Below are 112,500 nucleotides of genomic sequence, written 5' to 3' on the forward strand. Positions count from 1 at the left end.
TTGGAACATTTAGAAGAATTATGGAACAATGTCCTGGCTCAAGTTGAACAAAAAATTTCTAAACCAAGCTTCGAAACGTGGCTAAAATCTACGAAACTACTTACTTATAATGGTAGTGGTTCTACTGTTACAATAGCCGCGCCAAATTCGTTTGCTCGAGACTGGCTTGAGAATCATTATATTCATTTGATTACAGGTATATTAACGGAGCTTACAGGCGAAGACTTGCTTATTAAATTTGTTGTTCAAAAAAACCAGGATTCGGACGATTTTGATTTACCAGCGCCGATCATCCAAGCAAAAAATAACGATCACCATGATATTTCACCAGGTATGTTAAACCCGAAGTATACTTTTGATACGTTTGTTATTGGCTCTGGTAACCGCTTTGCACACGCTGCCTCACTGGCTGTGGCTGAAGCACCCGCGAAGGCTTATAACCCATTTTTTATTTATGGGGGAGTAGGGCTTGGCAAGACACACTTAATGCATGCAATTGGTCATTATGTTTTAGAACATAACCCAAATGCCAAGGTAGTCTATTTATCATCTGAAAAATTTACAAATGAATTTATTAACTCAATTCGAGATAATAAGGCACTCGATTTTCGAAACAAATACCGCAATGTAGATGTACTGCTAATTGATGATATTCAATTTTTAGCAGGAAAAGAATCAACTCAGGAAGAATTTTTCCATACTTTTAATACATTGCATGAAGAATCGAAACAAATTGTTATTTCCAGTGACCGTCCTCCAAAGGAAATTCCGACTCTGGAAGACCGTTTACGTTCTCGTTTTGAATGGGGATTAATCACAGATATTGCACCACCAGATTTGGAGACTCGTATCGCCATCCTTCGAAAAAAAGCAAAGGCTGACGGTTTAGAAGTGCCAAATGAGGTAATGCTCTATATTGCGAACCAGATCGACTCCAATATTAGGGAGCTTGAAGGTGCGCTTATTCGCGTCGTTGCCTATTCATCACTAGTAAACAAGGATATTAATGCTACTTTGGCTGCAGAAGCATTAAAGGATATCATTCCTAATTCGAAGCCGCGAACTGTCACAATATTAGACATTCAAAATGCAGTAGGAGAGCATTTTAATATACGTTTAGAAGATTTTGCTGCCAAAAAACGTACAAAATTAATAGCTTTCCCGCGTCAAATTGCGATGTTTCTATCCCGCGAATTAACAGATTTTTCGCTGCCGAAAATTGGCGAAGAATTTGGTGGACGGGATCATACTACTGTTATACATGCTCACGAAAAAATATCTTCTATGTTGAAAAATGATGTTCAACTACAACAGGATATTAAGCAGATTAGAAGCATGTTAGGGAAATAATCTGTGGACAATTCAATTATTTAAACACAAACTTATACACAGTCTATCTACATGTGGATAGACTGATTTTGTTCACTTAAATACACTTATCCACAAATCCACAGAGCCTATTACTATATCTTTTTTATTTTATATAAATAAATAATATAAATATGTGAGGGAAAACGAATGAAATTTGATATTTTACGTGACCGTTTATTAGAAGGTTTAAATGATGTCATGAAAGCTGTAAGCTCCAAAACAACGATACCTATTTTAACGGGGATAAAAATTGATGTTACTGAGGAAGGAGTCCGCTTAACTGGTAGTGATGCTGATATTACGATTCAAACGTTCATTCCAGTGGAAGAAGATGGACAACAAATTATTCATATTACAGAGACAGGATCAATTGTTGTTCAAGCCCGTATGTTTAATGAAATCGTTCGTAAATTGCCAACAAATGAGGTTGAAATCAACGTAACACCTGGTTTCCAAACGCATATTCGTTCTGGAAAATCAGAATTCCATTTAATTGGATCAGATGCTACAGAATATCCATTACTACCTGAATTAACGGAAGATCAAAAATTTACTATTCCAGCTGACCTATTAAAGTCTATTATTCGTGAAACAGTATTCGCTGTTGCTACTTCAGAAAGCAGACCTGTGTTGACAGGTGTAAACTGGCAAATAAAAAATGAAGCATTAATCTGTGTTGCAACAGATAGTCACCGATTGGCAAGACGAAAAGTTCAGCTAGAAAACTTACCTGAAGTTGAACATAGTGTCGTTATTCCAGGGAAAAGCCTAAATGAGTTAAATAAAGTATTAGAAGACTCAACTAACCTTGTTCAAATTGTTATTACGAGCCAACAGGTGTTATTTAAAACTGGAGAAGTATTGTTCTTCTCTCGTTTACTAGAAGGGAACTACCCAGATACAACACGTTTAATTCCAGAAGAGTATCAAACAAATGTAACGATTAATGGAAAATCATTATTACAAGCAATCGATCGTGCTTCGCTCGTTGCTCGAGGTGATCGTAATAATGTTGTGCGTTTTGAAATTCTAGACAACCAAGCTGTTGAAGTTTCTTCTAATTCTCCAGAAATCGGTAAAGTACAAGAGGAGATTCCAGTAGAATTACTTGAAGGGGAGAACTTAAAAATTTCCTTTAGTGCGAAATATATGATGGAGGCATTAAAAGCCATCGATGGTCAAGATGTCGTCATCCAATTTACAGGAGCAATGAGACCATTTATTTTACGTTCTGTTCATGATGATGCAATACTACAGTTAATTTTACCTGTACGTACGTATTAATAATTTAAAGTACGTTCGATGGAAAAACAAAATGGACTGTATTGACTTTAAAAACATTAGGATAGTCGCTAATTGCGGCTATCTTTTTTTACTTATGATGAAATTTTAGGTATGATAGAGAGATAGACAGTCTGAATTTGGAGGGGAACACAGCTATGAAGGACATAGAAATTGATGTGGAGTTTGTCACGTTAGGGCAACTTTTAAAAATGACTGATGCGATTAGCTCAGGTGGTATGGCGAAATGGTTTTTACAAGAAAATGATGTATATGTAAATGGAGAAGTGGATGATCGCCGCGGTCGTAAATTACGTGACGGAGACATTGTTAATATTCCTGGATGTGGTCGATTTCGTATCATTGGATCCACTGGACAGTAAGATATGCATATAGAGCAGTTAAAACTAACAAATTACCGTAACTATGATGCCTTAGCTTTAAAATTCTCTCCAAAAATTAATGTTTTCATTGGTGAAAATGCGCAAGGAAAAACAAATGTAATGGAATCTATCTACGTATTGGCGATGGCTAAATCCCACCGAACGACGAACGATAAAGAATTGATACGTTGGGATTCAGACTATGGTAAAATAGAAGGGGCCGTTCAAAAAAGGCATGGCATTTTACCAATAGAGCTTACGATTACAAAAAAAGGTAAGAAGGGTAAGATTAATCATATAGAGCAAAGTCGCCTTAGTCATTATATTGGTCAAATGAATGTCGTGATGTTTGCTCCCGAGGATTTGAATGTTGTAAAAGGGAGTCCGCAAATACGACGACGTTTTATTGATATGGAGATTGGGCAAATTTCGCCTGTTTATTTACATGATTTATTAACCTTTCAAAAAATTTTAAAACAACGTAACCACTATTTAAAAATGAATCAAGGAAAAACAATGACAGATACCGTGATGTATGAGGTCTATAATGAACAATATATTCACGCTGCTACCCAAATTATTCGAAAAAGATTTCAATTTATGGATTTATTGCAAGAGTGGGCAGAACCAATTCACGGAGGTATTTCACAAGAGAAGGAAAAATTGCTTATCAACTATCGCACTGTAGCTGGTATAGAAAAGCATCATACTTCCAGTGAAATTGAAAACTTCTTGCATAAAAAGCTGGTTGAAGCTAAGGAACGAGAATTTGATCGAGGAGTAACATTAGTGGGGCCACATCGAGATGATTTGCAGTTTTTAGTAAACGGCTATGATGTACAGACTTATGGTTCGCAAGGGCAACAACGTACTACCGCTCTTTCATTAAAACTTGCTGAAATCGAATTAATTAAACAAGAAACAAATGAAACACCCATACTACTTTTAGATGATGTATTGTCGGAACTCGACGATTATCGCCAATCGCATTTATTAAATACCATTCAGGGTGAGGTTCAAACCTTTGTAACGACTACAAGCGTTGATGGAATTCATCATGAGACAATGGAGCATGCACAGCTGTTCCACGTGAAACAAGGAGCGATTGAAGAAAGTTAACCCGGGTAGTTTTTTAGATTACAAAAGAATGGTAATAGTCAGCTCGGTTGACTGTTCATTCATTTACACAAATGATGTTATGAAGGAGTAGATGAAAGCCGTGGCTATAGAGAACGAAGGTTTACAAAATCAAGCTTATGAGGCCGATCAGATACAGGTATTAGAAGGTTTAGAAGCCGTACGTAAAAGACCAGGTATGTATATCGGTTCAACAAGTTCTAAAGGGCTTCACCACTTAGTATGGGAAATTGTTGATAATAGTATTGACGAGGCACTAGCAGGATTTTGTACAGATATAAAAGTAACGATAGAAAAAGACAATTGGATTCGAGTAGAAGATAATGGTCGTGGTATTCCAGTAAGTATTCAAGAAAAAATGGGTAAGCCTGCTGTAGAGGTTATTATGACAGTACTGCATGCGGGTGGTAAGTTCGGTGGTGGTGGCTACAAAGTATCTGGTGGACTTCATGGTGTTGGGGCATCTGTTGTGAATGCATTATCAGTTGAAACGATTGTTCAAGTACATCGTGAAGGTCATATTCATGAGATTAAATTTGAGCGCGGTCAAACTGTACAACAGCTAACAATTATTGGAGATACAGACCATAATGGCACAACTACACGTTTTAAAGCCGACCCTGAAATATTTAAAGAAACCACTGTCTATGAATATGACATTTTAGCACATCGTATTCGTGAATTAGCTTATTTAAATCGTGGGATAAAGATTACGATTGCTGATGAGCGTGAAGGTGAGGAGCGTTCTACTACATATCACTATGAAGGTGGTATTCGTTCTTATGTAGAGCATTTAAATCAATCGAAAGAGCCTATCCATGATCCAATTGATGTTCTTGGAGAAAAGGATGGTATTTCAGTTGAAATTGCTATGCAGTATAATGCTGGATTCTCCTCTAATATTTTTTCATTTGCTAATAATATTAATACGTATGAAGGCGGTACACATGAATCTGGTTTTAAAACAGCCCTTACACGTGTTATTAATGATTACGCCCGCAAAAGCAGTCTGTTAAAAGAATCAGATGCTAATCTTACTGGTGAGGATGTTCGTGAGGGGTTAACAGCAATTGTATCTGTTAAGCACCCTGATCCACAGTTTGAAGGGCAAACTAAAACTAAACTTGGTAACTCTGAGGTAAGCCAAATTACCAATTCTCTATTCTCAGATGGTTTTGAACGTTTTATGTTAGAGAATCCAACAGTTGCTCGTAAAATTATTGAAAAAGGTTTAATGGCTGCTCGTGCTCGTGTAGCTGCAAAGAAAGCACGTGAATTTACACGCCGTAAAAATGCTCTTGAAGTATCTAGCTTACCTGGTAAATTAGCAGATTGCTCTTCGACAAATCCGGCAGAATGTGAAATTTATATCGTTGAGGGTGATTCCGCTGGTGGTTCTGCTAAATCTGGACGTGACCGTCATTTTCAAGCAATCCTACCGTTACGTGGTAAAATCTTGAATGTTGAAAAAGCAAGATTAGATAAAATTTTATCGAATGCTGAAATACGTGCAATGATTACAGCATTTGGTACAGGTATTGGTGAAGAATTTAATTTAGAAAAGACTCGTTACCATAAAATTATCATTATGACAGATGCCGATGTTGATGGTGCACATATTCGTACATTATTGCTAACATTCTTCTTCCGTTTCCTTCGTCCTTTGATAGAGGCAGGCTATATTTATATTGCCCAGCCACCACTTTATCAAGTAAAGCAAGGCAAACATGTTGAGTATTGCTATGATGATGAAACATTAAAGGCTATTCTTGAGCGACTACCAAAAATGCCAAAGCCAAGTGTACAGCGTTATAAAGGTTTAGGTGAAATGAATGCAGAACAGCTTTGGGAAACGACAATGGATCCTGAGCATCGTACATTATTACAAGTAGAATTAGATGATGCTATTAAAGCAAACCAAGCATTTGAGCGCTTAATGGGCGATGAAGTTGAACCTCGTCGTCAATTTATTGAAGAAAATGCTGTATACGCTAATTTAGATATTTAATTTTTCTTGAGAGGAGGTCTACACTTTGTCAGAACAAGAACGCTCCGGTGTTAAAGGAGTTAATATCACAGAAGAAATTGAAACATCCTTTCTTGATTATGCAATGAGTGTAATTGTTTCACGTGCATTACCTGATGTGCGTGATGGATTAAAACCTGTACACCGCCGTATTTTATATGGTATGCAGGAGCTTGGGAATACAGCAGATAAAGCATACAAAAAATCCGCACGTATCGTTGGGGATGTAATGGGTAAATACCACCCACATGGTGACTCTTCTATCTATGATGCGATGGTTCGTATGGCGCAAGATTTCAGCTATCGTTACATGTTAGTTGATGGTCATGGTAACTTTGGATCTGTGGATGGTGATGGAGCAGCTGCAATGCGTTATACGGAGTCACGTATGTCTCGTATTGCTATGGAAATGCTTCGCGATATTAATAAAGATACAATTGACTATACAGATAACTATGATGGTTCAGAGAAAGAGCCTATTGTGCTACCAAGTCGTTATCCTAACTTATTAGTAAATGGAGCGGCAGGGATTGCTGTTGGTATGGCCACGAATATTCCACCACATCAGCTTGGGGAAACGATAGATGCGGTAATAGCACTTTCTGAAAATCCTGCCATTACGACTGAAGAATTAATGGAAATCATCCCTGGACCTGATTTTCCAACGGGTGGATTAATTTTAGGTCGAAGCGGTATTCGTCGTGCATACGAAACAGGTCGTGGCTCAATTATTATTCGTGCGAAAGTAGAGATTGAACAAAAATCGAATGGTAAGGAAACAATTCTTATTCATGAGTTACCGTACCAAGTAAATAAAGCTAAGCTTATTGAAAAAATAGCAGAGCTTGTACGCGATAAAAAAGTTGAAGGTATTACAAATCTACGTGATGAATCTGATCGTCGTGGTATGCGAGTAGTCATAGAAATACGTAAAGATTCGAATGCCAATGTAGTATTAAATAATTTATATAAACAAACAGCAATGCAATCGAGCTTCGGTATTAATATGCTGTCTTTAGTAAATGGTCAGCCAAAAGTGATGGGCCTTAAAGAGATGTTGCATCATTATTTAGAGCACCAAAAGGTTATTATTCGTCGTCGTACAGAATTTGACTTAAGGAAAGCTGAAGATCGTGCGCATATCTTAGAGGGTTTGCGTATTGCGCTTGATCATATCGACGAAATTATTGCTATTATTCGTGGTTCTCGTAGTGGTGAAGAAGCGAAACCACAATTAATGGAGCGTTTTAATTTATCGGAACGTCAAGCACAAGCAATTTTAGATATGCGTTTAGTCCGTTTAAGTGGATTAGAGCGTGAAAAAATTGAAGCTGAATATCAAGAGCTTCAAGTACTAATTGCTGAGTTGAAGGCAATTCTTGCAGATGAAGCGAAAATTGTCGATATTATTCGTACAGAAATCTTAGAATTGAAAGAACGCTTTAATGATAAACGCCGAACTGAAATTACTTCTGGCGGTATAGAAATGATTGAGGACGAAGATTTAATTCCAGTTGAAAATTCGGTCGTAACCTTAACGCATAATGGATATATTAAACGTCTAGCTGCAAACACATATCGCAGTCAAAAACGTGGTGGTCGTGGTGTGCAAGGTATGGGTACAAATGAAGACGATTTTGTAGAGCACCTTATGAACACATCCACACATGATACAATTTTATTTTTCACTTCAAAAGGAAAAGTATTTAGAGCAAAAGGTTATGAGATTCCAGAATTCGGTCGTACAGCGAAGGGATTACCAATTGTTAACTTACTTAATATTGAAAAAGGTGAAAAAGTAACAGCAATGATCCGTGTAGGTTCATTTGATGATGAAGAGGCATACTTCATCTTTACTACTAAGACAGGGATTACAAAGCGTACACCAATATCTCAATTTGCTAATATCCGCACCAATGGTTTAATAGCTATTAGTTTACGAGAAGATGATGATCTCATTTCAGTTCGTTTAACAGATGGCGACAAGCAAGTTATAATTGGTACTCGTGATGGGATGCTTGTTCGTTTCCAAGAAGATGATATTCGTTCAATGGGACGTACTGCAGGCGGTGTGCGTGGTATCAAACTACGTGATGGTGATGAAGTAGTTGGTATGGAAATTATAGAGCCAGGTCAGGAAATCCTAGTTGTTACGGAAAAAGGATACGGTAAACGTACTTCTGAAGAAGAATATCGTTTGCAAAGCCGTGGTGGTGTAGGGTTGAAAACCATGCAAATCACTGATAAAAACGGTCCAATGGTAGCTGTAAAAACTGTTGATGGATCTGAGGATTTAATGCTTATTACCATTAATGGCATGTTGATTCGTATGGATGTCAATGATATTTCATTAATTGGTCGTAGTACACAGGGAGTTCGTTTAATTCGTTTAGGGGATGACGAGCTTGTTGCAACTGTAGCAAAAGTTGAAAAAGAAGATGAGCCTATTGAAGAAAATGATGAAGTAGAAGAATAATAAAGGGACCGATGACGGCAGCTAAAATTGCCGTTCATCGGTTTTTTAGCATAATTCATGAAAAATAAGTAATTATTTTGAATTCCATGATAAAATGAAATTAACTGTTAAAGCAAGAGAAATAGTGAAGAGGTGTTAATTGCATGGAAACTATACATGTCCCAATATCGGAGTTGCGTGTAGGTAAAGTAATTTCAGAGGATATTTTTGCAAACACACAATATCCTATAATATTTAAAAACACAATCATTTCCCATGAGCATTTACAAGTTTTTTTTGCTTTTAATATTTCAAGAGTTTCTGTTTACAAGGATGGCACGGACCATCAATCAGAGGTCAATGATACCGAATTAGTTGCACCACCTGAGGCTGTTCCAACTTTTAAGAGGGTCTATGATAATTCTGTTGAACAATTTAAAAAGGAATTTAAAAATTGGGAAGCTGGTGCAAAAGTTGATATTGCCAAAGCACGTTCAATTATTTTACCGTTAGTGGAAATGGTGTTAGAGGATCGAACAATCATTTTTGATTTAAATGAGTATTCAAACCCTAAAGATTATTTATATCATCATTGTGTTGCAACGGCATTGATTTCAGCAGTGATAGCACAAAAATTAGGCTATGATAGAGGAACAACCATTCAAGTTGCAATTGGGGGACTGTTAGCTGATTGTGGAATGGCAAAAATTCACCCTCGGATTCGGGATAAGAAAACAACCTTAACAGAGCAGGAATTTGACGAAATTTATAAGCATCCGACGTATAGTTATAATATGGTCAAGGATTTAACAATCTTAAAAGATACAATGAAGGAAGCCATTTTTCAACACCATGAACGCTTAAACGGAAGCGGTTACCCAAAGGCTGAGAAAATCGCAAATATTTCGATGTTTGCTCAAATTATAGCGGTTGCAGATGTATTTCATGCAATGACTTGCGAACGTGTATATAGAGCTAAACAATCATCCTTTAAAGTAATCGAAATGATTAATGAATCCGAATTTGGAAAATTTGATATCAAAGTAGTTCGAGCACTTATTGATATTGTTGCTGACCTACCAATAGGAACAATCGTAGAATTGTCTAATTTGGAACGCGGAGAAGTAATGTTTGTAAATAAATTTGCACCAACACGACCACTTATCAAACTATGCCTTTCAGGTGAGATTTTTGATTTAGGGAAAAATCGTACATTCTATATTTCACGTATTATTACAAATTTATAAAGGCAATATGAGGATGTATTATCCCTTCTAATGTAGGAGTTGAAAAATGGCTACAGTAATAGTCAATACAATTCTGCCTAGAGGGGATTTTTCTATGAGCAAAGAAGGTAAGTTTTATAAGGAAAGAGACTGTATTTTTTAATACATCTTTTAAAATGATGTGAAGATCGAGAATCGATGATGGATTTTTCTTTGTCCCACGCTTACGATAAAACGCCGAAACACGTGTGATTGAATCATATGAAGTATTGGTGTTAGCGGATGAAATGATACTGATTGGCAATGTGCAAAATGATGACAAAAATCCATTTCTTCGTATCCAAGTACTGGGTGCAGATGAAGTTGCTAAGTGGATGAAACAGCATCTGAATATTAAAAAGCTCTACGGGCAAAGCGAGCAAACTGTGCACAATCGGATGTACATTGCGGTGATCGTATATTTCTTTAACACAACTTCATACAAACTACAAATTAGTAGGCACTTAAAAGCAGTACTATGGAAATGGGCACGAAACTTACCTAGAAAAAATAAAAGGAAATATGGTTCCATAAGGATTGAGAATGGTCCGTTGCCTCAGTCAAAGTTTAAAATAAAAAAATTAGGTGTTAACTACTTTTGTTTAACTGTCTACGATTTTTTAAAAACGCAAAATTCAATTATAGTTCATGCGACGTTAAAGAGTATGTTATTGTTTTCTAATACTAAGATAGTATAGGAATGAAATAGTTAATTATAAAAAAATAATATAATTCTTTTGAGAAGGTGTTGACATAGTTATAGAATATTGATATTATTAATGAGTCGCCAAGAGGTGACGTTGAAAATAAAGTAAATGAACCTTGAAAACTGAACAAGCAAAACGTAATCAATATAGTTTTTAGTAGCTAGCTTTCACTAGTGAACAAAACAAAAATTTGGACATCAAAATTGATGCCAGCAAAACAATTTGAGCTAATCAAATTTCTTTTATGGAGAGTTTGATCCTGGCTCAGGACGAACGCTGGCGGCGTGCCTAATACATGCAAGTCGAGCGAACAGAGAAGGAGCTTGCTCCTTTGACGTTAGCGGCGGACGGGTGAGTAACACGTGGGCAACCTACCCTATAGTTTGGGATAACTCCGGGAAACCGGGGCTAATACCGAATAATCTATGTCACCTCATGGTGACATACTGAAAGACGGTTTCGGCTGTCGCTATAGGATGGGCCCGCGGCGCATTAGCTAGTTGGTGAGGTAATGGCTCACCAAGGCGACGATGCGTAGCCGACCTGAGAGGGTGATCGGCCACACTGGGACTGAGACACGGCCCAGACTCCTACGGGAGGCAGCAGTAGGGAATCTTCCACAATGGGCGAAAGCCTGATGGAGCAACGCCGCGTGAGTGAAGAAGGTTTTCGGATCGTAAAACTCTGTTGTAAGGGAAGAACAAGTACAGTAGTAACTGGCTGTACCTTGACGGTACCTTATTAGAAAGCCACGGCTAACTACGTGCCAGCAGCCGCGGTAATACGTAGGTGGCAAGCGTTGTCCGGAATTATTGGGCGTAAAGCGCGCGCAGGCGGTCCTTTAAGTCTGATGTGAAAGCCCACGGCTCAACCGTGGAGGGTCATTGGAAACTGGGGGACTTGAGTGCAGAAGAGGAAAGTGGAATTCCAAGTGTAGCGGTGAAATGCGTAGAGATTTGGAGGAACACCAGTGGCGAAGGCGACTTTCTGGTCTGTAACTGACGCTGAGGCGCGAAAGCGTGGGGAGCAAACAGGATTAGATACCCTGGTAGTCCACGCCGTAAACGATGAGTGCTAAGTGTTAGGGGGTTTCCGCCCCTTAGTGCTGCAGCTAACGCATTAAGCACTCCGCCTGGGGAGTACGGTCGCAAGACTGAAACTCAAAGGAATTGACGGGGGCCCGCACAAGCGGTGGAGCATGTGGTTTAATTCGAAGCAACGCGAAGAACCTTACCAGGTCTTGACATCCCGTTGACCACTGTAGAGATATAGTTTCCCCTTCGGGGGCAACGGTGACAGGTGGTGCATGGTTGTCGTCAGCTCGTGTCGTGAGATGTTGGGTTAAGTCCCGCAACGAGCGCAACCCTTGATCTTAGTTGCCATCATTTAGTTGGGCACTCTAAGGTGACTGCCGGTGATAAACCGGAGGAAGGTGGGGATGACGTCAAATCATCATGCCCCTTATGACCTGGGCTACACACGTGCTACAATGGACGATACAAACGGTTGCCAACTCGCGAGAGGGAGCTAATCCGATAAAGTCGTTCTCAGTTCGGATTGTAGGCTGCAACTCGCCTACATGAAGCCGGAATCGCTAGTAATCGCGGATCAGCATGCCGCGGTGAATACGTTCCCGGGCCTTGTACACACCGCCCGTCACACCACGAGAGTTTGTAACACCCGAAGTCGGTGAGGTAACCTTTTGGAGCCAGCCGCCGAAGGTGGGATAGATGATTGGGGTGAAGTCGTAACAAGGTAGCCGTATCGGAAGGTGCGGCTGGATCACCTCCTTTCTAAGGATATTTTCGGAATACAAACCTTGGGTTTGTAAGATTACGTTTTGCGTTCAGTTTTGAAGGTTTATATTTAATTATAAAACTTCCAAGAGGGCCTATAGCTCAGCTGGTTAGAGCGCACGCCTGATAAGCGTGAGGTCGATGGTTCGAGTCCATTTAGGCCCACCATGTATTTTTCCTCTTGGGGCCTTAGCTCAGCTGGGAGAGCGCCTGCCTTGCACGCAGGAGGTCAGCGGTTCGATCCCGCTAGGCTCCACCAATCATTTGTTCTTTGAAAACTGGATAAAACGACATTGAAATTGTAACAAACACATTTATTTTTTAAGTTTTTTTATAGGCTTAATAACATAATAAAGGTTTCAAGACACGAGCAGTTCTAGGAAGCAATCGAGTGAATGAAGGAGCGTACTTAAGTACGTGACTGATTGAACGAGTGAAGCTGACAACGAAATGCGATGTGTATTGAAAGCTGCAGGTTAAGTTATTAAGGGCGCACGGCGAATGCCTTGGCACTAGGAGCCGAAGAAGGACGGCACTAACACCGATATGCTTCGGGGAGCTGTAAGTGAGCTTTGATCCGGAGATTTCCGAATGGGGGAACCCACTACGTTTAATCGCGTAGTATCTTGACGTGAATACATAGCGTCTTGAAGGCAGACCCAGGGAACTGAAACATCTAAGTACCTGGAGGAAGAGAAAGAAAAATCGATTCCCTGAGTAGCGGCGAGCGAAACGGGAAGAGCCCAAACCAAGAGGCTTGCCTCTTGGGGTTGTAGGACACTCTATACGGAGTTACAAAAGAGCGAGTTAGATGAAGCGACTTGGAAAGGTCCGCCAGAGCAGGTAAAAGCCCTGTAGTCGAAAGTTCGTTCTCTCCAGAGTGGATCCTGAGTACGGCGGAACACGTGAAATTCCGTCGGAATCCGGGAGGACCATCTCCCAAGGCTAAATACTACCTAGTGACCGATAGTGAACCAGTACCGTGAGGGAAAGGTGAAAAGCACCCCGGGAGGGGAGTGAAAGAGATCCTGAAACCGTGTGCCTACAAGTAGTTAGAGCCCGTTAATGGGTGATAGCGTGCCTTTTGTAGAATGAACCGGCGAGTTACGATTACGTGCGAGGTTAAGCTTTAGAAGGCGGAGCCGCAGCGAAAGCGAGTCTGAATAGGGCGAAATAGTACGTGGTCGTAGACCCGAAACCAGGTGATCTACCCATGTCCAGGGTGAAGGTAAGGTAACACTTACTGGAGGCCCGAACCCACGCACGTTGAAAAGTGCGGGGATGAGGTGTGGGTAGCGGAGAAATTCCAATCGAACTTGGAGATAGCTGGTTCTCTCCGAAATAGCTTTAGGGCTAGCCTCGTGATGAGAATACTGGAGGTAGAGCACTGTTTGGACTAGGGGGCCATCCCGGTTTACCGAATTCAGACAAACTCCGAATGCCAGATATTTATACACGGGAGTCAGACTGCGAGTGATAAGATCCGTAGTCAAAAGGGAAACAGCCCAGACCACCAGCTAAGGTCCCAAAGTAATCGTTAAGTGGAAAAGGATGTGGCGTTGCACAGACAACCAGGATGTTGGCTTAGAAGCAGCCATCATTTAAAGAGTGCGTAATAGCTCACTGGTCGAGTGACGCTGCGCCGAAAATGTATCGGGGCTAAACGATTCACCGAAGCTGTGGATTGACATCTACGATGTCAGTGGTAGGAGAGCGTTCTAAGTGCGTTGAAGTCAGACCGGAAGGACTGGTGGAGCGCTTAGAAGTGAGAATGCCGGTATGAGTAGCGAAAGACGGGTGAGAATCCCGTCCACCGTATGACTAAGGTTTCCTGAGGAAGGCTCGTCCGCTCAGGGTTAGTCGGGACCTAAGCCGAGGCCGATAGGCGTAGGCGATGGACAACAGGTTGATATTCCTGTACCACCTCCTCACCGTTTGAGAAATGGGGGGACGCAGTAGGATAGGGTAAGCGCGCCGTTGGTTGTGCGCGTCCAAGCAGTAAGGCGTGTGTGTAGGCAAATCCGCACACTGTAACGTTGAGCTGTGATGGCGAGTCCGTATGGACGAAGTTCCTGATTTCACACTGCCAAGAAAAGCCTCTATCGAGGTGAGAGGTGCCCGTACCGCAAACCGACACAGGTAGTCGAGGAGAGAATCCTAAGGTGTGCGAGAGAACTCTCGTTAAGGAACTCGGCAAAATGACCCCGTAACTTCGGGAGAAGGGGTGCTCTTGAGCGTGCAAGCGCATGAGAGCCGCAGTGAATAGGCCCAGGCGACTGTTTAGCAAAAACACAGGTCTCTGCAAAACCGTAAGGTGACGTATAGGGGCTGACGCCTGCCCGGTGCTGGAAGGTTAAGAGGAGTGGTTAGCGCAAGCGAAGCTGCGAATTGAAGCCCCAGTAAACGGCGGCCGTAACTATAACGGTCCTAAGGTAGCGAAATTCCTTGTCGGGTAAGTTCCGACCCGCACGAAAGGCGTAACGATCTGGGCACTGTCTCAACGAGAGACTCGGTGAAATTATAGTACCTGTGAAGATGCAGGTTACCCGCGACAGGACGGAAAGACCCCGTGGAGCTTTACTGTAGCCTGATATTGAATTTTGGTACAACTTGTACAGGATAGGTAGGAGCCAGAGATCTCGGAGCGCCAGCTTCGAAGGAGGCGTCGGTGGGATACTACCCTGGTTGTATTGAAATTCTAACCCATGCCCCTTAGCGGGGCAGGAGACAGTGTCAGGCGGACAGTTTGACTGGGGCGGTCGCCTCCTAAAAGGTAACGGAGGCGCCCAAAGGTTCCCTCAGAATGGTTGGAAATCATTCGTAGAGTGTAAAGGCACAAGGGAGCTTGACTGCGAGACCTACAAGTCGAGCAGGGTCGAAAGACGGGCTTAGTGATCCGGTGGTTCCGCATGGAAGGGCCATCGCTCAACGGATAAAAGCTACCCCGGGGATAACAGGCTTATCTCCCCCAAGAGTCCACATCGACGGGGAGGTTTGGCACCTCGATGTCGGCTCATCGCATCCTGGGGCTGTAGTCGGTCCCAAGGGTTGGGCTGTTCGCCCATTAAAGCGGTACGCGAGCTGGGTTCAGAACGTCGTGAGACAGTTCGGTCCCTATCCGTCGTGGGCGTAGGAAATTTGAGAGGAGCTGTCCTTAGTACGAGAGGACCGGGATGGACACACCGCTGGTGTACCAGTTGTCTTGCCAAAGGCATCGCTGGGTAGCTATGTGTGGACGGGATAAGTGCTGAAAGCATCTAAGCATGAAGCCCCCCTCAAGATGAGATTTCCCATTACGCAAGTAAGTAAGATCCCTCAAAGACGATGAGGTAGATAGGTTCGAGGTGGAAGTGTGGTGACACATGGAGCTGACGAATACTAATCGATCGAGGACTTAACCAATATGTTTGAAGCATTCAATGCGCCGTTTATCCAGTTTTGAAAGAATAACATCTTTCAACTAAATACAAGATCTAGTGATGATGGCAAAGAGGTCACACCCGTTCCCATACCGAACACGGAAGTTAAGCTCTTTAGCGCCGATGGTAGTTGGGGGCTTCCCCCTGTGAGAGTAGGACGTCGCTAGGCAAAGACAGTCAGCTGTGTGCTGGCTGTTTTTTTATTTTTTAGTTGATATGGATAATAATTAATCGGTTCTAAGTCAAATGTTGGGGTATCTTTATCTTTCAGCATGTTAGCCCAAATGAACTCAACATGTAGATAGACTGTGCAAAATGAGATTGGTCTATCACAATAACAGGTTGACCCAGTACTTGGCGAACAGCTACTTTAAAACTTGGATTTATATCCATAACCACTATTTCATCCTCTGCTCTGTTTCTTTTTTGATGCGGTAAAATATTAGTCTGCTCGCGCGTCTCCGCATTCGCAATTATTAGCTGCTACGTACCTCCATCTGTATGGCCTTTATACTCATCAATCGCGGTCGCTTTTGATAAACATACACCCTCTACTAATTGTCTTTTCACAACCTTTTTAAAACGACGAATGACTGTCGTGGTTGATGTACCTAGTACTTCGTTAGCTTCCTTAAATGTTTTGGCTTTAATAGCACGTATACTCACCACGTGATTCCATTCTTTTGAGTAGCGTTGATATTTATCTACGAAGGGAGAATTTTCAGAGAAACGCTTTCTACAATTACAAACATAACGAGAAATTTATAGAAAAGAATAGTTAAACGTTCAAATCATTTTAAATAATTGACCTTTTGTATATACGGTAATCGTGAACCTTCGAAAAATTTTTACAAACTGGAAATTGATGCATCCGTTTTGGCAATTGTACATATAAAGCGATTCGATCGCCTATTTCTTCTACTTTCGTAATCTCTACATTTTTTAATTTTTCTCGACAATTCAAGTATACATGTGTGTAATTGTGTGAATTCCCCAAAAAATATTATAGAACCAAATAATCTAAGTTTTACATAAAAATTTACCAAAATTAGGTAATAGCGAAGAACTTATTGTTGTTTCAGTTTACAGCCCTTTATGGATAAATAATTTATTATTACACTTAAGAGTCTAGGCTTATCAGATGTTAAATGTCTGACTCAAACCTACAATGCTAAAAGCTTTCCTCCTATTAATTGTTATTACTCCTAATTGTTGTTCAATTAAATATAAAACTAATGTTTTGCCCATATACCCAATTGCTTCTATGATCTTTATATACTACTTAAGGATTTTTAGCGGAGTGAAATTTTTTTCTAGGAGATTTCTATATTTAAGGTTAGTTATTATCTAAATCTTTATACAGGAATCTCTCTATGTATGCTAAATGCATGTCTAATTAAGAGGAGTATTTAAAATTGCTTTAGATTTAAATCAATACATAGTTTAAAGAACTATTATAGTCAGATGAAAAGTATGAGTGTATTAAATATCAAAACAGAACAATGCTGATAAAAGGTAGGCTATCTATAAGATTTCATCTTTCATGTTTAATTGATTAATTTCGTGGGGAACAACAGTAATTCGACAAAAAATTGTTCTAAATGTGGCCATTGACTCTTATAATGTAAAGATTACTTTCTAAAAAGGAGAGGAAATTTTGTGGATTGATGGTGTTTTTTCTGGTGGTGGTTTGAAGGGATTCGCACTAGTTGGAGCGTATCAGGTGTTAGAAGCCGAAAGCTTTCGCTTTAAGCGGGTAGCTGGAACAAGTGCTGGGGCTATTCTAGCTGCTTTTATTGCTGCAGGTTATAGCGGAAAAGAAATTCAAACTATGTTAGAAGAATTGGATGTACCTTCATTATTAGATCCAAGGAAAACCGTTTTTCCATTTCCGTTTATGAAATGGGTTAATGTATATAACCATCTAGGCTTATATAAAGGAAAAGCACTAGAAAAATGGTTTTTTCATAGATTAGCTGCAAAAGGTGTTTATACGTTTGGGGATTTACCAAGAGATTCTTTAAAATTAGTGGCTTCAGATTTAACAAACGGAAGAATGATTGTTTTGCCAGATGATTTACAAAAATATGATATAGATGCAAATAACTTTTCGGTTGCATGTGCATTACGAATGAGCTGTGGCATTCCCTTTTTCTTTGAACCTGTTACTTTAAAAACAGGAAAGGGAGAATCCATAATTGTAGATGGCGGTGTTTTAAGTAATTTTCCGTTATGGGTATTTGACGATAAAGAGGGACGTAAAGTAAGACCAATTCTAGGACTTAAATTGAGTAGACGTAGAGAAGAACAATGTCCACATGAAATAAAAAATGGGTTAAATTTATTTGAAGCATTATTCTCGACTATGAAGGATGCTCATGATGAGAGATATATTTCTAGAAGACATGAAAGAGATATTATTTTTATTCCTGTCGAGGATTATAGTGCAACACAATTTGATTTAGATGAAGAATCTAAGGAAACTCTTTTAGAAATTGGAAGGAATCGTACAATACAATTTTTAAGAACGTGGCCAAGGTTCAGAATATAAAATTTGAAAAAGAATTGATAAAAACTATTGACGTTTTTTATAACCAGTGTTATTATATAAAAGTTGCTGCTAAAACATGCAACTAGAACAATATAAAATAAAATAACTGTTTGACATTATTATATAAACATGTTATTATAAAAAAGTTAACTCTTAACAGAGTTGAAGATATAAATGAACCTTGAAAACTGAACAAGCAAAACGTAATCAATATAGTTTTTAGTAGCTAGCTTCTGCTAGTGAACAAAACAAAAATTTTGGACATCAAAATTGATGCCAGCAAAACAATTTGAGCTAATCAAATTTCTTTTATGGAGAGTTTGATCCTGGCTCAGGACGAACGCTGGCGGCGTGCCTAATACATGCAAGTCGAGCGAACAGAGAAGGAGCTTGCTCCTTTGACGTTAGCGGCGGACGGGTGAGTAACACGTGGGCAACCTACCCTATAGTTTGGGATAACTCCGGGAAACCGGGGCTAATACCGAATAATCTATGTCACCTCATGGTGACATACTGAAAGACGGTTTCGGCTGTCGCTATAGGATGGGCCCGCGGCGCATTAGCTAGTTGGTGAGGTAATGGCTCACCAAGGCGACGATGCGTAGCCGACCTGAGAGGGTGATCGGCCACACTGGGACTGAGACACGGCCCAGACTCCTACGGGAGGCAGCAGTAGGGAATCTTCCACAATGGGCGAAAGCCTGATGGAGCAACGCCGCGTGAGTGAAGAAGGTTTTCGGATCGTAAAACTCTGTTGTAAGGGAAGAACAAGTACAGTAGTAACTGGCTGTACCTTGACGGTACCTTATTAGAAAGCCACGGCTAACTACGTGCCAGCAGCCGCGGTAATACGTAGGTGGCAAGCGTTGTCCGGAATTATTGGGCGTAAAGCGCGCGCAGGCGGTCCTTTAAGTCTGATGTGAAAGCCCACGGCTCAACCGTGGAGGGTCATTGGAAACTGGGGGACTTGAGTGCAGAAGAGGAAAGTGGAATTCCAAGTGTAGCGGTGAAATGCGTAGAGATTTGGAGGAACACCAGTGGCGAAGGCGACTTTCTGGTCTGTAACTGACGCTGAGGCGCGAAAGCGTGGGGAGCAAACAGGATTAGATACCCTGGTAGTCCACGCCGTAAACGATGAGTGCTAAGTGTTAGGGGGTTTCCGCCCCTTAGTGCTGCAGCTAACGCATTAAGCACTCCGCCTGGGGAGTACGGTCGCAAGACTGAAACTCAAAGGAATTGACGGGGGCCCGCACAAGCGGTGGAGCATGTGGTTTAATTCGAAGCAACGCGAAGAACCTTACCAGGTCTTGACATCCCGTTGACCACTGTAGAGATATAGTTTCCCCTTCGGGGGCAACGGTGACAGGTGGTGCATGGTTGTCGTCAGCTCGTGTCGTGAGATGTTGGGTTAAGTCCCGCAACGAGCGCAACCCTTGATCTTAGTTGCCATCATTTAGTTGGGCACTCTAAGGTGACTGCCGGTGATAAACCGGAGGAAGGTGGGGATGACGTCAAATCATCATGCCCCTTATGACCTGGGCTACACACGTGCTACAATGGACGATACAAACGGTTGCCAACTCGCGAGAGGGAGCTAATCCGATAAAGTCGTTCTCAGTTCGGATTGTAGGCTGCAACTCGCCTACATGAAGCCGGAATCGCTAGTAATCGCGGATCAGCATGCCGCGGTGAATACGTTCCCGGGCCTTGTACACACCGCCCGTCACACCACGAGAGTTTGTAACACCCGAAGTCGGTGAGGTAACCTTTTGGAGCCAGCCGCCGAAGGTGGGATAGATGATTGGGGTGAAGTCGTAACAAGGTAGCCGTATCGGAAGGTGCGGCTGGATCACCTCCTTTCTAAGGATTATTTCGGAATACAAACCTTGGGTTTGTAAGATTACGTTTTGCGTTCAGTTTTGAAGGTTCATTCTTTTTCGAATGAAATACTTCAAATATGTGCTCCTGTCACTACGTTTTCGTCGCAAAGCTGCGAGGAAGTAGAAACAGGCAGTAGCTTTGTTCTTTGAAAACTGGATAAAACGACATTGAAATTGTAACAAACACATTTATTTTTTAAGTTTTTTTATAGGCTTAATAACATAATAAAGGTTTCAAGACACGAGCAGTTCTAGGAAGCAATCGAGTGAATGAAGGAGCGTACTTAAGTACGTAACTGATTGAACGAGTGAAGCTGACAACGAAATGCGATGTGTATTGAAAGCTGCAGGTTAAGTTATTAAGGGCGCACGGCGAATGCCTTGGCACTAGGAGCCGAAGAAGGACGGCACTAACACCGATATGCTTCGGGGAGCTGTAAGTGAGCTTTGATCCGGAGATTTCCGAATGGGGGAACCCACTACGTTTAATCGCGTAGTATCTTGACGTGAATACATAGCGTCTTGAAGGCAGACCCAGGGAACTGAAACATCTAAGTACCTGGAGGAAGAGAAAGAAAAATCGATTCCCTGAGTAGCGGCGAGCGAAACGGGAAGAGCCCAAACCAAGAGGCTTGCCTCTTGGGGTTGTAGGACACTCTATACGGAGTTACAAAAGAGCGAGTTAGATGAAGCGACTTGGAAAGGTCCGCCAGAGCAGGTAAAAGCCCTGTAGTCGAAAGTTCGTTCTCTCCAGAGTGGATCCTGAGTACGGCGGAACACGTGAAATTCCGTCGGAATCCGGGAGGACCATCTCCCAAGGCTAAATACTACCTAGTGACCGATAGTGAACCAGTACCGTGAGGGAAAGGTGAAAAGCACCCCGGGAGGGGAGTGAAAGAGATCCTGAAACCGTGTGCCTACAAGTAGTTAGAGCCCGTTAATGGGTGATAGCGTGCCTTTTGTAGAATGAACCGGCGAGTTACGATTACGTGCGAGGTTAAGCTTTAGAAGGCGGAGCCGCAGCGAAAGCGAGTCTGAATAGGGCGAAATAGTACGTGGTCGTAGACCCGAAACCAGGTGATCTACCCATGTCCAGGGTGAAGGTAAGGTAACACTTACTGGAGGCCCGAACCCACGCACGTTGAAAAGTGCGGGGATGAGGTGTGGGTAGCGGAGAAATTCCAATCGAACTTGGAGATAGCTGGTTCTCTCCGAAATAGCTTTAGGGCTAGCCTCGTGATGAGAATACTGGAGGTAGAGCACTGTTTGGACTAGGGGGCCATCCCGGTTTACCGAATTCAGACAAACTCCGAATGCCAGATATTTATACACGGGAGTCAGACTGCGAGTGATAAGATCCGTAGTCAAAAGGGAAACAGCCCAGACCACCAGCTAAGGTCCCAAAGTAATCGTTAAGTGGAAAAGGATGTGGCGTTGCACAGACAACCAGGATGTTGGCTTAGAAGCAGCCATCATTTAAAGAGTGCGTAATAGCTCACTGGTCGAGTGACGCTGCGCCGAAAATGTATCGGGGCTAAACGATTCACCGAAGCTGTGGATTGACATCTACGATGTCAGTGGTAGGAGAGCGTTCTAAGTGCGTTGAAGTCAGACCGGAAGGACTGGTGGAGCGCTTAGAAGTGAGAATGCCGGTATGAGTAGCGAAAGACGGGTGAGAATCCCGTCCACCGTATGACTAAGGTTTCCTGAGGAAGGCTCGTCCGCTCAGGGTTAGTCGGGACCTAAGCCGAGGCCGATAGGCGTAGGCGATGGACAACAGGTTGATATTCCTGTACCACCTCCTCACCGTTTGAGAAATGGGGGGACGCAGTAGGATAGGGTAAGCGCGCCGTTGGTTGTGCGCGTCCAAGCAGTAAGGCGTGTGTGTAGGCAAATCCGCACACTGTAACGTTGAGCTGTGATGGCGAGTCCGTATGGACGAAGTTCCTGATTTCACACTGCCAAGAAAAGCCTCTATCGAGGTGAGAGGTGCCCGTACCGCAAACCGACACAGGTAGTCGAGGAGAGAATCCTAAGGTGTGCGAGAGAACTCTCGTTAAGGAACTCGGCAAAATGACCCCGTAACTTCGGGAGAAGGGGTGCTCTTGAGCGTGCAAGCGCATGAGAGCCGCAGTGAATAGGCCCAGGCGACTGTTTAGCAAAAACACAGGTCTCTGCAAAACCGTAAGGTGACGTATAGGGGCTGACGCCTGCCCGGTGCTGGAAGGTTAAGAGGAGTGGTTAGCGCAAGCGAAGCTGCGAATTGAAGCCCCAGTAAACGGCGGCCGTAACTATAACGGTCCTAAGGTAGCGAAATTCCTTGTCGGGTAAGTTCCGACCCGCACGAAAGGCGTAACGATCTGGGCACTGTCTCAACGAGAGACTCGGTGAAATTATAGTACCTGTGAAGATGCAGGTTACCCGCGACAGGACGGAAAGACCCCGTGGAGCTTTACTGTAGCCTGATATTGAATTTTGGTACAACTTGTACAGGATAGGTAGGAGCCAGAGATCTCGGAGCGCCAGCTTCGAAGGAGGCGTCGGTGGGATACTACCCTGGTTGTATTGAAATTCTAACCCATGCCCCTTAGCGGGGCAGGAGACAGTGTCAGGCGGACAGTTTGACTGGGGCGGTCGCCTCCTAAAAGGTAACGGAGGCGCCCAAAGGTTCCCTCAGAATGGTTGGAAATCATTCGTAGAGTGTAAAGGCACAAGGGAGCTTGACTGCGAGACCTACAAGTCGAGCAGGGTCGAAAGACGGGCTTAGTGATCCGGTGGTTCCGCATGGAAGGGCCATCGCTCAACGGATAAAAGCTACCCCGGGGATAACAGGCTTATCTCCCCCAAGAGTCCACATCGACGGGGAGGTTTGGCACCTCGATGTCGGCTCATCGCATCCTGGGGCTGTAGTCGGTCCCAAGGGTTGGGCTGTTCGCCCATTAAAGCGGTACGCGAGCTGGGTTCAGAACGTCGTGAGACAGTTCGGTCCCTATCCGTCGTGGGCGTAGGAAATTTGAGAGGAGCTGTCCTTAGTACGAGAGGACCGGGATGGACACACCGCTGGTGTACCAGTTGTCTTGCCAAAGGCATCGCTGGGTAGCTATGTGTGGACGGGATAAGTGCTGAAAGCATCTAAGCATGAAGCCCCCCTCAAGATGAGATTTCCCATTACGCAAGTAAGTAAGATCCCTCAAAGACGATGAGGTAGATAGGTTCGAGGTGGAAGTGTGGTGACACATGGAGCTGACGAATACTAATCGATCGAGGACTTAACCAATATGTTTGAAGCATTCAATGCGCCGTTTATCCAGTTTTGAAAGAATAACATCTTTCAACTAAATACAAGATCTAGTGATGATGGCAAAGAGGTCACACCCGTTCCCATACCGAACACGGAAGTTAAGCTCTTTAGCGCCGATGGTAGTTGGGGGCTTCCCCCTGTGAGAGTAGGACGTCGCTAGGCAAAGACAGTCAGCTGTGTGCTGGCTGTCTTTTTATTTTTGGTGAAAAATCTTTACTAATCTATCAACTTTTTCATAAAAATTGTTCAAAAGACTAAATATAGCCGAGTATAAAATAGTATTTACATCCTAAATGAAGCAGAAGATTTTAAAATTTAGAACTGATCATCATAATTTATTTAATGAGTTATAAGGAATAAAATTGCTAAATTTACATCCTTTAAAAATCTGAATTGTCTTTCTTTTATAAGTTTCTTGACAGTAGCTTGGCACGTTGTTAATCTTACAATTAATATTCTTTTAACTATAGGAGGACGTTACGAAAATGTGGGAAACTAAATTTGCCAAAGAGGGTTTAACTTTTGATGATGTATTATTAGTACCAGCTCATTCCGAAGTATTACCGAAAGATGTTGATTTATCAGTTCAACTAACACCAAAGATTAAATTAAACATTCCAATGGTTAGTGCTGGCATGGATACAGTTACAGAGTCTAAAATGGCAATTGCTATGGCACGTCAAGGTGGTATCGGTATTATCCATAAAAACATGGGAATTGATGAGCAAGCTGAACAAGTAGAAAAAGTAAAACGTTCTGAAAACGGTGTTATTACAAACCCATTCTTCTTAACTCCGACTCACCAAGTTTTCGATGCTGAGCATTTAATGGGTAAATACCGAATCTCTGGTGTACCGATTGTTGATAGTATGGAAAATCAAAAATTAGTAGGAATTATTACAAACCGTGACTTACGTTTTATCTCTGACTATTCATTAAAAATTGAAGATGTTATGACAAAAGAAGATTTGATTACAGCTCCTGTTGGTACGACTTTAGAGGATGCTGAAAAAATTCTTCAACAATATAAAATCGAAAAGCTACCAATTGTAGATGAAGAAGGTAAATTAACAGGGTTAATTACAATTAAGGATATCGAAAAAGTAATTGAATTCCCTAACGCTGCAAAAGATATACATGGTCGTTTATTAGTAGGCGCTGCAGTAGGTGTCTCAAAAGATACGATGGTACGTATAGAGAAACTTGTGGAGGCTCAAGTTGACATTGTAGTAATTGATACAGCACATGGACATTCTGAGGGCGTATTACAAACAATTCGTTCAATCCGTGAAGCGTATCCAGAGCTAGAGATTATTGCTGGTAACGTAGCAACAGGTGAAGGTGCACGAGCTTTATTTGAAGCTGGTGCAGATGTAGTTAAGGTTGGTATTGGTCCAGGATCTATTTGTACTACTCGTGTTGTAGCTGGTGTAGGTGTACCACAAATTACAGCTGTTTACGATTGCGCTACAGTGGCTCGTGAGCTTGGTAGAACGATTATTGCCGATGGAGGTATTAAATACTCTGGAGACATCGTAAAGGCTCTTGCAGCGGGTGGTAATGTTGTAATGCTTGGTTCACTTCTAGCAGGTACTTCAGAATCACCTGGTGAAACTGAAATTTTCCAAGGACGACGCTTCAAAGTTTACCGTGGTATGGGTTCAATTGGAGCTATGGAAAAAGGATCAAAAGATCGATATTTCCAAGAAGATGCGAAGAAATTAGTACCGGAGGGAATTGAGGGTAGACTTCCTTATAAAGGACCTCTAGCAGATACAATTTATCAACTTATTGGTGGTATTCGAGCAGGTATGGGATATTGCGGATCGCCTAATTTAGAGTTCTTACGTGAAAATGCTCAGTTCGTTCGAATGACAGGTGCAGGTTTACGTGAGTCACATCCACATGATGTACAAATCACAAAAGAATCACCGAATTATTCGATGTAATATATTACTAGCAACTTTTATGCTCTCGAATCGTCTACAAAGATGGCTCGAGAGCTTTTTTATGTTAGAGAGTGCCCACGTAAGTTACTATCTATGATAAAATGTCGTGGACAAGATTATTTTTTTGGAGGGCTTTAAAGGTGAAAAAGACAATGAACACCCTATTACGCTTGCTCCTAATTCCGGTTTTGTTATTTAGTACTTTTGCAGGTATTCCTGCGAAGGCAAATGCAGAAACAGATTTAGGACTACATGTGGATGCTGCGATTTTAATTGACGCAGATTCAGGAAAAATTTTATATGAACAAAATGCAGATACTTCACTAGGTATTGCAAGTATGACTAAAATGATGACAGAATACCTGTTATTGGACGCAATTGATGCAGGTACAGTTAAGTGGGATCAGGAATACCATGTAACTGATTATACGTATCGTATGTCACAAAACCGTGCGTTAAGTAATGTACCGTTGCGTCGAGATGGAACTTACACAATCCGTGAATTATATGAGGCAATGGCCATTTATTCAGCAAATGCTGCCACAGTAGGTATTGCAGAAACAATTGCTGGTACTGAAGCTGAGTTTTTAAAACTGATGAATAAAAAGGCTGAAAAGCTTGGTCTTAAAGACTATAAATTCGTGAATTCTACTGGACTTAACAATGCAGATTTATTTGGAATGCATCCAGCTGGTACTGGGCCAGAAGATGAAAACGTGATGCCTGCTAAATCTGTAGCCAAATTAGCATATCATTTACTTAAAGATCATCCAAACGTATTAGAAACGTCTAAAATTACAGAAAAGACGTTCCGTGAAGGTACAGATGATCGAATTGAAATGAGAAACTGGAACTTAATGCTGCCTGGATTATCGCAACAATATCAAGGCGTTGATGGATTAAAAACGGGTACAACAAACTTTGCTGGACATTGCTTTACAGGTACCGCAGAGCGTAATGGTACACGTTTAATTTCTGTTGTTATGAAGGCTGTAGATGCAAAAGGACAGGAATCAAAAAAAGCTCGATTCGACGAAACAGCTAAATTATTAAACTATGGCTTCTCACAATTCTCAAAACAAGAAATTATTCCAGCGAAGTATACGTTTAAAGATCAGAAAACCGTAAAAGTTACGAAAGGTAAAGAAAAGAAAGTTGCAATTGCTGTAAAAGAACCTGTATCTTTTATGATGAAGTCATCTGATAAAGATTTATATAAACCAAAACTAGTATTAGATAAAAAGAGTTTAGAAGCAGAGGTTAAAAAGGATACAGTTGTCGGAAAGGTAGTTATTGAGCGCTCAGAGGGTACCGATTACGGTTTCATTGATGGTAAGGAACTAACAGCTGATGTTATCACTACAGAGGCTGTGGAGCGTGCTAGTGGCATCTCATTATTCTTCCAAGGTATCGGTAACTTCTTTGGCAACTTATGGGGTGGTATCTCCGACTTTGTTGGCGGCTTATTTTAATTAATCATTCAAGAACACGTAAATTATTACGTGTTCTTTTTCACATTTTAGTACATTATTGCATACGCTAATAGGCGAAAGGATGTGACTAAATGTGTGGGATTACAGGATGGGCTAGCTTTCAAAAAGATTTAAGAACAAGTGAAGAAATCATCAAGTTAATGACGCAAACTTTAGAAAAACGCGGTCCCGATGATGAAAATATTTGGTGTAATGAGCATATAGCGTTTGGCCATCGACGGTTAGCCGTTATCGATTTAATCGGTGGCAAGCAACCAATGACTAAAATTCATGAAGGTTCAAATTATGTCATTACATACAATGGCGAACTTTATAATACAGAAGAATTACGAAAGGAGCTTCAAAATCGAGGATACACGTTTACTACACATTCAGATACGGAAGTTTTGCTAACAGCGTATATTGAATGGAAGGAGCAATGTGTAGATTTTTTTAATGGTATTTTCGCTTTTGGGGTGTGGGATGAACAATCCCAATCACTATTTTTATGTAGAGACCGACTTGGGGTAAAACCTTTGTATTATACAGAGCAACATGATGGTTTGCTTTTTGCATCTGAGGTGAAAGCATTGCTAGCACATCCTATGATAAAAGCTGCTGTAAATACAGAAGGATTAGCTAATATCATAGCTGTAGGACCTTCTCGAACACCAGGGAAGGCGCTTTTTCAAAATATTAACGAATTACGTCCGGGATATGCAATGCGCTTCTCAAGGGAGGGTATACGAATTTGGCAGTATTGGCGCTTGCAGAGCGAGTATCATGATGAGTCATTAGAAGATACAGTAGATCATGTCCGTTTTTTACTGACAGATGCAATTGAACGACAGCTTGTTTCGGATGTCCCAATTTGCACCTTCCTATCAGGTGGTTTAGATTCTAGTATTATTACAGGCATTGCATCCAACAGATTTCAGCTACAAGGGAAAGATAAGCTTCATACGTACTCTATAGATTATGAGGATAATGAGCGTTTTTTTAATCCGCATACATTTCAAACATCGACAGATACTTATTGGATAGAACAAATGACAAATACATTTAAAACGGACCATCATGCTGAAGAAATCTCTCAACAGCAATTAATTGATTTGTTAATGGAGTCTGTGATTGTTAGAGATTCACCAGGAATGGCAGATGTAGATTCATCATTATTATGGTTTTGTCGAGAAATTAAAAAGGACTTTACAGTTGCCTTATCAGGTGAATGTGCTGATGAAATTTTTGGAGGTTATCCATGGTTTACTGAGACGACAACAGGTTTTCCTTGGATTCGTTCACTAGCTGAAAGAACAACAATGCTACAAGATCGATGGCGTAAGAAATTAGCAGTTGAATCATACGTACAGCATGTTCATACACAAACAATAAATGAAGTGCCATATCTACAAGGGGAGAGTGTAGATATGGCAAGGCATCGTGAAATGTTTTATTTGAATATGGTATGGTTTATGCAAACATTGTTGGAACGAAAGGATCGCATGAGTATGGGAGCAAGTCTTGAGGTTCGTGTTCCATTTGCTGATCATCGTCTTGTGGAATATACATGGAATATTCCTTGGGAAATGAAAAATTTAGGTGGAATGGAAAAGGGATTACTTCGTAAAGCAATGGACCAACTATTGCCCAAAGAAGTATTGTATCGTAAAAAGAATCCGTACCCTAAAACTTATCATCCAGTTTATACGACGGGTGTTCAAAAATGGCTAGGGGAAATAATGAAGGATAAAAATTCAATTCTTCATGAATTATTTGAACGACAGAAGCTTATTGAGCTAATTGAATCTGGTGGTAGCTCTTTTAAAGTTCCTTGGTATGGGCAATTAATGGCAGGTCCTCAACTTTTGGCTTATTTAGGGCAAATTCATACATGGTTTGAACATTATAATATTCAATTAATTGAATCATAACTGAAAAGCATCAATCATCCCACATTAACGTAGGGGTGATTGATGCTTTTTTATATCCCAACAATCCATAAGTTTCTCAATGGAATGTTCTATTTCATGTACAGGTATACCTCCAAAGCCTAGTAAAAATTGTGCCTGTGATGCTGTAGTGTCTAGGAGGTAGTCCGATAATGGATAAATACCGATATCTGCATTAGAGGCGAGCTGTTGTAAATGTTTTTCAGATAGTTCATGCTGTACCTCTAACAATATATGCATCCCTGCTTGCTCTCCAGTTATTTTAATTTGCTTAGAATAATCTTCTAAAATTGAAGTAAGCTTATCATGTTTTTTACGATAAATTTTTCTCATCCGATTTAAATGTTTAGCAAAATGACCGTCCCGCATGAAATTAGCAACAATATGTTGATCGAATCTAGGTACTGTTGAGGAATAGTAATTAAATACGTCATTATAGGTTGCAAGCAATTTTGGTGGGAGGACAAAATAAGCAACTCGCAAGGATGGCATTAATGATTTTGTAAAGGTACTCATATAAATGACTTTATCGTTTCGATCGAGTGCATGTAGAGCAGGAATTGGTTTCCCTGTATAACGAAATTCAGAATCATAGTCATCCTCAATTATATAGCGAGAGGTACTCTGAGCAGCCCAATTTAATGCCTGTGCACGTCTTGTAGCCGACAATACTGCACCTGTTGGGAATTGATGAGAGGGTGTGATATATACAACGTCAGCGCTCGTTTTTTCGAGTTCATGAATGAAGATCCCTTCTTCATCGACAGTAATTGGATAGACCTTTCGTTTATGCTGAGAAAACATACGATGTACAGCTGGATAACCTGGATTTTCAAGGGCAAAGTAAGTGTCATCACTAAAAAGTCGTAAAATCATTGGAAGGAGCTGCTCTGTCCCTGAACCCACAACTATTTGCTCAGGACTACAAACAACTCCGCGCGATTGGTATAAATAATTTGCAATCTCAGTACGTAAAGATAGCTCTCCCTGCGGTTCACCAGTTAATAATAATTCCTTTGAAGCATCATCAAAAAGCTCTTTTGCATATTTGCGCCATGTTTGAAAGGGGAATGCATGAATATCAATAGAAGCAGGATTAAAATCTATTTTAAATGTTTTTTTCTTAGGCAGCTCACTTAAAGAAGCAACTGTGTCCTGTTGAATATAGGGAAGCTCATCAATTTCCTCAACGAAATATCCAACGCGTGCTTTAGACATAATATAACCCTCAGCTAGTAGCTGTGCGTATGCAATTTCAATTGTTGTTTGAGAAATATTCAAAAAATCGGCTAATTTCCTTTTTGATGGCAATTTTTCTCCTACTGAAATTTTCTTAGTAATGATAGCTTCTTTAATACCACTATAAAGCTGATCATAGAGCGGTTTTTCACCATCTTTTTCTAGCTGAAATAATAGCATATCCACGTATATTTTTCCTCCTGACCCTATAGATATTAATAAAACTGGATATTTTGATATAGTCAATTTCCATTATACTAGACTTCATCACAAAGGTGGAGGTTAGATACATGAAACAGACAGGTACAGAGCTAGTAAAAAGAGGAATGGCGGAAATGCAAAAGGGTGGCGTCATTATGGACGTAATAAATGCAGAGCAGGCGAAAATTGCTGAAGCAGCAGGAGCTGTAGCTGTTATGGCATTAGAAAGGGTCCCGTCAGATATTCGTAAAGCAGGCGGTGTTGCACGTATGGCTGATCCTCGAATTGTTGAGGAGGTTATGGGGGCTGTCTCCATTCCGGTAATGGCTAAGGCACGTATAGGGCATATAGTCGAAGCAAGAATCTTAGAGGCAATGGGTGTTGATTATATCGATGAAAGCGAAGTATTAACACCTGCAGATGAAGAGTTTCATTTATTAAAAAGTGAGTACACTGTACCATTTGTTTGCGGCTGCCGCGATTTAGGAGAAGCTGCTCGACGTATTGGTGAGGGAGCTTCAATGCTACGAACAAAAGGTGAACCAGGAACAGGTAATATTGTAGAGGCTGTACGCCATATTCGTAAAGTGAATGCGCAAGTTCGTAAGGTAGTTGGTATGACAGAGGATGAACTCATGACAGAGGCTAAAGTACTTGGAGCATCATTTGAATTATTAAGAGAAATTAAACGAAATGGGCGTTTACCAGTTGTAAACTTTGCAGCTGGTGGTGTCGCTACGCCTGCTGATGCTGCCTTAATGATGGAGCTTGGGGCTGACGGTGTGTTCGTTGGTTCAGGTATTTTTAAATCAGAAAACCCAGAGAAGTTTGCAAAAGCAATTGTAGAGGCTACGACACATTATAAGGATTATAAGCTTCTAGCAGAAATATCAAAAGAGCTAGGGGTTCCGATGAAAGGCATAGATATTGCACAGCTCAGTCAAAATGAGCGTATGCAAGAGCGAGGCTGGTAACATGAAACGAATTGGTGTATTAGCATTGCAAGGAGCGGTACGAGAGCATGTGCAAATGTTAGAATTTCTAGACTGTGAGGTAGTCTTGGTCAAACAGCACAATGACTTACAGCAACTAGATGGACTTGTGCTACCTGGTGGGGAGAGTACAACAATGCGAAAATTGCTAAATCGATACGAGCTGTTGGAGCCAATTCGTACACTTGCAAGAACTGGATTACCAATGTTTGGAACATGTGCAGGTTTAATTTTATTGGCAAATGAAGTAGTGGATGATGAGCCGCATTTAGCGATCATGAATGTAGCAGTAGCTAGAAATTCTTATGGACGACAGGTAGATAGCTTCGAAGTAGACCTCAATATACCTAAAATAGGAAAATCAATTCCTGCTGTTTTTATACGCGCACCTCATATTGTATCAGTTGGCGAAGGTGTTGAAATTCTAGCAGAGCATGAAGGGAAAATTGTTTTAGCGCAGGATGGGCATTTATTAGGCTGTTCATTTCATCCTGAATTAACAAAAGATACACGTATTCTTAAATATTTTTTATCGTCTATAGTATGACTTGCAAAATCTTGTTTCGTATAGTACAGTATGGATAAAATTCAAATAACTGAACACGATGATGGGAAGTAGTAGCAGGCACGTTTTTTTTAGAGAGTCGGCGGTTGGTGAAAGCTGATAAAAACACTTGTGAATCCGTCCTGGAGTTGCGCAGTCGAAGTTAATGAAGTAGGCTGTCGCCGGCTGAAATGCCGTTATGAAATAAGTGGACTAGGCATGGTGTCTAGTCAATTAGGGTGGCAACGCGGGTAGCTCTCGTCCCTTTTATGGGATGAGGGCTTTTTTGTGTTCTCCTGACTAATTATTTCCCATCATTTAGAATCTACTGGAGGTATGAACGATGTTAGATATTAAACGCGTGCGCGATAATTTCGCTGAAATTAAAGAAATACTATTAACACGTAATGAGGATTTAGGAAACTTAGATGATTTTGAAGAATTAGATGCCAAACGTCGTGAATTAATTGCCAAAACGGAAGAGCTTAAAGCAGAGCGTAATAAAGTATCTGAACAAATTTCTGTGATGAAACGTAATAAAGAAAATGCGGATGAAGTAATTTCTCGCATGCGTCAGGTTGGCGATGAAATTAAGGAGCTGGATGTCCAATTAAATGACGTAGAAGACCGTTTTAAAGATATGATGATGCGTTTACCAAACATCCCGCATGAATCTGTACCAGTGGGCACAACAGAGGATGACAACGTTGTGGAATATACTTGGGGTGAGGTACCAACATTTGATTTTGATATTAAAGCACACTGGGATATTGCAACAGATTTAAAAATTGTTGATTTTGAGCGTGGAGCAAAAGTGACAGGTAGCAGATTTTTATTCTATCGTGGTCTTGGAGCTCGCTTAGAACGTGCGCTAATGACATTCATGATGGATTTACATGCAGAAGAGCATGGTTATGAAGAAATGCTGCCACCTGTAATTGTTAATCGTGATAGCTTAACTGGTACTGGACAGCTTCCTAAGTTTGAAGAGGATGTATTTAAATTAGAGGAAACTGATTATTTCATGATTCCAACAGCAGAGGTACCTGTAACAAACTTCTATCGTGATGAAATTTTATCTGTTGAAGCATTGCCACAGGGCTTTGCTGCATATAGTGCATGTTTCCGTTCAGAGGCAGGCTCTGCGGGACGTGATACACGTGGTTTAATTCGCCAGCATCAATTTAACAAAGTAGAATTAGTGCGCTTTGTAAAACCGGAGGAATCATACGAACAGCTAGAGCTATTAACTGGTCATGCTGAAAAGGTACTACAATTACTTGGCTTACCTTACCGTAAACTAAAAATGTGTACGGCTGATTTAGGCTTTACGGCAGCAAAAAAATATGATTTAGAGGTTTGGATTCCAGCACAAAACATGTATCGTGAAATCTCTTCTTGCTCTAATTTCGAGGATTTCCAAGCACGTCGAGCAAATATTCGCTTCCGTCGTGAAGCAAATGCAAAACCAGAGTATGTACACACATTAAACGGCTCAGGTCTTGCTATTGGGCGTACAGTAGCCGCTATCCTAGAAAATTATCAGCAAGCTGATGGAAGCGTAGTAATTCCTGAGGTATTAAGACCTTACATGGGCGGGAAAGAAGTAATAGCTCCCAAATAAGTAAAAAATGAAAGCTATTTTAGATTATCCTTTATTGGGTAATCTTAAAATAGCTTTTTTTGAATTTCAAAAAAAATAATATTGAATGGAGAGCAATTAGATGTAAGATAAATATTACCACAATCAATGATTTAGATATGCTGTTAAGGAAAAAAGATTAGATCTATTTTATCGTTTAAAAATGATGCAAATAAATCTGCCTTCTTTTATTAAAATGAAAGAGGACATCACGGCTATACTAGTTCATATGGAGGTACCTCCTTTCATGTGAAATTTTTTTAATGATTAGGATTAAAGATTTTCGCAAATGGTGTTGCTACGCCAGCTCCTGAAATTGATGCTGAGATTTGAAGCGGATTGTTATATCCGTTTAATCTGATATTTAAAATTTAATTTAGGGAAATTATATATATAATTGAGGTGGTACTACGCAGAGTGCAAGCTTCGTACATGAAGTGTGTGCTGATGGGCGAATAAAAAGTAGAATAAAAAAAACTACTGATGAAAAATTAGATCAACAGTAGTCTTTTTGGAAAAATTCAACGAAGACGAACACGATGTTTAACAGCAAAATTATGTTCATTAGAGAGCAAGTAAATAATACCCTCAATAAAGGCTATTATTGAAGGTATATATGTCCAACAAAAAATAAGATATATTATACCTTGAAAAATTTTACCCATATAAAATTTATGAATGCCAAATCCTCCTAAAAATATAGCGAGAACGCCGGCTATATTTTTATTTTTTATTGGCCAAGAAGGATCGATGCCATCATACACAGGAACTTGTTGAGGCTGCGTTTGATAGGCAGGCTGGGGCGGCTGCTGATAGACTGGTTGTTGCATAATTCGTTGTTCGTTTTGGAAATTAAATTTTTCCCCGCAATATTTACATTGAGTTAATGTGACATCAGCAGGTGCACCACACTGTGGACATTCAATATTACTCATGCTAATACCTCCGATTGTGTTTTGGTTTTATTTGGAAAATTATCGTGGATAAAAACTGTTAAACTGATTTAACTTGAGCGCCACAGTTATTACAAAACTTTGAAGTTACATCTATTTCTTGTCCACATGAACAAACGGGATTGAGTAAACTAACTCCACAAGAACTACAGAATTTCGAAGATTCTTCATTTTCATTGTGACAGGAGTGACATGTAATGACCTTTCGCATTAAATTTTCCCCACATAAATTGCAAAATTTACTGCTAGATGAAATACTACCATGACAAGAAGGGCAAATTTTATGTGTATTGTTGTGACCAGGCTGCTGTACTTGTTGGCTCATCATCGACATCATTCCTTGTCCTGCACCAAAGCCAACTCCACCAGTTGCAAATAAACCAGCTACACCATTTTCATTTGAAGCGGCAGATTCATAAACATCAAAGCTACGTTGTGTCACATAACGATTGTCACCCATAATTTCAAATTTAGCTTTATCTTGTAAAATTTGATTGATTTTATCAAAATCTTCTTCAGGAAAATTAATTGATTGAATATGGAAATGTGCTGTAATAAAGCCATATTTAATAAACTCTTCAGATATTTTTTCTTTTAAGCTATTTGAAATATTTTGAAGCTCTGTTGTTATTTCCAATGCTGAAATCTTCTCATTAATAATTTTATTTGCAAGTTCAGTTTTTATGGTTGTAATAAGAGATCCTTTAAAATACTCTTGTACTTTTTCAAAACTAACAATATCATCTTTATTCATAGAGCCAATAACTTCTGTAAAGAACAATAAGTAGTCATCGAGTCGAACAGCTAATTGTCCAAATGCTCTTATACGTAATTTTACAAAGTATTTTGGATCAATTAATTGAATAGGATCAGTGGTTCCCCAATATAAATCCATTTTTACTGTAAGATTAATAAAGTAAATTTCTGCTGAAAAGGGGGTTTCCCCTCCATAAGCAAAATTTACAATGTTATGTAGTATCGGTAGGTTATTAGTTGTTAAAACATGTGTTCCTGAATTAAAAACATCACATATTTGACCACCCTTTACGAAAATGGCTACTTGTCCTTCATTGACAATAAGTGTAGTGCCAAGTACTAACTTATCAGTTGGATGCTTGTATATTAACCAATCGCGTGAACGTAATCCATCGAACTTTACTCTATCAAAAATAGGCATTAACATACGCCCTCCTATTTATTTACTAAAAAAACTAAAATATAACTAGTTATATTCTCCCTTTTCAGTTTATGTATGTCAATGATTTATCTTGTTGAATTTCAATGCAAATGCAGTTTGTGTTATGAAGTGTTACAAAACATTAAGAAGGTATCTTATTTATCAAAGATACCTTCTTTTTTATATATAAAATTGTTATTTATTAGACTTTTCCTTTTCAGTGATTAATGCTTGTCTTGCTTTTTTCTCAGCTTTTTTCCGTGCACGTAAAGCTCTGAAAAAATCAGTTAATATTTGCCCACATTCCTCGGCTAAAATACCTTCAGTCACTTCACATTCATGATTAAAGCGTGCATCATTTAACAGACGATAGAGGGAATCAACACAGCCAGCCTTTAAATCCCGTGCACCATAGACAACACGAGGCACACGAGACTGTAAAATAGCACCTGCACACATAGGGCAAGGTTCAAGCGTTACATAGAGTGTTGTATTTTCTAAACGCCAGCTACCGATTTTTTTACAAGCCTCCTGTATAACCTCCAGTTCAGCATGTGTAGTTGCATTTTGTGTTGTTTCCCGTAAATTATGGGCCCTTGCAATAATTTCTCCGTTGTAAACAAGTATAGCTCCGATAGGTACTTCTCCAAGTACAGCGGCTTTCTTCGCTTCTTCTAATGCCTGTTTCATAAATAAACGATCTGTTTCGAAAATATCCACTACTTATCTCTCCTTATAAAGTAGTGTATCTTGCTTAATTGGTAATTGCTACTTTAAATGTTGACATTCCTAAAAGTACCATTTATATTTATATATGAACACATGCTCATATATAAATATAAAAGAATGGGGATAAACTAAATGGATGAAAAATTAACAGAAACTCCAGTAAACAACGATCAGCATTTAGACGAGGAGACACTTTTTGTTGTATCGCAAACCTTTAAGGCATTAAGTGATCCTACAAGAATTCGTATTTTAAATTTATTATGTACAGACGAACATTCAGTCAATGACATCGCAGAAATTTTAGATTTAGGCCAATCAACCGTTTCACATCAATTACGTTTTTTAAAAAATTTACGTTTAGTGAAATTTCGAAGAGAGGGAACGACCTTATACTATTCAAAGGATGACGATCACATTATGAATTTACTAAAGCAAGCGATTGAGCATGCTGCACATAATTAAAATTAACGGAGGGAAAAAACATGGGACATAATCATGATCACGGCCATGATCATACACATGGCGCTAATAAAAAAGTTTTAATCTTATCATTTATTATTATTACGGGATATATGGTCATCGAAGCAATTGGTGGTTTTTTAACAAATAGTTTGGCTCTTTTATCAGATGCAGGACATATGTTAAGTGACTCCATTTCTTTAGCAATAGCATTACTTGCATTTATGTTTGGTGAAAAAGCCGCAAGCTACAGTAAAACATATGGTTACAAACGTTTTGAAATTCTAGCAGCGGTTTTAAATGGTGTAACATTAATCTTAATAGCATTGTTTATTTTCTACGAGTCAATAGAGCGCTTTGCAAATCCGCCAGAAGTAGCAACTAAAGGTATGCTCATTATTAGTACGATAGGTCTCCTTATCAATATTTTGGTAGCTTGGATAATGATGCGAGGCAGTGACACAAAGGATAATTTAAATATGCGCGGTGCATTCTTACATGTGCTAAGTGATATGCTGGGATCTGTAGGAGCTATTGTTGCCGCTCTACTAATTATGTTTTTTGGTTGGGGCTGGGCTGATCCGCTGGCAAGTGTAATTGTCGCATTACTTGTATTAAGAAGTGGCTACTATGTAACGAAGGCTGCAGTCCATGTTTTAATGGAGGGAACTCCTTCAAACGTCGATATTCAAGAAATTATTCAAACGATGGAACAAACAAAAGGTGTTCATAGTATACATGATCTACACATTTGGACAATAACAAGTGGAACAAATGCACTTTCCTGTCACGCAGTGGTTGATGATCAGTTGAAAATTGTGGATAGTGAGAATATCTTACGAGAAATTGAACATAATCTTGAGCATAAGGGCATTAAGCATGTAACAATTCAATTAGAGACCGCAGCACATCAGCATGATAATTCGATTTTATGCCAATTGAAAGCAGAAACGTCTCATCATGATCACCAACATTAAAAAACTTTTTACTTTACATACCCTTCGTGGGTATAGTATGATGAAAGTGAAGTAGGAGGTGTATGGAATGGAAGACACAACAAAAGAGGCTACTTGTCATACGGAGGAAGTTACATCTTGTCGAAAAAGCCATCATCCTGAACGTGTAAAAAAGGATTTAACGACTCGTTTAAATCGTATAGAGGGTCAGATTCGTGGCATTAAGGGAATGATTGAAAAAGATGTTTACTGTGATGATATTATTACACAGTTATCTGCCACACAGTCTGCTTTAAATAGTGTAGCGAAAATATTATTGGAAGGTCATTTAAAGGGCTGTGTTGTCGATCGCTTATCTGAGGGTGATGAAGCAGTGTTGGATGAATTAGTAGTGACCATACAAAAGCTAATGAAAAAATAATATACCCCCTATTTAATATAAACAAAGAGGAGAGATATTTTATGCAAAATGTTACTTTAAATGTACAAGGAATGTCATGTGGACACTGTGTAAATGCAGTAGAAAAAAGTGTGGGAGCATTAACTGGTGTTGACCAAGTAAAAGTCAACCTAGCAGAAGGCTTAGTAGATGTTGCATTTGACGAAGCAAAGGTATCTTTAGATCAAATAAAAGAAACAATTGATGACCAAGGCTATGATGTAAAATAAAATATGTAGGGTGCTCTAGTAGCACTCTATTATTTTAAATGATATATACCCCCTATCGGTATAAGGAGAGGTGAAAGAAATGAGTTCAGAAGTAAAAGAGGCCAATCTACAAATAACAGGTATGACCTGTGCAGCCTGCGCTACGCGTATAGAAAAAGGACTAAAAAAATTGGATGGTGTTGAGCAAGCCACTGTTAATTTGGCGCTTGAAAAATCAACGATTAAGTACGATTCATCCAAATTAAGTGAAGTAGATTTTGAAAAGAAAATTGAAGCACTTGGCTATGGCGTTGTTAAACAGAAAACTGAATTTGACATTACGGGCATGACCTGTGCAGCCTGTGCTACACGCATAGAAAAGGGATTAAATAAGCTAGCTGGTGTCTCATCTGCAAATGTAAACTTAGCACTTGAGAAGGCAACAATTGAATTTAACCCATCTGAAGTATCCATTGCAGATATCATTGCAAAGGTTGAAAAATTAGGTTATGAGGCCCATCAAAAAGCTGAAGAACAAGAAACCATAGACCATCGTCAAAAGGCCATCAAACAACAGCAGCATAAATTTATATTATCAGCTATTCTTTCACTACCATTGCTTTGGACGATGGTTGGTCATTTTTCATTTACTTCGTTTTTATATGTACCAGAAATACTAATGAATCCATGGGTACAAATGATATTAGCTACGCCCGTTCAATTTTTAATAGGGAAACAATTTTATGTGGGTGCCTATAAAGCCTTGCGTAATGGTAGTGCCAATATGGATGTACTAGTAGTAATGGGTACATCTGCAGCTTACTTTTATAGTGTCTATCAAACAATTGTTACGATAGGTTCACATCATGGCCCACACCTTTATTTTGAAACAAGCGCGGTATTAATTACTTTAATTCTATTAGGAAAATTATTTGAGGCAAAGGCGAAAGGTCGTTCATCTGAGGCAATCAAAAAATTAATGGGCCTTCAAGCAAAAACAGCAGTTGTTGTTCGAGATGGTGTTGAGAAAGAAGTACCATTAGAAGAAGTAGTGATTGGTGACATTATTTTAGTAAAACCAGGTGAAAAAATTCCAGTTGATGGTGAAGTTGTGGAAGGAACGACCGCGGTTGATGAGTCAATGCTAACAGGGGAAAGTCTTCCTGTTGATAAAAAGCAAGGTGATGTATTATTTGGCTCAACAATTAATAAAAATGGCTTTATTAAAATGACAGCAACAAAAGTAGGTCGTGATACTGCTTTGGCGCAGATTATTAAAGTGGTTGAAGATGCTCAGGGCTCAAAGGCACCAATCCAGCGTTTAGCAGATCATATTTCCGGTATATTTGTACCAATTGTTGTTGGAATTGCGATTATTACATTTTTAGTTTGGATTCTTTGGGTACAACCGGGTGAGTTTACGCCTGCATTAGAAGTATTAATCGCAGTTCTTGTCATTGCATGTCCATGTGCGCTAGGGTTAGCAACACCAACCTCTATTATGGCAGGCTCTGGTCGTGCAGCAGAGTTTGGGATTTTATTTAAGGGCGGCGAGCATTTAGAGCAAACGCAAAGTATCAATACGGTGGTTGTTGATAAAACAGGTACAGTAACACACGGTAAACCTGTGTTAACTGATGTTATATTAGCAGCAGATCAAAACGAGGCAAATTTTTTATCGTTAATTGGTGCGGCCGAGAAACAATCAGAGCATCCATTAGCAGAAGCAATTGTTCAAGGCATTACAGATCGTGGTATCCAGCTAGGGGATATTCAATTCTTTGAAGCGATACCAGGTTATGGTGTGCAAGCGACAGTGTCTGGTCAAGGAGTCGTAATCGGTACACGTAAATTGATGCAACAATATGGTATTCCTATCGATGACATTCTACCGATAATGGAGCGATTAGAGGAAAATGGTAAAACAGCGATGTTAGCTGCGATCAACGGTCAATATGCTGGGCTAGTAGCAGTAGCTGATACTGTTAAAGAAACTTCTAAAGAGGCAGTTCGCCGTCTACAAGATATGGGCATTACAGTTATTATGATGACAGGTGATAATGAACGTACAGCCCAAGCTATCGGAGCTGAGGTAGGTGTGAATCATGTTATTGCTGAGGTTCTACCAGAAGGGAAGGCAGATGAAGTAAAAAAACTGCAAGCTACAGGCAAGAAAGTGGCGATGGTAGGCGATGGCATTAATGATGCACCAGCACTTGCTACAGCGAATATTGGGATGGCAATCGGCACTGGCACTGACGTCGCTATGGAAGCCGCAGATATTACACTGATTCGCGGGGATTTAAACAGTATTGCGGATGCAATCATCATGAGCCGTAAAACTATGCGCAACATAAAACAAAACTTATTTTGGGCATTTGCTTACAATACATTAGGTATACCTATCGCTGCAATCGGTTTACTTGCTCCTTGGGTTGCAGGCGCAGCGATGGCCTTTAGCTCAGTGTCAGTCGTTTTAAACGCACTTCGCTTACAGCGTGTTAAATTATAATGATTGATAACGGCCCACCTTACTTCGGTGGGTCGTTTTTGAATACATAAATGCTATGTTGATTCTGTCTTTCATTTTCGCACTATGATACAATGAAAAGCACTGATTTATATAATATCCTCAGGCCAAGAGGGAATTGATAATAGAATCCATAGAACATAAAGGAGGAGCTTCTGGTGACGGTTCCATTTGTTACGGTAGAAGGTCCGATTGGTGTTGGTAAAACCTCTTTATCAAAAGAGATAGCAACGACATTAAATTACCATCTATTAAAAGAAATAGTAGACGAAAACCCTTTTCTAAATAAGTTTTATGAAAACATTGAGGAGTGGAGCTTCCAAACTGAAATGTTTTTCTTATGTAATCGCTATAAACAATTAACAGATATTAAAAAGTTTCGCTTAGCACATCAGAAGCCTGTAGTAGCAGACTATCACATTTTTAAAAATCTTATATTTGCAAAGCGTACATTGGCATCAACGGAGTATGATAAGTATGAAGAAATTTATAGAATATTAACGAAGGATATGCCTGTACCTAATGTTGTTGTTTATTTACATGCTAGTGTCGAGACATTGATGAAGCGTATTGCAATGCGTGGACGTGAATTTGAAAAAATGATTGCACGGGATTATATGGAACAACTTGTGGCAGATTATCATTCTTTTATCGAGCATTTTGAGATAATGCACCCTGAAATCCCAGTCATTCGATTTAATGGAGACCAACTTGACTTCGTTAAAAATACGAATGATTTAAATTATGTATTGCAAATTATAAAGGATACGTTACAACAAAGGAGCTTGCAACAATGAATTTAAGAGAGAAGTACGATATTCCGCCACAGACAGTCATTACCATTGCCGGTACTGTAGGTGTAGGAAAATCAACGATGACAAAAGCGTTAGCAGAGGCGCTAAATTTCCGTACATCATTTGAAAAAGTAGATACTAACCCGTATTTAGATAAATTTTATGAGGACTTTGAAAAATGGAGCTTCCATTTGCAGGTGTATTTTTTAGCTGAACGTTTTAAGGAGCAAAAGCGTATTTTTGAATATGGCGGGGGATTTATTCAGGATCGTTCAATTTATGAAGATACAGGAATCTTTGCTAAAATGCACTATGATAAAGGAACAATGAGTCCAACAGATTACGAGACTTATAAAAATTTATTTGATGCAATGGTAATGACACCTTACTTCCCTCATCCAGATTTACTAATTTATCTCGAGGGACCAATTGATGCAGTCATTGGGCGTATACAAGAGCGTGGCCGTGCAATGGAGCAGCAGACACCAAATGATTATTGGATTGAAATGCATGAACGTTATGAGGACTGGATCAACAACTTTAATTCATGTCCAGTTTTACGTTTAGATATTAATGATTATGATTTATTAAAAAATCCTGAAGCAATTGACTCAATTGTGAGCCGTATCAGTCATATGCTAAAACAAACAAGCCATTTACGCAAATAGGCTTTCACAAAAAATACCTAAATAAGAAAGTTGAAGAAAATAATGATTAAAAGACGTGAGACAATATAAATAGCTATTGTATCACGTCTTTTAAGTAGGAGGGATTATTATAAAAGTAGCGGTGTATTGTGGTTCCAGTTTAGGCAAAAACCCAATTTATGCAGAAAAGGCAACCGAATTAGGTGCTATGTTGGCTCAAAATGGTCATGGAGTTGTCTATGGGGGTTCAAAAAGTGGGCTAATGGGAAAAGTGGCAGATGCCGTTTTAACCGCTGGTGGCGAGGTAATTGGTGTGATGCCAACGCATTTACAAAAGCGAGAATTAGCCCATGCCTCCTTAACAGAAATTCATTTTGTTGAGTCTATGCATGTACGTAAGGCAAAAATGGTAGAGCTTGCAGATGCCTTTATAGCATTACCAGGTGGTGGTGGCACAATGGATGAGTATTTTGAAGTCTTTACATGGGCACAAATTGGACTACATGAAAAGCCAGTAATTTTATATAATGTAAATAGTTTTTATGATGCACTTTTACAGCAATTTAAGCAGATGCTTGAAGAAGGATTTATTCGCGCGGAACAAAAGTCATTAATTCATGTAGCTACTACATCAGAAGAAGTATTACAGTTATTAAAACATGGGTAAAGATTGCCCATGTTTTTTCTGCAAAGATTAACAAGGAGCTAAAATGGAAAAAAATAAATTTTTAGTAAAAATAAATCTTTCCAAGAGGTGTAGATTATGCAGAAAATCAATACACAAGTAACAGATGATTTAGTAGTGCAGGCAATTGAACGGAATATTGCAATTATTCGTTTTGATATGGAACGTAAAGTAGCCTATGTAAATTCACTTTTTGCTCAAACATTAGGCTATAAAGTAGAAGAAATGATAGGAAAAGATCATAAAGATTTATGTTTACCAGAGTTTGTTAAAAGTACAGAGTACGAAAAATTTTGGCGGAACTTGACCTCTGGTAATAGCTATCAAGATAAAATTGAAAGATTGGATGCGAACAGAAATAGAGTTTGGCTTGAAGCAACCTATATGCCGGTCTTTGCAAATCATTCGAGAAAAGTGATTGGCGTTTCTAAAATTGCTACAAATATTACAGACCGTCAAAATGAGATTGTTAGCGTAGCTGAGACATTAAAAGGGATGTCAAAGGAACTTCATAGCCGTTCAGAGGCTGGTATTCGGAATAGTGAAGGCTTACTGAAGACTATAAGGGAAGTATCAAAAGAGTCCGCCGATAATGTGAAAAATCTCGGACAGCTTCAAAAGCAAGCCGAGTCTATTAAAGGTATTGTGAAAACTATTCAAGAAATTGCTTCTCAGACAAATTTACTGGCATTAAATGCAGCAATTGAAGCAGCTAGGGCAGGAGAATATGGTCGAGGCTTTGATGTTGTAGCAAAAGAGGTGAGGAAGCTATCTATAAGAGTTGAGCAATCTATCTCTGAAGTAAAGGATAATGTTGAGGGCATAGAACGAGAAATAGGACAAGTCACAGAAAGTATTACACGAATAGCTGAAAAAGTTGAAAAAACAAATGGACAAATTTCAGTGACAACCAATGATTTTTCTGAAATTGCAAGTGCTGCAGAGGCGTTAGACGAGCAATCAAAGCTTTTTATCGAGATCGTTTAATGAAAAGTTAGCGCCATTTGATAGACAAATGAGTTTATTCCTAATGGATGGCGCATTTTGATAAAACCAATGCGATATTGTCTTAACAGTACTATTTTCAAATGTTTTATTTCCATAATTTTCTGAAATATATTGAAATAGTATATGATTTTTATTTACAATAATTATGTAAGTCTTTCATATATCATAATAGGGGTGTTATGTATGACAAAGGTGGAAATAAGTTTTAAGCATTTACCTACAACAGCGGTTTCAGATGCAACTGGCGGACACACAAATTTACGTAGTGATATTAAGCCTTTAGCAGATCATTTTAAACTAGCGGGGCGCGCGGTAACTGTGCGTTTACCAGATGGTGAAAATGGTGCAGTGTTAGAAGCTATCCGAGCTGCTAATGAAGGTGATATTTTGGTAATCGATGCGAAAGGCAATACGAATCGAGCTGTTGCTGGAGATTTTGTGATTTCTTTAGCAAAGGGCATAGGTGTACAAGGGTTTGTTGTGGATGGCGTTATTCGAGATATCGCAGCCATTCGAGAGCTAGACTTCCCCGTATTCTCCTTAGGGACAACGGTAGCTGCTGGTAATAAAAATGGTGGTGGTAAAGTTAATATACCCATCTCTATAGGAGGCGTTACTGTCCATCCTGGTGATTATATTATTGGAGATGTGGATGGTGTAGTTGTAGTACCACAGGAGGATGCAGAACGAATTGTAATGGCTGCGGAGGCAAAACTGGAAAAAGATGAAGTACGTGCACAAGAGGCACATGTAAATGGTAAAGAATCGATTCTTGCTTATTTAGATAAAGTTTTAACTGAAAGAAGTTAAAGTCTCCGGCGGTTGTCACGGAATCGGAAAGGAGTCCTCTGTACAATACAAAGCCGATTCCGGACGCAAAATTAAAAAAATCCTCACGATGCCATCCATACATCGTGAGGATTTTTTTAACTTTTTACGCTAAGTTTTCGTTATTTTTAAAGTAATTTTTCATTTTCTCTGTATCGAAACGGCCTTCCCATTTTGCCATTACTAATGACGCTAATGAGTTACCAATAACGTTAACAACTGTACGTCCCATATCAAGGATACGGTCAATACCTGCGATAAATGCCAAACCTTCAAGTGGAATACCAACAGTACCTAAAGTTGCTAAAAGTACTACGAATGACACCCCTGGAACGCCTGCGATTCCTTTAGATGTAACCATTAGAACAAGCATTAACGTAATTTGCTCTCCAATGCTTAGATGAATACCATACATTTGAGCAATAAATAATGCTGCAATCGCCTGATACAGTGTAGAACCATCTAAGTTAAAGGAATAACCGGTTGGAATAACAAAGGAAACGATATCCTTTGGAGCACCTAATTTCTCCATTTTCATCATAATTCGTGGTAGAACAGCTTCAGAACTTGCTGTTGAGAACGCTAAAATTAGCTCATCTTTTAGTACTTTAATTAAGTAGAAGATGTTGATACCCGCAAATTTTGCCACAAGACCAAGGACGACAAAGATAAAGAATAGCATAGTTGCATAAACAAGTATTGCAAGTTTACCTAGTGGTATTAATGAAGCGAATCCATATTTGGAAACGGTTACACCAATTAAACCAAATACCCCAAATGGCGCGAATTTCATTACAAGGTTTGTTACCCAGAACATAGTATCTGCTACCCCTTGGAAGAAGTCTAAAACTGGTTTACCTCGTTCGCCAATGGCAGCAACCCCTAATCCAAAAATTACAGAGAAAAAGATAATAGCAAGCATATTTCCTTCAGCCATAGACTGAATGATATTTGTTGGTACTATACCCACTATAATATCAAATGGTCCCTCATGCTGTACCTGTTCTGTAGTTGTAACATATTTGGAAATATCCCCTTGAGAAAGCTCGTTCATGTTTAGACCAGCGCCTGGTTGGAACAAGTTTGCTGAAAGTAAACCAACTATAATAGCTACAGTTGTAATAATTTCAAAGTAAATAATTGATTTCCCGCCTAATCGTCCAAGCTGTTTCATGTCTCCAGTTCCAGCAACACCAACGATTAAAGTTGAAATAATAATCGGTACAACAATCATCTTAATTAGATGTAAAAAGATATCCCCTAGAGGTTGTAAATATGTTTCAATTTTGGGGTTTCCATAAAAGATACCACCAACAATAATCCCTAAAATCAAACCAATTAAAATTTGAGCGGCTAAACTGATTTTAAATTTCTTTTTCAAACCCTTTGTACCCCCTAATATTAAATTTTTAGGACTAGCCTTACTTTAATAATACGGAGGACTTATGGAATCCGACAAAATCCGAGAAAATTAATTTACTTTTGTTAAAATATCTGAATATAATACCTGAATAAACTTCTTAATATTTACCTTTGCTTTACGATTTTCATGATCTTCTATCTGCGTCATAAGCTGACGAATTTCCTTAAAGTCAAAGTAACGAGGCGCATAATATTCAAATTCAGAGTTTGTATAATCAACGACACCTAAATTAGCAAGATTAATCATGGCTGCTAATATTGTACGACGTACGCGCTGTTCGATAGCTTTACTTTCTTTCAAGATTTCATCCGGTGTAGTCTTTGTAACCGCTGCAATTTCCTCATAAAGCTCTTTTAATGGAGGTAGGGGCGCTATCTTGTGTTGATGAGCAAGCAAGGTCTCGATGATAGCTATAATATCCTCACTGCCAATTTCACCCACAATGCCCATATCGTTTAAGATCGATTGAATATGATCGCGTGATGTAGCTTTCTGATTTATTTGCTCACTTAAATCAATATTTGTCAGTGATTGACGAATGACCAATAGTGAATTCTTTAGGCGAAATTGTTCTGTTGTTTTTCGTAAAACATTCTCAACCTCTATACGATTTATAGGTTTATGAATAAAGAACTCAATTCCTTGTTCATATGCCTCACCAACCATTTCCTTATTGACTACCTGAGAAATCATGATAAATTGTCCCTCAAAACGATTTTGAGTTAGATGTTCAACTGTTGCAATTCCATCAAGCTTTGGCATCAGTAAATCGATTAGCACAAACTCTGGCTGTGTCATTAAAATTTGAGGGATGGCATCCTCCCCATTACGAGCTTCGCCAATAACAGTACCTAACCCGCTATCTTCAATAATAGTTTTTAACATGACCCGACTTGCACGATCATCATCTACAATAAAATACCTCATTTAAGTCTCTCCCGTTTGAATAGTTTGTGTAGGAACTGTAATTTTAAACATTGTGTTTTGATTGTTTGATTCAACGGTTATGAAGCCATTTAATTTATTTACTAATTCAGCAACATGCGAAAGTCCAATACCGGTTGCGGCGACACCTTCCATATTGTATTTAGTGGTATATCCAGGCTCAAAAATAATAGTGGTATCACCTTGTGATATGCCTTTTCCATTATCACAAACTGTGATTACAATATCATCCAGTTGTTGTTTAATGGCAATAGAAATAACACCTTGATCTTCAATAGCTTCAATAGCATTTGCTGTTAGATTGTTTAAAAGTGCTAGTAATGCAATATGTTCTTTTGTTTGAAAGTCCATATCTATACTTACTTTAAAGTGAATTTCCTTTCCCAATAGTTCGCTGTACTTTCTGTTACCATCCTCAATATAATGTAATAATTCTGACATTCTAAAGGGGCCAAAGCTCTTTTCGCCTACAATTTTAGAAATTCCTGCATAGATACGTTGTGAATCCTTTTTTACTTCATGAATTTCCTGGGCAATATGCAAGGCCTGTAAGCTTTCAGTCCGATAGCCTTGCGATTTTAGCTGTCGATATAAATCAAACCCACTAGCAGTAATTGTTTCTATATGATTCATAGATTTTTTTAAATAGAGCGTTTCAACATATAAATCAGACCCGATAGTAAGCATTTCTTGCACACGTTTTTTTTGTTCAGCAATTAAAATGGAGCTATAAACACCCACTACAAAGAAACTGCGTAATAAAGCAACGGCTAACAATATAAGTAAATCATGAACGAGTAAAAAAGTATAAGAATTAACAAGAAAACGAAATAATTGCTCAGCTAAATTACTTATTACTTCACTAAATGCAACTAATAATCCAAGCATTAGCGGTTTTTCTCGATAGCGATGGATATTTAAAATTTGTAGACATAATGCAAAAAGTATATAAAATGCTGCAGCTGGTAAATGTAAAAAGATGCTATCTATTAATGATACATCAGGTGTCGTAGAAGTTATAATGACTCTAAAAGCTGTTGTCACAATGCTGGTTATAATACCAGCTAATATAAAAGGCGTTGGTCTAAGAAGCGTACATAGAAAGAAAACAATAGTCCCTAATCCAAAGCGAAAAGTTGTATTAGCAAATGGCATTATTTTAATCTCACTACCAATAGCAGTTAATATAGCAATTAAAAAAATCCAAGTGAGGGAAGCACGAGAAATTAAATATTTTGAGTGCATAAAAATCCTCCCTTAATAATGTAGATATTTAATTTATCTTCTCCTTAACAATAAAAAAATACCACAACCTTTGTGGAAGTGGTATCTGTATGTATTATGTCAATTTTTTAGGCAAAAAAAAACGGCTACAGATGTAGTCGGAATTTAAAAACTGGAGGAGGTAGAGGGATTCGAACCCCCGCGCGGTGTTACCCGCCTGTCGGTTTTCAAGACCGATCCCTTCAGCCAGACTTGGGTATACCTCCATATTAACCTGATGTCTTATCGACAAAAATTAATTTATCATGTTTTGTATTCCACGTCAACTAATTTTTGAGATTTTTATAAAGATATTGTTGAAAAATGTTTCCACATAAATATTATGTGCATTAAGTTGCAATTTATGAAAACAGTCAGTATACTAGTTATTGCCGTGCTAGGTGGGAAGGTAGCGGTGTCCTGTAACTCGCAATCCGCTCTAGCGAGACTGAATTCCTTTTTTGAGGCTGTCCGTATTGTTTGGTCTGCCTTTTGCACGTAGTGTTGACGATTGGGTCCTGCGCAATGGATACCCATGAACCATGTCAGGTCCGGAAGGAAGCAGCATTAAGTGGTCTTATTCATGTGCCGCGGGGTTGCCTAATCTGAGCTAACGACAAGAGTAACGCTTATGTGCGGCTGTCAAAGAAAGGTGCACGGCATTAAATTGCCAACTCAAACGCATCCGTCTATATTAGGCGGGATGCGTTTTTTTATACATTTTAACAGGTGAGAAAACTTTGTATGATCTTATCTTTGTATGATCTTATCTTTGTATGATCTTATCTTTGTATGATCTTATATAGAAACTAAATGAATCTAAAACAACAGTGTATTGCTTCAATTTTATTGAATTGATAACACTATTATTAGACAAATGTTATAATAGAACTATTCTATAATTAATGGAGAAAAGGAGAGGAAATCATTGACGTATCAAGCATTTTATCGTGTGTATCGACCGCAATCATTTCGAGAAATGTCTGGTCAAGCACATGTCAAAAGAACGCTACAAAATGCTCTCCTAGCAAACAAAACCACACATGCTTATTTGTTTTCTGGCCCAAGAGGAACAGGGAAAACAAGTACAGCTAAGATTTTTGCAAAAGCTTTGAATTGTGAGCGAGCACCATCGAACGAGCCGTGTAACGAATGTGCCACTTGTTTAAGCATTACAGATGGGTCGCATCCTGATGTGATTGAATTTGATGCAGCATCTAATTCTAGAGTTGAAGAAATACGTGATATTATTGAGAAAGTTCGCTTTGCTCCTGCTAGTAGTAGATATAAAGTGTATATTATCGATGAAGTGCATATGCTTTCTACAAGTGCTTTCAATGCACTTTTAAAAACATTAGAAGAACCACCACCACATGCTGTTTTTATTTTGGCAACAACAGAGCCTCATAAATTGCCTGCAACCATTATCTCACGTTGCCAACGCTTTGATTTCAAACGACTATCAACTAACGATATTATCGAACGCATGAAGGTTGTATTAGAGGACATTGAGCTACCGTATGAGGAACAAGGTTTGAAGGTAATTGCACAATCTGCTGCTGGCGGTATGCGTGATGCATTGAGTTTATTAGATCAGGTTGTCTCCTTTAGTGGAGAGAAGCTAAAGCTTGAGGATACATTACTTGTAACAGGTTCAATTAGTCAGGAAGTTTTTTATGACTTAGCAGAAGCCTTAAAAGTAAAAGATGTTGCTAAAATGCTTGCTTTATTAGAACAGCTTATCGCAGATGGCAAGGATCCACTTCGTCTTTCAGAGGACTTGATTACATTTTTCCGTGACTTATTATTGCTACAAACAAGTGATGAATTGACCGAACTATTAGAGCTAGTTTCGCCGGAAGAACGTGTATTTACATTAGCACATGATTTTGCACCAGACTTGCTATACGGCTACATAGATATTTTAGCGAAAACACAGCAAGAAATGCGATTCTCCCACCATACAAAAATCTATTTAGAAACAGCATTACTTAAAATGGTACAGTTTTCGGGTGGACTAGTTAGTCAAACAACTTCTACAGTTGAAGCAGCATTGAGCCCAGAGCTGGCTCAAAAAATAGTTGCACTTGAGCAAACGGTACAACAATTGTCAGCACAGTTACAGGCTGGAGCTTCTGTGCAGCAGATGCAAGCACCTAAAGAACAACGACCACGAGCTAAAAGTTCAAATGGCTATAAAGCACCAACAGGGCGGATTCAAGAGGTGCTAAAGGATGCAACGAAACAGGATGTTCATCGGATTAAATCAGTTTGGGCTCAAGCGTTAAACCAAATGCAAAAGTCACAATCTGCTCTTTTAGCTGAAGCTGAACCTGTTGCAGCATCTTCAAGTGCTTTTGTGTTAAAATTCAAGTATGATATTCATTGTCAAATGGTTGCTGATAACCAATCTCTAAAAGCTCAATTCACACAATTAATTGCAGGGCAAACTGGTACAATGTATGAAATGCTTTGTACCCCTGAAGAAACGTGGTTAAAATTACGTGAAGAGTTTATTCGTGATCATGGTTTGCAACAGCAGAAAAAATCTCAGACAGTGTCCGAGCAGGAGATGGAATTACTAGAGCCACCACCGGCAGAAATGCCTGATGAGCCGTTTATCGATGATGCTCAGCCACTTGCCTCACAGGATCCACTTGTGACAGAGGCGGAAAAGTTGTTTGGTAAAGATTTTATAGAAATTGTGGAAGATTAATCATTTAGGAGGAATATGTTTATGCGTGGAATGGGAAATATGCAAGGTATGATGAAAAAAATGCAAAAAATGCAAAAGGAAATGATGGAAGCACAAGAAGCCTTAAATGCAGAGCAATTTGAAGGTGTTGCTGGCGGTGGTATGGTAAAAGTAATTGTTACTGGCCAACGTGAAGTTGTAGAAGTGAATCTTGATTCTTCAGTAGTAGATCCTGATGATATCGAAATGCTTCAAGATTTAATCGTTGTTGCTACAAATGAAGCACTAAAAAAAGTAGACGAGAAAACAAATGCAACAATGGGGAAATTCACTCAAGGCATGAACCTTCCATTCTAGGAGGTAAATAAATGTACTACCCAGAACCAATATCGAAACTAATAGATAGTTTTATGAAACTGCCAGGTATCGGGCCGAAAACCGCGGCTCGTCTGGCATTTTTTGTGTTAACAATGAAAGAAGATGATGTTTTATCTTTTTCTAAAGCACTTATTGATGCTAAACGAAATTTAAGTTATTGCTCTGTATGTGGCAACATAACTGATATTGATCCATGTCATATTTGTACAGATAAGCAACGGAATCATTCGATTATCTGTGTTGTACAAGATACAAAAGATGTTATAGCGATGGAAAAAATGCGTGACTACAACGGGATGTATCATGTACTACAAGGAGCTATATCACCAATGGATGGTATTGGTCCAGAGGATATTAATGTTGCCTCATTGTTAGTTCGTTTGCAAGATGAAACAGTTCAAGAGTTAATTTTAGCTACGAATTCCACGATTGAGGGCGAGGCAACGGCCATGTATATTTCCCGTCTAGTAAAACCCTCTGGTATTCGAACAACACGTATTGCCCATGGGCTACCAGTAGGTGGAGATTTAGAATATGCAGATGAAGTTACGTTATCGAAGGCAATGGAAGGCCGCCGAGAATTATGAGTGAGGGATTAATATGTTCTTCCGAAGTAAGAGAAAGTTAAAAAAAGAATTCGATGACAAGCTTGTGAGTCTAATAAAAGAAACAAAAGAAGATTTACAGCAGGCAAAATTAATTGAAGAATTATTAGATGATTATGATTTAGAATTAATTGCTCAACGAAAAGCAGCAGAGAGCATTCATTTCTATTTATTTAAAGAAGCTAGAATACGAAAAGTATTAATTAAATAACAGATTTTTAAACTCATAGAAGCAAAACAGGAAACATAAACTTTCATAATTATATCATTTTAAGGGGGAAACCTGATGTCGTGGTTAGTAATTATGAGTATTGGTGTGCCTGTAGTGCTTCTTTTTCTTTATGTAATAATTAGACATGCTAAAATGGGTAGAATTTTAGAAGGAATGTCCGTTTTTTGGTTTAGATTTGCTTTTGCTTTTCTTCTATTATTTGTTATTCATATGAGTCTAGGATATGTAGGCTATAATATACCTATCAATCTTTTTTCAGTCTTAACTATCGCTATACTAGGTATACCAGGCGTGTTTGGAATAACAGCTTTAATCTTTTTTTTATAAAAAGCTTGCATAATAAAAATATTATGGTATAGTAGTAGAAGTCGCTAAGATAACTGTTGAAAAACAAACAAATTAATAAATTGAAATTTAATTGTTGACAAACGGTTGTGAGTGCGATATAGTATAAGAGTTGCTGTTGAGAAACGGCGGCGAAATGAACCTTGAAAACTGAACAAGCAAAACGTAATCAATAAAGTTTTTAGTAGCTAGCTTTCGCTAGTGAACAAAACAAAATTTTGGACATCAAAATTGATGCCAGCAAAACAATTTGAGCTAATCAAATTTCTTTTATGGAGAGTTTGATCCTGGCTCAGGACGAACGCTGGCGGCGTGCCTAATACATGCAAGTCGAGCGAACAGAGAAGGAGCTTGCTCCTTTGACGTTAGCGGCGGACGGGTGAGTAACACGTGGGCAACCTACCCTATAGTTTGGGATAACTCCGGGAAACCGGGGCTAATACCGAATAATCTATGTCACCTCATGGTGACATACTGAAAGACGGTTTCGGCTGTCGCTATAGGATGGGCCCGCGGCGCATTAGCTAGTTGGTGAGGTAATGGCTCACCAAGGCGACGATGCGTAGCCGACCTGAGAGGGTGATCGGCCACACTGGGACTGAGACACGGCCCAGACTCCTACGGGAGGCAGCAGTAGGGAATCTTCCACAATGGGCGAAAGCCTGATGGAGCAACGCCGCGTGAGTGAAGAAGGTTTTCGGATCGTAAAACTCTGTTGTAAGGGAAGAACAAGTACAGTAGTAACTGGCTGTACCTTGACGGTACCTTATTAGAAAGCCACGGCTAACTACGTGCCAGCAGCCGCGGTAATACGTAGGTGGCAAGCGTTGTCCGGAATTATTGGGCGTAAAGCGCGCGCAGGCGGTCCTTTAAGTCTGATGTGAAAGCCCACGGCTCAACCGTGGAGGGTCATTGGAAACTGGGGGACTTGAGTGCAGAAGAGGAAAGTGGAATTCCAAGTGTAGCGGTGAAATGCGTAGAGATTTGGAGGAACACCAGTGGCGAAGGCGACTTTCTGGTCTGTAACTGACGCTGAGGCGCGAAAGCGTGGGGAGCAAACAGGATTAGATACCCTGGTAGTCCACGCCGTAAACGATGAGTGCTAAGTGTTAGGGGGTTTCCGCCCCTTAGTGCTGCAGCTAACGCATTAAGCACTCCGCCTGGGGAGTACGGTCGCAAGACTGAAACTCAAAGGAATTGACGGGGGCCCGCACAAGCGGTGGAGCATGTGGTTTAATTCGAAGCAACGCGAAGAACCTTACCAGGTCTTGACATCCCGTTGACCACTGTAGAGATATAGTTTCCCCTTCGGGGGCAACGGTGACAGGTGGTGCATGGTTGTCGTCAGCTCGTGTCGTGAGATGTTGGGTTAAGTCCCGCAACGAGCGCAACCCTTGATCTTAGTTGCCATCATTTAGTTGGGCACTCTAAGGTGACTGCCGGTGATAAACCGGAGGAAGGTGGGGATGACGTCAAATCATCATGCCCCTTATGACCTGGGCTACACACGTGCTACAATGGACGATACAAACGGTTGCCAACTCGCGAGAGGGAGCTAATCCGATAAAGTCGTTCTCAGTTCGGATTGTAGGCTGCAACTCGCCTACATGAAGCCGGAATCGCTAGTAATCGCGGATCAGCATGCCGCGGTGAATACGTTCCCGGGCCTTGTACACACCGCCCGTCACACCACGAGAGTTTGTAACACCCGAAGTCGGTGAGGTAACCTTTTGGAGCCAGCCGCCGAAGGTGGGATAGATGATTGGGGTGAAGTCGTAACAAGGTAGCCGTATCGGAAGGTGCGGCTGGATCACCTCCTTTCTAAGGATATTTTCGGAATACAAACCTTGGGTTTGTAAGATTACGTTTTGCGTTCAGTTTTGAAGGTTCATTCTTCCGAATGAAATACTTCAAAACTTGTTCTTTGAAAACTGGATAAAACGACATTGAAATTGTAACAAACACATTTATTTTTTAAGTTTTTTTATAGGCTTAATAACATTAAAAAGGTTTCGATAGTTTTTATCGGAAGCTGCAGGTTAAGTTATTAAGGGCGCACGGCGAATGCCTTGGCACTAGGAGCCGAAGAAGGACGGCACTAACACCGATATGCTTCGGGGAGCTGTAAGTGAGCTTTGATCCGGAGATTTCCGAATGGGGGAACCCACTACGTTTAATCGCGTAGTATCTTGACGTGAATACATAGCGTCTTGAAGGCAGACCCAGGGAACTGAAACATCTAAGTACCTGGAGGAAGAGAAAGAAAAATCGATTCCCTGAGTAGCGGCGAGCGAAACGGGAAGAGCCCAAACCAAGAGGCTTGCCTCTTGGGGTTGTAGGACACTCTATACGGAGTTACAAAAGAGCGAGTTAGATGAAGCGACTTGGAAAGGTCCGCCAGAGCAGGTAAAAGCCCTGTAGTCGAAAGTTCGTTCTCTCCAGAGTGGATCCTGAGTACGGCGGAACACGTGAAATTCCGTCGGAATCCGGGAGGACCATCTCCCAAGGCTAAATACTACCTAGTGACCGATAGTGAACCAGTACCGTGAGGGAAAGGTGAAAAGCACCCCGGGAGGGGAGTGAAAGAGATCCTGAAACCGTGTGCCTACAAGTAGTTAGAGCCCGTTAATGGGTGATAGCGTGCCTTTTGTAGAATGAACCGGCGAGTTACGATTACGTGCGAGGTTAAGCTTTAGAAGGCGGAGCCGCAGCGAAAGCGAGTCTGAATAGGGCGAAATAGTACGTGGTCGTAGACCCGAAACCAGGTGATCTACCCATGTCCAGGGTGAAGGTAAGGTAACACTTACTGGAGGCCCGAACCCACGCACGTTGAAAAGTGCGGGGATGAGGTGTGGGTAGCGGAGAAATTCCAATCGAACTTGGAGATAGCTGGTTCTCTCCGAAATAGCTTTAGGGCTAGCCTCGTGATGAGAATACTGGAGGTAGAGCACTGTTTGGACTAGGGGGCCATCCCGGTTTACCGAATTCAGACAAACTCCGAATGCCAGATATTTATACACGGGAGTCAGACTGCGAGTGATAAGATCCGTAGTCAAAAGGGAAACAGCCCAGACCACCAGCTAAGGTCCCAAAGTAATCGTTAAGTGGAAAAGGATGTGGCGTTGCACAGACAACCAGGATGTTGGCTTAGAAGCAGCCATCATTTAAAGAGTGCGTAATAGCTCACTGGTCGAGTGACGCTGCGCCGAAAATGTATCGGGGCTAAACGATTCACCGAAGCTGTGGATTGACATCTACGATGTCAGTGGTAGGAGAGCGTTCTAAGTGCGTTGAAGTCAGACCGGAAGGACTGGTGGAGCGCTTAGAAGTGAGAATGCCGGTATGAGTAGCGAAAGACGGGTGAGAATCCCGTCCACCGTATGACTAAGGTTTCCTGAGGAAGGCTCGTCCGCTCAGGGTTAGTCGGGACCTAAGCCGAGGCCGATAGGCGTAGGCGATGGACAACAGGTTGATATTCCTGTACCACCTCCTCACCGTTTGAGAAATGGGGGGACGCAGTAGGATAGGGTAAGCGCGCCGTTGGTTGTGCGCGTCCAAGCAGTAAGGCGTGTGTGTAGGCAAATCCGCACACTGTAACGTTGAGCTGTGATGGCGAGTCCGTATGGACGAAGTTCCTGATTTCACACTGCCAAGAAAAGCCTCTATCGAGGTGAGAGGTGCCCGTACCGCAAACCGACACAGGTAGTCGAGGAGAGAATCCTAAGGTGTGCGAGAGAACTCTCGTTAAGGAACTCGGCAAAATGACCCCGTAACTTCGGGAGAAGGGGTGCTCTTGAGCGTGCAAGCGCATGAGAGCCGCAGTGAATAGGCCCAGGCGACTGTTTAGCAAAAACACAGGTCTCTGCAAAACCGTAAGGTGACGTATAGGGGCTGACGCCTGCCCGGTGCTGGAAGGTTAAGAGGAGTGGTTAGCGCAAGCGAAGCTGCGAATTGAAGCCCCAGTAAACGGCGGCCGTAACTATAACGGTCCTAAGGTAGCGAAATTCCTTGTCGGGTAAGTTCCGACCCGCACGAAAGGCGTAACGATCTGGGCACTGTCTCAACGAGAGACTCGGTGAAATTATAGTACCTGTGAAGATGCAGGTTACCCGCGACAGGACGGAAAGACCCCGTGGAGCTTTACTGTAGCCTGATATTGAATTTTGGTACAACTTGTACAGGATAGGTAGGAGCCAGAGATCTCGGAGCGCCAGCTTCGAAGGAGGCGTCGGTGGGATACTACCCTGGTTGTATTGAAATTCTAACCCATGCCCCTTAGCGGGGCAGGAGACAGTGTCAGGCGGACAGTTTGACTGGGGCGGTCGCCTCCTAAAAGGTAACGGAGGCGCCCAAAGGTTCCCTCAGAATGGTTGGAAATCATTCGTAGAGTGTAAAGGCACAAGGGAGCTTGACTGCGAGACCTACAAGTCGAGCAGGGTCGAAAGACGGGCTTAGTGATCCGGTGGTTCCGCATGGAAGGGCCATCGCTCAACGGATAAAAGCTACCCCGGGGATAACAGGCTTATCTCCCCCAAGAGTCCACATCGACGGGGAGGTTTGGCACCTCGATGTCGGCTCATCGCATCCTGGGGCTGTAGTCGGTCCCAAGGGTTGGGCTGTTCGCCCATTAAAGCGGTACGCGAGCTGGGTTCAGAACGTCGTGAGACAGTTCGGTCCCTATCCGTCGTGGGCGTAGGAAATTTGAGAGGAGCTGTCCTTAGTACGAGAGGACCGGGATGGACACACCGCTGGTGTACCAGTTGTCTTGCCAAAGGCATCGCTGGGTAGCTATGTGTGGACGGGATAAGTGCTGAAAGCATCTAAGCATGAAGCCCCCCTCAAGATGAGATTTCCCATTACGCAAGTAAGTAAGATCCCTCAAAGACGATGAGGTAGATAGGTTCGAGGTGGAAGTGTGGTGACACATGGAGCTGACGAATACTAATCGATCGAGGACTTAACCAAAAAGTTTGAAACATTCAATGCGCCGTTTATCCAGTTTTGAAAGAATAACATCTTTCAACTAAATACAAGGTCTAGTGATGTTGGCAAAGAGGTCACACCCGTTCCCATACCGAACACGGAAGTTAAGCTCTTTAGCGCCGATGGTAGTTGGGGGCTTCCCCCTGTGAGAGTAGGACGTCGCTAGGCACACAGCAACCACTGAGAAATCAGTGGTTTTTTTATTATACGATTGGCTATCAATATGAAGTTAGTTGAGTGGAAACTTGGAATAATAGAGTAGTAATACTAATTAAATTAATTCACGAAAGGTAGATGCTTAACTATTTAATTTTGTATTCATCAGAAACAAATTAATCACCTGAGATCGTCAAAATTTTTAGCATATGTCATAGTTTGAACTCCTCAATTTCAGTTGAACTAAAGCGCTACTTTCCTATTCAAACGCATACCATAAAATGCTAAAATTTAAGTAGCTTTCAAAATAAAGGGGTGCTTAAAATGGCGACAGGCTTATATAGCAAGGAAATTCAAATTGAGAAAGAAAAATTACAAGCATTTGTTCAAAATAAAGAAGAATGGGCTGAACTTATACCAGGTTACTTACATCATGAGTTTCCAAATGAACAAGATATGATTTGGGTGTTTCAAGGTGATTTTGGCCTTATTCAAAAGGCTGTAAAAGTGGAACTTAAATATAAGGAATCCACTACAAATCAAGTTATGTTTGATTTGATAGGATTATCAGACCCTATAAACGGCGATGGCTTTTTTGAAATTAGACAAGAACAGGGAGATGCATGTCAACTTGTGGGAAATTTAACAATGAAAGCTAGTGGTTTTTTAGCCGGAATGATGAATCCTATATTAGAAAAATTTGTTCCACAATTGGTAGAGCAACTAGTACAAAAAATGGCAATTAAAGCAAGCCAATAAAGTGAATAACTATTTAGAGCAGTTAAGTTTTTGTAAAAATGATTATATCTAATAAGTTGAAAAAATCGTTGCTTTAGAGAGCAATGATTTTTTTATGTTGGATAGCCAATGTCAGTCTTCTAAGTTGCGGTGTACATTGCATGTCTGAAAGTAAGTTATCATCTAAGGTAAGTTTATGTCGCATTAAAGAAATGTTTTAGGTCTGTCTTTAAATATTATGGAATAACTTGACAAAATTATTTATAAAATTTATATTTGAGTAAATACTCAAATTTTAAGAAAATAGTGGTGAAGATATTTGGCAACGAAAAAGGATAAAATTCTAGAGGCAGCATTTGATTTATTTACTAAAAAGGGCTTTAATGCAACGACTACTAAAGAAATCGCAATAACCAGCGGTGTGGCAGAGGGTCTAATCTTTTATTATTTTAAAGATAAAGAGGATCTTCTCTATAAACTCATTCGAGAATTTTCTTTTATTGGCTCTCTCCAAAAAGAAATAATGGAGTTAACCAAGATGGAGCCATATCCTGCTTTAATTCAATTTGGACGATTATATGCAAATTTTTTGTCACAAAATAAAAGTTTTTTAATTTTTATTTGGTCTCCAGAAATCGTACAAAACTCAGATGTAGGTGAGGAGATTGTGGATTTTATTTCTATAATGCGTGAACATGCTAGTGTATTCATATCAAGAGTTATTCTATGTTCCGTTGAGAAAAAGGTCATTGATACAGCAGCCTCAATGTTTCTTTCGTCGATATTAACCTTTGTATTAGTTGAAGAAAGGAAAATGGGCGACAATCTATTAGTAAATCAATATATTGAGGAGATAGTTACAGTTATTTTAAAGGGTATTCAAAATACATAAAAATTTTTTTGAAAAAAATTGAGTAAATACTCAGTATTTTTTTCGGTGAAAGAAGGTACATCTATGTTTCAATGGATTGATATTTATACACTTATTTGGTTATTCCCTATTATGTTTATCCTCCATGATTTTGAAGAAATTATTATGGTTGAGAAGTGGTTAAATAATAAATCTTCAATTTTGTATGCAAAACTACCAATAAAAGCAGCTGATAGAGTGATTAAGCAATTTTCTATGTCAACAGCACAGTTTGCAGTAGCTGTAGTGGTCATATTTTTCTTTGTAAGTGGTTCGACTTTTAGTGCCAGTCAATTTGTGAATCAAGGACAATTAGGGAATATTTATATATTCACTATTGTTACGTTAACCTTTTTTCTTCATGCTTTTACCCATCTAGGGCAGACAATATTTCTTCGTTCTATAACACCTGGTGCAGTCACATCGTTAATTATCATTATTCCATATAGCTTAATTTTGTATCATTCACTATTAACGAATAATGTTATAACATGGAACATCATTTTTATTTGCTTACCATTTTGTCTATTATTAATACCAATTGCATTATTTGCTCACTGGGTTGGTAGAAAGGTTATTTGATAAATAGTTTTTATGTCAATCTGATGTAGAAGCTATCCTACTTAGTGGGATAGCTTTTTATCGTGTTATAATTAAATAAGAATATAACGGAAATGGGTGTTTTGTTTTGCAAAAGAAAAAGCCGATTGTAGAAGGGTTAGAGCGCTTTCGACAACAACAAAATATTTCCTTTCATGTCCCAGGGCATAAACACGGTGAGCTATCTCATCTTCCTCAGGCCTTTAAAGATGTTATGCGATATGATGTAACGGAGTTATCAGGTCTTGATGACCTACATCATCCTGAGGAAATGATATTAGAAGCAGAAAATTTATTGGCAGATACATATGGGACAATGAAAAGCTTCTTTTTAGTAGGTGGATCTACGGTTGGGAATTTAGCAATGATCTATGCTACCTGTAAAAAGGATGATACGATTATTGTTCAACGTAATGCTCATAAGTCTATTTTTCATGCAATTGAGCTGGTTGGGGCAAGACCTGTATTTGTCTCACCCATGTGGGATGATCAAACACTAACAGCAACGCATGTTTCTTATAAGGATTTAAAAGACGCGGTTGATTATTATCCAGAGGCTCGGGCTGTTGTTTTAACATATCCTACTTACTATGGTATGACATCTAAAGAAATTCAGCAGCAGATAGCCTACTGTCATGAAAAGGGGATTCCTGTCTTAGTAGATGAGGCACACGGAGCCCATTTTAGTGCATGTGCCTTATTCCAACCATCAGCATTGACGTTTGGTGCAGATATAGTGGTACAGTCTGCACATAAAACTCTGCCTGCAATGACAATGGCATCCTTTTTGCATGTTAATTCAGATATCATTAATGTCGATAAAATAAATTACTATCTACGTATGCTACAATCTAGTAGCCCATCCTATCTTTTATTAGCATCTTTAGATGATGCACGCTATTATATACAGACATATATGGAGAGTGATGGTGCATATATAATAGAAAAAAAGAATCAATGGGTAGAAGCATTACGGGCAATTGGATCTTTGAAAGTTATCGAGGTAGATGATCCTATAAAATTATTACTCCGTGTAGAGGGCTATAGTGGTTTCCAACTACAAGAGGCACTGGAGGCAAAACAAGTATATGTAGAGCTGGCAGATGCAAATCAGGTTTTGTTGGTACTACCTTTATTAAAACAGGGGCATAACTATCCCTTTGCAGAAATTCGTGTCCGTATTAAGGATGCGATAACAATATTGTTAAATACACCGAGAGCAGACATAATAACAGCTCCACATACAGCCTATAATTTTGTAGCCATTACCGAACCAGCTTATTCTATTGAGGAAATTGAAAAATCGGAAAAGGTATGGTTACCTTATATGCGAACAATGGGGCGAATCTCATCAAGCATGGTTATTCCTTACCCTCCAGGCATTCCATTACTTGTTCCAGGAGAAAAGATAACAGTGGCAAAATTGAGCCAGCTTGAGGAATTGTTGGCTACGGGTGCAACATTCCAAGGAAATCACCGTTTAGAAGAAAAAATGATTGAGGTCATGAAATAGTTGGAGGCAATTACAGGATGAACAGCAATTTATTTATAACATTTGAAGGTCCAGAGGGTGCCGGAAAGACAACAGTCATTCAAAAAATAGCTGAGCGACTAGCTCAGGAGAATATTGATGTATTAGCAACGAGAGAACCTGGTGGTATAGAGATTGCTGAAAAAATTCGGACAATCATTTTAAACCCAGCACATACAGCAATGGATGAACGAACAGAGGCGTTATTGTACGCAGCGGCACGAAGTCAGCATTATTTTGAAAAGGTTAGACCTGCATTAGATGCGGGGAAAATGGTGATTTGCGATCGCTTTATTGATTCTTCATTAGCTTATCAAGGATATGCACGTGGTATCGGTGTGGATGAGGTATTATCTATTAATGAGTTTGCAATCGGTAAGAAATTGCCTGATATAACAATTTTATTTGACCTTGAACCAGAGATTGGTTTAGCACGTATTCATGCTCATGGTGAACGAGAGGTAAATCGATTAGATGTTGAAAGCTTAGCCTTTCATCAGAAAGTTCGTGATGGTTATTTACAACTAGTGGATCGTTACCCGGAGAGAATACATGTTGTCAATGCGGATCAAAATATTGAGCGTGTTGTAGAAGATGTATGGGCATTATTATTTGATGCATTGCAGTAAAAGCATGAAGTTGTCTAACACATTGTGATATAATGGTAACATCTATTATTTTATTTAATGAGAAAAAAACGCTCATTAAATTGAAATTTCCCTATAGATAATGGTAACAAAAAATGATCTAGGTTAATTTTATAAAAGGGGTGAGTGCGAATGAAGTTAGTCGTAGCTGTAGTGCAGGATCAGGATAGCAGTCGCTTATCAAATGCTTTAACGAAGAATCAGTTTCGCGCAACTAAGTTAGCGAGCACAGGAGGTTTTTTACGTTCTGGAAATACTACGTTTCTTATTGGAACGGAAGACTCTCTTATACCCAAAGTTTTAGATATTATTCGAGATAATTGTCGAGCTCGGGAACAAATGGTGGCACCCGTTTCACCATTGGGCGGTAATGCAGATTCCTATATACCTTATCCTGTAGAGGTTGAAGTAGGAGGAGCGACAGTTTTTGTTTTACCAATAGAGCAGTTTCATCATTTTTAGTTCAGAACGAAATTTAAATTAGCTTTTGTGTATCGATAAAGAAAGCAAGTGGGGGCGAATACAGCTTGAAGATCAATCAAGATATACGTGTCGGGTTAAATACTAATCGCAAAGAGCCACTACAAAATAATAATCAAAATAACCGATTTGGAGATATGGTCGTCAAGCAGGGAACCAAATTGCAGACTGAACAGCTTACACGATTGCTAGGGGATATTTCTACTGCGGGAGACCGAGTTGCAAGATCACGAAATTTACGAGAGCTTGCTCGTTTTAAAATGCTTGTTAAAAAATTTCTACAAGAAACAGTCGAACATGGTATGGAATTAAAGCAATCACATACTTGGAATCGTTTCGGTGAGGGAAGACGTTTGAAAATTATCGAAACGATTGATTCTCGCCTTGTGGAGTTAGCACAAGATATTTTAGATGAAGAGAAAGAAGCAATTGATCTTCTTGATAAAATCGGTGAGATAAAAGGCTTATTAATTAATCTGTATATGTAAAACCCGTGTCTCGTTCTCTTGTAGGCGCGGGCTTTTTTCAAATATATTTTGCTTATTGTTACAAATATTGTGAAACTAACTATCTTTTCGAATTATTATAAGTAATTCTGTATCGAGAAGAGAGCAATCGCAAACAATTATATCTATTTGTAATTGTTATAGGAAGGAATTTAAATATATGGCCAAGAATGTTGAAGAGCTATTTTCACTACAACCTGTCGTAATGAAGCAGCTTCAAACGATTTTTGACAAAAATAGATTAGCACATGCATACATTTTTGATGGCGAAAAAGGGACAGGCAAAGTAGATATTATGCGGTTTTTTGTCAAATTAATGCTATGTGAGCAACCAAATCAAAATGTTCCATGTGAAACATGTCGAAATTGCAGACGTGTTGATTCTGGCAATCATCCTAATATTCATCAAATATATCCAGATGGTCAATTTATTAAAATTGATCAAATACGTGATTTAGTAGCTGAGATGAAGATGATGGGTGTTGAAGAAGGGCGAAAGATTTATGTACTTCATCATGCAGATCGACTTAATATTGCATCTGCAAATATGATTCTAAAATTTTTAGAGGAACCTGATGGAGAGGTTACTGCCATTTTGCTAACTGAGCAAATGCAGTCAATATTACCAACGATTCGCTCTAGATGTCAGCATATAAAGTTTCAAAAAATGCCTCGTCATGTATTGTTAAATCATTTGCAAGAAAGCAATATTTCTTATTCAATGTCTTGTACAGTGAGCATGATGACGAATGAGCTCGAAACAGCAATATTTTTAGCAAATGACGAGCAGTTTGCACTTGCTCGAAAAACAGTGTTAAAATTAGTAGAGGTAATTCGCCAAAATGTACACGAAGCAATGCTAGTTGTGCATGAAGAATGGTTGCCACTTTTTAAAGAAAAAAGTGAAATGGAACAAGCATTGGATTTACTACTATTTGCTTACCGTGATATAGTGTCAATAAAAGCTAATCCCGAGGCAGCTTGTACTTATCCAGACATGTTACAGACATTTAAAGAAGCTGCGTTACATTCGACTTATGAACGCCTATCTAGTCAAATGGAGTCTATTTTACAGGCGCGCGCATCTTTACAGCGTAACATGAATAGGACGTTATTGATGGAGCAGCTAATGCTAAATCTGCAGGAGGGATACACATTTGTATAATGTAGTGGGAGTCCGCTTTAAAAAAGCGGGTAAAATATATTATTTTGATCCAGCATCATATCTACTAGAAGATAGTCAATATGTCATTGTAGAGACAGCTCGTGGTGTAGAATATGGTAAGGTAGTTGTCCCACAAAAGGTTGTTGGGGATAATGATGTTGTATTACCACTTAAACAAGTACTACGACCAGCGGATGAACGTGATCGTATTCAGGTAGAGGAAAATGCAGCTGAGTCAAAGCGGGCATTTGAACTGGCAAGTACAAAAATTATAGAGCATAATCTAGAAATGAAGCTAGTAGATGTTGAATATACATTTGATCGTAATAAAATTATTTTTTATTTTACAGCAGAAGGACGTGTCGACTTTAGGGATCTAGTAAAGGATCTAGCCTCGGTATTTAGAACACGTATCGAACTTCGCCAAATTGGTGTACGAGATGAGGCAAAATTGTTGGGCGGCATAGGTCCATGTGGACGAATGCTCTGTTGTTCAACTTTTTTAGGTGACTTTGATCCAGTTTCTATTAAGATGGCAAAAGATCAAAATCTTTCTTTAAATCCGTCAAAAATTTCAGGTCTTTGTGGCCGTTTAATGTGCTGTTTAAAGTATGAAAATGATGAATATGAGGAAGCGAAAGAGGGCATGCCTGACATTGGTGAAATGACGATGACACCAGACGGACGCGGTAGAGTTGTAGGTTTAAATGTGCTGGAGAGACTCATTCAAGTTTATTTACAAGAGCAGGAACGCACAGTTGAGTATACACTAGAAGAACTGCTAGCATGCGAAAAAAATCTTATATAAGATAGAGAATTTAACGAGGTGGCTTGGGTGAAGGACCGTAATTTCTTAGATACCGTTATGGAGTTCGAACAACAGCTCGAAGCAATGCAGGAGCAATTTGGTGCATTGAAGCAATTTGTAGCGTTAATGATGGAAGAGCATAAGGCACTTGAAACAGAAAATCATCACCTTCGTACACGTCTAGAAGAACTACTTGCTAAAGATAACTCCATACAGGCTGCTGATGTGAAGAAAGAGACTTCACTAGATATTGGAGAGGGCTATGATAACCTGGCACGTTTGTACCAAGAGGGCTTCCATGTATGTCATGTTCATTTCGGAAGTTCACGTAAAGGTGAAGACTGTCTGTTTTGTCTATCATTCTTAAATAAACAAAATGTGTAATAGAAGGCTGATTGCCACTACGGTGGTATCAGTCTTTTGTTTTGTATAGTAGGAGGAAGAAAAATATGGATGATTGGTTAAAGGATGATGAAAGGCTAGATTATTTGTTGGCAGAGAATTTACGTATTATACAAAGTCCCTCAGTCTTTTCATTCTCTTTGGATGCAGTACTACTTTCGAAATTTGTCAATGTTCCTTACTATAAAGGGAACATTGTTGATTTATGCTCAGGTAATGGAGTCATTCCTCTCTTTTTAAGTGCTAGAACTAAAGGACAAATAACGGGAGTAGAGATTCAACCGCGTTTATTTGATATGGCGGAAAGAAGCATTCAGTACAATCAGTTAGAAGACCAAATTCAAATGATCCTTGGAGATGTAAAAGAAATACCAAAACAATTGGGCATTGAAAAATATGATGTTGTTACCTGTAATCCGCCCTATTTTTTAGCACATGAGGCAAGTGATAAAAATCTAAGTGAGCATCATGCCATTGCACGACATGAACTATATTTAACATTAGAAGAAGCAATTCAATCAGCTAGTAAATTACTAAAACAAGGTGGAAAGGCAGCATTTGTGCATCGTCCAGGGCGATTATTAGACATTGTTACAGCTATGCGTGCAAATCGTTTAGAGCCAAAAAGAATGCAATTTATTTATCCCAAAGAAGGGAAAGAGGCCAATACACTATTAATAGAAGGAATAAAAGATGGAAAACCGGATTTGAAAATTTTACCACCGCTGTATGTCTATAATGTCAATAATGAATATACACCTGAGGTGAGAGAAATTCTTTATGGAAAAGAACAATAATCACTACTTTTACGTGCTAGAATGCGCAGATCAATCACTTTATGCAGGCTATACAAACAATGTAGAAAAGCGTGTAGCTGTACATAATGCTGGTAAAGGGGCAAAATATACAAGAGCCAGAGGACCAGTGGAATGTATTTATATGGAGGAGTTCGAAACAAAACAAGAGGCAATGCGTGCAGAATATGCTTTTAAGCAACTAACAAGAGCACAAAAAATTAATTATATAAGGAGGGGTGAATCGTGAAATCACAAAAAAGTACCATACACGATCAGACAGGCTGTTTATATCTTGTAGGAACACCTATTGGAAATCTAGAGGATATGAGCGTCCGTGCACTACGCATTTTAAAAGAAGCAGATATCATAGCAGCAGAAGATACTAGAAATACAAAGAAGCTGTGTAACTACTTTGACATTGAAACACCTTTAATAAGTTATCATGAACATAATTTAATCGTTGGAGGAGAAAAATTATTAGCTTTATTACAGGAGGGAAAAACAATAGCATTAGTGAGTGATGCAGGTTTACCTTGTATTTCTGATCCAGGAGCAGATATAGTTGAAAAGGCAATCGCTCAGAATTTTCCGGTTGTGCCGGTCCCGGGTCCGAATGCAGCACTATCTGCTTTAATTGCATCTGGATTAACACCTCAGCCGTTTTTCTTTTATGGATTTTTAAATCGCGGAAAAAAGGAACGTCGACAGCAATTAGAGCAGCTAAAAAAACGTCAGGAAACAATACTGTTCTACGAGGCACCTCATCGCTTAAAGGAAACCTTAAAAGATATGGAGCTTATTCTTGGAAATCGTCGAATTGTATTAGCGCGTGAGTTGACAAAGAAATTCGAGGAGTTTTTAAGAGGGAGTCTCAATGAGGCGGTGGAATGGTCTCAAAATGAGGAAATCCGAGGAGAATTTTGTATTATCCTTGAAGGAAACAGCAATTTTGAGGAAGAGGATAACGAGGAAGTGTATTGGGGAAAAATGTCCTTTGTTGAACATGTCGATTATATTATTGCTCAGGAAGGTGTTACATCAAAAGAAGCTATAAAAGAAGTAGCCAAACTACGTCAAGTATCTAAACGAGATGTATATAATGAATATCATAACTAATAAAAAGAAGAGGTTGCCTTTAGAGAGGCGACCTCTTTTGTATATTTAACCAAGTTGGGAATTATGTTTTTTTATTAATTATAAATGTTTAAATTGATAATAATTGTAAAAAATAGTACCCTTAAAATGTGAAAGGTCTGACATGGACATTATAAGGGTCTCCTAATTTGGGTATATTAAAAACTAAGTCATTTATTTTTTTAAGTTATTTTGAATTTCTTTCACTAACATTTCTGCGCCTTCTGGACTTAAAATTAATTTGCCTCCAACTAGACGGAAGTTATCATCAGATACTTCGCCAGTAACTGCACATGTCATGTTAGGCATATATTTTTTTAAGATGATTTTATCATCATCCACATAGATTTCTAAAGCATCCTTTTCAGCAATACCTAAAGTACGGCGTAGTTCGATAGGAATTACTACACGACCTAACTCATCGACTTTACGAACAATTCCTGTTGATTTCATAATTATTTTTCCTCCTAATGTTAAAAGTTATATTGGTATTTCGTCAAATTTCGACATAATTTCTTTGTCTGATAGTTATCATACCAAGTAATGCCATAAACGTCAATTAATTAATGCACTAATATTATTGTTTTTAAAAAAATTTTTGAGGAGAAAACAGATATATTGATTTTTATAAAAGGTTTTTATTATATATTTTAATTTATAGTAAAAAAGCTTCTTATTTAAGACATTTAATGGATTGAATATATGATTCGACAATTTTCGCGTACGATTCAAACTTTCATTGAAACGAATTTCGTACTTCGTTAGAATAGATAGTATACTGTGAAACAATGGAGGCAGTTCTTGTGAGCGAACAAAACAAAACATTCTATATAACAACCCCAATCTATTATCCAAGTGGAAAATTTCATATTGGTACAGCGTATACAACTGTAGCATCAGATACAATTGCACGCTATAAACGTTTACGTGGATATGATGTACGTTTTTTAACTGGAATGGATGAGCATGGGCAAAAAATTCAAGAGAAAGCAGCTGAAGCGGGCAAGCATCCACAGGAATATGTGAATGAAATTGCAGATGCTGCAAAAAGACTATGGGCTTTAATGGATATTTCATATGATGATTTCATTCAAACAACCCAAGAACGACATACGAAAGCTGTCGAAAAAATCTTCCAAAAGTTTTTAGATAATAATGATATTTATAAAGGTGAATATGAGGGGTGGTACTGTACTCCCTGTGAATCATTCTTTACCGAAACACAACTAGAGAATGGAAACTGTCCTGACTGCGGTCGTCCAGTGCATAAAGTTAAAGAGGAATCATATTTCTTTAATATGAAGAAATATGCAGATCGTCTTTTAGCTTACTATGAAGAAAACCTGGAGTTCATTGAACCTGAATCTCGAAAAAATGAGATGATTAATAACTTTATTAAACCAGGGCTAGAAGACTTATCTGTATCAAGAACATCATTCGACTGGGGAATTAAAGTACCCGGTGATCCTAAACATGTTATTTATGTTTGGGTGGATGCCTTAACGAACTATATTACTGCTTTAGGCTATCTTTCAGAGGATGAGACATTATTCAACAAATATTGGCCAGCAGATGTACATGTAGTTGGAAAGGATATAGTTCGTTTCCATACAATATATTGGCCAATTTTCCTAATGGCGCTAGACTTACCGCTTCCTAAGAAAGTGTTTGCACATGGTTTTATTATGATGAAAGATGGTAAAATGTCTAAATCGAAGGGCAATGTTATCTATCCAGAAATGTTAATCGACCGTTATGGCCTAGATGCGACACGTTATTTCCTATTACGCGAGCTACCATTTGGTTCTGATGGTGTATTTTCACCAGAATCATTTGTGGAACGAACTAACTTTGATCTTGCGAATGATTTAGGAAATTTATTGAATCGTACAATTTCTATGATTAATAAATATTTCGATGGTATTATTCCTACAGAAAATCTTTTACCAACAGAGTTTGATGCGGCTTTAAAAGAGCAAGCTGAGACGGTGCGTATTAAATATGAAGAAAGTATGGAAAAAATGCAATTTAGTGTTGTATTGGCAGACTTATGGACACTTGTTTCACGCACGAATAAATATATAGATGAAACTCAACCATGGGTTCTAGCAAAGGAGGAAACAGATAAACCAAAATTAGGCGCTGTTATGCGAAATTTGGCGGAAAGTTTACACCAAATTGCCGTCATGTTACAACCGTTTATGACATCTTCACCTAAACGAATAATTGAACAATTAGGCTTGGATGACAGATTCTTAGCATGGGATACAATTGAAACATTCGGCAATACTATTCCAGCAAACATTAAAGTGGTAGAAAAAGGTATTCCAATATTCCCACGCTTAGAGAGTGAAGTAGAGATTGCCTATATTCGTGATGAAATGCGTGGTTCAGTAAAGACGTTGCAGGAAGAGGAGCCTAAAGATCAATCGAAAACTTCCGGGATTCCAGAAATTCCTGAAATTTCAATTGATGATTTTATGAAAATCGATTTGCGTGTAGCAACGGTAACTGCATGTGAAACAGTTCCGAAAGCAGATAAATTATTAAAGCTTCAAGTTGATCTTGGATATGAGCAGCGACAAGTAGTTTCAGGCATTGCTAAGTTCTATTCTCCTGACGAATTAGTTGGTCAAAAGGTGATAGTAGTTGCTAATTTGAAACCGGTGAAATTACGAGGTGAATTATCTCAAGGTATGATTTTAGCTGGTGAAAAAGATGGAATTTTAAAATTAGCTTCCGTCGATCCAAAGCTTGAAAATGGAGCAAAAGTTAAGTAAAGAATTTTAGAGGGCCTGCTGAATGTAAAAATTCAGCAGGCTTTTAAAATCTTTTAGCTATTCTCAGTAAGTGTTATTTTAAGATAATTTATAGAAGGGAAATTATGTATTTTGATAGGTAAATGGTAGTGAATAAGGCATTTGGGATTATGTGTAATGTCACAATACCAAATTGTTTGTAATATATTTGTAATGCTTACGCAAAAAAAGAAATAATATTTTTTAATAAAATCTATGTTAGGAGAATGACGATGTTCATCGATACACATGTACACTTAAACGCAGATCAGTACACAGAAGATTTACAAGAGGTTATTGATAGAGCCCTTGAGGCAAAGGTAGAAACAATGGTTGTGGTTGGATTTGACCGAAAAACCATTGAAAAGACTATGCAACTGATTGAACAATATGATTTTGTTTATGGTGTCATAGGGTGGCACCCGGTTGATGCGATTGATTGTACACAAGAAGATTTGAATTGGATTGAGGAATTAACAGCACATCCAAAAATAGTTGGTATTGGTGAAACCGGGTTGGACTACTATTGGGATAAATCTCCGAAGGATGTTCAACAAGCACTTTTCCGCAAGCAAATTCATTTAGCGCAAAAGGTGAATTTACCAATCATTATTCATAACAGGGATGCAACAGGGGATGTTGTACGAATTTTACGTGAAGAAAATGCAGCATCTGTTGGAGGCGTTATGCATTGTTATAGTGGCAGTGTAGAAACAGCACATGAATGTATTGCTATGAATTTTATGATTAGCCTTGGTGGGCCGGTGACATTTAAAAATGCACGGATGCCCAAGGAAGTGGCGACAGAAATACCGTTAGAGCATTTGATGATTGAAACAGATGCACCGTATCTAGCGCCTCATCCATATCGAGGAAAGCGTAATGAACCAGCATTTGTGCCATTAGTGGCAGAAGAAATTGCGCGTTTAAAAGGGTTAACGATTGAGGAAATTGCACAGGTAACAACAGCCAATGCGAAAAAATTTTTTAGGATTGACGTTTAACTAGCTGAGATGCCTCCAATATTGGGTTTGTGGTTGGTCAAAATGGCGAAGTCAATTTTCCAGAAATACTTTCGGGTTGACAGTGCCAAATCTAGTCCGTATAATCCAACCTTGTATTAAGGAGGCGTTTTTTCATGTCAAATAATTCCATGAAAAACTTGTTCTTAGGATCATTGAGGAGTAAGCAAACAGTGATAAGAATTATTTCACTTGTCCTGTTTGTATCTGTAATTTCATTTGTACTTTATCAAGGTACTAAACAAACCGTAACGCTTGAAGCAAACGGAGAAAAAATCGAAGTAGCAACACATGCCAAAACTGTAGAACAATTATTACAAGATCAAAATATAGACATAGCAGAGCATGACAAAATATCACCCTCTCTGAACACCAAAATTGTTAATGGATTAGCAATTTCATGGGAACAGGCAAAAGAAGTAACCATTTCAGTTGATGGAAATCAGTCAAAAGTTTGGACAACTGAAACACTAGTGAAAGACATTTTGAAAGAAGCGAATATTCAAGTATCTGAGCACGACTCTTTAGTACAAGGTCTGGATACAAAAGTAGGAGCAGATAACAAAATTGATATTCAAAAAGCGTTTCCAGTAGCTCTTGTCGATGGTGTAAAAGAAAGACAAGTATGGTCCACTTCGACTACGGTCGCTAACTTTTTAAAACAACAAGGAATTCAGCTTAATGAATTCGATCGTGTCGAAAATAACCTCGAGGACGTTCTTACTCCGAAGAGTAAAATCACAGTAGTTCGCGTAGAAAAGGTTATCGATGTAGTGGAAGACTCTTTAGATTTCGCAGTTGAAAAGAAGCAAGATGCTTCGTTGCAGAAGGGAAAACAAAAAGTAATGACAACGGGCGAGAAAGGTTCTATTTCTCGAACGTTTGAAGTCGTGAAAGAAAATGGTAAAGAGGTAGCTAGAAATCTAAAAACTGAAAAGGTTCTAAAGGAGCCGAAGAAGCAAGTGGTTGCAGTAGGTACTAAAACTGTTGTGGCAAGTGCAGCGACTGTATCACGTGGTTCAGCAGAGCCAGCTAACGGTAAAGAATTTTACGTTACGGCAACAGCCTATACACCGTATTGTAAGGGATGTTCAGGTACATCTGCCACTGGCATTAATTTACGTTCAGGTGCTGGATTAAAAGTAATTGCGGTAGATCCATCTGTTATTAAGCTTGGCTCAAAAGTATGGGTTGAAGGCTATGGAACAGCGGTTGCTGGGGATACTGGTGGCGCAATTAAGGGTAATAAGATCGATATACTTGTACAATCTGATGCCCAAGCTAGTAAGTGGGGCGTAAAGAAAGTGCGTATAAAAGTATTAAATTAAAAAAACTGTAAAATTAATCTAAAATGTTTTTCACTAATTGTAGCTTTCCTGTTTTGACTGGCGGGAAAGCTTTTTATCTTTATTTAGTGGACAAAGTTTGTACCTTATAGGAAGAATGTAAATACTTTGTCCAAGGATACATAACCGTGTATTTCTGTACAATCAAACAGTGCAGTTGTAAAATGGTCTGAAGATAAGGTAGAAAAGAGGAGCCTTTTTGCAAATAAAAGAAATCATTGTGGTTGAAGGAAAAGATGATACAACTGCCATTAAAAGAGCTGTACATGCAGATACTATAGAAACAAATGGATCAGCAATTTCAGAAGAAACGCTGAAGCGAATTCAGCATGCTCAGGATAAAAGAGGTGTCATCGTTTTTACTGATCCTGATTATCCAGGACGTCGAATTCGTGCAATTATAGAAGAGCGTGTGAAAGGGGTTAAGCATGCCTTCTTACCAAAAGCAAAAACAATTGCCAAAAACGGTAAAGGGCTTGGAATTGAGCACGCAGCAGATGAAGATATACGAAAGGCGCTCCAACAGGTCTATACGCCATGTAGTATAGAGCCGATAACTGATGATATTACATTAGAGGATTTAATGACAGCACGTTTAATTGGACATCCTCGTGCAAAATATCGTCGGGATCGTCTTGGGGAGCTATTGAATATTGGCGCAACAAATGGTAAGCAGCTTCACAAAAGATTAAAAATGTTTCAAATTACAGAACAGCAATTTGGTGCGGCTGTCGCACAGCTAGATCAGGAGGAAAACAATGCATAAGGATATTGCAACACCAATTAGAACACAAGAAATTTTAAAAAAATATGGATTTTCATTTAAAAAAAGCTTAGGTCAAAATTTTTTAATAGATCCCAACATTTTAAGAAATATTGTTAGTCATGCAAATTTAACTGAAAATAGTGGTGCAATTGAAGTGGGTCCTGGCATTGGGGCATTGACTGAACACTTAGCTAGAAGTGCAAAAAAGGTCGTATCCTTTGAAATTGATCAACGACTTTTACCTGTATTAGAAGATACATTAAGTCCATATAATAATGTGACAATTGTACATTCAGATATTTTAAAGGCAGATGTTGCTAAAATAATTGAGGAAGAGATGTCGGGTATTGAGGATATTATGGTAGTAGCAAATTTGCCGTATTATGTGACAACACCGATTTTAATGAAATTGCTAAATGATCGTTTACCGATAAGAGGCTTTGTTGTCATGATGCAAAAGGAGGTTGCAGATCGTATAACGGCCAAACCGGGAACAAAAGAGTATGGTTCATTATCGATAGCAATCCAATATTATGTGAAGGCTGATATTGCCATGACGGTACCAAAAACTGTATTCATGCCACAACCTAATGTAGATTCTGCGGTCATTCGCTTAATTAAGCATGATGAACCCCCTGTAAAAGTGATTGATGAGGATTTCTTATTTGTCGTGACACGTGCGTCCTTTGTGCAGCGAAGAAAAACAATCTTCAATAATTTACAATCGGGTTTACCAAATGGAAAGCAAAATAAAGAGAAAATTTTAGAGGCTTTAACAGCAGTCAATATAGAGCCAACCCGTCGAGGAGAAACACTTAGCATTCAAGAGTTTGGAAAATTAGCAGATGCGCTCTATCCGACATTTGGAAAGTAAGAAATTTTGTTAACATTTTTTCTTACAAGTAAAAAAAACATAATTTTTCATAAAAAATAAGTTGACAATATTTATTCAGGGCTGATAAAATATTATATTTTGTTGACATTTTTGGGCGTATCGCTTATACTGTTTTGTAGTGAGGTGTAAGCGAAAATGCCAAAAACTTTAGCGGACATTAAAAAGTCGTTGGATTGTCATTTGGGTAAACGTTTGCAGTTAAGAGCAAACGGAGGTCGCAAGAAAACGGTCGAGTGTGCAGGGATATTACGTGAGACATATCGTGCTATCTTTGTAGTTGAGCTTGATCAAGAGGACAATACGTGCAAGCGCGTATCGTATAGCTACACAGATATTTTAACTGAAGCAGTAGAGATTACTTTTTTAGACGAAGCGAAGGCTGCTGTCGCAAAATAGTTTCTAGTACTTATTTCTATATTTTGAAACACTCATGTATGTTAAAAACTGCATGAGTGTTTTGCGTTTTTCGGGACATACTAAATTCGTCAGTTGTTAAAGGAGGAGTTTATATGCCTAGAAAAGGTATCATGTCACCTCGATTAAAAGAAGAGATCGCAAAAGAGCTTGGATTTTATGATGTTGTGCAACGAGAAGGCTGGGGCGGCATTAAAGCTCGTGACGCCGGTAATATGGTCAAACGTGCCATAGAAATGGCTGAGCGAGCAAGTAATGAGCAAGACCAAAATAAGTAGACTATTTTTGCTAAAATAGCCAACTTATAAAAAAAAATTTCTTTTAGCAGGAATGGAATTTTTCTGCTGACACAACAACACAACTGACGAGAGAGAACCGTTACACCAAATAGGGGTATACGGTTCTTTTTTTCCATTTTCGCCTTCCCATTATGGTAAAATAAAATGAATAATCTTGTACGTAAGATGATGGGTTGTTGCGAAAGCGAAGAGCTGAAGGAGCGCCAGCCAATAATTGCGACAAAGCATAATTGATAAGTGTTGCTATAAGGGAGGAAGAAAGATGCTTTATGTAAAGGCGCCTGCAAAAATAAATTTAACATTAGATGTACTTTATAAAAGACCAGATAATTATCACGAAGTAGAGATGGTCATGACAACTGTCGATTTAGCAGATCGTATTAGTTTGGAATCCCGAGAAGATGGCACAATAGAAATAATTTCTACTGATAATTTTGTGCCGAATGATCACCGTAATTTTGCTTATCAGGCAGCGCGTCTAATAAAAGATACATACGGCATTGGACAAGGTGTATCCATTACTATAGAAAAAGAAATACCAATTGCAGCAGGTCTTGCAGGGGGCAGTAGTGATGCAGCCGCTACACTAAAGGGGTTGAATGAGCTATGGAATTTAGGGTTATCCATTGATGAATTAGCTGAACTGGGTGCAAAAATTGGATCTGATGTTTCATTTTGTGTCTATGGTGGTACAGCATTAGCCACAGGGCGTGGGGAAAAGATTCAGGAGTTGCCTGCACCGCCAAACTGTTGGGTAGTCTTAGCTAAGCCTAAAATAGGTGTTTCTACTGCAGAAGTATATGGAGGACTAAAGGTTGAAGGATTAGAGCATCCAAATACGAAGCAAATGATTCGTGCTATTGAAAGGGAAGATTATGAGCTACTATGTTCATCATTAGGGAATGTTTTGGAAACTGTAACATTTAAGCTACATCCAGAAGTAGTAATGTTAAAGGAACAGATGAAGCGCTTTGGAGCGGATGCAACATTGATGAGCGGAAGCGGTCCAACAGTCTTTGGTCTAGTAGATAGCGAGGCTCGAGTAAGCCGCATTTATAATGGCTTACGTGGTTTTTGTGAAGAGGTATATGCTGTGCGTATTTTAGGTGAACGAAATACGCTTGCTTAAAACCGCAAATTTGTGTTAATTTTACCTATAAATATTCGTGTTTAGGAGAGGGTCGCATGAAATGGAAGCGTAGTGAACGACTAGTGGATATGACGTATTATTTACTAGAACATCCACATCAGCTGATCCCGCTAACTTATTTTTCTGAATTATATCAATCTGCAAAATCCTCCATTAGTGAAGATTTAACGATTGTAAAAGAAACTTTCGAAGAAAAAGGAATCGGGTTATTGATGACAGTTCCGGGCGCTGCAGGAGGAGTAAAGTATATTCCTAAAATGTCCGAGGCTGAGGTACGTTTAGTGATTCAAGATTTAAAGGCAGAACTTGAGCATTCAGATCGTTTGTTACCAGGCGGTTATTTATTTATGACGGACTTACTCGGCAATCCAGATTTGATTAATCGAGTTGGAAAAGTCTTTGCATCGGCATTTGCTGATCAACAAATTGACGTTATTATGACTGTTGCCACAAAAGGGATTTCTATTGCGCATGCTATAGCAAGACATTTAAATGTACCTGTTGTAGTAGTTAGAAGAGATAGTAAAGTAACAGAAGGTTCTACAGTCAGCATCAACTATGTTTCTGGTTCTTCCAGAAGAATTCAGACAATGGTATTATCAAAAAGAAGTATGAAGAGTGGACAACGTGTACTAATTACGGATGACTTTATGAAAGTCGGTGGTACAATGAATGGCATGAAAAATTTACTAGAGGAATTTGATTGTCAGCTGGCAGGTATCGCAGTGCTTGTAGAAGCTGAGCATGCAGATGAAACTTTAGTAGATGATTATTATTCACTCGTTAAGCTTCATGAGGTCAACGAAAAAGACCGTACAATTGCATTAAGTGAAGGTAACTATTTTTCTAAAAGGGGACATGACAAATGAAAGTAGTAGCAACAACAAATGCACCAGCAGCAATCGGACCATATTCGCAAGGAATTATTATAAACGGCATGTTTTATAGCTCTGGCCAAATCCCGTTAACGGCTACTGGTGAATTGGTAGAGGGTGATATTACTGTTCAAACAAATCAAGTGTTTGCTAACTTAAAAGCAGTATTAGAAGCTGCAGGTACATCTTTAGAGCATGTTGTGAAAACAACAGTTTTTATGAAGGATATGAATGATTTTGTGGCAATGAATGAAGTATATGCAAGTCACTTTGGTAATCATAAACCTGCTCGCTCTGCGGTGGAGGTTGCACGCCTTCCAAAGGATGTAAAAGTAGAAATTGAAGTTATTGCCATCGTTAAATAAGAAACAAAAAAGCTCGCTAAAAGAACAATCTTTTAGCGAGTTTTTTTAGAGCTGACAAACAATTGTCAAAATTTACGTAAATTAGAGAAAATATTATATTGATAAGTATTCAAATTTTTTAGAAAATTTGATAGACTATGAAAAGGAAAATATTCGGTAATTAAGAATATTATATTTTCATTTAGGCATCTAAGAAGAGAGGTGGTGAGAAAATGGAAGTTACTGATGTAAGATTACGTCGTGTTCAGACGGATGGTCGCATGCGTGCGATTGCTTCCATTACACTCGATAATGAGTTTGTAGTTCATGATATCCGAGTAATTGATGGAAATACTGGTTTATTTGTAGCTATGCCAAGTAAACGAACGCCTGACGGAGAATTTAGAGATATAGCGCATCCGATTAATTCTACTACTCGTAATAAAATACAGGAGATTATTTTAAACGAGTATCATAATTCAAGCGAATCAGAAGAGGCCGATAAAGCTGAAGAATTAGAAGGAATTGGCGTTTAGCAAGAAAAATATTATTGTTTATCTTCATTCAGCAAATGTTTTTTGTATCGAAAGTAAAGCGGCAGATACAGAAGACTTCCACTCTACAGGTGGTGAGATGGGTGCCCAAACACCTACTGAATGAAGCTAAAGCCTCCGGTGGAAGTCACGGATTTTCAAAGGAATGAATAAAAGGATGTTAGCCTAAAATATCCGCATCCTGCGAAAAACGGCTAACTGACCTGCATCGGTAAAAACGCCACGTCCTGTGGCATTATCGAAATGGTCGACATCGTGTGGCCCTCGTGCAGGCCTGGGCACAATTCAAAATTCGGACGCAATTACACCAATGCGAAAATTGATCAAAGTACCTGCTGTGTAAAGTGTGGAGCAATTAAAGGATTACACGATTTACCAAATCGCCTAACTGCCCCAAATTCAGCATATTACTGGTGAAAATAATTGTTAAGAACTCTTCTAATTCGGAGAGTTCTTTTTATTTTGTAAATAAGAGAAATGCGGTAGTTTATGGACATACATATAAACAATCGAGCATAAGGTGCATTTGATTTAGGAATTCATCTTTTTGTCAAGTCTACATACCTTGAAAATAGATGAATTTTGCTATATAGTCATAAGAGAAAATGAGCGTATTGGAGGACTTACAGATGAGCAACATTTTTGCTGTCATTTTGGCTGCAGGTCAAGGTACACGTATGAAGTCCAAATTATATAAAGTGCTCCATCCAGTATGTGGGAAGCCTATGGTTCAACATGTGGTGGATCATATTCAAACGTTAGATGTTAATCGCATCGTAACGGTCGTAGGACATGGTGCAGAAAAAGTACAACAACAGCTTGGTGATAAAAGTGAATATGTTTTACAAGCAGAACAACTAGGGACTGCACACGCTGTTCAACAAGCGGAGGCTATTTTAGGTAGTGAAGAGGGAACAACATTAGTTGTTTGTGGTGATACGCCGCTAATTCGCCCTGAAACAATGCAAGCATTATTTGAGCATCATCAAGCAAAGGGTGCCAAAGCAACAATTTTAACTGCAATCGCGGATAATCCAACAGGTTATGGTCGCATTTTACGTGGCGATAATGGACAAGTGGAGCAAATTGTTGAACAAAAGGATGCTTCAACAGAGCAGCAATTAGTAAAAGAAATTAATACTGGCACATACTGTTTCGATAACAAAGCGTTATTTGAGACGTTAAAACTTGTGAAAAATGACAATGCCCAAGGTGAGTATTATTTACCTGATGTCATTGAAATATTACAAAAGCAAGGCGAGATTGTTGAAGCGTATGTAACGGAAGATTTCGAGGAAACACTTGGTGTCAATGATCGTGTTGCTTTATCACAAGCAGAGACATTGATGCGTGCAAGAATTAATGAGCAGCATATGCGTAATGGTGTATCTATTATTAATCCAGAAGCAACGTATATTAGTGCAGATGCAGTGATTGGTCGTGATACGGTTATTCAACCAGGCTCTATGATTGAAGGGAAGACAGTAATTGGAGAGGACTGTCTAATTGGCCCTAACACTCAAATTATAGATAGCCGCATTGGCGATCGTACAACAGTGCATTCTTCTGTTGTGCGTGAAAGCGCTGTAGCAGAAGACACAGCGATTGGACCGTTTGCAAATATTCGACCACTTTCTAATATTGGTAGCCATGTGAAAATTGGTAACTTTGTAGAAGTGAAGAAAAGTAATCTAGGGAATGACACAAAAGTATCGCACTTAAGCTATATTGGCGATGCGGAAATTGGCAACAATGTTAATATTGGTTGTGGTTCCATTACTGTCAACTATGACGGAAAAAACAAGTTCCAAACAATTATTGAAGATGATGTATTTGTAGGATGTAATACTAACTTAGTAGCACCAGTCAAAGTTGGAAAAGGTTCATTTATTGCAGCAGGATCTACAATTACAAAAGAAGTTCCTGAAGACGCACTTGCAATTGCTCGTGCAAGACAAGAAAACAAACCGAATTATGTAAGCAAATTAAATTCAAAATAATTATCAACTAAACAGGAGGCCATCATGCCGTATCATTATGCAAACTCACAATTAAAAATATTTTCACTTAATTCCAATAATCCACTTGCTCAAGAAATCGCGCAAGAAATGGGTGTTGAATTAGGTAAATCTTCTGTTAAGCACTTCAGCGATGGAGAGATTCAAATTAGCATTGAAGAAAGTATTCGTGGTTGTGATGTGTTTATCGTGCAATCAACTTCTGCACCAGTAAACGAACATTTAATGGAGCTTTTAATTATGGTGGATGCAGTTAAACGTGCATCTGCTCGTACAGTAAACGTCGTAATGCCTTATTATGGTTATGCACGCCAAGATCGTAAAGCAAAAGCGCGCGAGCCAATTACAGCTAAATTAGTGGCAAACTTACTTGAAACAGCTGGTGCAACACGTGTTATCGTTTTAGATCTACACGCACCTCAAATTCAAGGTTTCTTCGATATCTTGATCGACCACTTAATGGCGGTACCTTTATTATCTGATTACTTCAAATCAAAAGGTATTCCAACGGATGAAATTGTAGTAGTTTCTCCAGATCATGGTGGTGTAACACGTGCTCGTAAAATGGCAGAACGTTTAAAAGCACCGATTGCAATTATTGACAAACGTCGTCCAAAACCAAACGTTGCAGAAGTAATGAACATTGTTGGTAATGTTGATGGTAAAGTGGCAATCTTGATTGATGATATTATTGACACAGCGGGAACGATTACGATTGGTGCAGATGCATTACGTGCTGCTGGTGCGAAGGAAGTTTATGCTTGCTGCTCTCACCCAGTACTATCCGGCCCAGCTATTGAACGTATCGAAAACTCTGCAATCAAAGAATTAGTTGTAACAAATACAATTCAGCTTGCTGAAGAGAAAAAATCGCCAAAAATTACAGAGCTTTCTGTAGCTAAATTAATGGCTGATGCAATTTCTCGTGTCTATGAAAACAAATCTGTAAGTACTCTATTTGATTAATAAATATATGGCTAAATAAAGAACAAATCTATCTTTACGGGTAGATTTGTTTTTTTATAGGGCTCTTTTGTGTGAATTTTCTTATAAAAGGGTATAATGGTAATTGTGACTTAATAATATTTCACGACTAACAAAGAGAGAAGTGAATATTATTATAGCCTTCATCAAATGTCATGCGTAGCTTGTAAATGTAGTGACATTCGTAGTAAGGTGTAAATAATTTTTCTTGGAAGGGGAAGATATAGATATGAGTACAGTATTAAGTGTTACAAAGCGCGAAGCTGGGCATCGTTCGACTTTAACCCAACTTAGAAAAGGGGGAGCCATTCCTGCGGTTATTTACGGCTATAATTTAGATTCAACCCCAATTTCTATTTCAGCGAAGGAATTCAAAAAATCCATTCAAAAAAATGGACAGAACAGTGTGTTCTCGATGGAGTTAGAAGGGAACAAAGTAAATGTTGTTGTGTCAGAAATCCAACAATGCTCTTTAAGAGATGAAGTGAACCATGTTGATTTTCTTGCCATTAATATGTCTGAAGCATTAGAAGCAGATGTCCCTATTAAACTGGTTGGTGAGTCAATTGGTGTCAGCGAGGGCGGCATTTTGATGCAGCCTAATTTAGAGATGAAAATTAAAGTAAAACCGGCTGAATTGCCTGAAGCAATTGAAATTGATATTACGAATCTAAAAATTGGCGAAACCATCACAGTTGCTGAAATTCGTGAAAGTATTGGTTTTGATGTTGTTAGTGAAGATGATCATATTTTGGTCACACTTATGGCTCCGGCTACTATTGAAACTACTGAAGAAGAACAAGAATAACAATATACTGCTAGGCTATTAAAGAGGCTATACTTCTTTAATAGCCTTTTTTATCTTCTTTTTTGTATCGTAAGCGTAGCGGCAGCGGCAAATACGGAAGACTCCCATCTCTACAGGTGATGAGATGAATGTGGCCTTTCAGTGGTATCAAACGCCTACTGAATGAAGATAAAGCCTCTGGCGGATGTCACGGATTTTCAAAGGAATGAATAGTGCAAGCACAATTCGAAATCCAGACGCATTGTTTATCTGTGCGAAAGCGAAGCGACAGCAACAATTACGCTAAGGCGAAATTGATTTTAAATATTTTTTATGCAAGAATGTACAAAATGCTTTCTTAGTGTACGATATGGTAAAATAATGACTATTAGATGGAAAAGAAGAGAGGTACTTATGAAAATTATCGTTGGGTTAGGGAATCCAGGTAAACCTTATGAACATACAAGACATAATATAGGCTTTGATATTATTGATGCAATAGCTGAAAAATGGGGTGCATCTTTAACAAATTCAAAATTTAATGGGATGTATGCAACTGTACATCGTCCAGAAGGAAAGGTTCTACTTGTTAAACCTTTAACATATATGAATTTATCAGGGGAATGTGTTGGACCTCTTATGAATTATTTTAATATTGATGTGGAAAACTTAATTGTTATCTATGATGATTTAGATTTAGAAACAGGTAAATTGCGCCTTCGTCAAAAAGGTAGTGCGGGTGGACATAACGGAATTAAGTCATTGATTCATCATTTAGGCACACAAGAGTTTAATCGTATTCGTGTTGGGGTGAGTCGCCCACCTGCTGGTATGAAGGTCGCAGATTATGTGTTGTCAAAATTTTCGAAAGAAGACCAAGGTGCCATTCAGAACGCTATTGAGAAGTGTGTAAATGCTGTTGAAGCATCTCTTACAAAGCCATTTCTTGATGTCATGAACCATTTTAACGGATAACCAAATACCTAAGGTGGTATTATTGATAGTCTCCAACACAAAGCGAAGATTATTCTTTTTTTAGTCCAAGAAATAAAACATTCATGTTTGTGGATATTGGATAGTGCATAATCCTTTTTAGAAATGTCTATACTTTAAGTAGTAAGTTGCTTAAAGGAGGATGATTTGGAGATGTCAGTTCGCTATCGATGTCGGCATTGTGAAGTAGAAATAGGGACTCTCCCATTTGATGCAGATGATACAATTCGAAAGCTGCATATTTTCGAATTGGGAGAAGCGGATGATTATGTTGAGAAAGACCAACATGGACACACGACTGTGCACTGCATTTGTGAGCAATGTGAGGATTCGCTGAGACAATATCCAGATTATCATGCACTCAATAAATGGATTCAATAATTGGAGAGATGCTTTGACGCACATTGTATGCGTTCAAAGCTTTTTCCATTTAATATAATGAACAAAAAATTGATACGTATTATCGTACTAGATTCATAGTATATGGCGATAGAATTACGGCTGAAAGGAGCTTTTGACTGTGGAAGTTTTACGACAGTTAGTGTCGCAGGACAAACATATTACATCATTTTTACAGGAGATTCAGAGCGGTCATACTGCAGCACAGCTTATTACAGGACTAACAGGGAGCGCACGCCCAGTAATGGTCGATGCGTTATTCGAATATGTACAAAAGCCGATTTATATAGTTTCTCCAAATTTATTGCAAGCACAAAAGATGGTTGATGAGCTTGCTGGAATTTTAGGTGAAGAGTATGTTCATTATTATCCTGCCGATGAATTTATTGCTGCAGATTTATCTGTAGCGTCACCCGAGTTACGTGCGGAACGTATAGCTACACTTGATTGTCTAGCAAGAGGTGAAAAGGCTGTTTATGTAATACCAGTTGCAGGCTTACGTAAAATGATGCAGCCAAAAGAGCATTGGCTACAATACTATTTACAAACTGCAGTAGGAGAAGATATTCAAATTGATGAATGGCTACAAACATTAGTGGAAATGGGATACGTCCGCAATTCAATGGTGACAACACCTGGTGAATTTGCGTTACGTGGCGGTATTTTAGATATTTACCCTCCATATTTAGAGTCCCCAATTCGTATTGAGTTATTCGATACAGAGGTGGATTCAATTCGAACATTTTCAGCAGATGATCAGCGATCCATTGATAAATTACAAACAATCCGCATCCTCCCTGCTTCAGAAGCGATTTTAACAAGGGAAGAAAGAGTGGCATTGGCTGGTCGCCTAGAAACCGCATTAGCAACAAGCTTAAAGAAGGTTAAAAAACAGGAGACAAAAGAGCTACTGTATCAGCATATTCAATATGATATTGAATTGTTACAGCAGGGCAACTTACCGGACTATGTAAACAAATATGGTTCGTTGTTGTATGAGAAAACAGCGTATCTGGGTGACTACTTTGCTCATGATGGAATCGTGTTATTTGATGAGCTTGGTCGTATACAAGAAGTTATGGATGCTTGGGAACGTGAAGAGGATGAATGGTTTTTATCGTTAATTGAAGAAGGTAAAATGGTTCATGATGTAAAGCCAGCTTTCTCCTTAAAAGAAATTTTGGCAATGCTGTCACAGCAAAAATTGTATTTCTCCTTATTTTCTCGAACATTTGCAGGTGTGACATTTAATAAGACAACGAATTTTTCTTGTAAGCCAATGCAACAGTTTCATGGGCAAATGGCATTGTTACAAAGTGAGGTTGAACGTTGGTTACTTGGTAAATTTACAGTACTTATCGTTGCTCGAGATAAAGAGCGTGTTAAACGCGTTCAGCAGATGCTAGAGGAATATGATATTCATACAGTAAATGGTAAGCCGACAGAGCCAGGTATTTATATTGTAGATGGTACGCTTTCTAGTGGATTTGAGCTACCTCTACAACGATTAGCCATTGTGACGGAGGATGAGCTTTTTAAGCAGCAGGTAAAGAAAAAAGCACGTCCTCAAAAAATGACCAATGCAGAACGTATTAAAAGCTATACTGAAATTAAAGCTGGTGACTACGTTGTCCATGTTCATCATGGTATTGGTAAATATATAGGTGTAGAAACCTTAGAGGTAAATGGTACACATAAAGATTATTTACACATTCGCTACCGAGCTGATGATAAATTATATGTGCCAGTAGAGCAAATCGACTTGATTCAAAAATATGTGGCATCTGAAGACCGTGAACCGAAGCTACATAAACTTGGTGGGGCAGAATGGAAAAAGACCAAAGCTAAGGTATCCTCTGCTGTGCAGGATATTGCTGATGATTTGATTAAGCTCTACGCGAAACGTGAAGCAGAGAAGGGACATTCATTTGCTCCTGACAATGATGATCAGCGCAATTTTGAAGCTTCCTTCCCTTATGAAGAAACAGAGGATCAATTACGTTCCATTGTTGAAGTTAAGCGTGATATGGAGCGTGAACGCCCTATGGACCGCCTTGTATGTGGTGACGTGGGCTATGGTAAAACAGAGGTTGCTATTCGGGCTGCGTTTAAAGCGATACAGGATGGAAAACAAGTAGCCTTTCTTGTACCTACAACGATTTTGGCTCAGCAGCATTACGAAACAATTCGTGAGCGCTTCCAGGACTTTGCGATAAATGTTGGTCTCCTATCTCGCTTCCGTACAAAAAAAGAGCAAACTGCAACGCTAAAGGGGTTAAAGGAAGGGCAAGTTGATATTGTAATAGGTACACACCGAATTTTATCGAAAGATTTAATGTTCCAAGACCTTGGACTGCTTATTGTCGATGAGGAGCAGCGTTTTGGTGTAACTCATAAGGAAAAGATTAAACAGTTAAAAACGAATGTAGATGTCTTAACACTTACTGCTACACCAATTCCAAGAACGCTTCATATGTCAATGGTAGGTGTCCGTGATTTATCTGTCATTGAAACACCTCCAGCCAATCGTTTTCCTGTCCAAACGTATGTAATGGAGCATAGTGGAGCATTAGTACGTGAAGCCATTGAACGAGAAATGGCACGTGGAGGGCAAGTGTTCTATTTATACAATCGTGTAGAGGACATGGCTCGAAAGGTTGAAGAAATTCAAGTACTTGTACCAGAAGCACGTGTAGGACATGCACATGGTAAGATGACAGAATCAGAGCTAGAATCCGTAATATTAGCCTTTTTAGAAGGTGACTATGATGTTCTTGTAACAACGACAATCATTGAGACGGGCGTCGATATACCGAATGTAAATACATTGATTGTGCATGATGCTGACCGAATGGGCTTGGCACAGCTCTATCAATTGCGTGGACGTGTAGGTCGTTCCAATAGGGTAGCTTATGCATACTTTATGTATCAACGTGATAAGGTTTTAACAGACGTGGCGGAGCAGCGATTACAGGCAATTAAAGAATTTACAGAGCTTGGATCAGGCTTTAAAATTGCAATGCGAGATTTATCTATCCGAGGTGCTGGGAACCTACTGGGAGCCCAGCAGCATGGCTTTATCGATTCAGTAGGCTTTGATTTATATTCACAAATGCTAGAAGAAGCAATTGCAGAACGTCAAACAGGTGTGAAAAAAGAAGAAAGACCTGATATTGAAATTTTAGTAAGTGTTGATGCGTATATACCAGATGCCTACATTCCAGATGGCTATCAAAAAATTCAAATGTATAAACGTATTAAAGCGATGGATCAGGTGGAAGAATATCATGAAATCTTTGAGGAATTAGAAGACCGATTTGGAGATCTTCCGATTGAGACGGAGCGCTTACTAAAAATTGCACGTATGAAGGTATGGGGCTTAAATGCGGGTGTAATGTCAGTAAAGGAGAAGCAAAAAATTATTACCATTTTATTATCAGAAGAAGGTACAGCAAATGTCGATGGTGGTAAAATTGTGGAGCAATCCATGAAATTTGAACGTGCTGTTGGCTTTGGTATGGACAACATGCAATTGAAATTAACAATTGATGAACGAAAGTGCGGAAAATATCTGCCTTTTGATATTTTAGAAGAATTGATGCAAATGATCTCTAATGCAAAAAAACAACCTTAAAAGACAAGCTGATTGTATCTTACCATAGGATAACAATCAGCTTTTTTTAATGAGTTAAATTTTTTCAATAATCACTAATAGAAAGTTATTCAAATGGTTATTCTAAGGAAAGATGATTAAGGTTAAATTCTACATGCAAATAGCCTTTTAAGCATGATTTTAAGGTTTTTGGAAAATGTTGTTGGCTGTGAAATCCTTTTTCTTCAGTTTTTGCATAGATTGTTTTATAAAAAACCATACTATAGTTGAATAAAAATTTCATTGTAGCGAAAGCGAGGCATTAAGAATGAAGGCAACAGGAATTGTTCGTCGTATTGATGATTTAGGGCGTGTGGTTATTCCAAAAGAAATTCGTAGGACGCTACGTATTCGCGAGGGTGACCCGTTAGAGATTTATACAGACCGTGAAGGCGAAGTTATTTTAAAGAAATATTCTCCAATTAACGATTTAGGGGAATTTGCAAGGGAATATGTAGAAACATTATATGAAACATTAGGTACTCCAGCGTTTGTAACCGACCGTGATGAAGTAATTGCTGTGGCAGGAATCGGTAAGAAAGAGTATATTAATCGTCGTATTACATCTTTTGCGGAAAGTTTTATGGAAGAGCGTTCAACAAAAATAGAAAAAATGGAAACAACTATCGAGATTGTTCCTGGACAATATGAGCAAGTAAAGTCATATTGTGCAACACCTATTATGGTGAATGGTGATCCAATCGGCTGTATTATCGTTTTATCAAAAGTACACTTTGTGGGCGAAGTAGAAGTAAAAGTTGTCGAAACGGCTGCAAACTTCTTAGCTAAACAAATGAATAGTTAGTTGAAATTTAAAGTTATTGCGCTGACCTTTTTTGGGCTGAACAATAACTTTTTTTTGTACATAGTCTTTATGTCGATAATAAAAAGTGATGCTATCGGGCGCGTCAAACTTTTGAGATATGCTATACTATTGGCATTGTTAAAGAAGGAAAGAGGGCAATTTATGTCGGAACGTTTTGGCATGAAAAGCTACATGAAGGGTGCAGCCCTACTTACGATTGCAGCTCTTATAGTAAAGGTTCTTAGTGCAATTTATCGTGTGCCTTTTCAAAATCTTGTTGGGGATGAAGGCTTTTATATTTACCAGCAAGTGTATCCAGTTATTTCTATTTTTGTCGTATGGACATCTAGTGGCTTTGCAGTAGCCATTTCTAAGATGCTTGCAGACAATGATTGTATTGTGGACCCACTGGAGCGGAATAAAAAAAGAAACAGTATTATGCGTATTGTTTTTAGATATTTAACAGTATTATCATTGTTGTTCTTTGCAGCTTTGTTTGGTGGAGCAGATATGATTGCACAGTTTATGGGTGATACCAAGCTTGCGCCTTTAATACGGACAGGTTCATTTATAGTACTTGTTATGCCAGCTCTTGCTGTTTTGAAAGGGGGCTTCCAATCAAGGGGGATTATGGAGCCGATAGCCTATGCACAGGTGCTTGAGCAAGCTGTCAGAGTATCTGTTATTTTAGCAGGTACATTTATGATAATGGCGACGACAAAATCGCTATACAGTGCTGGACAAATGGCTATAATAGGTACTGTTGTTGGTGAAGTTGTAGGTTTTATTGTGTTAGCATTTATCTTTAAAAAAAGATTTGGATTATTAAAAGATAAGCAATTACAGCAGCGTTTCGCGGGCTATCCAATTATTAAAGAGGTTACGCTGCTCAGCCTAAGTGTTAGTATGAGTGGCTTGTTATTACTTGGCTATCAGTTAGTTGATTCCTTTACAATTTATTCATTGTTATTAGATAGTGGCATGGATCAAACAATGGCTAAGGAAACAAAAGGTATTTATGATCGTGGTCAACCATTGGTACAGTTAGGCGTCATTATTGCATCTTCACTATCACTGGCAATTGTGCCACTCGTTGCACATATGTCTAAGAAAAAGGAAGGGCGTAATGCCATCCCATTTATACAGCTAACATATAGAGCATCAGTACTATTTGGAGGAGCAGCATCTTTAGGTTTAGTGCTAGTTATGCCTTATATAAATGAAATGCTCTTTAAAACGGACGCTCTGTCAGAAGTACTCATGATATATGTATTACAAATCGTTCCTTTGTCAATTATTTTGACATTCACAGCTATTTTGCAAGGCTATGGAAAATTAAAAAAGCCAGCTATATTTTTAATAGTTGGTTTTATCTTAAAAATAATATTGAACGTGCTAACTATACGGTTGTTAGGCGTTTTGGGAGCAGCCGTTGCTAACAATGTGGGATTATTGTTTACAGCCCTAATGCTTGTTTTCTATTTGAAGAAAATGACAGCAGTGCATTTAGCACCTCGCAGTTTTTATAAAAAATTTGGCATTGCAGCAATCTCTATGACGACTGTGGTAATACTTTGGCTACAGCTTGTACCAGCATTGCTACATCCCTTTTTATCGCCTCGAATGGTGGCAGTGATAGCTGGATTCTCAGCGGTGAGTATTGGTGCGTTTGTGATGATGACAGTGATTGCTAAGCTACGAGTGTTAGCAGAAAAAGAATGGTATTTACTACCGTTTGGACGTAGAATGGCTGTTTATCAGTTATGGTTAAATCGGAAGAAGTAGGTGGATTAATTGAAAACTTTAACAGTGATTGGCTTGGGTGCTGGGGATTTTGATCAGCTACAAATGGGCGTTTATAAAAAATTAAAGGCAGCAAAAAAATTATTTGTTCGTACAGTGGATCATCCTGTACTAGAGGCATTGTCAGCAGAGGGCTTACAGTTTGAAAGCTTTGATGCTGTGTATGAAAAACATAGTTCATTCCAGCCTGTATATGAAGAAATTGTGGAAAGGCTTGTGGAGGCAACAACATTTGGAGATGTTATGTATGCTGTTCCGGGTCACCCACTTGTTGCTGAGCAAACGGTACAATTACTGATTGCTGCATCAAATACTGGAGGAATAAATTTAGTCATCGAGGGTGGACAAAGCTTCTTAGATCCAATCTTTGGGGCATTAAAAATTGACCCAATTGAAGGCTTTCAACTGCTTGATGGCACTAGCTTTTCGATGCACGACATCAACATGCATCAACATATTTTAATTGCCCAAGTATATGACACATTCAGTGCCTCTGAAGTTAAGCTTACGTTGATGGAAAAATATGATGATGAATACCCTGTCACAGTGGTTACAGCAGCAGGATCATCACAAGAAAAATTGATAACCGTCCCACTTTACGAGCTTGATCAAAGTGTTGAGGTGAATAATTTAACAACGGTTTATGTGCCACCTGTAAAATCACAGGAAGAGGCATTGCGAGATTGGTCAACATTTAGGCAAATTATCGCTACGCTAAGAGGACCAAACGGTTGTCCGTGGGACCAAAAGCAAACACATGAATCCCTGAAAAAATATTTGCTTGAAGAAGCCCATGAATATTTGGCAGCTGTGGATGCAGAGGATGACTTTGCGATGATTGAGGAGCTTGGAGATGTACTATTACAAGTATTTTTACATGCACAAATAGGAGAAGATCAGGGCTACTTTACATTGGAAGATGTTTTAGCTTCTATTAGTGAAAAGATGATTCGTCGCCATCCACATGTTTTTGGAGATGTTTCTGTAGAAGATGCGGAAGGTGTCGTAGCCAATTGGGAAGCTATAAAAGCACAGGAGAAAGGTGAGAGCGATAAACCACTATTAGAAGAAGAATATAGGTCATCGTCTGCTCTTCAAACGGCTTATAATTATCAAAAAAGAGCAGCAAAAGTAGGTTTCGACTGGCCTGATGTGGATGGTGCCTGGGACAAATTTTCAGAGGAATGGCAGGAATTTCGTCATGAAGTGACAAAAGGTACAAATGCGTCACGTCTTGATGAGTTTGGAGATGTATTATTCACACTTGTAAATTTAGCACGTTTTTATAAGTTATCTCCAGAAGAGGCAATGTTACATGCGAATGAGAAGTTTGCGAGACGATTTGGTTATGTTGAAAAGAGGGTAAAAGAAAGCGGAAAGCCTTTTTCTGATTATACTTTAGAACAATTAGATGCTTTCTGGAATGAAGCTAAGCGGATAGAAAAGGAGTAAATTATGAGATTAGATAAATTTTTAAAAGTATCGCGTTTAATTAAGCGCCGCACACTAGCGAAAGAAGTGGCGGATCAGGGTCGTATTACGATAAATGGAAAGGTCGCAAAAGCAAGTAGTACAGTAAAAGCTGGTGATGAGCTAGCTATTCGTTTTGGGCAAAAAATTGTCACTGCACGTGTTGATGAATTGCGAGACACTGTGAAAAAAGAAGACGCTGCGAAAATGTTTACTATATTAAAAGAGGAGCGTTTGGATAAAATAGAGCCAGAGTTTATTGATGATGAGGAATAATTGAATGAAAGAAGTTATTATTTCTGAATTCCTCCTTAGTAGTAGATAACTTTTATAAAGTTGTCATGCTTTGAAGGTTGTCCGCATAAAGTGAACAGAAGCTAGGACGACTAAAGGAGGAAGAAAATGACGCTACATCAAGAAAGTAACCGTTACACAATTCCATCTGGAGAACATATTTTAACGATTCGTAATCGTAAAAGAATGGACATGACTTCTGTAAAATCAATTGAACGCTTTGATCAGGAAGAATTTTTCATCAAGACGTCCCAAGGGCATTTGTTAATCCGTGGAGAGGAACTGCATATCGTTCATTTAGATGTTGATAAAGGACTATTGACACTTGAAGGAACTGTAAAAACCTTACAGTATGACGAGGAAGAAAGTGGCTTCTCGAAAGGTTTCCTTCATAGATTGTTTGGATGATTGTTAGTGAACAATTTGTACAGCTATTAGTCATGGTTTTGAGCGGTATAGCAGTTGGTTTTATAATTGATAGTGTTAGGCTTATTGTTTTTTCAACTCCAAAAAGGTCAAGCCTTCGAAAGTGGATGATGGTATTTGAATTACTTACTTGGATTCTACTGGGGGGGCTGACTTATTATTTACTATTTTGGCTTAAAGATGGCGCTTGGCGGGCTTATGACCCGCTAGCGCAAATTGCTGGAATTTTTTTGTATCAAACGTTTTTTCAAACTTTTTTACGTTTCATAGCAAGGATTTTGGTAAATATAACATGGAGACCCTTCTGGTTCATCGTACGATTAATAATCGCCATTATTCGACAAATTTTGGAAATAGTCATAAATGTTTGTATGTTTGTTTTAAGACCTTTTGTCAAAATTTATTCGTATTTGTCCAACACTTTTTTAAAAAAATTTAAATTTATCAAGTATAATAAGAAACAACAATAATTTTCGGAGGTGCGGGCATGACTAAACGTCATTCATCAAATGATGACCAACGAAACTTTACTAAGCTTGATAATGACTATGTCCGTAACACGGATAAAGCCATTAATCGTAAAAAACAAGCTCGTAAACGAAAAATACGCCGTATTGTCTTTTTTGCGATTGTACCAGTCGTTATTATCGCCTTTCTCGTTAATATACTTTTCCATCAAAATGAAATTTTAGCTGAAAAAGAGAAGAAAAAGGACGAAGCGAATCAGCATCTTACAGAATTAAAAGATGAACGAGATTCATTAAATCTTAAAATTAAGCAATTAGAAGATGATGAATATATCGCAAAGATGTTACGTAAAGAGTATTTCTTATCCGAAAAAGGTGAAATTATTTTCATTATTCCTGAGAAGAAGGATAAAAAAGACGACTGAAGAGCTATGTATTGTTGACACACTTTTATTGTTATATATAATGAAAAGAGAAACTTATTGTAGTAAAAAGTTTGATTAAATTGATTACATGGCTCAAAAGAGTCGCTTAATTTTTAAGGAGGAGCATTTTTTTTATGTCAATTGAAGTAGGCAGCAAGGTACAAGGTAAAGTAACAGGAATCACAAATTTTGGAGCATTCGTTGAGCTGCCAGATGGCAAAACAGGCTTAGTTCACATCAGTGAAGTTGCTGACAATTATGTAAAAGATATCAATGAGCATCTAAAAGTTGGAGATGAAGTTGAAGTAAAAGTGATGAATGTTGAAGCGGATGGAAAGATTGGTCTTTCAATTCGTAAAGCAAAGCCTCAAGTTGAGAGACCAGAGCGTCCTCAACGCCCACGTCGTGACAATCGTTCTAACGATCGCAACGAGCGCCACCAGCCAAAAGAGAATTTTGAGCAAAAAATGGCACGTTTCTTAAAAGATAGTGATGAGCGTCTAGCAACGCTTAAACGTGCTACAGAGTCAAAACGCGGTGGTCGTGGAGCTAGAAGAGGGTAGTTTGCTGACTGTTTTAATCGTAGAAAAAGTGTATGAAATAGAGTTGGGATTAGCTTTTTAAAAGAGCTGATCCTTTTTTTGTTTATTTAAAAAAGGATCCAGTATTTAATAAAAATGATGGATTACTTAAATAAAAAAATTAGTGCAAGAATAAACAAACTGCACCCTCATCATTTCCTCAATAACGAATGATACTTAATTACTGTTTTTTATAATGTTGAAGTTGGCCTTTTTTTCTTTTTAAGTGTTGATACGGTTGCTTCTTCCACAGTAGTCTCAGAGGATTTATCAGTAGGCCTTACTATCATTTTTACAAGTAATAGAACACCGTAAACACTTACGGCTAGTCCAGTAAGGAGTAAAAATATCTGTACGACAAATGGTAAATTTATAAGGATAGATATAAGAATAATCATGGAGCCACTACCACAAATTAAAGCGGCTTTTGTTAATGAACTCAAAGGATTAACCTCCTAATATCATGTTCTATTCTCTCTATAGTATGCCATATTAATAGTAGGCAGAGATAGAGAAAATAAGTAATTTCTACAATTCTAATATAACTAAATAATTTTTATATCCCAGTTTTTTCTAATCTTAAAAAAGGCGCCTCAGACAATAATCTGAGACGCCTTTTTATGATGACCCCTACGGGATTCGAACCCGTGTTACCGCCGTGAAAGGGCGGTGTCTTAACCACTTGACCAAGGGGCCTCTCTATGGTGGCGGCCGAGGGGATCGAACCCCCGACCTTACGGGTATGAACCGTACGCTCTAGCCAGCTGAGCTAGGCCGCCAAAAATAAATATGGAGCGGAAGACGAGGTTCGAACTCGCGACCCCCACCTTGGCAAGGTGGTGTTCTACCACTGAACTACTTCCGCAAACTCTTAAAGCAACAAATTAAATAATACAAGCCTTTATCACTAGTGTCAAGTAACTTTATAAAAAATATTAATAAATATGCATCTTTCTTAACAAAATAAAAATGATTTAAGATTTGTAATGTAAGAAGCTATAGTTATGAAGGATTTATCTTTATAAGTGGGAATTTTAGCAAATAATTTGTTCTTAAGTAGAAACTTATCAGTGTAAATTCTGACCATTATATTTATGACGAAAAGTGGAAAAACATTAAAGATCGAAGATTAATTGTGATACCTAATCCTATGGTTGCTAAGTTTTAAAGATCTGAAAACGATTTGTGATGATGATTTAATTTAATAAAAAAGTAGATTATCGTTAAAGTAGCTAAAATTTTTGTAGAGATTGCTGCCAATTCCCGTATTTATGCATATGTATTCGTCGAAATTTTTAAAATTTTTCTTGTCACCGTCAGACAATCTTTCCACACATAATTTTTTATAATAACCGAAAGTGTGGAAAGGGGATAGTGAAATGACAAGTATTGATTGGTTTGACACAGCAAACGTAGCTGATCATAAATTTGGAGTAAAAAGAAGGCAGTTGTTTATTGGCTCTTTATTTTTTATAACATCCTTTTTTTTAGCTCAGTCTGTTGTATTTGAAGCAGCTGTACCTTTCTCGGTTCCTTTTTGGGCAATTATACGAACGAAGTATAAGGAATATGCTAAATATGTTTTATTTGGTGGCTTAATTGGAGGATTCTTTCTTGGTTTTGGACAGGTTGTTATTTTAGCCTTACAAATTGCCATGTATGAGTGTATCATACGTTTTCGCTATTGGAAGCTTCCTCAAAGTATTTCAGTTGCATTAGCCATATTGCTTGTTCAAATGATATGGCAGGGGGTTATGTATCAGGGCTTACCTCCCATGCTTGTACAATTTTATGTTGGCTGTGAAGCTGCATTAGCACTTATTATGACTCTTTTTATGCAAGTCCTTTTTGTTAATTCCTATGAATGGTTTACAAGTCATTGGACATATGAAAAGCTTGGTTCTGGATTAGTGGTTTTTGCCGCCATGCTTACTGGAATGCAAACAGTTGTAATTAGTTATTTCTCTCTACCTATTTTTTTATTGCAGCTATTTATATGCTTTGGTGCATTAGTGGGAAGTGTGCCATTAGCAACTGTAATTGGAGCAGTGCTTGGAACGCTCATAGGGGTCGCAAAGCTGTCTTTTACTGGTATGCTTTCGGTTGCTACGTTAACTGGACTGTGTGCGGGAATGGGGGCACGTGCAGGTCGCTTTGGAGTGGCGATTGGTAGCATCTTACCTAGTGTATTTTTTTTATTTTATGACGCAACATTACCATTAGATAGCGTTTATTTTACATCCATTGCTGTAGGTAGTATTGCATTCCTAACCGTTCCCAAAAAGTATTCTGATAAGGTAAGGGACAAGCTATTTCCGCAGCGTGAGGAAATCTTACTCGCCCGTCAAAATTGGTTAACGGAGCATGTCACTTATAAATTAGAGCATTTTCAACATTTCGTACAATTCATGAAAGAACTTGTGTTTGAGCGCTTTATGACAACTCCTGTTGAGGCTTCAAAGGAAGTGTCACCAATGAATACATGCTTAAGCTGTTTTCGTTATGATCGCTGTTGGGGTGCTCAAAATAACGGTATGGACAAACTGATGACAGACTGGTTCCATATGAAGGGTGTAGGGAAGGAATCTGCAATAAATCGGGCAGAGGACCAAATTCGTTATAAATGCGTGAAATCTACAAAAATTTTCGAGGAGCTAGAAACAGAGCTATATAGGGAGCGAATTAATGGACAGTATTTCCATGGAAAGAAAATGATTGCACTTCAACTACGAGATATGAGCAATCATCTAAATCAGCTAATTGCAGAGATGAAGGAGGACACCGTATCATTTGTTAGTGTGGAAAAGGATATTATTCAAAAACTCAAGGAGGCGCATATTGAATGCTTCCAGCTAGATGTGCTGAGTAATAAACCTGGAGCAAGAAAAATTGTCTGTGCGCTCACACCAGCTCGAGTCGATTGGGAAGAGGATACAACATTGGCAGAAAGGATGATACTACCGATTTTATATGATATTTTTGAAGAACCGTTTGAAATTGAAAAGGTAGTAGCGTGTGATGTACCATTTCGCCACATTCAAGTAAGCTTTAGTTCAGCTATTAGTTTTGAAGTAGAGTATGATATATATAGTATGTCAAAAGGCGCTACATTATATTCTGGAGATTCCCATGCGTTATTTCAACTACATCCGGGATTATTTGCAATTTTACTGTCAGATGGTATGGGCCAGAGTAAAGAAGCACAGCATGAAAGTAGAAAACTCATACATTTAATGCGAGAATGCTTAAATTACAATATGAACCCAGAGACTGCAATGCACACATTGCATTATGTGATGTCCTTAAAGCAACAGGATGATATGTATGCAACACTGGATTTTGCCCTTGTCGATTTACAGCATGGCGATTTATGGTCATGGAAGGCAGGGGGAATGTCTACGTATATCTTACGTGGAAAAGAGGTGCTAAAAGTTGAAAGTAATGCAGCACCTGTTGGGTTTTTATCTATTTCAGCAATTGAGGCGGAAAAAAGAAAACTGAAGGCAGGGGATGTCATTCTAATGCATTCTGATGGGTTATTTTCAAGTATTGCCGATTGGGATGAACAAGAAGAGTCCTTTTTAGCTTATGCTCAGCAGGTAGCAAGTACGACCCAATCCATACAAGAAAAATTAACGACGATCATGCAGTCTTTCCAAACGCACTATGATATTGAAGATGATTGTACAGTATTGATGTTAGAGGTAACACATGTTGTACCTACTTGGGCTGTCTTTAGACCAGTTCAATATTCTATGAGTTAAATGATTAAAATAATCAGCGAAAAGGGGAGGAGAAGCGTTTGTCATTTGAATTAAGGGTCAAATCAGTAATCGAAGAAAAGCAATTAATACAGCAAGACGACCATCTTCTCATCGCCGTTTCGGGTGGAGTAGATTCCATGGCTTTGCTTCACTATTTTGTTCAAACAAAAGATAAATGGGGAATAAAGGTAGAGGCAATTCACGTTGATCATATGTTAAGAGGAGAAGCGTCTGCTGAGGATAGAGCCTTCGTCCAAAGATATTGTGATAATCATGAAATATATTTACATGCAAAAGCAATTCCAATACCAGAGATTATGGCTTTAGAAAATGGAAATACACAGCTTATTTGTCGTAGAGAAAGGTATCAATATTTTAAAGAGGTTATGCAAAAAACAAATGCAAGCAAGCTTGTAACTGCACATCATGCGGACGACCAACTGGAGTCAGTATTAATGTCCCTGACTAAAAATGCAACGATTAACAGTATGCAAGGTATTCGGCCACAGCGTTTTTTTGCAGGAAAATCATTAATTCGTCCGTTTTTAACGGTTACAAAGTCTGAAATAAGGGAATATTTACTTAGACAAGGTTTAGATTACCGTGAAGATGCAAGCAACTTTAAAGACACCTATGTACGTAATCGTTTTAGACATCATGTGGTGCCATTATTGGAGGCAGAAAATCCACGAGTAACCGAGCAGGTGACCCATTTTACAGAACAATTACAAGAAGATGATGCCTATTTAATGACATTAGCAGAGGATGTATTTTCTAGAACAGTAAAAAAATTAGACGAAAATACATATAGCATGGAAATTGAGGCCTTTCAATTGGTACCACTTGCTTTACAAAGGAGGCTCATTTTAATACTATTAAACTATCTTTACAAAGATTCAAATACGATACAAAGTTATGCTTTATTGGCTTCAATTTTAAAGCTTTGTGATACGACAGCTGGATATGCTGAAGTTCACTTGCCAGAAGAATTTCTAGCAGTTCGCCGTTACGGAAAATTATCGATTCAGAAGAAAGAACCATTAGAAGGTCAAACTTCTCCTGAGAAAAAAATTATTTCGACTGCTAATGGGTGGACAACACTGACAAACGGTGAACGTTTATGCGTAGTCAAGTTGCCTGATTTATCGTCTGAATTGCTGACGGATACTGCACAACTTTTTTATTTTAACGCTAGCAAACTCAAACTTCCTCTTTATGTTAGAACTCGTAAGGAAGGGGATAGAATGCTGTTAAAAGGAATGGATCAGCCAAAACGCTTATCTCGCCTTTTTATAGATGAAAAGATTCCTTTAAATGAGCGAAATAGCTGGCCGTTACTGATTTCTCCATCCGATGAGGTCGTAGCGGTAATTGGTGTGCGTATGGGTATGTTTTTTTCAAACACTCCGCAACCAAACGATGATACAGTGCTCATCGTAGACTAAGGTCTTTGTAAAACATTTCACCATAAAGGTTGAAGATTTTTTGATACACACGAGGAGGAATCGATATGTTACAAAATGACATCGAAAAAATTATGATTACAGAGGAACAATTGCAAGAAAGAATTGCTGAGCTAGGAGCACAATTGACTGCAGAATACAAAGATTCATTCCCGTTAGCAGTTGGTGTTCTTAAAGGAGCAATGCCATTTATGACTGATTTGATGAAGCGTTTCGATTCTTTCATTGAGCTAGACTTTATGGATGTATCTAGCTACGGAAATGCCACAGTATCATCAGGTGAAGTAAAAATTCTTAAGGATTTAAATACAAGCGTTGAGGGACGTGATGTATTAATTATCGAGGACATCATCGATAGTGGTTTAACATTAAGCTATTTAGTAGACTTATTTAAATACCGCAAAGCAAAATCCATCAAAATCGTGACATTGTTAGATAAACCGTCAGGTCGTAAGGTAAATTTAGCAGCTGATTATGTAGGATTTGAAGTACCAGATGGTTTTGTTGTGGGATATGGCTTAGATTACGCAGAAAAGTATCGTAATTTACCATATATCGGTATCTTAAAACCGGAAGTATATTCTTTCTAAGAGTTAACGAAAGACCCCAGCTATGAAAAGTAAGCCTTCAGCGAAGGTCAGATTTTTATTGAATTAATAATAATTCGAAATCTTGACACATTGTTTAGCTGTGCTGAGATCCAGGAACAGGTACAATTACGCTGGGATGCAGTGATTATGACATAAATATGTTTCTATTTCGACAAAAAGCGAACCAAACTTTTTTTAAATAAGGCTTTTCGTTGTATGATGAAATCATGATATGTTAAGATTTTACTTATAATTTTTCTGTTTGTAATGAGGAGGCTGGAGATGAATCGAATATTTCGATATACCATATTTTATTTACTGATTTTCCTAGTGATTATCGGTATTTTTGGTACTTTCAGTGGTGGAAATGCACCAACGAAAGAGTTAACTTATTCTGAGTTTCAAGATGCTCTAGATAAGAAAGAAATAACAAGTGCTACAATTCAACCTGATAAACAAGTATATATCGTTGAGGGTACGATGAAAGGTTATGAGAAGGGCCAACGCTTTACAACAAATATCCCTCGTGAAAACCAAGCTTTATTGAACCGTATCGATGAGGCTGCTAAGGATAAGAATAGTAATATTAGCTATTTAACAGCACCGGAAACAAGTGGATGGATTCAATTCTTTACAGGGATTATTCCTTTCATCATTATCATTTTCTTATTCTTCTTCCTGATGAGTCAATCGCAAGGTGGCGGCAATAAAGTAATGAGCTTTGGTAAAAGCAAAGCAAAGCTATACGATGATCAAAAGAAAAAAGTTCGTTTTACAGATGTGGCGGGTGCTGATGAAGAGAAAGCAGAACTTGTAGAAGTGGTAGATTTCCTAAAAGACCACCGCAAATTCACTGAAATCGGTGCACGTATTCCAAAAGGTATCTTACTTGTAGGTCCTCCAGGTACAGGTAAAACATTGCTTGCACGAGCAGTAGCGGGTGAGGCAGGCGTACCGTTCTTCTCGATTTCAGGTTCTGACTTCGTAGAGATGTTTGTCGGTGTCGGTGCATCTCGTGTTCGTGATTTATTTGAAAATGCGAAAAAGAACGCTCCATGTATTATCTTTATCGATGAGATTGATGCAGTAGGTCGTCAACGTGGCGCGGGTCTTGGTGGTGGCCATGATGAGCGTGAACAAACGCTTAACCAATTATTGGTTGAGATGGATGGCTTCGGCGCAAATGAAGGTATTATTATTATTGCAGCAACTAACCGACCAGATATTTTAGATAAAGCGTTATTACGTCCGGGTCGTTTTGATCGTCAAATTACAGTTGGTCATCCTGATGTAAAAGGGCGTGAAGCAATTCTTAAGGTACATGCACGCAACAAGCCTTTAGCGGACTCAGTTGATTTAGCAGCTGTTGCTCAGCGTACACCAGGTTTCTCAGGGGCTGACTTAGAAAACTTGTTAAATGAGGCTGCACTTGTAGCAGCACGTAAAAGCAAACGTACAATTAATATGGCAGATATCGATGAAGCATCTGACCGAGTAATCGCTGGTCCAGCTAAAGCTAGTCGTGTATATTCTGCAAAAGAGAAAAAGCTTGTATCCTTCCATGAAGCTGGTCACGTAGTCGTTGGTTTAGAACTAGATGAAGCGGATACAGTACACAAAGTAACAATCGTTCCTCGTGGTCAAGCAGGAGGCTACGCGATTATGTTACCTAAGGAAGAACGCTTCTTTACAACAAAACAAGAATTGTTAGACCGCATTGCTGGACTATTGGGTGGTCGTGTCGCTGAGGAAATTGTGCTTGGTGAAGTTTCTACTGGTGCACATAACGACTTCCAAAAGGTGACAAGTATTGCGCGTGCTATGGTAACTGAATATGGTATGAGTGAAAACCTCGGTGCGATGCAGTTTGGTTCAAGTCAGGGTGGAAATGTATTCCTTGGTCGTGATTTTAATTCAGATCAAAACTACTCGGATTCAATTGCTTATGAGATTGATAAAGAAATGCAAAAAATTATCGATTCTCAATATGAGCGTACTAAGCGTATCTTAACGGAAAAACGCCAATTACTTGATTTAATTGCCAATACTTTGATGGAAAAAGAAACATTGAATGCGCAAGAAATCGAACATTTGCGTGATCACGGCGTCTTACCAGAACCAGAGGCTGTTGAGGTAATTGAGGAAAAAGCTCCTAAAGCTGAAACTAAACCAACTTTAGATATCGTTGGTGAGCCAACTGTTAAAAAGGAATTGCTTAGCAAAGAGCCAAATCCAACAACAGCTGATTTACCAAAAGAGGGCACGGACTTCAATCATAATGCACCAAAAGGTATCGATGAAAAACGTGATTAAATTAAGAAAGACTGTTTACATTAAGTGAACAGTCTTTTTCTTTGCCTTTTTTCGTTAACAGGTATTAGGATATAGATATAAATTTCAAGATAGACGTTTTTACAACTTGCGATTCTCACTAAGGGATTCTAGAACAGTCTGGTTATCAAAGAAATTTTGAGGAAGCTACTTATGGCGCTTGTATAGCAAACGAGATTGGAGTGAATAGAAACATGGAGAATGTAACATTGAATAATGGCTTAGTAATGCCGTTAGTAGGGTATGGTGTGTTTCGAGTACCTGAAGGAGATGATTTGGCTGAGGCAGTAAAAACAGCTATTAAAAAGGGCTATCGTAGTATTGATACTGCGCAAGTATATCGCAATGAAGAAAGTGTTGGACGAGGAATTCGCGCAGCAATCGAGGAAGGCTTGGTAACTCGTGAGGAGCTGTTCGTCACATCAAAAGTATGGAATGCTGGGCTTTCCTATGAAGAAACACTTGCTGCATATGAAAGCAGTTTAGAGAAATTAGGGTTAGAGTATTTAGATTTGTATTTAGTTCATTGGCCAGGAATCGATGATAATTACATGAATGTTTATAAAGCGCTTGAGAAAATATATCAGGATGGCCGTGTACGATCAATAGGTGTTAGTAACTTTCATGTACATCATTTAGAAAATTTATTGAAGGAAGCAACAGTTATTCCGGTTATTAATCAGATTGAATTTCATCCACATCTAACGCAAGAGGAAGTACGTGCATATTGCAAAGAAAAAGGAATCCAAGTAGAAGCATGGTCCCCACTGATGAATGGAGCTTTATTAGAAGAAGCATTGATTCAGGAGCTGGCGTCAAAATACAGCAAAACACCAGCTCAAATTGTGTTACGTTATGATGTTCAGCATGAGGTAGTAACCATTCCGAAAACAATGACTCCTGCACGTATGTCAGAGAATCTAAATGTTTTTGATTTTGCACTAACTGAAAAAGAAATGTCTCAGTTAGATGCATTACATGATGGATTACGTTGCGGTCCTGATCCAGAAAAGTTTAATTTTAAATAAACTGTAAGGAGCTACTTAATAGACGGGTGGCTCCTTTTTAAAGTGAGCACGAATGCTATTTCGTAGAGTGTAAAGTATGGTATCATTTTTAAAAGTGTTTTAACTTTATCGACTACACATTGTATAGTTGTATCAAATGCATAGAGCCAGTTACAATGACAATGAGGTGCAAGAAATTGGGGGTGTCACTATGATATTAGTTTTAGATGCAGGAAATTCAAATATCGTTTTAGGGGTTTATGATAAAAACGATCATTTAGCCTTTCATTGGCGTATGGTGACAGATCTTCACAAGACTGAAGATGAATACGCAATGCAAGTTTTAGCTTTCTTTAATCATGCAGGCATCTCATTTGAACAAATAACCGGCATTATTATTTCCTCTGTTGTACCACCAATAATGTTTTCGTTAGAAGCGATGTGTCAAAAATATTTCCGTAAAAAACCGCTTGTTGTAGGACCTGGTGTGAAAACTGGTTTGAATATTAAGTATGAGAACCCACGTGAGGTTGGCTCCGATCGCATTGTGAATGCAATTGCGGCTCTTGATGCTTATAAAGCACCAATTATTATTGTTGATTTTGGTACTGCTACAACATTTTGTTACTTAAATGAAAAAGGTGATTACATGGGAGGTGCAATCGCCCCAGGTATTACGATTTCTACGGAGGCCCTTTATACACAAGCGGCTAGGTTACCACGTATTGAAATATTGAGATCTACGCATATTGTAGGAAAAACAACCGTTTCTGCGATGCAGGCCGGAATATTTTATGGTTTTGTTGGACAAGTTGAGGGCATCGTTAATCGCATGAAAGCACAAAGTAAGGAAGAGCCATTCGTGATTGCCACTGGTGGCTTAGCTAATTTAATCGCTGGAGAGACACAGGTAATTGATGTGGTTGATCCGTTTTTAACATTAAAAGGTTTATATAAGCTATATAAACGCAACCAATAGGAAATGAGGGACATTTCATTTATGAAAGACTATTTAGTACGAGGCTTAGGGTTCAACGGACAAGTTCGTGTTTTTGCAGCTTGTACAACAGCGACTGTAGGGGAGGCTCAGCACCGTCATAATACGTGGCCTGTTGTATCGGCAGCCCTTGGTCGATCTATGACCGCTGCTGTAATGATGGGTGCCATGCTGAAAGGTGAAGAAAAAATCACTATTAAAATTGAGGGCAACGGTCCAATTGGTCCAATGGTTATCGATAGTAATGCTAAAGGTGATGTACGTGGTTTTGTTACAAATCCACACGTCCATTTCGATCTAAACGAGCAGGGTAAGTTGGATGTTCGCGCGGGTGTAGGTACAGAGGGAGCTCTTACGGTTGTTAAAGACCTTGGTTTAAGAGATATGTTTTCTGGACAAACGCCTATTGTCTCAGGTGAAATCGCTGAAGACTTTACTTACTATTTTGCTACATCCGAGCAAGTACCGTCATCGGTTGGGTTAGGTGTTTTAGTAAATCCTGATAATACGATTCTTGCAGCTGGAGGGTTTATTCTTCAATTGATGCCTGGCTGTGATGAAGAGACAATTAATGAAATCGAACAGCACCTTTCAACATTAGAGCCCGTTTCCAAAATGATTGAAAAGGGCTTTACGCCTGAGCAAATTTTAGAAGCGGTATTAGGGGAAGACCATCTACAGATTTTAGATTCCATGCCAGTAGAGTTTAAATGTCAGTGTTCAAAAGAGCGTTTTGGGGCAGCAATCTTAGGTTTAGGAACAGCAGAAATTCGAGAAATGATCAATGAAGATGGCGGTGCCGAAGCACAATGTCATTTCTGTTTAGAAACATATCATTTCTCCAAAGAAGAACTAGAAGGTTATATTGATGAGCTCAACGCGTAATCGCCGACCTTCAATCTCTGCAACGCCAAACCAAACGCCTCTATTGCAACGACGTTTAAAAACGAAACCAGCTTTAACAGTTATAGCCGTTTTGTTATTAGGAAATATTTTATGGTTGATTGCTTGGTTAATCCCAAACAAAGGTCAAGAGATTGGCAGCGATGAACAGGTCGCTGCCATTGACGGGGAGGTTATCACTCGTCAGGAGTGGATGATTGCCATGGAAGAACGCTATGGTAAAGAGACACTACAAAATTTAGTAAATGAATCTGTGATGGAGAAGGCAGCTAAGAAATATAAAATTAAAGTTACAGATAAGGAGATTGATTTAGAGCTTGCATTAATGCGCTCTGCCCAGGATAAATTTGATACGGCAATGCAAAATCTGTCTGCTGAGCAACTGCGACAAAAAATACGCTCACAACTTATTTTGGATAAAGTATTAACAAAAGATGTAGTAATAAAAAAGGATAGTATTGAAAAATATTATGAAGAAAATCAATCCCTGTATAATACGAAAACAAGCTATCGCACCAATTTCATAGAAGTGGATTCCAAAAAAGCTGCTGAGGAAGCATTAAAAGAGCTAAAAAATAGCTCTGATTTTTCCGTGCTAGCACGAGAAATTTCTTTAGATAGTGCCTCTGCTAGTTTGGGTGGAGATATCGGTTTCCTCACAGAAAAACAGGAAAACGTTGATCCAGCAATTATAAAGGCTGCAAAGGCATTAAAAGCTAAAGAGGTAAGTAAAGCCTTTAAGCTTAATAACGGTCATTATGGAATTGTGCAAGTCCAAGAAATCGTAGAAGGACAATCCTTTACATATGAAGATGTGAAAGAGCATATTGAACGTGAGCTTGCGCTAGATCAATTACCGCAATCTGTTACTCCAGAAGCATTTTGGTCTGAATTCAAGGCAACTTGGTATTATGGAGAAGAGAAAAAAGATAAATAATAGCTAGCTCCAATGCGTTTAGGAAGAATCTGTAAGAAATCTGCGGGATAGGTGAGCCAAATAATACTGCAGACGTTTTGCGTCAACAGCTTATTGGCATATTCTCGAAAGTTCGGCGGATTCTTTTCTATGTTTCAATAAATATTCTGAAAATATATGCTTTATTTATTGACAATCGAATGGAAAAATTGATAAAATACAAAATAAGTAAAACCTATAAAAATAGTAGGGATTAGGAGTGGATTAATAAATGAGTAGATTAGCGAACTCGGTAGCTGAATTAGTTGGAAAAACACCAATTGTAAAGTTAAATCATGCAACAGGCGAAAATGAAGGTACGGTTTATGTAAAATTAGAATATTTTAATCCAGGTAGCTCAGTAAAAGATCGTCTAGCATTGGCGATGATTGAAGCAGCTGAAAAAGACGGTACGTTAAAGCCAGGAGGTACTATTATTGAGCCTACTTCTGGTAATACAGGTATTGGTCTTGCAATGATCGCAGCAGCTAAAGGCTATAAAGCGATTTTAGTAATGCCAGAGACAATGAGCTTAGAGCGCCGAAATTTATTACGTGCATACGGAGCAGAGCTTGTTTTAACACCTGGTCCAGCAGGTATGAAGGGGGCAATTGCTAAAGCGGAAGAATTAGCCACAGAAAAAGGTTACTTTTTACCACAACAATTCACAAATCCTGCTAATGCTGTTATTCACCGTTTGACAACAGGCCCAGAGATTGTTGAAGCATTTGATGGTTTAACGCTTGATGCATTTGTATCTGGAGTAGGTACAGGAGGTACAATTACGGGTGCAGGTGCCGTATTAAAAGAAAAATACCCGGAGATTGAAATTATTGCAGTTGAGCCAAAGGATTCACCAGTACTTTCTGGCGGTCAACCAGGACCACATAAGATTCAAGGTATTGGCGCTGGTTTCGTACCTGAAGTGTTAGATACAGATATCTATTCTTCAGTATTCCCTGTTGAAAATGAGATTGCTTTCGAAGTTGCACGTAAAGTAGCGCGTGAAGAAGGAATTTTGTGTGGTATTTCATCAGGTGCAGCAATCTATGCGGCAATTGAAACAGCGAAACGTTTAGGAAAAGGCTCAAATGTCCTTGCAATTGTTCCATCTAATGGTGAACGTTATTTATCAACACCTTTATATCAATTTGAAGACTAATCTAAGATTTGCTAACAAAGGCTCCTTTAACGAGGAGTCTTTTTTCTGTTAAAGGGAATTTTAGGGCTGAATTTTTTCGATTTAGATAGCTAGTTTCTCAACGACCAGAGTTGTTAATAGACATGTAAACATTTTAGAGCATTTGTTATGTATGAAATTTATTGGAACGATTTAAAAATATTCGCTTCTCAGCAATATTCAAGTTAAGATGGTATCACATCAAATGATTTAAAGGGGAATGGCAGCTTGAAGACAATACTAACGAAAACAATAACGATGAATGCAGATTCGTTTTTTTATAGCTATAAAAAGCAAGTAGCAGCAGAACAAGCACATGTATTTTTAGAAAGTGGACGTGGAGGACATTTTACGATAGCCGCATGGAATCCATTAGCCATTGCGCAATCAGTTAAGGGTGGGCTACTTGTGAAGTGGCGAAATGGTGATAGTGAAATTCTACTGGGTGAATCCCTATCATTATTAGAGGATTTGGTAGCAAAATATCAAGTTTCATACAATGCTACCCTTCCAGTATTTCAAGGTGGAGCAATCGGATTTGTAGCGTATGATTATGCGCGAAAAATTGAAGAATTACCAGATTGCGCAGAGGACGATTTACATGTTCCTGATATATATTTTTATATTTTCGACTGCTGGGCTGTACACGATGTGAACACAAATGAAGTAACACTTATGAAGCTAGAAAGCAGTGATGTCAATTTAGAAGATTGGGCTAATGTATGGCATGTAGCGGCAGAAGCAGGTTTAAATGACCGCAAATTTGAAAAAACAAGTGCAGTAGAAATAGTAAATGATGAAAGTGAATTACTAGTATCATTTGCAGGAACTGACTTTGAAGAAGCAGTAAGTAGAATTCAATCTTATATAGGGCAAGGCGATGTATTTCAAGTGAACTTATCTGTTCGTCAATCTAAAAAATTAACTGCATCAGCGATGGATGTATACGAAGCATTACGTACTTTCAATCCATCTCCTTATATGGCTTACATTGAAGCACCCGACTTTGCGGTTGTCTCTGGATCACCGGAGCTTTTAGTGAAGCGTCATGGAAATGAATTGTCTACACGACCAATAGCGGGTACAAGACCTAGAGGGAAATCTGAGCAAGAGGATATAGAATTGGCAAAGGAATTAATCGACAACGAAAAGGAACGAGCAGAACATGTAATGCTCGTTGATTTAGAGCGCAATGATTTAGGACGAGTATCCACATATGGAACAGTAGAGGTGGATGAGTTTATGGTTATTGAACGCTATTCTCATGTAATGCATATAGTGTCTAACGTGCGAGGAGAAATCGCCGAAGGTAAATCAAATGCAGATGTAATACGTGCTATGTTCCCGGGCGGTACAATTACAGGTGCCCCCAAAATTCGTACGATGGAAATAATTGAAGAATTAGAACCTGTAAGACGTGGGTTATATACAGGCTCAATTGGCTGGCTTGGCTATACAGGTGATATGGAATTCAATATTGTTATTCGTACAGCCTTTATAAAACAAGGTGTAGCACATATTCAGGCAGGAGCAGGAATTGTCATTGACTCTGTGCCGCAGCGAGAATATCAAGAGTCCTTGAATAAAGCAAAGGCTATGTGGCAGGCAAAGGCAATGGCGGAGGAGCGAGCAAAATGATTTTAATGATTGATAACTATGATTCTTTTACGTATAACCTAGTTCAATATTTTGGGGAATTTGGTCATGAACTAGTTGTGAAAAGAAATGATACATTAACAGTAAAGGATATTGAGCAACTTGCACCCGATATGATTGTTATTTCACCTGGACCGTGCAGTCCAAATGAAGCGGGTGAAAGCCTGAACATTATTAAATATTTCGCGGGAAATATTCCGATTTTAGGTGTTTGTCTCGGGCATCAGGCGATAGCACAGGTATTTGGAGGAAATGTTATTCAAGCAGAACGTTTAATGCATGGAAAAACTTCACCTGTATTACATGCTGACAGAGGTCTACATAAGGACATGCCAAATCCGTTTCAGGCTACTCGTTACCATTCTCTCATTGTAGAAAGGGAAACACTACCAGAATGCTTTGAAATAACTGCCTGGACAGATGAAGGTGAAATTATGGGCATTCGCCATAGGGACTATCCTATTGAAGGTGTCCAGTATCATCCAGAATCTATAATGACAGAGCAAGGGAAAAAGCTTCTGCACCAATTTATAGAATTGTATGTAGAGGGAGCGAAGTAAATGTATTGTTGGATGAACGGAGAGTATCTAAAGGCGGAAGATTTACGTATTTCACCATTTGATCATGGATTTTTATATGGCTTGGGCGTTTTTGAGACGTTTCGGACATATGGAGATAAAGTATTTGAGTGGGACATGCATATGGAAAGATTACACGCTGCTTTATCACAATACCATATCCATTTGGCATATTCTTCAGAAGTTTTACTAGAGGTTGTTCAACATTTAAACAAACATTCTAATGGACAGGATGGTTATTTCCGTCTAAATGTATCTGCAGGGGAACATGGTATTGGGCTACAGCCTACGGAATACAAACAACCGAATGTTATTGTTTTTCGTAAAGAATTACCGTCAGCACCTAGGGGTACAGAAAAAAATGCACAGTGGCTCGAGACGCCACGCAATACTTCTGAAAAGGGAGTCCGCGTTAAGTCACATCATTATGGGAATAATGTTCTTGGTCGCTTTGAAATACCGTCCTTAGCACAACAGGAAGGTTTATTTTTAACTAGAGATGGTTATGTGGCTGAAGGTGTAACATCAAATGTTTTTTGGGTAAAAAATGATATACTATATACGCCTTCCTTGGACACAGGTATTTTACCCGGTATTATCCGAGGATGGGTGATCAGAAAGGCGGCATCCCTAGGCATTGATGTAAAGGAAGGGCTCTTTACTAAAGAAGATGTCGAGAATAGTTCTGAATGCTTTATTACGAACTCCATACAAGAACTTGTGCCAATTCGTAAACTAGTAAACAAACAGTTGCTAGGCAAGGAAGGGCCTATTTATTCGAGTATACATGAAGCGTTTATCAAAGAAGTGGAGCAGGGATAGAAGGAGCGTTATCATGCTAGAAAAATATATAACACCATTAACGATTAATGGTATTACTTTAGACTATAAAAAAGAAACAATTGTAATGGGTATTTTAAATGTCACACCAGACTCATTTTCGGATGGTGGCAAATACAATAACGTAGAAGCTGCTGTTGCACAAGCGAAAAAAATGGTAGCTGAGGGAGCTAAAATTATTGATGTTGGCGGAGAGTCTACTCGCCCTGGCTATACACGTATCTCGGATGAGGATGAAATAGCCCGCATTGTTCCGGTGATTCAAGCCCTAGTGGCTGAAGTACCAGCTGTTATATCGATTGATACGTATAAGGCAAATGTCGCCCGTGCTGCAATAGAGGCTGGAGCACATATCATTAATGATATATGGGGAGCGAAGGCTGAGCCCGAGATTGCTAAGGTCGCAGCAGAGTTACATGTTCCGATTATTTTAATGCATAATCGTGAAAATACTGATTACGGATTAGACTTTTGGACAACTGCAAGAACAAATTTGGAGAATAGTATCGCCATTGCTCACGGTGCTGGTGTTCCTGATAGCCATATAATTTTAGATCCAGGCATTGGATTTGCCAAAACTACAGAGCAAAATATAAAAATGATGCAACATTTAAACGATTTAGTGGCAATGGGCTATCCCGTTTTGCTAGCAACATCACGTAAATCAATGATTGGTAATGTTTTAAAATTACCTGTTGAGGAACGGATAGAAGGCACTAGTGCAACAGTTGTTTATGGCATAGAAAAGGGGTGTCATATTATTCGTGTGCATGATGTACAGGAAATGGCACGAGCTACCCATATGACCGATGTATTAGTTGGTAAACGTACTTACAAGGAGGAAGCGTAATGGACTATATTCATTTAAAGGAAATGCAGTTTTATGGTTATCATGGTGTATTATCAGCAGAAACAACACTTGGTCAACGCTTCCGAGCGAATGTTTCACTTGCGGTAGATATGACAGAGGCTGGGGAAACAGATGATCTGAACTATACGGTAAACTATGCTGAAGTTTATGCGCTGTGTCGTGACATCGTTGAAGGTGAGCCTTTAAAGCTAATAGAAGCACTTGTCATGAAAATAGCAAATAGTATCCTAGAGACATACGCAGATAAAGTGAAAGGTGTTCGTGTAGAGCTTATTAAACCGGACCCACCCATACACGGTTACTATAAAGAAGTTTCAGTTGAAGTAACGAGGGGCGAGTTTTAATGAATAATGTCTATCTATCAATTGGCACGAATATGGGAGAGCGCTTAGAAAATCTCCAACATGCTGTAGAGCTTTTAAAAGATAATAAAGGGATTGAGGTTGTCCGTATTTCATCTGTTTATGAAACGGCTGCTGTTGGCTACACTGATCAAGCTGATTTTTTAAACATTGCAGTTCATATTAAAACCGCCCTATCTTCTTCTGAAATATTGACCATATGCCAATCAGTTGAGCAGGAACTTGGGCGTGTACGTGAATTTAGATGGGGTCCTCGCATCATAGACCTTGACATTTTGCTATACAATCACGAAAATATTGAAACTGAGAGCTTAATTGTTCCACATCCAAGAATGTATGAGCGGGCCTTCGTGTTAGTCCCGTTGGTAGAAATTACACCTGTACCTGTTGGAGAACAATTACAACAAGCACATCACATATGCCAACAGTTAAATTATGTAGACGAAGGTGTAGCCTTATGGTTGGAGTCTAAGAAGCTAGTTATGTTGCAATCAGTCAATTAACAATTGTGTGTATGGATAATTAATCATTTCATAGCATTGTAGGATATGTAAAACCCATCGAAGGAGGAAATCACCATTGAGTCAAGCAACTGAGAAGCCGTTTCAGATTGGCGATATTGTTATGGACAACCGTGTCGTATTAGCGCCAATGGCTGGAATTTGTAATTCTGCATTCAGACTAACTGTAAAAGAGTTTGGAGCAGGGCTTGTATATGCAGAAATGATTAGTGATAAAGGGATTGTCAATAAGAACGAAAAAACTTTAGGTATGCTTTATATTGATGAGCGTGAGAACCCACTTTCACTACAAATTTTTGGTGGAGATAAGGCAACATTAGTAGAGGCAGCAAAATATGTAGATGTAAATACAACTGCAGATATTATAGATATCAATATGGGTTGCCCTGTTAATAAAATTATTAAATGTGAAGCTGGCGCTCGTTTACTTTTAGATCCTAATAAATTATATGAAATGGTAGCGGCAGTTGTAGATGCCGTTGAAAAACCTGTCAGCGTAAAGATGCGTATTGGTTGGGATGACGAGCATATATTTGCTGTCGAGAATGCACAAGCGGCAGAGCGTGCAGGTGCATCTGCGGTAGCGGTTCATGGACGTACCCGTGTGCAAATGTATGAAGGGAAAGCAAATTGGGACATTATTCGTCAAGTAAAGGAAAATGTAAAGATTCCAGTACTGGGTAACGGTGATGTTGAGACACCTTTAGATGCTAAACGGATGCTAGATACAACTGGCGTAGACGCTGTAATGATTGGCCGCGCTGCCCTAGGCAACCCTTGGATGATTTATCGTACAGTTCAATACCTAGAAACAGGTGAGTTAAAGGAAGAGCCAAGTGTTCGTGAAAAGATTGATGTGTGTTTACTTCATTTCGAGCGTCTTATCCAATTAAAAGGCGAGGCTGTAGCAGTACGTGAAATGCGTAAACATGCCTCGTGGTATTTGAAGGGGATAAGAGGAAACGGGAAAGCTCGTAATGCTATTAATCAAACTGAAACAGCACCTGAGTTTCGCGCCTTATTAAATGATCTTGTGCAAGACTATGAAGAAAATGAATCCAAGTTAATTGTACCAGTAGCAAAAGAATTAATTATGTAATTACCTGAAGGCGTCTCAATGCTTGAAAGAGACGCTTTTTTTGTTGCAGCAATTAATTTTCAGAATCATTAATCATTTCCGTCGCCCTCGAAAAAAAAT

Annotated in this window: 95 protein-coding genes, 6 tRNA genes, 9 rRNA genes, 1 other RNA gene, 1 pseudogene and 1 other annotated feature; of the genes and pseudogenes, 97 read left to right on the forward strand and 15 right to left on the reverse strand. The window is 38.9% G+C overall.

Annotation, left to right across the window (positions count from 1 at the left end; all coding sequences use genetic code 11):
• The 13 genes and pseudogenes from dnaA (at position 1) to rrf (QNH24_RS00065) (ending at position 16,009) form a co-directional block, all read left to right on the forward strand.
• Positions 1-1,350, forward strand: a complete 1,350-nt coding sequence (gene dnaA, locus QNH24_RS00005) for a chromosomal replication initiator protein DnaA (protein WP_283870210.1) — start codon at positions 1-3, stop codon at positions 1,348-1,350.
• Positions 1,351-1,518: 168 nt separating this feature from the next.
• The gene (gene dnaN, locus QNH24_RS00010; RefSeq protein ID WP_283870211.1) at positions 1,519-2,655 is read left to right on the forward strand and encodes a DNA polymerase III subunit beta; all 1,137 of its coding nucleotides are present in this window, start codon (positions 1,519-1,521) and stop codon (positions 2,653-2,655) included.
• 155 nt (positions 2,656-2,810) lie between these two features.
• Positions 2,811-3,035: a S4 domain-containing protein YaaA gene (gene yaaA, locus QNH24_RS00015; RefSeq protein ID WP_283870212.1), complete on the forward strand. Its 225-nt coding sequence runs from the start codon at positions 2,811-2,813 to the stop codon at positions 3,033-3,035.
• 3 nt (positions 3,036-3,038) lie between these two features.
• Positions 3,039-4,154 (forward strand): DNA replication/repair protein RecF, encoded by a 1,116-nt coding sequence (gene recF, locus QNH24_RS00020; RefSeq protein WP_283870213.1) that lies wholly within the window; start codon positions 3,039-3,041, stop codon positions 4,152-4,154.
• A 91-nt stretch (positions 4,155-4,245) separates the two neighbouring features.
• The gene (gyrB, locus tag QNH24_RS00025) at positions 4,246-6,180 is read left to right on the forward strand and encodes a DNA topoisomerase (ATP-hydrolyzing) subunit B (RefSeq protein WP_283870214.1); all 1,935 of its coding nucleotides are present in this window, start codon (positions 4,246-4,248) and stop codon (positions 6,178-6,180) included.
• Positions 6,181-6,205: 25 nt separating this feature from the next.
• Complete coding sequence (gene gyrA / locus QNH24_RS00030) at positions 6,206-8,674, forward strand: DNA gyrase subunit A (RefSeq protein WP_283870215.1); 2,469 nt, start codon at positions 6,206-6,208, stop codon at positions 8,672-8,674.
• Positions 8,675-8,817: 143 nt separating this feature from the next.
• Complete coding sequence (locus QNH24_RS00035; RefSeq protein ID WP_283870216.1) at positions 8,818-9,900, forward strand: HD-GYP domain-containing protein; 1,083 nt, start codon at positions 8,818-8,820, stop codon at positions 9,898-9,900.
• 176 nt (positions 9,901-10,076) lie between these two features.
• Positions 10,077-10,452: pseudogene (locus QNH24_RS00040) on the forward strand (IS4 family transposase); the annotation flags it as partial.
• A 414-nt stretch (positions 10,453-10,866) separates the two neighbouring features.
• Positions 10,867-12,418, forward strand: a 16S ribosomal RNA gene (locus QNH24_RS00045).
• A 94-nt stretch (positions 12,419-12,512) separates the two neighbouring features.
• Positions 12,513-12,589, forward strand: a tRNA-Ile gene (locus QNH24_RS00050).
• A 15-nt stretch (positions 12,590-12,604) separates the two neighbouring features.
• Positions 12,605-12,680, forward strand: a tRNA-Ala gene (locus QNH24_RS00055).
• A gap of 215 nt (positions 12,681-12,895) precedes the next feature.
• A 23S ribosomal RNA gene (locus tag QNH24_RS00060) occupies positions 12,896-15,823 on the forward strand.
• Between the two features lie 70 nt (positions 15,824-15,893).
• Positions 15,894-16,009: ribosomal RNA gene (gene rrf, locus QNH24_RS00065) — 5S ribosomal RNA — on the forward strand.
• Together the 16S, 23S and 5S rRNA genes with 2 tRNA genes alongside form the textbook arrangement of a ribosomal RNA operon.
• Before the next feature lie 98 nt (positions 16,010-16,107).
• On the opposite strand, the gene QNH24_RS26225 is transcribed toward rrf (QNH24_RS00065), so the two are convergent.
• Together QNH24_RS26225 and QNH24_RS00070 are read right to left on the reverse strand one after the other, a co-directional pair.
• The gene (locus QNH24_RS26225) at positions 16,108-16,317 is read right to left on the reverse strand and encodes a transposase (RefSeq protein ID WP_353051151.1); all 210 of its coding nucleotides are present in this window, start codon (positions 16,315-16,317) and stop codon (positions 16,108-16,110) included.
• Between the two features lie 6 nt (positions 16,318-16,323).
• Entirely contained in the window at positions 16,324-16,602 is a 279-nt protein-coding gene (locus QNH24_RS00070; protein ID WP_283872699.1) for a helix-turn-helix domain-containing protein, read from the reverse strand.
• An 895-nt stretch (positions 16,603-17,497) separates the two neighbouring features.
• On the opposite strand from QNH24_RS00070, the gene QNH24_RS00075 reads away from it, so the two are divergent.
• The 7 genes from QNH24_RS00075 (at position 17,498) to asnB (ending at position 28,924) form a co-directional block, all read left to right on the forward strand.
• Complete coding sequence (locus tag QNH24_RS00075) at positions 17,498-18,391, forward strand: patatin-like phospholipase family protein (protein WP_283870217.1); 894 nt, start codon at positions 17,498-17,500, stop codon at positions 18,389-18,391.
• A gap of 308 nt (positions 18,392-18,699) precedes the next feature.
• Positions 18,700-20,251 (forward strand): 16S ribosomal RNA (locus tag QNH24_RS00080).
• Between the two features lie 369 nt (positions 20,252-20,620).
• Positions 20,621-23,548: ribosomal RNA gene (locus tag QNH24_RS00085) — 23S ribosomal RNA — on the forward strand.
• Positions 23,549-23,618: 70 nt separating this feature from the next.
• Positions 23,619-23,734: ribosomal RNA gene (gene rrf / locus QNH24_RS00090) — 5S ribosomal RNA — on the forward strand.
• Between the two features lie 323 nt (positions 23,735-24,057).
• Positions 24,058-25,521, forward strand: coding sequence for an IMP dehydrogenase (guaB, locus tag QNH24_RS00095; protein ID WP_283870218.1), 1,464 nt, complete (start codon positions 24,058-24,060; stop codon positions 25,519-25,521).
• A 140-nt stretch (positions 25,522-25,661) separates the two neighbouring features.
• A complete protein-coding gene (locus QNH24_RS00100) occupies positions 25,662-26,993 on the forward strand; it encodes a D-alanyl-D-alanine carboxypeptidase family protein (RefSeq protein WP_283870219.1) in 1,332 nt (443 codons plus the stop codon).
• 92 nt (positions 26,994-27,085) lie between these two features.
• The gene (asnB, locus tag QNH24_RS00105) at positions 27,086-28,924 is read left to right on the forward strand and encodes an asparagine synthase (glutamine-hydrolyzing) (RefSeq protein ID WP_283870220.1); all 1,839 of its coding nucleotides are present in this window, start codon (positions 27,086-27,088) and stop codon (positions 28,922-28,924) included.
• Positions 28,925-28,948: 24 nt separating this feature from the next.
• Here asnB and pdxR read toward each other — a convergent pair whose 3' ends face one another.
• Positions 28,949-30,367 carry a MocR-like pyridoxine biosynthesis transcription factor PdxR gene (pdxR, locus tag QNH24_RS00110; RefSeq protein WP_283870221.1) on the reverse strand — a complete coding sequence of 473 codons (1,419 nt, stop codon included), beginning with the start codon at positions 30,365-30,367 and terminating at the stop codon, positions 28,949-28,951.
• 104 nt (positions 30,368-30,471) lie between these two features.
• On the opposite strand from pdxR, the gene pdxS reads away from it, so the two are divergent.
• The 3 genes from pdxS to serS all read left to right on the forward strand — a co-directional run bounded on the left by pdxS (position 30,472) and on the right by serS (position 33,542).
• Positions 30,472-31,356 (forward strand): pyridoxal 5'-phosphate synthase lyase subunit PdxS, encoded by an 885-nt coding sequence (pdxS, locus tag QNH24_RS00115; protein WP_283870222.1) that lies wholly within the window; start codon positions 30,472-30,474, stop codon positions 31,354-31,356.
• Between the two features lies 1 nt (position 31,357).
• A complete protein-coding gene (gene pdxT, locus QNH24_RS00120) occupies positions 31,358-31,921 on the forward strand; it encodes a pyridoxal 5'-phosphate synthase glutaminase subunit PdxT (protein WP_283870223.1) in 564 nt (187 codons plus the stop codon).
• 49 nt (positions 31,922-31,970) lie between these two features.
• Positions 31,971-32,187: a binding site (T-box leader), on the forward strand.
• Positions 32,188-32,261: 74 nt separating this feature from the next.
• Entirely contained in the window at positions 32,262-33,542 is a 1,281-nt protein-coding gene (serS, locus tag QNH24_RS00125; protein ID WP_283870224.1) for a serine--tRNA ligase, read from the forward strand.
• A gap of 539 nt (positions 33,543-34,081) precedes the next feature.
• On the opposite strand, the gene QNH24_RS00130 is transcribed toward serS, so the two are convergent.
• The 3 genes from QNH24_RS00130 to tadA all read right to left on the reverse strand — a co-directional run bounded on the left by QNH24_RS00130 (position 34,082) and on the right by tadA (position 36,410).
• On the reverse strand, positions 34,082-34,294 hold the full coding sequence (locus QNH24_RS00130) for a TM2 domain-containing protein (protein WP_283872700.1): 213 nt from the start codon (positions 34,292-34,294) through the stop codon (positions 34,082-34,084).
• A 259-nt stretch (positions 34,295-34,553) separates the two neighbouring features.
• Positions 34,554-35,690, reverse strand: a complete 1,137-nt coding sequence (locus QNH24_RS00135; RefSeq protein ID WP_283870225.1) for an SPFH domain-containing protein — start codon at positions 35,688-35,690, stop codon at positions 34,554-34,556.
• A 195-nt stretch (positions 35,691-35,885) separates the two neighbouring features.
• Positions 35,886-36,410, reverse strand: coding sequence for a tRNA adenosine(34) deaminase TadA (gene tadA, locus QNH24_RS00140; protein WP_283870226.1), 525 nt, complete (start codon positions 36,408-36,410; stop codon positions 35,886-35,888).
• 141 nt (positions 36,411-36,551) lie between these two features.
• Here tadA and QNH24_RS00145 point away from each other — a divergent pair, with 141 nt between their 5' ends.
• The 10 genes from QNH24_RS00145 (at position 36,552) to QNH24_RS00190 (ending at position 44,956) form a co-directional block, all read left to right on the forward strand.
• A complete protein-coding gene (locus QNH24_RS00145; RefSeq protein ID WP_283870227.1) occupies positions 36,552-36,881 on the forward strand; it encodes an ArsR/SmtB family transcription factor in 330 nt (109 codons plus the stop codon).
• 20 nt (positions 36,882-36,901) lie between these two features.
• Positions 36,902-37,855 carry a cation diffusion facilitator family transporter gene (locus QNH24_RS00150; protein WP_283870228.1) on the forward strand — a complete coding sequence of 318 codons (954 nt, stop codon included), beginning with the start codon at positions 36,902-36,904 and terminating at the stop codon, positions 37,853-37,855.
• Positions 37,856-37,922: 67 nt separating this feature from the next.
• Positions 37,923-38,255, forward strand: a complete 333-nt coding sequence (locus QNH24_RS00155; RefSeq protein WP_283870229.1) for a metal-sensitive transcriptional regulator — start codon at positions 37,923-37,925, stop codon at positions 38,253-38,255.
• Between the two features lie 41 nt (positions 38,256-38,296).
• Positions 38,297-38,503, forward strand: coding sequence for a copper chaperone CopZ (gene copZ, locus QNH24_RS00160; RefSeq protein ID WP_283870230.1), 207 nt, complete (start codon positions 38,297-38,299; stop codon positions 38,501-38,503).
• 79 nt (positions 38,504-38,582) lie between these two features.
• Positions 38,583-40,994: a heavy metal translocating P-type ATPase gene (locus QNH24_RS00165; RefSeq protein WP_283870231.1), complete on the forward strand. Its 2,412-nt coding sequence runs from the start codon at positions 38,583-38,585 to the stop codon at positions 40,992-40,994.
• 176 nt (positions 40,995-41,170) lie between these two features.
• The gene (locus QNH24_RS00170; RefSeq protein ID WP_283870232.1) at positions 41,171-41,809 is read left to right on the forward strand and encodes a deoxynucleoside kinase; all 639 of its coding nucleotides are present in this window, start codon (positions 41,171-41,173) and stop codon (positions 41,807-41,809) included.
• Positions 41,806-42,474 carry a deoxynucleoside kinase gene (locus tag QNH24_RS00175; RefSeq protein ID WP_283870233.1) on the forward strand — a complete coding sequence of 223 codons (669 nt, stop codon included), beginning with the start codon at positions 41,806-41,808 and terminating at the stop codon, positions 42,472-42,474. Before QNH24_RS00170 ends, QNH24_RS00175 begins: the two co-directional genes overlap by 4 nt.
• Before the next feature lie 121 nt (positions 42,475-42,595).
• The gene (locus QNH24_RS00180) at positions 42,596-43,120 is read left to right on the forward strand and encodes an LOG family protein (protein WP_488259937.1); all 525 of its coding nucleotides are present in this window, start codon (positions 42,596-42,598) and stop codon (positions 43,118-43,120) included.
• A 96-nt stretch (positions 43,121-43,216) separates the two neighbouring features.
• Positions 43,217-44,125, forward strand: coding sequence for a methyl-accepting chemotaxis protein (locus QNH24_RS00185; protein WP_283870234.1), 909 nt, complete (start codon positions 43,217-43,219; stop codon positions 44,123-44,125).
• Between the two features lie 204 nt (positions 44,126-44,329).
• Positions 44,330-44,956: an RraA family protein gene (locus tag QNH24_RS00190; protein ID WP_283870235.1), complete on the forward strand. Its 627-nt coding sequence runs from the start codon at positions 44,330-44,332 to the stop codon at positions 44,954-44,956.
• Positions 44,957-45,080: 124 nt separating this feature from the next.
• Here the strand turns inward: QNH24_RS00190 and QNH24_RS00195 are convergent, their stop codons facing one another.
• The 4 genes from QNH24_RS00195 to QNH24_RS00210 all read right to left on the reverse strand — a co-directional run bounded on the left by QNH24_RS00195 (position 45,081) and on the right by QNH24_RS00210 (position 48,832).
• Positions 45,081-46,355 carry a cation:dicarboxylate symporter family transporter gene (locus QNH24_RS00195; RefSeq protein WP_054772367.1) on the reverse strand — a complete coding sequence of 425 codons (1,275 nt, stop codon included), beginning with the start codon at positions 46,353-46,355 and terminating at the stop codon, positions 45,081-45,083.
• 90 nt (positions 46,356-46,445) lie between these two features.
• Positions 46,446-47,324: a response regulator gene (locus tag QNH24_RS00200; protein WP_054772368.1), complete on the reverse strand. Its 879-nt coding sequence runs from the start codon at positions 47,322-47,324 to the stop codon at positions 46,446-46,448.
• Positions 47,325-48,587: an ATP-binding protein gene (locus QNH24_RS00205; protein WP_283870236.1), complete on the reverse strand. Its 1,263-nt coding sequence runs from the start codon at positions 48,585-48,587 to the stop codon at positions 47,325-47,327.
• Positions 48,588-48,739: 152 nt separating this feature from the next.
• Positions 48,740-48,832, reverse strand: a tRNA-Ser gene (locus tag QNH24_RS00210).
• 165 nt (positions 48,833-48,997) lie between these two features.
• On the opposite strand from QNH24_RS00210, the gene ffs reads away from it, so the two are divergent.
• The 22 genes from ffs to rsmI all read left to right on the forward strand — a co-directional run bounded on the left by ffs (position 48,998) and on the right by rsmI (position 67,699).
• An RNA gene (gene ffs / locus QNH24_RS00215) (signal recognition particle sRNA large type) lies at positions 48,998-49,265 on the forward strand.
• A 268-nt stretch (positions 49,266-49,533) separates the two neighbouring features.
• A complete protein-coding gene (dnaX, locus tag QNH24_RS00220) occupies positions 49,534-51,321 on the forward strand; it encodes a DNA polymerase III subunit gamma/tau (RefSeq protein WP_283870237.1) in 1,788 nt (595 codons plus the stop codon).
• 21 nt (positions 51,322-51,342) lie between these two features.
• Positions 51,343-51,657: a YbaB/EbfC family nucleoid-associated protein gene (locus QNH24_RS00225; protein ID WP_283870238.1), complete on the forward strand. Its 315-nt coding sequence runs from the start codon at positions 51,343-51,345 to the stop codon at positions 51,655-51,657.
• Positions 51,658-51,668: 11 nt separating this feature from the next.
• Entirely contained in the window at positions 51,669-52,265 is a 597-nt protein-coding gene (recR, locus tag QNH24_RS00230) for a recombination mediator RecR (RefSeq protein ID WP_283870239.1), read from the forward strand.
• A gap of 13 nt (positions 52,266-52,278) precedes the next feature.
• A complete protein-coding gene (locus tag QNH24_RS00235; RefSeq protein WP_283870240.1) occupies positions 52,279-52,494 on the forward strand; it encodes a YaaL family protein in 216 nt (71 codons plus the stop codon).
• 75 nt (positions 52,495-52,569) lie between these two features.
• Positions 52,570-52,842: a pro-sigmaK processing inhibitor BofA family protein gene (locus QNH24_RS00240; RefSeq protein WP_283870241.1), complete on the forward strand. Its 273-nt coding sequence runs from the start codon at positions 52,570-52,572 to the stop codon at positions 52,840-52,842.
• A gap of 287 nt (positions 52,843-53,129) precedes the next feature.
• Positions 53,130-54,681: ribosomal RNA gene (locus QNH24_RS00245) — 16S ribosomal RNA — on the forward strand.
• A gap of 216 nt (positions 54,682-54,897) precedes the next feature.
• A 23S ribosomal RNA gene (locus QNH24_RS00250) occupies positions 54,898-57,825 on the forward strand.
• Between the two features lie 70 nt (positions 57,826-57,895).
• Positions 57,896-58,011 (forward strand): 5S ribosomal RNA (rrf, locus tag QNH24_RS00255).
• 312 nt (positions 58,012-58,323) lie between these two features.
• Positions 58,324-58,758, forward strand: a complete 435-nt coding sequence (locus QNH24_RS00260; RefSeq protein WP_283870242.1) for an SRPBCC family protein — start codon at positions 58,324-58,326, stop codon at positions 58,756-58,758.
• A gap of 298 nt (positions 58,759-59,056) precedes the next feature.
• Positions 59,057-59,629 (forward strand): TetR/AcrR family transcriptional regulator, encoded by a 573-nt coding sequence (locus QNH24_RS00265; protein WP_283870243.1) that lies wholly within the window; start codon positions 59,057-59,059, stop codon positions 59,627-59,629.
• A 63-nt stretch (positions 59,630-59,692) separates the two neighbouring features.
• Positions 59,693-60,229, forward strand: a complete 537-nt coding sequence (locus tag QNH24_RS00270; protein WP_283870244.1) for an HXXEE domain-containing protein — start codon at positions 59,693-59,695, stop codon at positions 60,227-60,229.
• Positions 60,230-60,335: 106 nt separating this feature from the next.
• On the forward strand, positions 60,336-61,760 hold the full coding sequence (locus QNH24_RS00275; RefSeq protein WP_283870245.1) for an aminotransferase class I/II-fold pyridoxal phosphate-dependent enzyme: 1,425 nt from the start codon (positions 60,336-60,338) through the stop codon (positions 61,758-61,760).
• A 17-nt stretch (positions 61,761-61,777) separates the two neighbouring features.
• Positions 61,778-62,407, forward strand: coding sequence for a dTMP kinase (gene tmk / locus QNH24_RS00280; RefSeq protein WP_283870246.1), 630 nt, complete (start codon positions 61,778-61,780; stop codon positions 62,405-62,407).
• 150 nt (positions 62,408-62,557) lie between these two features.
• Positions 62,558-62,887, forward strand: a complete 330-nt coding sequence (locus QNH24_RS00285; RefSeq protein ID WP_010857007.1) for a cyclic di-AMP receptor DarA — start codon at positions 62,558-62,560, stop codon at positions 62,885-62,887.
• A gap of 65 nt (positions 62,888-62,952) precedes the next feature.
• A complete protein-coding gene (locus tag QNH24_RS00290) occupies positions 62,953-63,393 on the forward strand; it encodes a YaaR family protein (protein ID WP_283870247.1) in 441 nt (146 codons plus the stop codon).
• Positions 63,394-63,571: 178 nt separating this feature from the next.
• Positions 63,572-64,576, forward strand: coding sequence for a DNA polymerase III subunit delta' (gene holB / locus QNH24_RS00295; RefSeq protein ID WP_283870248.1), 1,005 nt, complete (start codon positions 63,572-63,574; stop codon positions 64,574-64,576).
• A complete protein-coding gene (locus tag QNH24_RS00300; RefSeq protein ID WP_283870249.1) occupies positions 64,569-65,384 on the forward strand; it encodes a PSP1 domain-containing protein in 816 nt (271 codons plus the stop codon). The genes holB and QNH24_RS00300 overlap by 8 nt, the downstream gene beginning before the upstream one ends.
• Positions 65,385-65,411: 27 nt before the next feature.
• A complete protein-coding gene (gene yabA / locus QNH24_RS00305) occupies positions 65,412-65,768 on the forward strand; it encodes a DNA replication initiation control protein YabA (RefSeq protein WP_054772163.1) in 357 nt (118 codons plus the stop codon).
• Between the two features lie 65 nt (positions 65,769-65,833).
• The gene (locus tag QNH24_RS00310; protein WP_283870250.1) at positions 65,834-66,583 is read left to right on the forward strand and encodes a tRNA1(Val) (adenine(37)-N6)-methyltransferase; all 750 of its coding nucleotides are present in this window, start codon (positions 65,834-65,836) and stop codon (positions 66,581-66,583) included.
• Entirely contained in the window at positions 66,567-66,830 is a 264-nt protein-coding gene (locus QNH24_RS00315) for a GIY-YIG nuclease family protein (protein WP_283870251.1), read from the forward strand. Before QNH24_RS00310 ends, QNH24_RS00315 begins: the two co-directional genes overlap by 17 nt.
• Positions 66,827-67,699, forward strand: coding sequence for a 16S rRNA (cytidine(1402)-2'-O)-methyltransferase (rsmI, locus tag QNH24_RS00320; RefSeq protein ID WP_283870252.1), 873 nt, complete (start codon positions 66,827-66,829; stop codon positions 67,697-67,699). Before QNH24_RS00315 ends, rsmI begins: the two co-directional genes overlap by 4 nt.
• A 192-nt stretch (positions 67,700-67,891) precedes the next feature.
• Here the strand turns inward: rsmI and abrB are convergent, their stop codons facing one another.
• A complete protein-coding gene (gene abrB, locus QNH24_RS00325; protein ID WP_427545299.1) occupies positions 67,892-68,170 on the reverse strand; it encodes a transition state genes transcriptional regulator AbrB in 279 nt (92 codons plus the stop codon).
• A 350-nt stretch (positions 68,171-68,520) separates the two neighbouring features.
• Here abrB and metG point away from each other — a divergent pair, with 350 nt between their 5' ends.
• The 26 genes from metG (at position 68,521) to QNH24_RS00455 (ending at position 93,266) form a co-directional block, all read left to right on the forward strand.
• Complete coding sequence (gene metG / locus QNH24_RS00330) at positions 68,521-70,497, forward strand: methionine--tRNA ligase (RefSeq protein WP_283870253.1); 1,977 nt, start codon at positions 68,521-68,523, stop codon at positions 70,495-70,497.
• A 251-nt stretch (positions 70,498-70,748) separates the two neighbouring features.
• Complete coding sequence (locus QNH24_RS00335; protein WP_283870254.1) at positions 70,749-71,519, forward strand: TatD family hydrolase; 771 nt, start codon at positions 70,749-70,751, stop codon at positions 71,517-71,519.
• A 134-nt stretch (positions 71,520-71,653) separates the two neighbouring features.
• The gene (locus QNH24_RS00340; RefSeq protein WP_283870255.1) at positions 71,654-72,865 is read left to right on the forward strand and encodes a resuscitation-promoting factor; all 1,212 of its coding nucleotides are present in this window, start codon (positions 71,654-71,656) and stop codon (positions 72,863-72,865) included.
• A gap of 217 nt (positions 72,866-73,082) precedes the next feature.
• Positions 73,083-73,649, forward strand: coding sequence for a ribonuclease M5 (rnmV, locus tag QNH24_RS00345; RefSeq protein ID WP_283870256.1), 567 nt, complete (start codon positions 73,083-73,085; stop codon positions 73,647-73,649).
• The gene (rsmA, locus tag QNH24_RS00350; RefSeq protein WP_283870257.1) at positions 73,642-74,523 is read left to right on the forward strand and encodes a 16S rRNA (adenine(1518)-N(6)/adenine(1519)-N(6))-dimethyltransferase RsmA; all 882 of its coding nucleotides are present in this window, start codon (positions 73,642-73,644) and stop codon (positions 74,521-74,523) included. The genes rnmV and rsmA overlap by 8 nt, the downstream gene beginning before the upstream one ends.
• A 156-nt stretch (positions 74,524-74,679) precedes the next feature.
• Positions 74,680-74,940, forward strand: coding sequence for a biofilm formation stimulator Veg (gene veg / locus QNH24_RS00355; RefSeq protein ID WP_283870258.1), 261 nt, complete (start codon positions 74,680-74,682; stop codon positions 74,938-74,940).
• Between the two features lie 113 nt (positions 74,941-75,053).
• Complete coding sequence (locus tag QNH24_RS00360) at positions 75,054-75,236, forward strand: small, acid-soluble spore protein, alpha/beta type (protein ID WP_054772167.1); 183 nt, start codon at positions 75,054-75,056, stop codon at positions 75,234-75,236.
• Between the two features lie 283 nt (positions 75,237-75,519).
• Positions 75,520-76,386, forward strand: a complete 867-nt coding sequence (gene ispE / locus QNH24_RS00365; RefSeq protein WP_054772168.1) for a 4-(cytidine 5'-diphospho)-2-C-methyl-D-erythritol kinase — start codon at positions 75,520-75,522, stop codon at positions 76,384-76,386.
• A 56-nt stretch (positions 76,387-76,442) separates the two neighbouring features.
• Positions 76,443-77,276: a pur operon repressor gene (gene purR, locus QNH24_RS00370; RefSeq protein ID WP_004229190.1), complete on the forward strand. Its 834-nt coding sequence runs from the start codon at positions 76,443-76,445 to the stop codon at positions 77,274-77,276.
• On the forward strand, positions 77,273-77,647 hold the full coding sequence (locus QNH24_RS00375) for a RidA family protein (RefSeq protein ID WP_283870259.1): 375 nt from the start codon (positions 77,273-77,275) through the stop codon (positions 77,645-77,647). Before purR ends, QNH24_RS00375 begins: the two co-directional genes overlap by 4 nt.
• Before the next feature lie 212 nt (positions 77,648-77,859).
• Positions 77,860-78,162 (forward strand): septation regulator SpoVG, encoded by a 303-nt coding sequence (gene spoVG, locus QNH24_RS00380; RefSeq protein ID WP_054772170.1) that lies wholly within the window; start codon positions 77,860-77,862, stop codon positions 78,160-78,162.
• A complete protein-coding gene (locus tag QNH24_RS00385) occupies positions 78,152-78,286 on the forward strand; it encodes a hypothetical protein (RefSeq protein ID WP_283870260.1) in 135 nt (44 codons plus the stop codon). The genes spoVG and QNH24_RS00385 overlap by 11 nt, the downstream gene beginning before the upstream one ends.
• A gap of 523 nt (positions 78,287-78,809) precedes the next feature.
• Complete coding sequence (glmU, locus tag QNH24_RS00390; RefSeq protein ID WP_283870261.1) at positions 78,810-80,180, forward strand: bifunctional UDP-N-acetylglucosamine diphosphorylase/glucosamine-1-phosphate N-acetyltransferase GlmU; 1,371 nt, start codon at positions 78,810-78,812, stop codon at positions 80,178-80,180.
• A gap of 24 nt (positions 80,181-80,204) precedes the next feature.
• A complete protein-coding gene (locus QNH24_RS00395) occupies positions 80,205-81,164 on the forward strand; it encodes a ribose-phosphate diphosphokinase (protein WP_283870262.1) in 960 nt (319 codons plus the stop codon).
• 247 nt (positions 81,165-81,411) lie between these two features.
• On the forward strand, positions 81,412-81,990 hold the full coding sequence (locus QNH24_RS00400; protein WP_054772173.1) for a 50S ribosomal protein L25/general stress protein Ctc: 579 nt from the start codon (positions 81,412-81,414) through the stop codon (positions 81,988-81,990).
• Positions 81,991-82,383: 393 nt separating this feature from the next.
• Positions 82,384-82,944 carry an aminoacyl-tRNA hydrolase gene (pth, locus tag QNH24_RS00405; protein ID WP_054772174.1) on the forward strand — a complete coding sequence of 187 codons (561 nt, stop codon included), beginning with the start codon at positions 82,384-82,386 and terminating at the stop codon, positions 82,942-82,944.
• Between the two features lie 171 nt (positions 82,945-83,115).
• The gene (locus QNH24_RS00410) at positions 83,116-83,343 is read left to right on the forward strand and encodes an anti-sigma-F factor Fin (RefSeq protein ID WP_008180264.1); all 228 of its coding nucleotides are present in this window, start codon (positions 83,116-83,118) and stop codon (positions 83,341-83,343) included.
• Between the two features lie 139 nt (positions 83,344-83,482).
• Positions 83,483-86,995 carry a transcription-repair coupling factor gene (mfd, locus tag QNH24_RS00415; protein ID WP_283870263.1) on the forward strand — a complete coding sequence of 1,171 codons (3,513 nt, stop codon included), beginning with the start codon at positions 83,483-83,485 and terminating at the stop codon, positions 86,993-86,995.
• A gap of 286 nt (positions 86,996-87,281) precedes the next feature.
• Positions 87,282-87,818, forward strand: a complete 537-nt coding sequence (spoVT, locus tag QNH24_RS00420; protein ID WP_283870264.1) for a stage V sporulation protein T — start codon at positions 87,282-87,284, stop codon at positions 87,816-87,818.
• 162 nt (positions 87,819-87,980) lie between these two features.
• The gene (locus tag QNH24_RS00425; protein ID WP_283870265.1) at positions 87,981-89,603 is read left to right on the forward strand and encodes a putative polysaccharide biosynthesis protein; all 1,623 of its coding nucleotides are present in this window, start codon (positions 87,981-87,983) and stop codon (positions 89,601-89,603) included.
• A 9-nt stretch (positions 89,604-89,612) separates the two neighbouring features.
• The gene (gene yabN, locus QNH24_RS00430; RefSeq protein ID WP_283870266.1) at positions 89,613-91,073 is read left to right on the forward strand and encodes a bifunctional methyltransferase/pyrophosphohydrolase YabN; all 1,461 of its coding nucleotides are present in this window, start codon (positions 89,613-89,615) and stop codon (positions 91,071-91,073) included.
• 3 nt (positions 91,074-91,076) lie between these two features.
• Entirely contained in the window at positions 91,077-91,367 is a 291-nt protein-coding gene (locus QNH24_RS00435) for an RNA-binding S4 domain-containing protein (RefSeq protein WP_283870267.1), read from the forward strand.
• Positions 91,368-91,493: 126 nt separating this feature from the next.
• Positions 91,494-91,793 (forward strand): sporulation protein YabP, encoded by a 300-nt coding sequence (gene yabP / locus QNH24_RS00440; protein WP_054772175.1) that lies wholly within the window; start codon positions 91,494-91,496, stop codon positions 91,791-91,793.
• On the forward strand, positions 91,790-92,281 hold the full coding sequence (yabQ, locus tag QNH24_RS00445) for a spore cortex biosynthesis protein YabQ (protein WP_347342936.1): 492 nt from the start codon (positions 91,790-91,792) through the stop codon (positions 92,279-92,281). Before yabP ends, yabQ begins: the two co-directional genes overlap by 4 nt.
• A 17-nt stretch (positions 92,282-92,298) precedes the next feature.
• Positions 92,299-92,703, forward strand: a complete 405-nt coding sequence (locus QNH24_RS00450) for an FtsB family cell division protein (protein ID WP_283870268.1) — start codon at positions 92,299-92,301, stop codon at positions 92,701-92,703.
• 134 nt (positions 92,704-92,837) lie between these two features.
• Positions 92,838-93,266 (forward strand): S1 domain-containing RNA-binding protein, encoded by a 429-nt coding sequence (locus QNH24_RS00455; RefSeq protein WP_219363866.1) that lies wholly within the window; start codon positions 92,838-92,840, stop codon positions 93,264-93,266.
• A gap of 209 nt (positions 93,267-93,475) precedes the next feature.
• On the opposite strand, the gene QNH24_RS00460 is transcribed toward QNH24_RS00455, so the two are convergent.
• From QNH24_RS00460 to QNH24_RS00475, 4 genes are all read right to left on the reverse strand, one after another.
• On the reverse strand, positions 93,476-93,727 hold the full coding sequence (locus QNH24_RS00460; protein ID WP_283870269.1) for a hypothetical protein: 252 nt from the start codon (positions 93,725-93,727) through the stop codon (positions 93,476-93,478).
• A gap of 181 nt (positions 93,728-93,908) precedes the next feature.
• A tRNA-Glu gene (locus tag QNH24_RS00465) sits at positions 93,909-93,980 on the reverse strand.
• A gap of 6 nt (positions 93,981-93,986) precedes the next feature.
• Positions 93,987-94,063 (reverse strand) — tRNA-Met (locus tag QNH24_RS00470).
• Positions 94,064-94,074: 11 nt separating this feature from the next.
• Positions 94,075-94,149 (reverse strand) — tRNA-Gly (locus tag QNH24_RS00475).
• Positions 94,150-94,663: 514 nt separating this feature from the next.
• Between QNH24_RS00475 and QNH24_RS00480 the strand changes: the two genes are divergently transcribed.
• The 16 genes from QNH24_RS00480 to dusB all read left to right on the forward strand — a co-directional run bounded on the left by QNH24_RS00480 (position 94,664) and on the right by dusB (position 112,401).
• Entirely contained in the window at positions 94,664-97,048 is a 2,385-nt protein-coding gene (locus tag QNH24_RS00480) for a SpoIIE family protein phosphatase (protein WP_283870270.1), read from the forward strand.
• 38 nt (positions 97,049-97,086) lie between these two features.
• On the forward strand, positions 97,087-98,493 hold the full coding sequence (gene tilS / locus QNH24_RS00485) for a tRNA lysidine(34) synthetase TilS (RefSeq protein WP_283870271.1): 1,407 nt from the start codon (positions 97,087-97,089) through the stop codon (positions 98,491-98,493).
• Positions 98,494-98,558: 65 nt separating this feature from the next.
• A complete protein-coding gene (gene hpt / locus QNH24_RS00490) occupies positions 98,559-99,101 on the forward strand; it encodes a hypoxanthine phosphoribosyltransferase (RefSeq protein ID WP_283870272.1) in 543 nt (180 codons plus the stop codon).
• Positions 99,102-99,383: 282 nt separating this feature from the next.
• Positions 99,384-101,414 carry an ATP-dependent zinc metalloprotease FtsH gene (gene ftsH, locus QNH24_RS00495; RefSeq protein WP_283870273.1) on the forward strand — a complete coding sequence of 677 codons (2,031 nt, stop codon included), beginning with the start codon at positions 99,384-99,386 and terminating at the stop codon, positions 101,412-101,414.
• A gap of 212 nt (positions 101,415-101,626) precedes the next feature.
• Positions 101,627-102,460 (forward strand): aldo/keto reductase, encoded by an 834-nt coding sequence (locus QNH24_RS00500; RefSeq protein WP_054772177.1) that lies wholly within the window; start codon positions 101,627-101,629, stop codon positions 102,458-102,460.
• A gap of 190 nt (positions 102,461-102,650) precedes the next feature.
• The gene (locus QNH24_RS00505; protein ID WP_283870274.1) at positions 102,651-103,418 is read left to right on the forward strand and encodes a type III pantothenate kinase; all 768 of its coding nucleotides are present in this window, start codon (positions 102,651-102,653) and stop codon (positions 103,416-103,418) included.
• Between the two features lie 21 nt (positions 103,419-103,439).
• The gene (hslO, locus tag QNH24_RS00510; protein WP_283870275.1) at positions 103,440-104,321 is read left to right on the forward strand and encodes an Hsp33 family molecular chaperone HslO; all 882 of its coding nucleotides are present in this window, start codon (positions 103,440-103,442) and stop codon (positions 104,319-104,321) included.
• Positions 104,305-105,276, forward strand: a complete 972-nt coding sequence (locus QNH24_RS00515) for a peptidyl-prolyl cis-trans isomerase (protein WP_283870276.1) — start codon at positions 104,305-104,307, stop codon at positions 105,274-105,276. The genes hslO and QNH24_RS00515 overlap by 17 nt, the downstream gene beginning before the upstream one ends.
• A 250-nt stretch (positions 105,277-105,526) precedes the next feature.
• The gene (cysK, locus tag QNH24_RS00520) at positions 105,527-106,456 is read left to right on the forward strand and encodes a cysteine synthase A (protein ID WP_283870277.1); all 930 of its coding nucleotides are present in this window, start codon (positions 105,527-105,529) and stop codon (positions 106,454-106,456) included.
• A 246-nt stretch (positions 106,457-106,702) separates the two neighbouring features.
• Positions 106,703-108,112, forward strand: coding sequence for an anthranilate synthase component I family protein (locus tag QNH24_RS00525; protein ID WP_430674659.1), 1,410 nt, complete (start codon positions 106,703-106,705; stop codon positions 108,110-108,112).
• Positions 108,109-108,690, forward strand: coding sequence for an aminodeoxychorismate/anthranilate synthase component II (gene pabA / locus QNH24_RS00530; protein ID WP_283870278.1), 582 nt, complete (start codon positions 108,109-108,111; stop codon positions 108,688-108,690). The genes QNH24_RS00525 and pabA overlap by 4 nt, the downstream gene beginning before the upstream one ends.
• Positions 108,691-109,530, forward strand: a complete 840-nt coding sequence (gene pabC, locus QNH24_RS00535) for an aminodeoxychorismate lyase (protein ID WP_283870279.1) — start codon at positions 108,691-108,693, stop codon at positions 109,528-109,530. It abuts the gene before it with no gap.
• Between the two features lie 13 nt (positions 109,531-109,543).
• Positions 109,544-110,398 (forward strand): dihydropteroate synthase, encoded by an 855-nt coding sequence (folP, locus tag QNH24_RS00540; protein ID WP_283870280.1) that lies wholly within the window; start codon positions 109,544-109,546, stop codon positions 110,396-110,398.
• Positions 110,398-110,763: a dihydroneopterin aldolase gene (folB, locus tag QNH24_RS00545; protein ID WP_054772180.1), complete on the forward strand. Its 366-nt coding sequence runs from the start codon at positions 110,398-110,400 to the stop codon at positions 110,761-110,763. The genes folP and folB overlap by 1 nt, the downstream gene beginning before the upstream one ends.
• Complete coding sequence (folK, locus tag QNH24_RS00550) at positions 110,763-111,284, forward strand: 2-amino-4-hydroxy-6-hydroxymethyldihydropteridine diphosphokinase (RefSeq protein ID WP_283870281.1); 522 nt, start codon at positions 110,763-110,765, stop codon at positions 111,282-111,284. The genes folB and folK overlap by 1 nt, the downstream gene beginning before the upstream one ends.
• A gap of 76 nt (positions 111,285-111,360) precedes the next feature.
• On the forward strand, positions 111,361-112,401 hold the full coding sequence (dusB, locus tag QNH24_RS00555; RefSeq protein WP_283870282.1) for a tRNA dihydrouridine synthase DusB: 1,041 nt from the start codon (positions 111,361-111,363) through the stop codon (positions 112,399-112,401).
• Positions 112,402-112,500 lie beyond the last annotated feature (99 nt).

Source organism: Lysinibacillus pakistanensis, from assembly GCF_030123245.1.
Taxonomy (GTDB): domain Bacteria; phylum Bacillota; class Bacilli; order Bacillales_A; family Planococcaceae; genus Lysinibacillus; species Lysinibacillus pakistanensis.

What these genes read in the sequence shown, in the direction of transcription:
- QNH24_RS00315 (WP_283870251.1), top strand. Translation starts at nt 66,567, where the DNA reads ATGGAAAAGAACAATAATCACTACTTTTACGTGCTAGAATGCGCAGAT.
- QNH24_RS00165 (WP_283870231.1), top strand. Translation starts at nt 38,583, where the DNA reads ATGAGTTCAGAAGTAAAAGAGGCCAATCTACAAATAACAGGTATGACC.
- QNH24_RS00135 (WP_283870225.1), bottom strand. Translation starts at nt 35,690, where the DNA reads ATGCCTATTTTTGATAGAGTAAAGTTCGATGGATTACGTTCACGCGAT.
- QNH24_RS00175 (WP_283870233.1), top strand. Translation starts at nt 41,806, where the DNA reads ATGAATTTAAGAGAGAAGTACGATATTCCGCCACAGACAGTCATTACC.
- copZ (WP_283870230.1), top strand. Translation starts at nt 38,297, where the DNA reads ATGCAAAATGTTACTTTAAATGTACAAGGAATGTCATGTGGACACTGT.
- pdxT (WP_283870223.1), top strand. Translation starts at nt 31,358, where the DNA reads ATGAAACGAATTGGTGTATTAGCATTGCAAGGAGCGGTACGAGAGCAT.
- QNH24_RS00425 (WP_283870265.1), top strand. Translation starts at nt 87,981, where the DNA reads ATGTCGGAACGTTTTGGCATGAAAAGCTACATGAAGGGTGCAGCCCTA.
- QNH24_RS00395 (WP_283870262.1), top strand. Translation starts at nt 80,205, where the DNA reads ATGCCGTATCATTATGCAAACTCACAATTAAAAATATTTTCACTTAAT.
- serS (WP_283870224.1), top strand. Translation starts at nt 32,262, where the DNA reads ATGTTAGATATTAAACGCGTGCGCGATAATTTCGCTGAAATTAAAGAA.
- ftsH (WP_283870273.1), top strand. Translation starts at nt 99,384, where the DNA reads ATGAATCGAATATTTCGATATACCATATTTTATTTACTGATTTTCCTA.
- QNH24_RS00410 (WP_008180264.1), top strand. Translation starts at nt 83,116, where the DNA reads ATGTCAGTTCGCTATCGATGTCGGCATTGTGAAGTAGAAATAGGGACT.
- QNH24_RS00500 (WP_054772177.1), top strand. Translation starts at nt 101,627, where the DNA reads ATGGAGAATGTAACATTGAATAATGGCTTAGTAATGCCGTTAGTAGGG.
- dnaN (WP_283870211.1), top strand. Translation starts at nt 1,519, where the DNA reads ATGAAATTTGATATTTTACGTGACCGTTTATTAGAAGGTTTAAATGAT.
- QNH24_RS00515 (WP_283870276.1), top strand. Translation starts at nt 104,305, where the DNA reads ATGAGCTCAACGCGTAATCGCCGACCTTCAATCTCTGCAACGCCAAAC.
- folP (WP_283870280.1), top strand. Translation starts at nt 109,544, where the DNA reads ATGCTAGAAAAATATATAACACCATTAACGATTAATGGTATTACTTTA.
- QNH24_RS00200 (WP_054772368.1), bottom strand. Translation starts at nt 47,324, where the DNA reads ATGAGGTATTTTATTGTAGATGATGATCGTGCAAGTCGGGTCATGTTA.
- veg (WP_283870258.1), top strand. Translation starts at nt 74,680, where the DNA reads ATGCCAAAAACTTTAGCGGACATTAAAAAGTCGTTGGATTGTCATTTG.
- yabP (WP_054772175.1), top strand. Translation starts at nt 91,494, where the DNA reads ATGACGCTACATCAAGAAAGTAACCGTTACACAATTCCATCTGGAGAA.
- folK (WP_283870281.1), top strand. Translation starts at nt 110,763, where the DNA reads ATGAATAATGTCTATCTATCAATTGGCACGAATATGGGAGAGCGCTTA.
- recR (WP_283870239.1), top strand. Translation starts at nt 51,669, where the DNA reads ATGTACTACCCAGAACCAATATCGAAACTAATAGATAGTTTTATGAAA.
- folB (WP_054772180.1), top strand. Translation starts at nt 110,398, where the DNA reads ATGGACTATATTCATTTAAAGGAAATGCAGTTTTATGGTTATCATGGT.
- QNH24_RS00190 (WP_283870235.1), top strand. Translation starts at nt 44,330, where the DNA reads ATGACAAAGGTGGAAATAAGTTTTAAGCATTTACCTACAACAGCGGTT.
- QNH24_RS00310 (WP_283870250.1), top strand. Translation starts at nt 65,834, where the DNA reads ATGGATGATTGGTTAAAGGATGATGAAAGGCTAGATTATTTGTTGGCA.
- hslO (WP_283870275.1), top strand. Translation starts at nt 103,440, where the DNA reads ATGAAAGACTATTTAGTACGAGGCTTAGGGTTCAACGGACAAGTTCGT.
- recF (WP_283870213.1), top strand. Translation starts at nt 3,039, where the DNA reads ATGCATATAGAGCAGTTAAAACTAACAAATTACCGTAACTATGATGCC.
- QNH24_RS00375 (WP_283870259.1), top strand. Translation starts at nt 77,273, where the DNA reads ATGAAAGTAGTAGCAACAACAAATGCACCAGCAGCAATCGGACCATAT.
- pabC (WP_283870279.1), top strand. Translation starts at nt 108,691, where the DNA reads ATGTATTGTTGGATGAACGGAGAGTATCTAAAGGCGGAAGATTTACGT.
- QNH24_RS00240 (WP_283870241.1), top strand. Translation starts at nt 52,570, where the DNA reads ATGTCGTGGTTAGTAATTATGAGTATTGGTGTGCCTGTAGTGCTTCTT.
- ispE (WP_054772168.1), top strand. Translation starts at nt 75,520, where the DNA reads ATGCTTTATGTAAAGGCGCCTGCAAAAATAAATTTAACATTAGATGTA.
- QNH24_RS00155 (WP_283870229.1), top strand. Translation starts at nt 37,923, where the DNA reads ATGGAAGACACAACAAAAGAGGCTACTTGTCATACGGAGGAAGTTACA.
- QNH24_RS00260 (WP_283870242.1), top strand. Translation starts at nt 58,324, where the DNA reads ATGGCGACAGGCTTATATAGCAAGGAAATTCAAATTGAGAAAGAAAAA.
- QNH24_RS00225 (WP_283870238.1), top strand. Translation starts at nt 51,343, where the DNA reads ATGCGTGGAATGGGAAATATGCAAGGTATGATGAAAAAAATGCAAAAA.
- QNH24_RS00205 (WP_283870236.1), bottom strand. Translation starts at nt 48,587, where the DNA reads ATGCACTCAAAATATTTAATTTCTCGTGCTTCCCTCACTTGGATTTTT.
- QNH24_RS00480 (WP_283870270.1), top strand. Translation starts at nt 94,664, where the DNA reads ATGACAAGTATTGATTGGTTTGACACAGCAAACGTAGCTGATCATAAA.
- guaB (WP_283870218.1), top strand. Translation starts at nt 24,058, where the DNA reads ATGTGGGAAACTAAATTTGCCAAAGAGGGTTTAACTTTTGATGATGTA.
- spoVT (WP_283870264.1), top strand. Translation starts at nt 87,282, where the DNA reads ATGAAGGCAACAGGAATTGTTCGTCGTATTGATGATTTAGGGCGTGTG.
- QNH24_RS00145 (WP_283870227.1), top strand. Translation starts at nt 36,552, where the DNA reads ATGGATGAAAAATTAACAGAAACTCCAGTAAACAACGATCAGCATTTA.
- pth (WP_054772174.1), top strand. Translation starts at nt 82,384, where the DNA reads ATGAAAATTATCGTTGGGTTAGGGAATCCAGGTAAACCTTATGAACAT.
- QNH24_RS00270 (WP_283870244.1), top strand. Translation starts at nt 59,693, where the DNA reads ATGTTTCAATGGATTGATATTTATACACTTATTTGGTTATTCCCTATT.
- rsmA (WP_283870257.1), top strand. Translation starts at nt 73,642, where the DNA reads ATGCATAAGGATATTGCAACACCAATTAGAACACAAGAAATTTTAAAA.
- QNH24_RS00185 (WP_283870234.1), top strand. Translation starts at nt 43,217, where the DNA reads ATGCAGAAAATCAATACACAAGTAACAGATGATTTAGTAGTGCAGGCA.
- abrB (WP_427545299.1), bottom strand. Translation starts at nt 68,170, where the DNA reads ATGAAATCAACAGGAATTGTTCGTAAAGTCGATGAGTTAGGTCGTGTA.
- QNH24_RS00455 (WP_219363866.1), top strand. Translation starts at nt 92,838, where the DNA reads ATGTCAATTGAAGTAGGCAGCAAGGTACAAGGTAAAGTAACAGGAATC.
- spoVG (WP_054772170.1), top strand. Translation starts at nt 77,860, where the DNA reads ATGGAAGTTACTGATGTAAGATTACGTCGTGTTCAGACGGATGGTCGC.
- asnB (WP_283870220.1), top strand. Translation starts at nt 27,086, where the DNA reads ATGTGTGGGATTACAGGATGGGCTAGCTTTCAAAAAGATTTAAGAACA.
- QNH24_RS00150 (WP_283870228.1), top strand. Translation starts at nt 36,902, where the DNA reads ATGGGACATAATCATGATCACGGCCATGATCATACACATGGCGCTAAT.
- yaaA (WP_283870212.1), top strand. Translation starts at nt 2,811, where the DNA reads ATGAAGGACATAGAAATTGATGTGGAGTTTGTCACGTTAGGGCAACTT.
- hpt (WP_283870272.1), top strand. Translation starts at nt 98,559, where the DNA reads ATGTTACAAAATGACATCGAAAAAATTATGATTACAGAGGAACAATTG.
- gyrB (WP_283870214.1), top strand. Translation starts at nt 4,246, where the DNA reads ATGAAAGCCGTGGCTATAGAGAACGAAGGTTTACAAAATCAAGCTTAT.
- yabQ (WP_347342936.1), top strand. Translation starts at nt 91,790, where the DNA reads ATGATTGTTAGTGAACAATTTGTACAGCTATTAGTCATGGTTTTGAGC.
- QNH24_RS00435 (WP_283870267.1), top strand. Translation starts at nt 91,077, where the DNA reads ATGAGATTAGATAAATTTTTAAAAGTATCGCGTTTAATTAAGCGCCGC.
- pabA (WP_283870278.1), top strand. Translation starts at nt 108,109, where the DNA reads ATGATTTTAATGATTGATAACTATGATTCTTTTACGTATAACCTAGTT.
- purR (WP_004229190.1), top strand. Translation starts at nt 76,443, where the DNA reads ATGAAATGGAAGCGTAGTGAACGACTAGTGGATATGACGTATTATTTA.
- QNH24_RS00285 (WP_010857007.1), top strand. Translation starts at nt 62,558, where the DNA reads ATGAAGTTAGTCGTAGCTGTAGTGCAGGATCAGGATAGCAGTCGCTTA.
- QNH24_RS00505 (WP_283870274.1), top strand. Translation starts at nt 102,651, where the DNA reads ATGATATTAGTTTTAGATGCAGGAAATTCAAATATCGTTTTAGGGGTT.
- glmU (WP_283870261.1), top strand. Translation starts at nt 78,810, where the DNA reads ATGAGCAACATTTTTGCTGTCATTTTGGCTGCAGGTCAAGGTACACGT.
- QNH24_RS00340 (WP_283870255.1), top strand. Translation starts at nt 71,654, where the DNA reads ATGTCAAATAATTCCATGAAAAACTTGTTCTTAGGATCATTGAGGAGT.
- QNH24_RS00235 (WP_283870240.1), top strand. Translation starts at nt 52,279, where the DNA reads ATGTTCTTCCGAAGTAAGAGAAAGTTAAAAAAAGAATTCGATGACAAG.
- QNH24_RS00360 (WP_054772167.1), top strand. Translation starts at nt 75,054, where the DNA reads ATGCCTAGAAAAGGTATCATGTCACCTCGATTAAAAGAAGAGATCGCA.
- QNH24_RS00335 (WP_283870254.1), top strand. Translation starts at nt 70,749, where the DNA reads ATGTTCATCGATACACATGTACACTTAAACGCAGATCAGTACACAGAA.
- tmk (WP_283870246.1), top strand. Translation starts at nt 61,778, where the DNA reads ATGAACAGCAATTTATTTATAACATTTGAAGGTCCAGAGGGTGCCGGA.
- cysK (WP_283870277.1), top strand. Translation starts at nt 105,527, where the DNA reads ATGAGTAGATTAGCGAACTCGGTAGCTGAATTAGTTGGAAAAACACCA.
- QNH24_RS00400 (WP_054772173.1), top strand. Translation starts at nt 81,412, where the DNA reads ATGAGTACAGTATTAAGTGTTACAAAGCGCGAAGCTGGGCATCGTTCG.
- QNH24_RS00035 (WP_283870216.1), top strand. Translation starts at nt 8,818, where the DNA reads ATGGAAACTATACATGTCCCAATATCGGAGTTGCGTGTAGGTAAAGTA.
- pdxS (WP_283870222.1), top strand. Translation starts at nt 30,472, where the DNA reads ATGAAACAGACAGGTACAGAGCTAGTAAAAAGAGGAATGGCGGAAATG.
- QNH24_RS00450 (WP_283870268.1), top strand. Translation starts at nt 92,299, where the DNA reads ATGACTAAACGTCATTCATCAAATGATGACCAACGAAACTTTACTAAG.
- holB (WP_283870248.1), top strand. Translation starts at nt 63,572, where the DNA reads ATGGCCAAGAATGTTGAAGAGCTATTTTCACTACAACCTGTCGTAATG.